Source organism: Nitratireductor mangrovi (genome assembly GCF_007922615.2).
GTDB classification, from domain to species: domain Bacteria; phylum Pseudomonadota; class Alphaproteobacteria; order Rhizobiales; family Rhizobiaceae; genus Mangrovimarina; species Mangrovimarina mangrovi.
In genome coordinates this window covers 1,128,301-1,238,650 of sequence record NZ_CP042301.2, presented here as the reverse complement: position 1 = coordinate 1,238,650, position 110,350 = coordinate 1,128,301, and the positions used below count along the sequence as shown (strand labels likewise).

Genomic DNA, 110,350 nt, shown 5'->3' with positions numbered 1-110,350 from the left:
CAGGCCTTCGGCGAAACGCTCGAACAGGGCCGTACGCGCATGTCGGAAATGCTCGACGCCGACCTCAAACGCATCGAAGGCGAACGGGCCGGCATCGACGATGTCGTGTCGGGCTATCTGGACAAGCTCGCCGAGGGCCGTAGCAGCCTCACCTCCGCGCTCGATGCGGACCTCCAGCATCTGGCCGAGTCGCGCGCCGAGATCGATGGCGTGGTGGCCGGCCATATCGGCAAGATCGCCGAGGGCCGCAAGCTGTTCCGCCAGGCGCTCGACGACGACCTTGCCAACCTGTCCCGGGCGCGCGCGGAGATCGACGAGAGCGTCACCGGTCATCTCGCCAAGATCGAGGAAGGCCGCACTGCGCTCACCAGCGCCTTCGAGGGCGATGCCGGACGCATCCAGGAACTGATCAATGTGCAGCTTGGCCACCTGCATGACGGCCGCAACCAGCTGACGCAGGCGTTCGAGGGCGAGGCCGACAAGATCGGCGGCGTGATCGCCGAGCAGCTTGGCCGCATCGAGGACGGGCGCATCACGCTGACGCGCGCCTTCGAGGGCGAGGTCGAAAAGATCGAAGGCATGATGAGCGGCCAGTTGAGCCGCATCGAGGACAAGCGCAACGCGCTGACCTACGCCTTCGAGGGCGAAGCCGAAAAGATCGAAGGCATGATGAGCGGCCAGCTCAGCCGCATCGAGGACAGGCGCAATGCGCTCACCACGGCCTTCGAGGGCGAGGCCGAAAAGATCGAAGGCATGATGAGCAGCCAGCTCAGCCGCATCGAGGACAGCCGCACCGCTCTGGCGAGCGCCTTCGAAGGCGAGGCCGAGAAGCTCGAAGGCATCATGAGCGGCCAGATCAGCCGCATGTCGCACAGCCAGTCGCGGCTGACCGAGGCTCTTGAGGCCGACCTGCAGCGCCTCGGCGACGTGCGTGCCGAGATCGACGGCGTCGTCGTCAGCCATATCGGCAAGCTGGCCGAAGGCCGCAAGCTGTTCCGCCAGGCGCTCGACGATGACCTCGGTCGCCTCGCGGAAACGCGCGCCGAGATCGACCAGGTGGTTTCCGGGCATCTCGACCAGATGGTCGAGGGCCGCAGCGCGCTGACCCGCGCCCTCCAGGACGACCTGTCGAGCATCGAGAACGTGGTCGAGAAGCAAGTCGAGAAGATTTCCGAGCATCGCGCCGCGGTGACCGGCGCGCTCGAGGCCGACCTTGCCAATGTCGAGCAGGCGGTCGGAGCGCATCTCACCAAGCTCACGGAAGGACGAGAGGCGCTTTCGGGCGCGCTCGACACCGACCTGCAGAAGCTTTCGGAGACGCGGGCCGAGATCGACCAGATCGTCATCAAGCACATGGGCACCCTGTCGGAGCGCCGCAAGCTGTTCCGCCAGGCGCTCGACGAGGATCTGGGCCGCATCGCCGATGCGCGTTCGGAGATCGACGGCGTCGTGACGGCGCATGTGTCGAAGCTCGCCGAAGGCCGCAACATCCTTTCGCAGGCACTCAACGCCGACATGGAGCAGATCGAGAACACCCGCTCCGGCATCGAGCATCTGGTCAGCGAACAGCTATCTCGCCTTTCGGAGGGCCGCGACCAGATGACGGCCTCGATCGAGGCCGACCTCGCACGGCTTGCCGAGAGCCGCACCATGATCGACCAGGCCATTGCCGACCATGTCGGCCGCCTCGCCGACGGCCGCAACGTGCTGACCGAGGCGCTGGAAGACGATCTCGCCAAGCTTGCGGACACCCGCTCGCTGATCGATTCGGTCGTCAACGAACACCTCGAGAACCTGGCCAATCGCCGCCACGAGCTGTCGCGGGCGCTCGACGAGGATCTCAACAAGCTCGCCGAAGCCAACCAGAACATCGACTCCTCGGTGACCACGCATGTCGCCAAGCTGGCCGAGGGCCGCAACATCATGGCGCGGGCGCTCGAACAGGATCTGGAGAAGCTGTCGGAGACGCGTACGGCGGTCGATGCGGCACTCAACGCGCATGTCGAACTCCTCTCCCGCAGCCGCGGCGAGATCACATCCGCGCTCGCCAAGGACGTGGAAAAGATCGAGGAAACCTTCCGCCACCAGAGCGGGGTCATCGAGGAGCGTACCGGCACGATGCAGCGCGCCCTCGATGTCGGCATCGAGAACGTGCGCACGACGATCGAGAATACCGCGGTCGTGGTCGCCGGCTCGCTGCGCGACAAGGTGCTGGAGATCACCTCGGCGCTGACCGAGGAAGCCGGCAAGGTGTTCGGCGACGCCGACGAACAGATCGCGCGGCGCGTCGAGGAAACCGCCTCGCTGCTTTCGGCGCGCGCCGGCGAAGTCACCACCGCCTTCGACGAGGCAGGCAGGCGGCTCGACCAGCGCGTCAACGAGACCGGCGAGAAGCTGTCGCAGCGCGCGGTTGCACTGTCGAACGCCTTCGACGCCGCCGACGAAAAGCTGGCATCGCGCGCCGGTCAGACGGCAGACACGCTGAATGCCCGCGCGGAGGCGATCTCGCGCATCTTCGAGCAGGCCGACGAAAAGCTGGCGGCCCGCGCCGAGGGCTCGGCCAAGACGCTCATCGAACGCTCCAGCGACGTGGTGCGCGCCTTCACCGAGGCCGACGACCGCATCGTGAAGCGCACGCAGGAGACCTCGAGCGAGCTTTCGGCCCGCGCCGACCAGATCGCCGCAACGCTCTCCGACGTGGAAAAGAAGCTGGGCGACGGCGCCGAATCGATCGTCGCCAAGGTCGGCGGCCAGATCCAGACCGCCGAGGACCGCCTTGCCGGCAGTGCCGAGAAGATCGGCCAGAAGCTGGTCGAGCAGGTTTCGAAGACCGAGACACAGCTTGTCTCGCGCGCCAATGTGATCGCCGAGACCTTCTCGGCGGTAAACCAGCACATCGGCCAGCGCACCGAGGAAGCCGCCAAGACGCTCGACGAGCGCACCCGCGAGCTCAACGAGCTTCTGGCGAGCCGTTCGGCCGACATCGCGCGCATCATCGACGAGAAGGCGCGCCCGCTGCTGGACAACTTCGAGGCGACCGGCGGCGCGCTGCAGAAGAACCTCGAGGACGCCACCCAGAAGGCGGCCGAGCGCCTGCGCAGCGAGAACAATGCGCTGGTCAACGCCATCGCCAGCCGGACAGCCGAGACGCTCACCGCCGTCGAGGGCGCCCGCGAGACGCTGTCGCATGGCGTCGAGGCGCTGCTGGAGCGGCTATCACACTCGAACGCGAAGCTGGGCGAATTGATCGGCGAGGCCTCCAAGAGCCTTGGCGCGGTCGACGAGCGGCTGACCGGAGCGACGCAGAACTTCGCCGCCTCGACCGAAAAGGCCGCACAGACCTTTGCCAGCTCGGCCCGCATGATCGATACCAATGCCGGCCGCCTGTCGGAGCTCTCCTCGCAGACGCTCAAGGAGGTGGCCTCGATCGCCAACCGCTTCGACGAGCACAGCCGCCTGCTGAACCACGCGCAGGACATGATCGGCTCGGCGCAGTCGAACCTGACGGCGACGCTGGAGGAGCGGCAGAAGGCGCTCGAGGACCTGGCGGTCGGCCTGGTCAAGAAGTCGGAAGACATCGAGAGCCTGATGCGCTCGTTCGAGACCGTCGTCGGCGCGGCGATCGAGAAGGCCGAAGGCCGCACGATCGCGACCACCGACCAGATCCGGCAGGCGATCTCCGAAGTCATCGAATCGGCCACCGAGCGTTTCGCCGACGCCACGCAGGAAATCCGGCGCACCGCCGGCACCATCCGCGAGGAACTCGAGGAGACGCGTTCGGAACTGAAGCGCGGTGTGCTGGAAATGCCGGAAGAAGCCAAGGAATCGACCGGCGCCATCCGCCGCGCCGTTTCCGAGCAGATCGCAGCGCTCAAGGAACTGGCCGACATCGTGTCGAAATCGGGCCGCATGTACGACGTCTCCGAGCCGGAAGGCCGCGCCGAAACGCCTCCGCGCCCGGCAGCACCGGCGGCGCCCTCTCAGCAGCGGCCCGAGCGTCAGCCGCAGCGTCGCGCCCCGGAACCGCGGCGCGACCATGACGAGCCCGCCCTGCGCGGCTCGTTCGGTCCGCAGGACGCCGCGATCGTCGACGAGGAAACGGCAGGCGATGGCGCGCAGCCGGGCGGCTGGGTGCAGAACCTTCTGCGCCGCGCCTCGCAGGACGAGGAGCCGGCCGCGCCGCCGGCCTCACGTCCGGAACCGCGCTCGGCGGTCAATGTCGTGGAATCGCTCAACTCGCTTTCGGTCGACATCGCGCGGGCCATCGACCATGAGGCCTCGGTTGAGCTGTGGCAGCGCTACCGGCGCGGCGAGCGCAACGTCTTCACGCGCCGGCTCTACACGCTGAAGGGCCAGCAGACTTTCGACGAAATCCGCCGCAAATACCAAGTCGACAGCGAGTTCCGCAGCGCGGTCGACCGCTATTGCGACGATTTCGAGAAGCTGCTGCAGGACGTCTCGCGCAACGACCGCGACAACATGGTGACGGAGACGTACCTGACCTCCGATACCGGCAAGGTCTACACGATGCTGGCGCATGCCAGCGGCCGTTTGCGCTAGCGAGCAGAAAAGGCCAGGACGGGCCAAGGGGCGCACCGCTCAGCCGGCGCGCCCCTTTTTCGTGGGCGCCGTCGCGCGGGGCACGCATACCGGCACGCGGCCAGCTTTGGAACGGCGATCTAAGGGGTTCGGGGACAGCGAGCGCAGCCGGTGCGCAAGGCTTCAGATGGAAGCGACCGTCCAGCCGACGATATCCGAAGCGACATTGCCGAAGGCGGCATCGAGGGCGGCGGCATAACCGTCATTGCCGGAGCCGGTCACCGGTGCGGTGGCGGCAAAGGTCCGCGCGGCGCGCACGACGCCGTTGCGGTCGTTGAGCACGCGGGCGAAAAGCTCCACCCGCGCCTGCTCGCCGCCGGCGATCTCGATCTCGAAGGCCCTGATTTCCACGATCACCTGATAGTCGATCGCCAGCCCCTCGCCCGGCTTGCCGACCCCGCCGACGCGGCCCGATTTCTGGAACGCCTCGGCCAGACGCGCCTGCACCACCTTGGGCAGGCGGTCGCTCCACTGGGCGCCCTTGAGGTACTGGATCGAGGCCGGAGCCGGCTTGACGACGATGTTTTCGCCGTCGAGGGATTTGAGCGCCGAAGGCTCGGCAATGAGAAGCTGGGTGCGCGGCCTGCGGCGGCCGCTGGGCTCGATAGCCGGCGCGGTCAGTTCATAGGTATCGAGCGGCGCCGGCGCGCCTCCCGGCAGGGCGGCGCAGCCCGACATCAGCGCGGCAACCATCAGACCGGAAACAAAACTCGAACCGCGCTTCACTCGCCCGCTCCCGCCGTACCTACGCCCGGCGGGTCCCTTGATGCCTCGCCCTCTCCGACTGAGTGTCTTGATGCGACAACAGCGCGATGTCAACGCCGCACGCGGCCATCATACTGGCGCACGGTGCCCTCGCCGCCGGACAGGATGCGCTGCGGATTGCGCTCCAGCGCGGTGATCGCCTGCTCGATGCGGTTGATGGAACGGCGGGTGTCGCGGATCAGCGCCTCGGCATCGCGCAGGCCCTGGCCGGAGAAGCGCGCCAGCCCGTCGGTGATGGTGCCGATGCGCGCGTTGAGTGTTTCGGCCACCTGGCGGAACGCCTTCACGGTCTCGCGCGCCTCGACCACCACGCTCTCGGTGTCCTCGGAGCCGAGAAGGCCGTCGACCTTGGCAAGCACACCGTCGACGCGCGTCGACGCCTGGTTGAGGCGCTCGGCCATCTCGCGCGCCTCGGTGATGATCTGGTCGATATCGTCGCCACGCTTGCCAAAGCGGTCGGCGAGCGCGGCAACGTCGGCCGCGGCCCGGCGCGCGTCCTCGGTGGCGCCCTCGATGTTGGCGAGCGCGGTCTTGACCCGCTCGGGGTCGACGCCATCGAGGATCTTGTCGACCCGGCCCAGCGTCTCGTTGGCACCGTCGCCGACCTTGCCGATCGCGGCGACGGCGTTGTCGATGCCGGCGCTGGCGTCGGTGGCGAGCCTGTCGATCGACGAGGCGGCCTTGTCGATACCGGCATTGGCGCTGCTGGCGACCCGGTCGATGGAGGCCACAGCGGTTTCGACGCCGCCCTTCACGTCGTCGATGACGGTATCGATCTTGGCGAGCGACTTGCCGGCGTCCTCGGATAGCGTGCGGATCGAGACCGAGGTGGCATCGATGTTCTTCATGATGCCGTCGATGTCGGCGCTCGCCGTCTCGAGCCGCTTGGTGAAGCTCTCGACATTGGCAACGATGGTGCCGACCTTGTCGCGATCGACCGAATTGATCAGTTCCTCGGCCGAGGCGAGCGTCGAATCGAGCCGGTCGGACACCTTGCTGACGTTCTCGGAGAGATCGCGAACGCTGGCCAGGAAGGCGTCGACGCCGTCGGCATTGCGGCTCAGCGCCGCCGAGAAGGTCTCGACGTTCTTGATCGTCTCGGTCAGCGGCGCGCGGGCGTCGGCAATGAAGCCTTCGATGGTCACGAGGGCGGATTCGACCCGCGTGAAGATGTCCTGCGCCGTCTGCAGGATGTTGGTGACGGCGGAGGGGTTGGCGGTGATGACGGCGATCTCGTCGTTTTGCGCCGCCTCCTCGAACAGGCTCGGCTCGTCGGCGGAACCGCCCCGCAGTTCCACCACCGCGCCGCCGGTCAGGCCGGCGGCCGCGATATCGGCGCGCGTGGAGCGCGTGATCGGCGCAATCGAGCGGTCGACGGTGGCGTCAGCGATGGCGATCGACGGGTCCTTCAAGTCGAGATAGACGCGGTCGACCGAGCCGATGCGCACGCCGTTGAAGAGCACCAGGCTGCCGCGGTCGAGCCCGGCTGCCGATCCCGGCACCCGGAAACGCAGGAACGCCGGATCGCCGATCTTGGAATACTGGTCGATCCAGTAGACGAAGCCGAAGCCTGCCAGCAGCGCAACCAGCGCGAAGATGCCGACCAGCACGTAGTTGGCGCGGGTTTCCATACGTCAGCTCCGGTTGCGGGGGATGGCGCGGGCGCGCTTGCCGTGGAAGTAGGACTGCACCCAGGGATGGTCGAAGGCCAGCAACTCATCGATCGTGCCGGCCACCAAAACACGCTTTTCCCCAAGGACCGCAACGCGGTCGCAGATGGAGTAGAGGCTGTCAAGGTCGTGGGTCACCATGTAGACGGTCAGTCCCATCGTGTCGCGCAGATTGGCGACGAGTTCATCGAATTCGGCCGCGCCGATCGGGTCGAGGCCGGAGGTCGGCTCGTCCAGGAAGACGATCTCCGGATCGAGCGCCAGGGCGCGGGCAAGGCCAGCACGCTTGATCATCCCACCCGACAATTGCGCCGGATATTTGTCGCCGGCCGAGCGCGGCAGGCCGACGAGTTCCAGTTTCAGCCGCGCAAGCTCGTCCATCAGCGGGCGCGGCAGGTCGAGATATTCGCGCATCGGGATCTGGATGTTCTCCTTCACTGTCAGCGAAGAAAACAGCGCGCCGTGCTGGAAGAGCACCCCGGTCTTGACGTCGATCTCGTTGCGCTCCTCGTCGGAGCGCGAAAACGCATCACGTCCGAACAGCTCGATGCGGCCGGACTGCATGGGATTGAGGCCGAGAATGGTGCGCATCAGCACCGACTTGCCGCTGCCCGAGGCGCCGACAAAACCGAGGATTTCGCCGCGCACCACTTCCAGACAAAGCTTGTCGAGCACGACGGTATCGCCGAACGCCACCGTGACGTCGATCGCCTCAAGCACGGCCTCGCGCACGCGCACGCCCTCCAGAGCCTGGTCCTGCACCGCGGCGGTCAATCGACCACTGCCGCGTAGAACATGGCGAAGAGGCCATCGGCGACGATGACGACAAAGATCGACTTCACCACCGCCGAGGTGACGTGGCGGCCGAGCGATTCGGTGCTGCCCTTGACCGCCATGCCTTCGACCGCGGCTATGATGCCGATGATCAGTCCCATGAACGGCGCCTTGATGACGCCGATCACCACGGTCGGCATGTCGACGAAGCCGCGCAAGCGGGTCAGGAAGGCAGCCGGCGTGATGTCGGAATAAAACCACGCCACGACGATGGCGCCGGCGAGCGAGGCGAACTCCGAGGCGATGGTCAAAAGCGGCATGCCGATCATCAGCGCGACCAGACGCGGAAAGACCAGGACGCCGATCGGGTTGAGGCCCATGACCTTGAGCGCGTCGACCTCCTCGCGCATCTTCATGGCGCCGATTTCCGCGGTGATCGCGCTGCCCGAACGGCCGGCGATCAGGATCGCGGTCAACAGCACGCCGAGTTCGCGCAGCACCAGCACCGAAACGAAGTCGATGACCAGCATCTCGGCGCCGAAATAGCGCAGCTGGTAGGCGGCCTGCTGGGCGATGATGGCGCCGATGATGACGCTGATCAACAGAATGACCGGCGCCGCCGACACGCAGACGCGATCGATCTGGTGGACGAAGGCGGCCATGCCGAGCACGCGGCCGCGCCCGACCTTCATCTGCGGGCCATGGAAGGTCGCGCCGAGGATGTTCATGGCCTGCAGGAAGTCCTGCCCGGCCTCGCTGACGGCGCGTCCGAGCAGCTCGAGCGGCCGCAACAGCCGGAAACCGCCACCCTGACGGCCCGCCTCCTCGTCGGGACGCGTCGCCGGCTCGACCTCGCCCAGAAGCGACGCGATCGGGGCCGGGACATGGTTCATGTCGACCGTGGCTCCCCGCGCCTCGACTGCCGTCACAAGCCGCTGGATCAACCATGCGCCGCCGGTGTCGAGGCGGCCGATCCCCGAAAGGTCGATCTCGACCGTCCGCACGCCGCCATCGGCCTCGATCAGGCGCAGATCGGCATCCACGGGCGCGACCGTGCGCGTCAGCCAGTCGCCGGACAACGCGAGGACCGCCCGCGAGCCCTCGCGGCGAAGGTCGAAACGCGCGACAGGCGCGTCTTCCGTGGTTGCATCGGCGGGGGCTTTCGTGATCATGGGCGGAACTTATCCGCTCGCCCGCACCCTGTCACGCGCGCCCGCATGCAAGGAGAATTGCCATGGCCCGGTCCTGCCGCATCGCCGCGGAGCGCTTCCCGATCGCCGGCTCGTTCACGATCTCGCGCGGCACCAAGACCGAGGCCGAGGTCGTTACCTGCACGATCATGGAGGCCGGTCATCGCGGCCATGGCGAATGCGTGCCCTACCCTCGCTACGAGGAGAGCGTCGAAAGCGTGCGCGCCAGCCTCGAAGAGATCGCCGACGCCATCGAAAAGGGCATGACGCGCGACGAACTGCAGTCGGCCATGCCGGCAGGCGCGGCGCGCAACGCGGTCGACTGCGCGTTGTGGGATCTGGAGGCCAAGATGGCGAGCCAGCGCGCCCACCACGCCGCCTGCCGCATGCTGCCACGCCCGGTGGTGACCGCCTACACGATCTCGCTCGGCACGCCGGAGGAGATGGCGGCGCAGGCGCGCGCCGCCTCGCACCGGCCGCTGCTCAAGGTCAAGGTCGGCTCCTCCGACGATTATGCGCGCATCCACGCGGTGGCCAGCGTGGCGCCCAACAGCCGCATCATCCTGGATGCCAATGAGGGCTGGACCGAGGACAACATCCGCCAGAACCTCTTGGCTGCGGCGCAGTTTCACGTCGCCCTGGTCGAGCAGCCGCTGCCGGCCGGCAAGGACGCGATCCTGCGCGACATCCCGCATCCGGTGCCGATCTGCGCCGACGAGAGCGTTCACACGGCCGACAGCCTCGACGAACTCGAAGGGCTCTACGACGCCGTCAACATCAAGCTCGACAAGACGGGCGGCCTGACCGAGGCGCTGAACTTGCGCGACCAGGCCCGCAAGCGCGGTTTCGGCGTCATGGTCGGCTGCATGGTCGGCACCTCGCTGGCGATGGCGCCGGCGGTGCTTCTGGCGCAGGAGGCCGATTTCGTCGACCTCGACGGGCCGTTGCTTCTGGCGCGGGACCGCTCGCCCGGCCTCACCTATGCCGGCTCGCTGGTGTCACCGCCGGAGCCCGCGCTCTGGGGCTGAGCGCCAGGCCAGCAGCGCGCAGAGGATGGCAACCGCAGCGGCAGCCGCCATGAAAAGGAAGCCATCGACTGCAAAGGCGTCGTAGAGCGGCCCCGAAAGCAGGGTGATCATCGCCAGGCCGGCGCCGCTGATGAAGGCGGCAGACCCTTGCGCGGAGCCCATGCGCTCCTCGGGCACGACCTCAGCGATCATCTTCTGCAGACCGAGCATGGTGAGCCCGACCGAAAAGGCATGCAGGGTCTGGATGGCGAAGAAACCGGCAAGGCCGAGACCCGTCGGCCAGATGAAGGGCATCGCCAGCCAGCGCAGCACCGCGATGGTGGCCGCGATCGTCAAAACCAGAGGCGCCGACAGGCTGCCGAACACCGGCCGGAAGGCCGCAAACAGCATCACCTCGGCGATGACCGACCACCCCCAGAGCAGGCCGACCATCTCCGCGCCGATGCCGAGCGACTTCCAGTAGATCGAGGCGAAGGCATAGAGCAGGCCGTGGCTCGCCGTGACCAGCCCGCAACCGGCGGCGATGAAAAGGAAATACGGATTGGAAAGCACCCTGCCCGCACCCGGAAGCTCGCTCGCCGAAAGCTGCGAGGGCCGGCGCGGGCGACCGAGCCGCGGCGCGACAATTGCCGCAGCGACGACCAGAACCATGCCGGCGGCGAGAAGCCAGATCACGGCATCGGCGGCGACCCTGGCGAGGATGAAACCGCCGCCGAGATTGGCCAGCAAGAACGAGATCGACCCCCAGACGCGCATGCGCGCATAGTCCGAGCCGAAACGGCGCACCCCGGAGGTGGCGAGCGAGTCGGCCAATGTCGAGGTCGGCGACCAGACGATGGCGAGCACGATCGAGACAGCGAGGATCGCGGCCGCGCCAGCCGTCAGGAAATAGCCCAAAACCACGCAGAGCGAGGCTATGCCGAGGCCGATCATGACGTGGATGCGGTCGTGTGCCCGGTCGGCCAGCGTCGAGACGATCGGGATCGCCGCCACACGTACGAACATCGGAGCTGACAGGATCAGCGCGATTTCCGGCGCGCTCAGCGCCTGCGCTTCCAGCCAGAGCGGGAAATAGGGCAGATGGATGCCCATCGGCACGAAGATCGCCGCGAACAGCACACCCATGCGCAGTTCGAAATGCGCAGGCCGGTCGGAGACGGGATCGGGTGTGGAAGCCATGAAGCCCGGATTTCGCGTTGCGCCCGGCCACGCCGGTGCCGGCCACGGCGTTAGCACGAAGGCCGGCAGCGCAGAAACGACGTGTGGGATCAACCGTTCGGCCACAGGCGGCCAAGCGTGAGGCCAGCCAAGCGCGGGAGGGCTTCAGGCGGCTTCGACGGATTTGCGACCCTGGAAGGCGACAACCTTGTCGGCAAGCGCGTCTTCTTCGGAGACGGTGTCGGCGGTCGGCTGGCTGACCTGTGTCCAGGTGATGAGTTCGAAGGAGCCGTCGTTGTTTTCAGCGACGGCCGTGCAGCTTTCTACCCAGTCGCCGGTGTTGATGTAGCGGATGTCGCCCATCTCCTCGATGGTGGCGTGGTGGATGTGGCCGCAAACCACGCCGTCGACGCCGGCGCGCCGCGCCTCCTGGGTGACGACCTCCTGGAAGGCGCTGATGAAATTGACCGCCTGCTTGACCCGTATTTTGGCCCAGGACGAGAACGACCAGTAGGGCATGCCGAACATGCGCCTGAACAGGCCGATGGCACGATTGGCGACGATGGCGACATCGTAGGCCTTGTCGCCGAGATAGGCGAGCCAGCGCACGTTGTGGACGATGGTGTCGAACTGGTCGCCGTGGATGACGAGGTAGCGGCGGCCGTCGGCGGCCTCGTGCACGATGCGGTCGGCCACGACGATGCCGCCGAAATGCACGCCCTGGAAGCCGCGCAGGAACTCGTCGTGATTGCCGGCGACATAGTAGATGCGGGTGCCCTTGCGCGCCTTGCGCAGCAGCTTCTGGACGACATCGTTGTGGGCCTGCGGCCAGTGCCAGGAGCGGCGCAGGCGCCAGCCATCGACGATGTCGCCGACGAGATAGATCGTCTCGGCATCGTGGAAACGCAGGAAATCGATCAGGAATTCGGCCTTCGCCGGCTTCGAGCCAAGATGAATGTCGGACAGGAAGAGGGTCCGGAACGTGCGGATCGGTTCACCGTCCATGGATCGCGCCCAAGCCGTTTGTTTGCCGGCCTCCCAAGACACGATTCATGTCACAGGGATATGACGGCGCCGCGCCGGCACGGCGCCACGCGGGAGTTTCCACACGCCGCGACAGGCACTATCGTGCCGCCTCGGAATCACAGCGAGGAAGGCAAGCGGCATGGATCTTGGGCTGAAGGGCAAGAAGGCGATCGTGTGCGCATCGAGCCGGGGACTGGGCCGCGGATGTGCGCTGGCGCTGGCCGATGCGGGCTGCGACCTGGTGCTCAACGGTCGTGACGCGGAGAAGCTCGCCGCCGCGGCGAAGGATATACGCGAGGGCTTCGGCGTGTCCGTCACCGAAGTCGCCGGCGATGTCTCGGATCCGGCGGTCCAGAAAAAGCTGCTCGACGCCTGTCCGGCGCCCGACATCCTCGTCAACAACAATGGCGGTCCGCCGCTGCGCGATTTCCGCGAACTCGACCGCGAAGCGCTGCTTGCCGGCGTGACACAGAACATGGTGACGCCGATCGAACTGATCAAAGCGGTCATCGACGGCATGGCCGAGCGCGGTTTCGGCCGCATCGTCAACATCACCTCGCTGTCGGTCTACCAGCCGATCCCCGGTCTCGACCTCTCGTCCGGCGCGCGTGCGGGCCTGACAGCGTTCCTTGCCGGCGTCGCGCGCACGGTCGCTCACCGCAACGTCACCATCAACAGTGTGCTGCCGGGCAAGTTCGACACCGACCGCATCCGCGGCACGCTCGCCTTCGGCGCCGAGAAGGCCGGCATCAGCGTCGAGGAGCAGGAAAAGAAGATCGCGGCCGACATCCCGGCCAGGAGGCTGGGCAGCGCCGAGGAATTCGGCAAGGCCTGTGCCTTCCTCTGCTCGGCGCATTCCGGCTATATCACCGGCCAGAACCTGATCCTCGACGGCGGGCTCTATCCGAGCGCGTTCTAGTCATTTCAGCAAATTTGTAGATAAGGTGGGAGGACCAAGCCTTTGAAACTGGTACGTTTTGGACCCAAGGGCGCAGAGCGCCCGGGCATCATCGACACCGACGGAACAATCCGCGACATGTCCGGCATCGTGGCCGACTATGGCCCCGAGACGATCGGCCCCGACCTGATCGCCAAGCTCTCTGCGGCCGACCTGACCCACCGCCCGGCCGCACCCGAGGGGTCGCGTATCGGCGCCCCGGTCAGCCGTATCGGCCATTTCATCGCGATCGGCCTCAACTATGCCGACCACGCCGCCGAGACCGGCGCGGCGATCCCGAAAGAACCGATCGTGTTTTCCAAGGCGCCGAGCTGCCTGTCCGGACCGGACGACGACGTTCTGGTGCCCAGGGGATCGCGAAAACTCGACTGGGAGGTCGAGCTCGCCGTGGTGATCGGCGAGCGCTGCGACTATGTCGGCAAGGACGAGGCGCTGTCGAAGGTCTTCGGCTACGCGCTCTGCAACGACGTTTCGGAGCGCGAATACCAGGCCGAGCGCGGCGGCCAGTGGATCAAGGGCAAGAGCGCGCCGACCTTCGGGCCGCTGGGCCCGTGGCTGGTTACCGCCGACGAGGTGTCCGACCCGCAGAAGCTGTCGATGTTTCTCGACGTCAACGGCGAACGACGCCAGACCGGCAGCACCGAGACCATGATCTTCTCGGTCGCCGAGGTGATTTCGTACCTGTCGGAATTCATGGTGCTGGAGCCCGGCGACGTGATCACGACGGGAACGCCGCCCGGCGTCGGCCTTGGCATGAAGCCGCCGATGTTCCTCAAGGCGGGCGACACGATGCGCCTCGGCATCGAGGGCCTCGGCGAACAGAATCAGAAAGTGGTGGCGCGCTGAGGCGCGCGGCACCGGCGCGGCATGGGCCGCCACCACGCGGGCAAGGTTCCGGACAATCGTCACGCCGGCGCCCGCCTCGGCGTGCTAGCCTGTGGCGGCAGGCAACGGACATGACCACATGACCAGGAAACAGGACAAACCGGCGCGCAGCGAGTTCGACGAGGCCGCCCTCTTCTTCCACCGCTACCCGGCGCCGGGCAAGCTCGAGATCCAGGCCACAAAGCCGCTGGGCAACCAGCGCGACCTGGCGCTGGCCTATTCGCCCGGCGTGGCCGTGCCCTGCCTGGCCATCCACGACAACCCGGCAAGTGCCGCCGACTATACCGCACGCGGCAATCTGGTCGGCGTGGTCTCGAACGGCTCGGCGGTGCTCGGCCTCGGCAACATCGGCCCGCTCGCCTCCAAGCCGGTGATGGAAGGCAAGGCGGTGCTGTTCAAGAAGTTCGCCGGCATCGACGTCTTCGACATCGAGATCGACGCGCCGGAGATCGAGCGCATGGTGGAGACCATAGCCGCGCTAGAGCCGACCTTCGGCGGCATCAACCTAGAAGACATCAAGGCGCCGGAATGCTTCGAGGTCGAGGAGCAACTGAAAAAACGCATGGCGATCCCGGTCTTCCATGACGACCAGCATGGCACCGCGATCATCGTCGCCGCCGCCGTGGTCAACGGGCTCGAACTGGCCGGCAAGGACATCTCGACGGTCAAGATCGTCACCTCGGGCGCCGGCGCGGCGGCTCTCGCCTGCCTCAACCTGCTGGTCGCGCTGGGGGCGAGCCGCGACAACATCTGGATCACCGACCGCTTCGGCGTCGCCTGGAAGGGCCGGGTCGAGGAGATGGACCGGTGGAAGGAACCCTATGTCAAGGACACAGAGGCGCGCACTCTGGCCGAGGTGATCGGCGGCGCCGACGTCTTCCTCGGCCTGTCGGCGGCCGGCGTCCTGAAGCCGGAACTGCTGGCCGGGATGGCCGAAAAACCGCTGATCCTGGCGCTCGCCAACCCGGTGCCGGAGATCATGCCCGAGGTGGCGCGCGAGGCGCGGCCGGATGCCATGATCTGCACCGGCCGGTCGGATTTTCCCAACCAGGTCAACAACGTCCTGTGCTTCCCCTACATCTTCCGTGGCGCGCTCGACGTCGGCGCGACCGCCATCAACGAGGAGATGAAGATGGCGGCGGTGAAGGCGATCGCCGCCCTTGCGCGCGAGGAACCGTCGGACGTCGCGGCGCGCGCCTATTCCGGCGAGACGCCGACCTTCGGGCCTGACTTCCTGATCCCCTCGCCCTTCGACCCGAGGCTGATCCTCAGGATCGCGCCGGCGGTTGCCAAGGCGGCCTGCGAGACCGGCGTGGCGGCGCGGCCGATCACCGACATGGACGCCTATCTCGACCGGCTGAACCGTTTCGTCTTCCGCTCCGGCCTGGTGATGAAGCCGGTCTTCTCGGCGGCGAGCCGGGCGGCTGCGAAGCGGGTGATCTATGCCGACGGCGAGGACGAGCGCGTCCTGCGTGCCGCGCAGGTGGTTCTGGAGGAAGGCATTGCCGAGCCGATCCTGATCGGTCGTCCCAACGTCATCGACGTGCGGCTGCGCCGCTACGGGCTGAGGATACGCCCGGGCGCCGATTTCCAGCTCATCAATCCCGAGGACGACCCGCGCTACCGCGACTATGTCGACCTCCTGATCCGGCTCGGCGGCCGCCGCGGTGTCACCCAGGAGGCGGCACGCACGATGGTGCGCACCAACACGACGGTGATCGCCGCGCTGGCGCTGGTGCGCGGCGAGGCCGACGCGATGATCTGCGGGCTTGAAGGCCGCTTCGAGCGGCATCTGAGGAATGTCGGACTGATCGTCGGCCACAAGCCCGGCGTGCGCGACCTGTCGGCCCTGTCGATGCTGATCATGCAGCGCGGCGTCACCTTCTTCACCGACACCTATGTTACCGTCGACCCGACGGCGGAGGAGATCGCCGAGATGACGGTGCTCGCCGCCGACGAGATCCGGCGCTTCGGCATCGAACCCAAGGCGGCCCTGCTGTCGCTGTCGAACTTCGGCTCACGCGACACGGCCAGCACGCTCAAGATGCGCAAGGCGGCGAGCCTTCTCGCCGAAATCGCGCCGCAGCTTGAAGCCGACGGCGAGATGCATGGCGATTCGGCGCTGTCGGAGTTGCTGCGGCAGCGCGTCTACCCGCATTCCAGGCTGAAGGGCGAGGCCAATCTGCTGGTCTTCCCCGACCTCGATGCCGCCAATATCGCGCTCACCACGATCAAGCAGTTCACCGATGCGCTGCATGTCGGGCCGATCCTGCTCGGCGCGGCGCGGCCGGCGCACATCCTGACCCCGTCGGTGACCTCGCGCGGCGTGGTAAACATGACCGCGCTGTCGGTCGTCGAGGCCTCCCACGCGGCCGACGCGGCAATGCCGGCCGGCGCGATCGGGACTTAGGACGGGCCGCACTCCCCCGCGCTCAAGGATGCATGCGCGCGCCCTTGGTGACCTTGTCGACGGTCTTCTTATCCTCCCTCAGCGCGATGCCGACGGCGGCGTCGTCATCCGCTCCGAAGCGCGCAAAGGCCTCACGATTGGCCGCGTCATGACCGGTTGAGAACATGGCCTCGACATAGAGCGAAACCGTGAGGCCGCGCGCCAGTGCCCGTTTGTGGATGGCAGTGAGAGTTGCCGCGCCGGCGGCGAGCACGATCACCGGCTGCACCGAAAGCGGGTTGTAGAAATGGCCGTCCCTGTCCCGGTAGGGCTCGCCGATCATGCCCGGCTCCTGCGCAACGATGCCGCTCATCAGGAAAGCGGTGACGTTGAGCGCCTGCCAGGAAGCGAGATCGTCGCGCAGCACGATGGCGGTCTTGGTGTCGAACATGGTTTCTAATGCCTCGCGATTCACATAGGTTTGCCCGATGAACCGCGATCCTGCAGGCGAGGCGCTGGCCGGTCTTGAACGTTCTTGCGAACGGCCCGGAAGGGACCGCATCGTCGCCGGCACCTCCGCTCCCGGCATCGAACGCATCGAGGCGCATTTCGCCGGCAAGGCGTTTGCGCCGCACCGGCACGATACCTATGCGATCGGGGTGACGCTGTCGGGCGTGCAGACCTTCCGCTATCGCGGCGAACAGCGCTACAGCCGCCCCGGGCAGGTTCTGGTGCTGCATCCGGACGAACTGCACGACGGCGGCGCGGCAACGGCGGCCGGGCTGCGCTATCGCATGCTTTACCTGGAACCGTCGCTGCTGCGCGCCTGCCTCGACGGGAGCGCCCTGCCCTTCGTGCCGTCGCCGGTGCTTGGCGACGCCCCATTGCGCGACGCCCTGCTCGATCTTCTCGACGGGCTCGACACGCAGCCGGAACACCTGCGCGTCGACGATTGCCTGGCCCGCATCGCCCATGGTCTCGGGCGCCACGCCGAGCAGCGGCCGGCATCGGGGGCCGTAGCCGTCCGTCAGGCGGCACTGGCACGCGACTATCTGGAAACGCATGCCACGCGCTGCGTCGGCTCGGCCGAACTCGAACGCGTCAGCGGGCTCGACCGATATCAGCTGTCGCGGCATTTTCGCACGCTCTACGCCACCAGCCCGCATCGCTTTCACGTCATGCGCAGGCTGCAGCGGGCCCGCGCCCTGATGATGGCGGGCGAACCGCTGGCGGCCGCCGCGGCCGCCAGCGGGTTTGCCGACCAGGCCCATTTCACCCGCCATTTCAAGAAGGCCTACGGGATGGCGCCGGGACGATGGCGCTCGCTTGCCACGCCGCCGGCCCAACACGTCGCGTAGTGGCGCCAAGCCAACGCGGGACGAGGGGCCAACATTCCCCGGCCGGCGAACATGCTAAAGAGAGACTTAACCCGACCGGCCTATGGTCAGCAGCGGCGGGCCAGGCGGCGGTCCGCTTGACGGAGACGTGGCGATGGCATGGAGATGGCTGCGAACGGCGCATCTGGCGGCAATGCTTGCCGCCATGCTGGCTGTTCCGGCCGCGATTGACCCTGCCGATGCTTCCTCGCGGCTTTGTCGCGACCTCGAAGCCCGCCTCGCCAGCCTTGGCCGCACGCGCTCGGTCGCCTCGCCGCAGGCGCGCCGCTACGAAAAGGCGATCCGCGACCAGAAGAGCCAGATCGCCAAGGCCGAGCGCCAGAAGCGCCGCGCCGGCTGTTCAGGATCCCTGTTCGGCCGCAGTTCCGGCAATGCCTGCCAGTCGATCGAAAACACGCTGGACCGCATGCATTCCAACCTTGCCTCTCTCGAACGCAAGCATGCGCAGCTCGGCGGCGGCAGGTCGGGCGGTGACGGCGGCGAAAAGGCGCGGTTGCTGGCCTCGATCAGGGCCAATGACTGCCGCGCCAGCGCTGTCGCGGCGCGCGACGAGCCCAACAGCCGCAATCTTTTCGACGAGCTTTTCGGGCGTCGCGAAGAGCAGCAGCGCCAGGAGGAGGAAGCCAAGCGGCGCTTTCCGCTCAGCGAGGACAATCGCCGCCGTGTGGTGATCAACCGGCGCGGGCCGATCGAGATCCTGCCAAACGTGACCGGCTCATTCCGGACGCTCTGCGTCAGGACCTGCGACGGCTATTTCTTCCCGGTCTCGTTTTCGACGTCGGCGCGCGACCTCGATCGCGACGAGGCGGCCTGCAAGGCGATGTGCCCCGGGACCGAGGTCGAACTTTATCTGCACCGGGTGCCCGAGGAGGAAAGCGAGCAGATGGTGTCGCTGGCCGGCGTTCCGTATACGGAACTGCCTTCGGCCTTCCTCTATCGCGATCCGAATTTCTCGCGCCCGCAGAATTGCGGCTGCAACGCCGAGCGCGGCTTTTCCATCATCGCCGGCGAGACCGGCCGGCCCGACGAAGGCGCGCCGGAAACGGTTGAACCGATCCTGCCCGTTCCCGTAGCCCGGCCTGACCCGGCCAGTGACCCCGAAACGCTGGCAAACCGCGCCGGCGGCCTCGACCGCGAGATGGTGGAGACCCTGCTGGCACCGCCGCTCCGTGCCGACGAAACCCCTGTCGCCGCGGACGAAGGAGCCGAAGAAGATGACGGAGACCGCAAGGTCAGGGTCGTCGGGCCAGTGTTTCTTCCCGACCCAGAAGGGGCAATAGATCTGACAGCTCCGGCCCGGACTCAAGCCCAGTAAGGGCGAGCCTGAGCGGCCGGAACAGCGCCTTGCCCTTGCGGTCGGTCTTGTCCTTCACGGCCCTGGTCCAGGCCTTCCAGGTTTCGCCGTTCCACGGCTCTTCCGGCAAGAGATCGAAGGCCTCGTCGAGGAAGGCGCGGTCGGCGTCCGAAAAGTCGATGCCGGGCCGCGTGCCTTGCGACACCACGCGCCACCACACCGCGGCATCGGCCAGCCGGTCGAGATTGCCGCGCACCGCAAGCCAGAATTCTTCCGCCTGCGGGCCACCGATACCGAAGGCGACCAGCCGGTCGCGCACCTTTTCGAACGGCATGTTCTGCAGGATCGTGCGGTTGAGCAGCACGAGGTCGGCGGGGTCGAACCTGGCGGCAGAGCGCGAGGCCGCGGACGGCTCGAATTTCTGCGCCAGTTCTTCCAGCGACGACACGGCGGTGATCGCCTCCGAGCTGCCGGTGAGAACGGCGAGCGAGGCGACCGACATGGGCTCGATGCCGTCGTCGCGCAGGCTGGCGATCGACAGCGCGCCGCTGCGCTTGGAAAGCCCCTCGCCGGTGGCCGACGTCAGCAGATTGTGGTGGCCGAAGACCGGCGGTTCCGCAGCCAGAGCCTTGAACAGCGCGATCTGCACGCCGGTATTGGTGATGTGGTCGTCGCCACGAATGACATGGGTGACCCCCATCTCGATGTCGTCGACCACCGAAGGCAGCGTGTAGAGGTAGCTGCCGTCCTCGCGTACCAGCACCGGATCGGACAGCGACGCGAGATCGACGGTCTCCTCGCCGCGCACCAGGTCGGTCCACGAGATGTCGGTGCGCTGCGTCTCGCTCGGGTCGCCGGCGTGGTTGGGCAAAAGGAAACGCCAGTGCGGCTTGCGGCCCTCTGCCTCCAGCGACGCCCGCTCATCGGCGCTCAGAGCCAGCGCCTCGCGGCCATAAACCGGCGGCAGCTTGCGCGACAGGCGGATCTTGCGCTTGAGCTCCAGTTCGTCCGGGGTCTCGTAGCAAGGGTAGAGCAGCCCGGCCGCCTTCAGCTTCTCCACCGCGGCGTCGTAATGCGCAAAACGCTTCGACTGGTAGTCCACATGGTCGGGGAAGATGCCCAGCCAGTGCAGGTCGTAGAGAATGCGGTCGGCATATTCCTGCTTCGAGCGCTCGCGGTCGGTATCGTCGAAGCGCTGGATGAAGCGGCCGCCGCTCTTGCGGGCGAAAAGCCAGTTGAAGAGCGCAGTGCGGGCGTTGCCGATATGGATGTTGCCGGTGGGCGAAGGCGCGAAACGGACTGTGACGTTCATCCGCGCGGGGTAGCCGAAAGGTCCGGGGCTGACAAGGCGCGCCCCCTCACCCTGGCGGCCACATAGGCCATCAAAAATGATGTCAGAAGGCAATAGAAGCCCATCGCGATGATCTGAGCCGGGTAGGCAACCCCCCTGTCGATCAGGAAGCCGGTCAGCCCCGGCCCCATCGCGGTTGCGAACACCATGATCGCCACCGTCAGGGCGCGGATCGAGCCGAGATGCTTGAGCCCGTAGACTTCCGGCCACAAGGCGCCGAACAGCGTCGACGAAATGCCGTAGGAGACGCCGAGCAGGCCCATGAACGCGAAAGCGCTCCACTGGCCCTCGAAGCTGCCGAGCGTCAGGCAGGCAGCGCCCAGCGGCACCAGGAAGCCGGGCAGCAAGGCGACAGCCGAGAAGCGGTCGACCAACTGGCCGGAAACAAGCGCGAAGGTGACCGTCATCGCCGCCATGAAGGTGAAGGAGGTGGCGAAGACCTCAAGCGACCAGCCACGCAGCTCGACCAGATAAACCTGATGGAAGAAGATGGTGGTACCGATGAAGCCCGGCGCCATGACGCCCATCAAGAGCAGGTAGAAGACCGGATCGCGCAGCACCTGGGCGCGGGTCCAGTCCGGGGCGTCGACCTTGCGCGCGGCCGGGTCGGAGGCACGCGGCGCGCGCTCGGTCGCGATCAGCGTGGTGATCGCCGGCAGCGCGACGACGGCCAGCACCGCGGCGGCAACCAGCCACGAGCCGCGCCAGCCCGTCAGACCCGCGACCAGCACGAAGGCGAGCGGAAACAGCGCTTCGCCGACATTGTGGCCAAGCGTGACGACCGAGACGGCGCGCCCGCGCTGGGCGGAAAACCAGCGCGCCATCGCGGTGAAGGCGTTGTGGGTCATCATGCCCTGGCCGAACAGGCGCAGCATGTAGATGGTCACGACGAGGATGGTGATGTGCGACGACACCGCCATCATCACCGCGGCAAGCGCCAGCATCGGAATGATGATGAGCGCGACCTTCTGCGCCGAATAGCGATCGACGATCTGGCCGAATTTCGGCAGCGTGAGCGCGCTTGCCAGCGTGGCGATCATGTAAAGCGTGCCGAAGCCGCCATGGCTCAAGCCGTATTCCTCGCGGATATTGCCGGCGGAAAGCGAGATGAAGAAAGTCTGGCCGAAGGACGAAAAGAAGGTCAGCAGGAAACCGCCAGCAAGCCAGCGGGCGTTTTCGCGCAGGAAGATGAAAAATGCCATGAAGGCCGGCGCCTCGCCGTGACTGGAGAGCGCAGGGTGTCAGGCCTGCCGGCCGCTCCGCGCAGGCGCTTCATAACAAAGTTCGCCCTGCGTTACACCGCTCACGGCCGCTGGCCCAATCATTCCCGCCGGGCCGGGGCCAGGCGGCTCAGCGCGTCTGCTGGCTTTCGGCCGGCCAGTCACGCGCAGCGATCTCCTCGATCCGCGCCGTGAGGTCGGCCGGGAGTTCGAACAGCGCCAGTTCGCCGGTCGTCTCTCTTACGTCGGGCAGAAACTGCGGCGTTTGCTCGAACTGCCGCCACCCAAAGACGTCGAGAGAAATCTTCGCGTAGAGCTCGCGCTGCGAAACGAAGCCGTCGTGGTTGAAATCCGCGCTCCCTTCGAGCCCGTCGGCAAAGGCATGGCTCACGATCCCGTGCCAGCGGCCGCCGATCTTTCGTTCGGCCGCAGACTGATCTTCAGCGCTGGCGCCAATGAAAGAGATGTTCGCGAATTCGCGGTCCAGCAGCCCGCCACCATAGCAGCCGTCGATGACGAGGACGACGTTGACGTTCTTTTCCGCCGCCATCTCCATCCACTCGGTGAGCGTGTCGTCGGAGATGATTATCGGATCCGAAATACCGATACGCTTGACGAAGTCAGCGTCGTAGGGAACGTCGGCAAGCATCAGAAACTCGTCGCGTCCGTCGGCTTCCTTGCCATTCTGATTCTCGAGCCAGTAGCTCGATCCGGCATAGTGGAACACGATCGTGTCCCCCGGCTCGGCCTCGCGCACGAGGCTGCGCCAGGCATAGGCGATGAAGGCACTGCGGGCATCGCGGTTGAAGATGCGCACGACCTCGTTGGCGCCGAGCACTTCGAGCGCCCGCGCGACGCGCTCGCCATCGTTGACGGCACCGCGCAACTGTTGCTCGCCGCCATACTCGTCAATGCCGATAACCATGCCGAAGAGTCGCGGCTGCGGAGGCTTGAAATAATACTGGCCGACGATCTGGTCGTAGTAGGCGGGCGCCTGGTCGTGGGCGACCGAAGCGGCGAGCGTGCGAACCTCGACCTGGGTGCGCTTGGCGACCTCGACGATCGGCAGCCCCGGCGTCTGCAGGATCGGCATGAACTTGCGCGTGAAGACCGAGTTCGGGTTGGGATCGCCAGCCTGAAGCTTGTCGAGTGCCGTCTGGCCCGTGCCGGCCGAATAGATCACGAAGGCGCCGTCGGTCGGCACCATCCGGGTGAGCCCGCCGATCGCCTTGCCGCTGCGTACCCCCTCGCGCACGAAGGGATCATTGCGGCAGGCGTCGAGCACCATCAGCGCCAGCCGCGCGCCGCGGTTCATGATGTTGGCGGCGATCTCGGCCGCGTCGAAGGCCTTGCGCGGCAGCCGGTTGCGTTCCAGCTCGCCGAGTTTGGGCACGTCAACCGGCAGCAAATAGTTGACACCGTTGTCGGCGACGCCATGGCCGGCGAAGAAGAAGAAGGTGATGTCGCCCGGCTGCAGCGTCTCGTAGAAGCCGAAGAGCGCGTCGTCCATGGCATCGATGTCGGCGTCCGAGACCATGGTGACGTCGAAGCCGAGGCCACCGAGCACATCGGCGATCGTCCGGGCGTCGCTGACCGCCTTTTCCAGCGGGTCGAGCTCCGAATAGGCATTGTTGCCGACGACAAGCGCCATGCGCCGCGCGCTGCCCGAAGCCTGGTCGGCGCCGATCGCCGGCACGGACTGCAACTCCTTGACCACAGCCATGAGGCGGGCCGTTTCGGCAGCCTCCGCCGCCTTCTTGGCGGCTTCTTGTGCCTTGATATCGTCGCCGCTCTTCAACTTTGCCGCGGCCTGCGCGGTTTGCGGCGCTGCCGCCAGACCGACGAGCACAACGCCCAGCAATGCAAAGACGAATCGGGATAACCTCATCTCGCCGCCTCACCAACAACCCAAGCCACCATGCATTCTAAGGCGGCTTGTGGAAAAGTTAAGGCGTTGCCGCGGGCTGCAAGGCGCTGGCCGACCCGCAAGGCCGGCCTTGCGCAACAGATAAGTCTATGCTTATCTTTTATCCATGAACGAGACCGAGATCTTCCGGGCGCTTGCCGACCCGACCCGCCGCGCCGTGTTCGAACGGCTGGCGCAGGGCGAGATGAACGCGACCGAGCTGCGCCAAGGCATCGCTATCTCGCAGCCGGCGATCTCGCAGCACCTTGCCGTGCTGCGTAAGGCCGGACTGGTGCGCGAGCGCAAGGTCGGGCGCCACGTCAACTATTCGGCCGAGCCGGACGGCATCTTGCCGCTGTTCGACTGGATCGAGCGCTATCGGGCGTTCTGGCCGCAAAGGCTCGACCGCCTGAAGGCGCTGCTGAAGGAGATGGACCACTGACGCAGGGCGGCCCGGAAGCGCGAGACGAGGACGAAGTGGTGGTCGAGGACATCCTCGCATCGCCGCCGCAGACCGTGTGGCGCGCGCTGACCGTGCCCGAACTGGCGGCAGACTGGCTCGGCGCGACGCCGGACGATGCCTCGGCGGACCATCGAGACGGCAGTGAGCCCGGCTTTGCGATCGAGGAAAGCGCGCCGGACGAAGGCCGGGTCGTCTATCGCTGGCGCGACGGCGCGGGAGCGGCTGCGAGCGTCTCCCGCGTCACCGTGGAGATCGCTCCGGCCGGCGACGGTGCCACCTGGTTTCGTCTTACCCACGAGGCGCCGGCCCGCGCACCGCGTGCCGCCAACATGAACGGCCCGCCGCTCGCCTCCGCGGCCTGACGGTCCTCCACCTATTCCCACAGCCGACAGGAGATCGCCGATGCGCGACACGATGCAACTCGTCCCCATGGTCGTCGAGCAGACGGCGCGCGGCGAGCGTTCCTTCGACATCTTCTCGCGCCTGCTGCGCGAGCGCATAGTTTTCCTCAACGGCATGGTCGACGACAATTCGGCCGCACTGATCACGGCGCAGATGCTGTTTCTGGAAGCCGAGAACCCGACAAAGCCGATCCATTTCTACATCAACTCGCCCGGCGGCGTGGTGACCAGCGGGTTTTCGATCTACGACACGATGCAGTTCATCAAGCCGCCGGTGGCCACCCTCTGCCTCGGCACCGCACGTTCCATGGGTTCCTTCCTGCTGATGGCCGGCGAAGCCGGCATGCGCTTCGCGTTGCCCAATGCCTCGATCCTGCTGCACCAGCCTTCGGGCGGGTTTCAGGGCCAGGCTTCCGACATCGAGCGCCACGCACGTGACATCATCAAGGTCAAGCAGCGCATCAACGGGCTCTACGCCAAACATTGCGGCCGAACGCTCGAAGAGGTCGAGACGACGCTCGACCGCGACCACTTCATGACCGCGCAGGAGGCACGCGACTGGGGCATCGTCGATCATGTGCGACACAGCCGCGACGCGACGGAGGGCGGCGAGGCGCCGGGTTGATGCACGGACAGAAACCCGCGGCGGTCGTCGAACGCTCGCCGACGTGCTAGAATGCGGCAGGGGAGAAGGTTTGTGAAACAGCCGAGCTTCGAGCGTTTCTACCTGCAGAACGTCGCGCTTGGCGAGGGCTGCGGCTGCGCCGAGCATGTCACCCGCATCCGCGAACTCGATGCGCTCGGCGAAACGATCCGCCGCCAGCGTTCCTTGCCGCTGGCAGCGCCGGTCGGCCTTTTGGCAAGGCTGCGTCGCCTTGCCGGAATGATCGTAGTTCGCCCGTCGCGACGCGCCGCTCAGTCGCGGTCGCGGAAGCGGTTGGTGATCGGGTAGCGCCGGTCGCGGCCGAAATTCTTCTTCGTGATCTTCACGCCGGGGGCGGCCTGGCGGCGCTTGTATTCGGCGACATAGAGCAGGTGCTCGACCTTGTGCACTGTCTCGCGGTCATGTCCGCGCGCCACGATCGCGTCGACGCCCATCTCGTTTTCGACCAGACATTCGAGGATGTCGTCGAGCACCGGATAGGGCGGCAGTGAGTCCTGGTCGGTCTGGTCAGGCCGAAGCTCGGCCGAGGGCGCCTTGTCGATGATGTTTTGCGGGATCACCTCGCCGGTCGGACCGAAAGCGCCGGGCGGCACCTGGGCGTTGCGCCAGCGTGACAGCGCATAGACCTGCATCTTGTAGAGGTCCTTGATCGGATTGAAACCGCCATTCATGTCGCCGTAGAGCGTGGCGTAGCCGACCGACATTTCCGACTTGTTGCCGGTGGTGATCACCATCGAGCCGAACTTGTTGGAGACCGCCATCAGGATGGTGCCGCGTGCGCGGCTTTGCAGGTTTTCCTCCGTGATGCCTTGCTGCGTGCCTTCGAAAAGCTGCGTCAGAGCATGCGAAAAACCTTCGACCGGCTCGAAGATCGGCACGATGTCGTAGCGGCAGCCGAGCGCGCGGGCGCAATCCTCGGCGTCCTTCAGCGAGTCCTTCGAGGTGTAGGTGTAGGGCATCATGATCGCCCTCACCCTTTCCTCGCCGAGCGCGTCGACGGCCAAGGCCGCGCAGATCGCCGAATCGATGCCGCCGGAAAGGCCCAGAACCACGTTCTTGAAGCCATTCTTGTTGACGTAGTCGCGCAGGCCCAGCATGCAGGCGCGGTAGTCGGCCTCCTCTGGGTCGGGAATCTGCGACATCGGGCCGGTGTCGCAGACCCAACCGTCGCCATCGCGCTTCCAGGTCGAAACCGACACCGCCTCCTCGAACTGGCTCATCTGGAAAGCGAGCGACTTGTCGGCGCCGATGGCGAAGGAAGCGCCGTCGAAGACGAGCTCATCCTGGCCGCCGAGCTGGTTGGCGTAGAGGATCGGCAGGCCGCTCTCGATCACCTGGCGGATCACGACCTGATGGCGGACGTCGACCTTGCCGCGGTAATAGGGCGAGCCGTTCGGCACCAGCAGGATCTCGGCGCCGGATTCGGCCAGCGTCTCGCAGACGCCGAGATCGCCCCAGATGTCCTCGCAGACCGGGATGCCGAGCCGCACGCCGCGAAAATTCACCGGACCCGGCATATGCGGGGCGGCGACGAAGACGCGCTTTTCGTCGAACTCGCCGTAATTGGGCAGGTCGATCTTGTAGCGCTCGCCGATGACCTGGCCGCCGTCGGCGATGATCACGGCGTTGTGGAGGCCGGATTCGCGCCTGAGCGGCGTTCCCAGGATGATGCCGGGCCCGCCATCGGCGGTGTCGGCGGCAAGGTCGCGCGCCGCCTTCTCGCAAGCCTCGACGAAGGCCGGCTTCAGGACCAGGTCTTCCGGGGGGTAACCAGCTATGAAAAGCTCGGTGAAAAGCACCAGTTCGGCGCCGTGGCGCGCGGCATCGGCGCGCGCTGCCCGCGCCTTTTCGAGGTTGCCGGCGATGTCGCCGACGGTCGGGTTCAGCTGCGCGGTGGCGATGCGGAGAATGGACGGCGGCGTTGTCATGCATCGCCTCTAGCGCGCGCACCGGCGGCTGGCAACCGGATGCGCGCCGAGGGCGTGGCCGGCGGGCGTGAGGGCGCAGCGGCCAAGCAGCGAAAGCGAGGCGGGCTAGGACAAGGTTCCAGCCGAGCCCAATCTCAGATCGGGGCGGAGAACCGTTACTCCGCCGGCGACAGCTTCGCCCTGCCCGAGCTTGGCACGGCGGGCGCGTACACGACCACCGCGAAGACAAGCACTGCCACGAGTGCGGCAATCGAAGTGATCGGCAGCAACGGTTCGACAGCTTGATAGCCGAGATAGAACAGATAGAGAGCCGGTATCATGATCGCTATCGAAACCGTGTATATCCAGAAATGAATGCCGGCCAATCTTGTTTCTGCTTTGGCTGGATTGAGCGCGTAATAACCGCCGAATACAGCACTTGTTACCCAGCCTAGAAGATTGCTGTGCGCATGCGCACCGATGACATTGTGATTACCCGAGATAGCCATCTGCAATCCCATCAATATGCCCAACAGCAAGAACACGACGGCGAATTTGAAGAACATGGTTGCGATGCGAGGCATTGTCCACACTCCCGATGGCGTTCTTTACTTGTATCACGCCTTTCAGCCTGCCGCCATACGGCTCCACAAGGCAAGGCTCGGGGCGCCCACCGGAAGGGCAGCGACAGATCAGCGAAAAAACGAACGAACCGCGCGGGGCAGGCTTGGGTCGCGGGAGCGTATGGCCTGTGTCACTCGCCCATATAGTCGCGAAGCGATTCAGCGGAGTGGTTCTCGCCGATCGACATGGCGAGGATGCGCGACAGATGCAGGTATGGCAGGCCGGTTTCGGCTTTCCAGCTGTTGAGCTGGGCCTGGATGGCGGCGAGGTCCTTTTTCGAGGTCGGGCTCTCGGCGATGTCGAGCCCGGCGTCGCGCAGGGCGGCGGCAAAGTCGCGCGAGACGATGAAACCGTCCCAGCCGATCCAGCGCAGGAAATATTGCCCGGTATTGCCGCCAAGCCGGCTGCCATTCTTGCCGAGCCACGCCATCAGGCCGACCTGGTTGTCGGCAGGCCATTCAGCCAGATATCTGCCGAAGCCGCCATGTTCGCTCGAGATTCGGTCGACAAAGATGGCGTTCTCACGCACCGACTTGATCTTCTGGGGATTGCGCACGATGCGCTTGTCGCCGGCGAGGTCGTGCCAGAACTCGTCCGGCTGGAACAGGAGCCGCTTCGGGTCGAAACCGAGGAAGGCTTCCTCGAAGCCCGGCCATTTCTGCTCGATCACGCTCCACACGAAGCCGGCCGAAAACACCCGGTTGGCCATGGTCGACAGGATACGGTCGTCGCCGAGCCTTGCGACCATGGCATTGTCGGCCACGGGCGGCAGCAAGGTGGCAAGTGCGTCCTCCCCGCCCTTGCGGCTGGCGGCACGCTTGCGGATCGCTGCGAATGACATCATGACCGGCCCTCCCCTGGCGCGTTGCAGCCGCGAAGCGGGCTTGCGAGCGCAGGCGATTATGGGCGGCAGCCTATATTTCAGGCAAGCGTCGGTTCGCCCCCGGGTGCCTCACTCATGACAGGCCTCAGACAGGAAGGCCGGTGTCGCCACGGTCGAGGATCAGCGGGATGATCAGATCCTCCTCGTCGTCGAGATGGCGGGCAAGCATCGCCACCAGGCGGGCATTGGCCTCGGCATAGGCGTCGGCGGCAAAACGCTGCCGGTCCGCGCTCTCCTCAAGCGCACGCAGGAAACCATTGGCGGCCTCGGCATTGAGTTCAAGCGCCTCGTGGATGGCGTGATGGTCGCTGTCGAGAATGTCGAAGCCGCGCTTGAGGCGCGGTTCGGCGCGGGCAAAGGCCGGGAAATAATGCTGATCCTCGACGTTGTGATGCCCGTCGAGGTGACCGAGGAAGAAATTGAGCCGCGGCGCGAACCATTGCGCGAAGTCGGGCGCCGTCATGCGGCCTTCGCGATATTCGCCGATGCCGTTGGTCAAGAGCCCGCCCAGTTCGCGGAACATGTCGTGGCGCTGCAGCCAGAACTGCGCCATGCCGCCGATGTTGTCATGCGCGGCCCAGTCCGAGCGCGGGTATTTATCGACCAGATAGCGAAGGTCGTCGGGAAGCCCCGCTCGGGTCAGTAGATCGGCCTCGTTGCGGTCGTTCATGGCACGGTCCGGGATCTGGTGCTGATGATGCGCGGGCTCCGCCCGTTCAGGTCAAGTGGCAGGCGATGGGATTCCAGCCGCTTAACCGAAGAGATAGGCATCAAAGGCGAAGAAGCCAAACTGGCGCGACGCATGTACCCGCTCGCCCTTCGCGTTTGCTCCCGCCGCGCCAAGTGCGAAGAAGATCGGCATCAGATGCTCGTCGCTCGGGTGGTTCTCGCGCACGAACGGTGCGGCGCGCTTCCAGTTGAGCAAGGTCTCGATGTCGCCGGCAGCAAGATGTTGCGCGAACCAGTCGGTGAAGGCCGCGACCATTCCTGCCATGGCCGGATCCGGCGCCATGCCGCCGCGCATGGCCGAAAACACCGCGCGCAGATTGTGCGTGATGTGGCCGGAGCCGATGACGAGGATGTCCTCCTCGCGCAATCCGGCCAGCGCCCGGCCGACGGCGAAATGCCAGCGCGCATCGCGGTCCGGGTCGATCGACACCTGGAGCACCGGGATATCCGCCTGCGGATAGGCGAGAAGCAAGGGCGTCCAGGTGCCGTGATCATAGCCGCGCTGCGTAATGCGCGACGGTTCCAGCCCGGCTGCGTCAAGCCGTTCGAAGACCCGTTCGGCCATCTCGGGGGCACCCGGCGCCGGGTAGACCATCTGGTAAAGCTCGGGCGCGAAGCCGCCGAAATCGTAGATCATGTCCGGGTTCGGGTCGGTCACCACCGAGACGCCGCCGGTCTCGAAATGCGCCGATGCGATCACGATCGCCTTTGGGCGCGGGAGCAATCCGGAGAGCCCCTTCAGGAAATCGCGCGCCTCGCTATCGTCGGTGACGATGTTCGGGCCGCCATGCGAAAGAAAAAGTGTCGGAAGCGTTGTCATGCCACCGATATACGCGCTCGAAGAGACAATTTCAGTCGCCAGCAGGCAGACTCTTCGTTCACCAACTGGCGACGATCAACCGAACATCGTTCAGTCACCCGCGACCTTCACCGAGGCCATGGAGCGCGCGTGTTGCGGCAAGCCATCCCCGATGTCGTAATAATCTGCCTTGTCGGCGACGAAGATATGGGCCTCGGCCTTGAGGCGCCCCGGGGCGTCGAAGGCGCCGGCCATGACGGAGATATCCGCAGCACCGCCGCGTTTCCAGAACAGCGCCGATCCGCACATCCGGCAGAAGCCACGCTCGGCCATGTCGGAGGAACGGTACCAGGTGAGATGGCACGCGCCCGCGACCTGGAGCCGATCGGTGGTAACGTTGGTGGCCGCGAAAATATGCCCCGACTGGCGGCGACACTGGCCGCAATGGCAGAAGATGACACCGCGCAGCGGCCCGCGAGCGCGAAACCGCACCGCGCCGCAAAGACAGCCGCCGGAATGGATATCGTCCATGCTCGCCTCCTCATGCGAGCGTAAGCGCGGCATGCGATCGACCAAAGCGCAAAATATTCACGGCATTGTCAGGAGAACTGAAAGACCGGAATTGCCGGCTCACCTGGTGCCGGCCACCTTCAGCGGCTCGACCTCGCCGCCGTCCTCCGGCCGCCAGACCCGGACCGTGCCGCGCCCGGCCGCCTTGGAGGCGTAGCAGCCGCGATCGGCAAAGGCGATGACGTCGTCGACGTCGGCGACGTTCGAGGCGAGCGAGGCGATGCCGATGCTGGCGCCGACATGATGAGTTTGGCCTTCCCACTCAAAGGGGACTCCGCCGATGGCACGCACGACCATTTCCGCCTCGCGTTCGGCTTCCTCCAGTCCGCAATATTTGAGGACAATGGCAAATTCGTCGCCGCCGAGTCGGGCGACGAAGTCGTTGCGCCGCACGCAGCCGCGCAAGGTCGTGGCGATCCGCTTCAGCAAGGCGTCGCCGGCCATGTGCCCGGCGGTGTCGTTGACCTCCTTGAAACGATCGAGGTCGATGAAGAGCAACTGGTGCTGCGTACCGGGCTCCTGCCGAGTCTCCTCCAACAAAGCGCGCATGGTGGCCATGAAATGCGCCCGGTTGGACAGGCCGGTGAGCGAATCGTGGCTGGCGGCGTGGACGAGCTGGCGCTGCAGTGTGCGCGCGTCGGTGAAGTCCTGGAAAACGATCACGTAGCCGTCGCGCCGCCCCTCCCCGGTGACGATCGGCGAGATAACGTGGCGGATGCTGGAACGTGCGCCGTCGGCCCGTTCGATGAAGATGCGCCCATGTGCATCGCCGTCTTCTTCATTGCGTGACAGCATGACCGCCTCGCCCGTTTCCTCGTCACGGGGTTGATAGATGTCGCGCAGCGGCCGACCGACCGCCGCAACGGAGGCGTGGCCGGTCAGCATTTCGGCGGCCGGGTTCATGAAGGTCACCCGACCCTCGGCATCCGAACAGATGACCGCATCGCCGATCGAATGCAGTGTCACCCGCAGGCGCTCCTTTTCCGACTCGAGCGCGGCCGCCGTCGCGGCGATCCTGGCCTGGGCCTCCTTTTGCGGCGTGATGTCGGTGTGGGTGCCGATGGCGCGCACCGTGCGGCCGTTCTCGTCGCGCTCGATGGTCTTGCCGCGGTCGAGAACCCAGACCCAATGGCCATCCTTGTGCCGCATGCGGAACTCGGCCTCGAAGTATGACGAATTGCCCACGATATGGTCGCTTTCGAGATCGAGCGCCTTCTGGCGGTCGTCGGGGTGGATCAGCGAAAGCCAAAGGTCAGGATCGTCCTCGCACAGCTCGTTCTCGCGGTAGCCGAGCATTTCCTTCCACATCGCGGAATAGTAGGTGCGGCCCTTGCGCAGATCGAGGTCCCAGACCCCCTGGCGTGCACTGGAAAGGGCAAAATTCCAGCGGCTTTCGGCTTCGGCGACTGTCTCGGAAGCCTTCTTCCGTTCGTCGATGTTTTCGACCTGCGCGATCATGTATTCCGGCCGGCCCGTATCGGAGTCGCGGATCACCGAACCGGCGAGTTGTGTCCAGACCGCCGAGCCATCGCGGCGCAGATACCGCTTTTCGAAGCGGTAGGTATCACGTTTTCCTGCGAGAACCTCGTCCATGAAGCTGGGCCCGATCTCGGCATCGTCAGGATGGGAAAGCTCGAAGAAGGCCTTGCCCGCGAGCGTTTCGGGCGTGTAGCCGAGCATCTCGGCGAGCGCGCGGTTGGCCTTGCGGATGCGGCCGTCGAGCTCGACGATCGCCATGCCGATGGCCGAATCCTCCATGGCGCGCCGGAACAGCTGCTCGCTTTCGGCCACCCGGCGCCGGTCGGCGCGGCTGCGCTGGACAAGAAGGCTCAGATAGACGGGCAGCGCCACCGTGATGGCGAGGGTCGGCTGGAAACGGCCGGCAAAGGCCGCCGCGCCGTCGTCGAGCCCCGGCACCAGACCGAGAGCGACCTCGGCAATGACGGTTGCCCCGCTGACAAACGCCAGGAGCGCGGTCTCGACCGCGGAACGCTGCACGGCGACGGCCAGCAGCATCAGGCCGATGACGAATAGCGGATAGTAGACGTGGGCCATGCTGAGTGTGCTGACCGTGGCAGCGATCATGGCGAGGGCCAGGAACACGGCAAGCGCGCGCGCAGAAGCGTAGCGCGCCAGCTCCTGTCGGCTCACAAGCAGCATGACCGGCATGACCATTGCGGCGCCAAGGACACTGCCGCCGAACCAGGAGACGAAGGTTGTTGTGACCGGCCAACCCGCGGCCCAGTCCATATAGGCCGAGACCAGCGCTCCAATCAGCGTCGGCACGCCGGCGGCGCCGGCCAGAAAGACGACCGCCATGTCCTCAGCCGAGACGCCGGCAGGGCCGCGGAGCCACAGCCTGATGAGGAAGACGGAGAGCCCGACCTCGACAGTATTGGCTACCGACAGCGGCACGGCGACCGTCCACGGCGTCGCAAAGAGAAGATTGGCACACAAGGAACCCGCGAGGACGGCCCCCGTTTCGAGCAAGCCCGGGCGCCGGGCGCGGGTAGCAAGCATCGCGATGGCGAAGGCGTTGGCCAGCCAGAGCGAAGCGATGCCGCCTTCGATACGCGAAAGCGCGATCGAGATCGCCGCCAGCACTAAGCAGCCGCCGCCAAGCAGCGCTGCACCGCGCCATTGCTCCGTTTGCCGGCCGCTCACGCGTGTTCCTGCCATTCCTGCCCCAATACAATCGGGCAAAGACTAGTCGCGTGGGCTTAATCGATGCTTGAAGCGCCGCTGCCGCATGGGCGCAAGGTTAAGAATTCAATACCGCTCTGATCGGCATTTTCGGAGCGCCAAACAAAGCAGCCGGCGCGTGAGGCGCCGGCCGTGACAATGGCTGATGGCCGCAGCGGCCAGGGCTACAGATTGACGACCTGTTGCTGGGCACTGACGCCGTTGCGGCCCTTCTTGAGAAGTTCCGAGACCAGGAAGGCGAGTTCGATCGCCTGTTCCGCATTGAGCCGCGGGTCGCAATGGGTGTGGTAGCGGTCGTGCAGATCCTCGGCCGAGATGGCGCGGGCGCCGCCGGTGCATTCGGTGACGTTCTTGCCGGTCATCTCGACGTGAATGCCACCCGGATGCGTACCCTCGGCGCGGTGAACCTCGAAGAAGGTCTCGACCTCCTGAAGGATGCGATCGAAAGGCCGGGTCTTGTAGCTGTTGAGGGTAATCGTGTTGCCGTGCATCGGATCGCACGACCAGACCACCTTGCGGCCTTCCTTCTCGACCGCCCGGATCAGCTTCGGCAAATGGTCTGCGACCTTGTCGGAGCCGTAGCGGGCAATCAGCGTCAGCCGGCCCGGCTCGTTCTCGGGATTGAGCAGGTCGATCAATTCGAGCAGGCCGTCCGGCGTCAGCGAAGGGCCGCATTTCAGGCCGAGCGGATTCTTGATGCCCCGGCAATACTCGACATGGGCATGGTCGGGCTGGCGGGTGCGGTCGCCGATCCAGATCATGTGGCCGGAGGTGGCGTACCAGTCGCCCGAGGTGGAATCGACGCGCGTCAGCGCTTCCTCGTAGCCGAGCAGAAGCGCCTCGTGGCTGGTGTAGAAATCGGTCTCGCGCAGCGAATAGTTGGTCTCCGAGGTGATGCCGACGGCGCGCATGAAGTCGATCGTCTCGGTGATGCGGTCAGCAACCAGCTGATAACGCTCCGATTGCGGACTGTCGGAGACGAATCCGAGCATCCATTTGTGCGTGTTTTCCAGGCTCGCGAAACCACCCTGGGCGAAGGCTCGCAGCAGGTTGAGCGTGGCGGCCGACTGGCGGTAGGCCATCTTCTGGCGACCCGGATCGGGCACGCGCGCGGTCTCGTCGAACTCGATGCCGTTGATGATGTCGCCGCGATAGCTCGGCAGCGTCACACCGTCCTTGGTTTCGTTATCCGACGAACGCGGCTTGGCGAACTGGCCGGCGATGCGACCGACCTTCACGACCGGTTGCGAACCGGCAAAGGTCAGCACGACCGCCATCTGCAGGAAGACGCGGAAAAAGTCGCGGATGTTGTCGGCGCCATGCTCGGCGAAGCTTTCGGCGCAGTCGCCGCCCTGGAGCAGGAAGGACTGGCCCTCGGCAACGGCTGCGAGCTGCTTTTTCAGCTTGCGCGCCTCACCTGCAAAAACCAGCGGCGGATAGGTGCCGAGCTGCTTTTCGGTTTCCGCCAGCACCTGTGCGTCTGGGTAGGCCGGCACCTGGCAGATCGGCTTGTTGCGCCAGGAATTCGGAGACCATTTCTTCGTCATGACAGCACCTTGTCGTCGCGCGGCAGCCCCGCGGCCCTCACCTCCCAGTTTACGGGATGCAGCCCTATACAGGAAGCATGGCGCCCGTGCCACCCCGTAATCCGGCGCCGCGATGTCGACTATCGGTGCCCGCCGCGCAACAGGAGTTGGGCAAACAGGGCCCGTTCCCGCGCCGACAGTTCGACGGCGCGCGGATAGACTGGGCGATCGCCATCCTCGTGGATCGGCATATCGAAACCATCCGTCTCGGCCACGAAACGCAGGAGGCCTTCCTCGCCATGCTCGACCAGGAAACCCTGCAGCACGGCGTCGAGATAGGAACGCAGGATCGCCGGCGGTTCGGGATGCAGCGGCAGGTCAGGTTCCGCCTCGTAGACGAAGACCGGGCAGTCTGGCGGCAATTCACGGTCAAGCCGCATGTCGGACGCGCTCAACGCGACGCGCCGGTAACGCGCCTCGCGGGCATCGACCGCGGCGAGGTTTTCTGCGCGGTCGATGACGAGCAGACCGTCGCACGCGGCGTCCGGCTGGCGCCGGACCGTCAGCAGAGCGGCGGGAAAGCCGGGCATGTCGGGACGCGCGCGCCAGTAGCGCCGCCAGCCGAGCAGGCGCGCCGGCAGCGCGTCGACGATCGCCGTGCGGTGGGTGGCGCGATTGACGAGCGAGCCGTAGCCGAAATAGGCCACCAGCCCGTCTTGCGGTGGCACGGACGAGGATCTGCCTGAAACCATGCCTGCCCGCATAGGCAAGCCGCTCTGTCGGCGCAAGCCTTGGCGGGAGGTGTCGGCAGGGCCACCCTTCGCGCCGCGAGTGTGAAATAGCGCACGGAGCACCCGCCCCGGGCCGGCTATCGCATTTCGATGATCCTGCCCACACCGATGGCGCGTCGCGCGCTTGCGAGAAACGCCGTGCCTGCCGCCCCTGTAGTCCGCCCCCCCGAGATCGCGACCATCATGTTCGAGGCCGCGGATGGCTTCCCGTTGCGCGGAACGCTCTATTCGCGCCCCGGCGCCTCCGGTCCGATGGTGCTGATCTCCAGTGCCACGGCGGTGCGCCGCGATTTTTATGGCGCCTTCGCACAGGCCCTTCTCGACGCCGGCGCGGCGGTCGTCCTGACCTACGATTTTCGCGGCGTCGGCGGATCGGCGCGACCACCCGCGTGGCAGGGCCGCATCAACATGAAGGACTGGGGCCACCGTGACATGGCCGCCGCGGCCGAACTGCTGATGCGGCTGCATCCGGGCCGCAAGCTGCTCGGCGTCGGTCAGTCGATCGGCGGCACCATGCTGGGGCTGTGTCCGCAGGCGCTGCGTTTCGAGCGTTTCGCGATGGTCGCTTCGGCCAATGGCTATCTGCGGCTGACCGACGAGGCCCTGCGCCTCTATCTGGCGATGAATTTCATCGGCGCCCCCCTCACCCGCATCGTCGGCGAAGCTCCGGGCTGGCTCGGCATCGGCGAAACGCTGCCGGGCAGCGTCTTCCGAGACTGGGCGCGCTGGTGCCGTCGTCCAGGCTTTCTCTTCGATGATCCGGCGCTGGCCGACATTGCCCGTTTCGAGCGCATCGGCATCCCGATCCTCGCAGTCAGCACCACCGACGACCCCTGGTCGACCGAGCGAGCGACACGGTCGCTGGTCGGCCATTTCTCGGGGGCAAGCTGGAGCCAGTTGCGGTTTTCGCCGGAAAATGCCGGTACCGACCACATCGGCCATCTCGGTTTTTTCAAGGAGCGGTTCGCCGCCAGCCTATGGCCGCCGGTTATCTCCTGGCTTCTCGCAGACCAGCCATAGCCGATATTGACTTTGACGTTAACGTCAATGGTAGGGTCGCTGCCGAAGTCAACGATCGGCGGAGACCCGGTTCATGGCGAGTGCAAGCGGCGCGGCCCGGCGGGAACGCGGAAGCCTCGAAGCAAGCCCATTGGATGAAGCGCGCGATGTTTCGTTCGACGCCTCGGACGGCTTCCCGCTTCGCGGCACATTGGCGACTGGCCCGGGCCAGGGACCGCTGGTCCTGATCTCGGCGGCAACGGGTGTGCCGAGCGGCTACTACGCCAAGTTCGCCCGCGCCCTGGTCGAAGCCGGCGCCGGCGCCGTACTTGCCTATGACTACCGCGGCATGCCGGGCTCGCCGAAACCGCCCGGTTGGCGCGGCGCTTTGCGCATGAAGGACTGGGGCCTCAAGGACATGCCGGCGGCCCTTGCCGCGCTGGAAAGCCATGCGCCCGGACGACCGGTGGTCGGGGTGGGCCAGTCCTTCGGCGGGCAGGCACTGGGCATTTGCGGGGTTGCCGACCGTTTCGAGCGCTACGCCATGGTCGCAGCGCTTTCCGGCTACTGGCGCAACATGCAAAATCCGCTGAAGGTGTTTCTGGCTATGAATGCGCTGGGACTGCCGGTGACGACGCTTGCCGGGCGCACCTTACCCTTCATGGGGCTCGGCGAAGCGATCCCGGCCACGATCTACCGTGACTGGGCGCGCTGGTGCCGCAGCCCCGACTATTTCATGTCGGACCCCGGCTTGCCGGAGACCGACCGCTTCGAGGCGGTCACGACGCCGATCCTTGCGGTTCGTCACCCCGACGACCCTTGGGGCACCGAGAAAGCAGTCGAGGCGCTGCTCGGCTTTTACCGCAACGCGCCCATCGAGCGGCTGGCGCTGGGGCCGCAAGATGCGGGCGGCGAGCCGGTCGGCCATCTCGGCTTCTTCCGCTCGCGTTTCGCCGAGACGCTGTGGCCGCCGGTGATCGACTGGTTGTTGCGCGGGGAACTACGGCGCTGACGGCTCAGTCAAGCCGCTCGCCGTTCCTGACGCGATAGGTCGGCTGGTACATCGTGACGAGTTCCTCGGCGGCACTCGGATGCACGGCCATGGTGCGGTCGAAATCAGCCTTGGTGAGCCGCGCCTTGACCGCGATGCCGAGGATTTGGGCCATTTCGCCGGCGTCGGGACCAAGGATGTGGGCGCCGACGACGCGGCCCGAGGATGCGTCGACGACGAGCTTCATCAGCATCTTTTCGTCGCGCCCCGAGAGCGTGTGACGCATCGGCCGGAAGCTGGCGCGGTAGACCTCGATCTCGTCGAAGCGCCCGGCCGCATCGTCCTCGGACAGGCCGACGGTGCCGATCTCGGGCTGCGAGAAGACGGCGGTGGCGACATCGTCAAGGTCCGGCGCGGTGGGATTGTCCCTGAACACTGTCTCGACGAAACACATCGCCTCGTGGATGGCGACCGGGGTAAGCTGCACCCGGTCGGTGACGTCGCCGATCGCGTAGATGTTGTCGGCGCTGGTGCGCGAGAACTTGTCGACCACGATCTCGCCGCGCTTGCCGGTCTCGACCCCCGCGGCTTCCAGCCCGAGCCCTTCGGTGTTGGGCAGGCGGCCGAGCGCCAGCATCACCTGGTCGACCGCAAGCACCTCCCCGTTCGACAGGTGCGCGTCAACACGTCCGTCGTCGCGCTTCCCGATCTTCTCGAAGATAGTGTGGCAAAGGATGCGGATGCCCTTCTTTTCCATGGTTTCGTGCAGCGACCGGCGCAAATCCATGTCGAAGCGGCCAAGAATTTCCTTGCCGCGATAGACCAGCGTCGTCTCGACGCCGAGCCCGTGGAAAATGTTGGCGAACTCGACCGCGATGTAGCCGCCGCCGGCGATCACGATCGAGCGCGGCAGGGTTTCGAGGTGAAAGGCCCCGTTCGACGAGATGCAGAGTTCGTGCCCCGGCAGCGCGGCGTGCGGATTGGGCCGTCCGCCGGTGGCGATCAGGATCGTCTGCGCCGTCACCGTGCGGTCGAGCCCGACGAGGCGCACGGTGTGGCGGTCGACCAGTTCGGCGCGGCAATCGAGAATTTCGGCGCCGGCATTGTCGAGCCCCTTGCGGTAGAGCCCTTCCAGCCGCGCGATCTCCGCATCCTTGTTGGCGATCAGCGTCGGCCAGTCGAAGCTGACGTCGGGCACGGTCCAGCCATAACCGGCGGCATCCTCGAAATGCTCGGGGAACTGCGAGGCGTACACGAAAAGCTTCTTCGGCACGCAGCCGCGGATGACGCAGGTGCCGCCATAGCGGTACTCCTCGGCGATGGCGACCTTCCTGCCGAGCGAAGCGGCGACCCTGCCGGCGCGCACACCGCCCGAACCGCCGCCGATCACGAAGAGGTCGTAGTCGTATTCCGCCATGTCACCTGTCCCGCTGCCGGCCCTCTGACTCATCTAGGTACAAGCGAGCACCGGCAAAACGCATGGAATGCTCCAACAGTCGCCCGACGCGAAAAGCCCGGCACCAATTGCCGGGCTTTTTGCGGAAACGCGTTCGCCGATGCTCAGTCAGACGCCGCCTCGCCGCCGCCGGCGCGCTTTTTCATTTCCTCGTTGACGGCGACCGCCAGATCGCGGGCGAGCCCCTTCTGCCAGATGTCGGCGGCCTGCAGCAGGTCGCGCGTCACCAGCGGGCTCTTGGTCTTGAAGGCGATGCCGGGGGCCGAGGTGTAGAACTGGGCGATGCCGTTCAGCTCGTCCTCGGTGAAGGTGCGTGCATAGGCAAGGGCTGCTTCGCGCTCGAGATCGCCGCGCCGCGGCGCCAGCTTCAGCGCCTGCTGGTCAACCACCTCGATGATCAGCCCCTGCAGATTGGGATCCTTCTGGATCAGTTCCGCCTTCAGCGCCTGCGCCGCCGCCGGCAGGATGTCGTCGAACTCCTCGGTCGCGTTGAGCGAGCCGATCGCCGCGCGCGCCGCCTGGAGATGGCTCTCGGACACGTCCTGCGCGCTGGCCGGCAACGTGAGGCCGATCGCCACGACCGCAACGATGGCCGCGGCCGCGCGGCGCGCCTTGTGATGGATTGTCATGACTGACGTAACTCCCTCTCTATCGGGTGATTTCTTTTGTGCTGACGCCGTTTTCCCCGGCGATGATAGCAACGCTTGCCAGATCGAGAAACAGGCCGTGCTCGACCACGCCCGGAATGGCGTGAAGCGCGTCGGAAAGCGCTCTTGGATCGGGAATGCGGCCAAAAGATGCATCGATGATGAGGTGGCCGCCATCGGTGACGAAGGGCTCATCGCCGCCCATGCGCAAGGCCAGCGCACCGGCCAGGCCGAGCCGGTCGGCAACGCCCTCAATGGCGCGCTGCGTCGCGCCGAGACCGAACCTGTTGACCTCGATCGGCAGCGGGAAGCGGCCGAGCGTGTCGACAAGCTTGCTGGCATCGGCGATCACCACCATGCGGTCGGACGCGGCCGCCACGATCTTTTCGCGCAGCAGCGCGCCGCCGCCGCCCTTGATCAGCGCCAGGCCGGGGCCGACTTCGTCGGCGCCGTCGACCGTCACCGCCAGCCGCGGCGCTTCATCGAGGGTGGTGAGGTTCACGCCGAGCTCGCGGCAGAGCGTGGCGGTGCGTTCAGACGTCGGCACACCGGTAACCATCAGCCCGTCGGCGACCTTCGCCGCCAGCAGGCGCACGAACTCCTCCGCCGTCGAGCCGGTGCCGATGCCGATGACGGTGCCGTCCTCGACATGCTCCAGCGCCGCGCGCGCCGCCTCGATCTTCTGCAGCCTCTGGTCCATGCCGAGCGTGCCAAACCCCACTTCGTGGCTGCTCCTATCACTTCCGGCCGGCAGGGCAAAGGCTTTCGCGCCGCCGTGCCGGGGGTTGCGCCAAGCACTGTGCCCGGCTACGCCACCCGCTGCCGGGTACCGCACGGCGCAACCAGAAGAGAGCACCTGCATGAGCGAGAGGCCGCCGGCCATCGTCTTCGACCTCGACGGCACATTGGTCGACACCGCGGCCGATCTGGTCGCGAGCCTCAACCATACGCTCGCCGAACACGGCGTCGACCCGGTCGAGCCGCACCTGATGCGCGCCTATGCCGGGCTTGGCGGCAAGGCGATGATCGAGCGCGTGCACGCCGCGCGCAAAATGCCGCTCGACGCCGGCCGCGTGCCGGCGATGATCGAGGTCTTCCTGCGCCACTATGACGAGAGCATTCCCGGCCTGTCGTTGCCCTATGACGGCGCTCTCGCAGCGCTCGACCGGCTGGAGGCCGCCGGCTATCGTCTGGCGATCTGCACCAACAAGCCGCAAGGGATGAGCGAGCGGCTGCTCGCCTCTCTCGGGCTTGCGCGGCGCTTTGCCGCCGTCTGCGGCGCGGACCGCTTCGCCTTCCGCAAACCCGACCCGCGCCACCTGACCGAGACCATCGCGCTTGCCGGCGCCGACCCGGAACGTGCGGTGATGATCGGCGATTCCCGCAACGACGTGACGACCGCGAAAGCCGCCGGAATCCCGGTAATCGCCGTCGAACACGGCTATTCCGACGTCCATGTGCGCGAGCTGGAGCCGTCGCGGGTGATCGGACATTTCGACGAGCTGACGCCGGCGCTCGCCGCCGAGCTGATCAGGGCAACGACTGGCGCATAAGCCACCGCCACCCCGCGCGTCGACGTGCTTGACTTCGAAACGCCGCAGCCTCTATATCGCCGCCTGTCTCGGGGCCAGGCCCCGGCGGGCGCGTAGCTCAGCGGGAGAGCATTCGCTTCACACGCGAAGGGTCACAGGTTCAATCCCTGTCGCGCCCACCATTTTTGCACGTAGCGGTCTTTCGAACGAACTCGGCCATCTGTAGCGCGCAACTTCGAATGGCGCGGTGCGCAACTTCGAATGGCACCGGTTCTTGCTGTCGCGATGGAAGCGGCGGCGTTCTCATTGTCGGCGAAGTCCCCGTCATCAGGGAGATGCGCCACGGCGCCCGAGCACAGCGTCGACAGCTTTCAGGAGATCGTCGAACCGCATCGTATTGAGGAAAGTCGAAGTGCTGGCGCTCGCATTTCCGCGAAGGTCCGCGATTGACTGAAGGATCGCAGACAGCTCCTCGAAAAGCGCCAGAGTGCTGTTATCTATGGCCAGCAGCCCGCTACGAAATTCCTCCGAGAGGATGGTGCCCCCAATGATTGTGGCTGAGCTGGCTGCCAGAAAATCGTTCCGCACGGCAGGCACGCCGTCCGTAAGGAAATGATACGTCCGCTCGTGCCGTTTGAACGCAGCGTTTCTCATGAACCTCGCGCGGAGGAACGTCTCCAACTGGCTCAGCATCTCAGAGAGTTCTTCGTCAGCGGCCTGCGTCACCTGCCGGTCCAGCTGATGTCCAAGTATCTCTGTCTGTCGGCCAACAAACTCGGCGTTCTTTCTCGCCGCTTCCGCCTGCTGAGCAATCTCCCTGCGGGTCTCTTCAGCTACTGTCCTGGACTGCTCAAACTCTTTTCTCGTAAGGCGCAATTCACGCCTTTGCGACTTCAGTTCCTGCGCTTGGATGCCGACCGCGGCGGCAAGCCATACAAAGGCAAGCGGAGCGAAGAGGCCAGCAAGAAAATCCCCCAGCTCGTTCAGACTTAGGTTGCGTAGGCGCGCCCACAGCTGCCAATCGACCGGCCCTACGATGATAGCTGCTACTGCAAGGAAGATCACTGTGGCCGCTGCAGCCCCGTAGAGCCACCAAGACTTTCCGTCAGGTTCGCCACGTTCTGTGGCTTCTTCATCACCTTTGCTGACCATTCTCCCTCCCTAACCTTTCTCAACCCGCCCGCTGCCCCCCGGCTTGAGCCCGCCTAGAACAGGTCGGGCTCCTCCACCTCGATCTCGTCCAGGATGTCGGGCGTGTCGTTCCTCGGCGAGCCGACCTTGCGGTCGATCGGCCAGCAGGTCATCAGCTCGGCCGGGAACGGCACCATCAGCTCGCCAACATCCTCGTCCGCCGAAAGCCAGCGCTCATGGTCCTTCGCGTGCAGGATCACCGGCATTCGGTCGTGGATCTCGGCCATCATCTGGTTAGGCCCGCAAGTGATGACGGCGAAGGTGCGGAAGGGCAGACCATCCGCGTCCTTGCGCTCCGACCAGATGCCCGCCAGGCAGAACGGCTCTCCGGAGGCCATGGCGATGGCATAGGGCCGCTTGGTCTTCTGACCCTTGATCGCTTTCCACTCGAAGAACCCGCTGATCGGGATCAGGCAGCGCCGTGAGCGATAGGCGTGCTTGAACATGCCGGAGGTCGCGACGGTCTCGGAGCGGGCGTTATTGGGCGGCGGACGGCCGCTGGGCTTGTCCTCCTTTGCCCAATAGGGAACGAAACCCCAGCGGGCCGACACGAAAACCGGGCCCCGGTGCCCAGCATCGCTGACCACGTCGCGGACAATGATCGGGTATTCGAGCGACGGCGGGCCGTTCCATGTCGGGAAGCGGTTAGCCAGCCCGTCGACGCTCTGGTCGCGGCTCGCGAAGTCGAAGCTGGCCAGCATCTGCGGCAACGTCGTCTTGATGTAGATGCGTCCGCACATGCGTTACCCACTAACCCCTTCCTGGGGTTTCAGGATGTCGAGGACTCTATCCCAAGTCTTTACGCGGATTGCAGATGGGCGATAGAGCCACTCTGACCTCTTCTCGAAAGACTCTTCCGCCAGACGGTTCTGCTCAGCATCTCCCCCTCCCAACCACCTCCCGTCGCGTCCAATGATGATCCCACCGGCGCGGATGTTCTGCGGCCGTCGTATCTGCCACCGTTCCTGCAAATCGCCATCACGCTGTGCCTGATACACGTAGTGGATCAGTTGAGTCTCGGCGGAAACTAGGTCTTGCGAGGGACGGAAACGTTGCAGTTGGCTGTCGCTCTGCATGATCGGGCACTGAGGAGCCTTCAATTCCCAGATGTCTACAATCCGCTCTCGCGTTCCCATGTCAGACATCAACTCCGCAACGATCATGAAATCGCTGCGGCCATAGGGACTCCTCTGTTCAAACGTCAGACTTCCGATCCAATGGGGAGTTCGATCAAGAAGCCCCACCACAGCGTGCTCCAAATACCGGGCACACTCGCGTTCTGTATGCCGGTCAGTCACATCGCACAATTCCAAGAACTCAATAAAATCACTCTCTGGAATCGGCATTCAAAGGACTCCTCGGTATGAGCGGCGAAGTGGACCGGACCAATACATCCTCTAAGTCCCTGGCCGCTTCTGAATCCGAAAGTTCCTCGCCATACAAAAATACGCCCTGAATATCGTACTTAATGCGCCTAAAGCCGGTCTGATCTATAGTAGCGTTCGTGATGAGGGCGCTGCCCTTCGGCCCTACTCCAAAAGCCGGCTTGTTGCCGACAACCGTCCAGATCCCTCCGAGGATGATCATGCGGCCGGACAGGATATATCCTACGTCACCGGCTCGCATCGCGACTACGCTGGGCAAAGGCGTTCCGTACTCGCGCTCCAATCTCTCTATATCTCTCTGAAAGGCTCGGTCTCCGAACATTACCGCAAAGAATCCAGCCTCTCTCCAGTAACTGGTGCGAACTTCATCAGCGCCGAACAGCTTCTGTAGAACGAATCCAGGCGCCGATCTGATCCTCTTTCTGACTACGTCTTTAATCGGTGAAGGTAGCTCGGGCAGCTTCATAGCTTGATCCATATCCGCAGATAGCGCATGCGCTCGTTTCGGATGGTCGAAGTTTCCAAGAATCCAGCGCCGGTAGAGGCTCGTGACTCTCATATTGCACTGATCGTCGTGGTTGGCCAATTGGCTTGGATCAGACTAACTTGCGTCTAACGAGTGCGGATAACCTCAGTCGGGGAAAGGCTTTTGGACGACGAGAACTTTGACCCATGGGGCCCAGGCAAGCGTGGGTGCCTGAGCGGCGTGGCTCTGATGGCGGTCATCCTCCTCGTCATCTGGCTGGTCGCCGCCCTATGACCGAACTGCTGACGATCAGCTCCTTCGCCTGCGTCCCTCTCCCGCCCGAGATCGAGTAGAGCAGGCTCACCGGGTCCTGGGCGAAGCCGGCGAAGATGCGCCGGATTTCCGGAACGTCATTGATGGATAGGATGAAGCGGCCCTTGAGCGTCTTCAGGCACGCTGCCATTGCCTCGAACTCGTCGCGGCCGAACATCCCCCGGCCGTAGTCGTCCTCGGAGCCCCAATAGGGCGGATCGAGATAGAAGAGCGTCTCCGGCCGGTCGTAGCGATCGATGAACGCGGCCCACCCCAGTTGCTCGATGACGACGCCCGCCAAGCGATCGTGAACCTCCGCTAGTAGCGGCTCCAGGCGGGTGAGATTGAAGCCGCCACCGCTGCGCGGATCGACGCCGAAGTTCTGGCCGGCCACCTTGCCGCCGAAGGCCAGGCGCTGGAGGTAAAGGAAGCGGCCGGCGCGCTCCAGGTCGGTGAGTGTCGTCGGGTCACTGGCCTTGAGCCGATCGAACTCGCGCCGCGAGCTCAGTTGGAAGCGCAGCGTGTCCATGAACTGCGGATAGTGCCGCTGGAGAATGCGGAAGAGATTGGCGACCTCGCCGTTGCGATCATTGATGATCTCGGCGGGCGGCGCCTTGGTGCGCCGGAAGAAGACGCCTCCCATGCCGACAAACGGCTCGGCGTAGGTGCGGTGAGGCACGGCGGCGATTCGTGCGCAGAGCTCGGCCGCGAGCCTCCGCTTGCCGCCGACATAGCCTGCGACAGGACGCACAGGCTCGACGGCTGTGAAAACCCTTTCAATGTCCATTATGGGGCCTTTGAGAATCAGCCACAGTGCCGCCGCCCGAAAGGGCCGCGGATGCGACAGTTATTCTTGGTGGCTGTCGGGCGGGCCAGGTCGCCAAACTCGGACCCGCCTCCGGAGCTCACGCTCCGGGCATCCGCGCTCCCTTGCTCAATTTCGCTCCCACCTCACGGCAGCCAGCGGTTGATGCCTGCAATGACGCCGATGTTGTCGTCCACTCTTGTGATGCCGCCCATCAGTGCCAGGCAGGCGAGCTGGTAGCGATGCCCGGATGCTGCGGCGTAGATGGACCACAAATTCGGCTGGTATCCGACGCTGAGATACGGGTCTGTAAGGTGCTGGACAGTGACCGACACCCAGCCGTCGGCCGGCGAGATGAGCGCATGCTCGGTACCGTCGACGCCATCGACGATCAGCGTCTGCCCCGCCTGCCGCGACCAAAGCACAGGCGCATCAATAGCGCGGATATAGGCATGGAAGGTCATGGCCGGCACCATCGGGCCGAAGCTCGGTAGTGCGCTGAGATAGTAGTTGGTCGACTCGACGTTGATAGGCGTCGATGCCGTCCCCGACCCCATGGTGATTTCCGCCACGCGGAACTCGACCCCGTGGCGGCGATGGGCCGGGCTGCGAATGCCGTCGATCAGATCCTTGACCGTGGCCTGCAGGGTGCCCTGTGTGCCGCCGTAATCGTTGTTGTCGCTGATGAACTTGCCCGCGTCGGCGGCCGTCGAGCTGTTATAGAGTGTAAGGTAGGCGGGCAGGGAAAACGCGCCGACGGTGTTTGTCTTGGCTGCGTTTCCCGCGAAGCGGCCGCTGTCGGGGAGCAAACTGACCGCATAGTCAGAGAGAAGGTTGGTGTTGGGGAAGGAAAGCCGACCGGTCTGGCCGTCAGCGCGGAGCGCCTCCTTCCAGTCCGAGCCATCCGGCGAGACCTTGATTGTCAACTGGTCGTCGCCGACCAGCCCGATCTCGGCACGGCCTGACCAGTTGGTCTGCAACAGGAGCGACAGCACGTCGGCCGCGCCTTCCTTGTTCATGGTGTAGCGCAGATCGCCATCGCCGCCTTCGGCCACGGTCTTGGCGGTCCAGAGCGCCTTGTTGAGCTTGGCGGAGAAGGGGTTTGTCGCGTCTGCCGTAGTGCCGACCCCGAGCAGGGCGAGGTTCTGAAGGGCGGCGATCGCGTCGGCAACGTCGGCCCAGGCCGAGCCTGTCCAGTAGCAAAGCCGCGCCTCGTCGATGACCCAGGCAAGCCAGCCGTCGCGGGGCTGGTAGAACGCCCACGCGCCGTCCTGGAAAGCGGCGACCTTGCCGTCGTGGCTCTCCCAGGCATCGGTGGCGCTATCGCCGACGATATGGCGGTCGCCCTCCGTGGCATCGCCGGGCGGGGCTGTCAGGTTCCGGTCGATGACGGCGAGTTGCACCACGGCGTCGAGCGCGGTCAGTGCCTCGTTGTGGGTGACGTGCTTTTGCGCCTGCTCCGGGGCCAGGTAGGGCAGCAGAAGATTTGCGGTTTCGTCCGGCATCGCTGTCTCCTTAGAGGTGGCTCGTTCTTGACCGTGCAGCTCCCCAGCCGATGGCGGCCGACCACTGGCGAACACGCCACACGATCGATGCCGGCGGAGCCCCCCAGTCGGCGGTCTGCTCGGCCGCGGTGTAGTCGGCCGTTGGCAGGGTCACGTCGAAGGCGCGCTTGACCGCGACGCCATCCATCACCTCGGCGAGGTAGCGTTCGCTGGCCTCGCCCAGCGGAACCTCGGCCGCGTCCCAATCGTCGCCGCCCAGCCGCGTGCGCCTGATCCAGGAGAGCGCGACGTCGCCTGTTGCAATATCCCGATCGGCCCTCAGGAACACGGGCGACAGCGGCCTGAGACCGATCGCCTCGAATGTCAGCTCTGCTGACTGGAAAAGCGGATCGTTCGGCAGCCGGTTCGACGGTCCCCAGCTCCACGTCTGCGGCGAGCGGGCCAGCGAGGCAGGCAGGGCGGTGGCCTGTACCGTGCCGTCGAGGACGACGAACGCAGCGCCGGCCGCGATCTCGTCGGCCATGTCGGCGTCGCTGCCGCGCTGCCCGCGCAGCAACGTCGTCAGCCGCCAGGTGCGGGGCGTTAAGAGTGTCGCGTCGCGCCACTGCACAATCTCCCAGCGGCCGGCCGCCGTTTTCACGGCGCCGACGTTGGCGCCGGCGAGCACGTCGGCGGCGAGCGCCGCGACGAGGCTCTCGCCGGTCGCCATCTTGACCGTCAGCTCGGAGGCGCGGTCCCACCGCCAGGCCGGGCCACGCGCCAGCGGCGCGGTCGTGACGCCGATCGGCGCGCGCTGCGATATACCCGTGTCGAGCAGCGGCGTGACCAGCCCGCCAGGACCCCGATAGACGTCGACCGGCAGCCAGGGGCTCGACCAAGCGGCAACGCGCGGGGCATGCGCCGTCGAGGAGTCGCCATCCGACAGCATCGGGATGTCGAGAAAATGGACCGCGGGCGGGGCGACCGACTTCGGCCGCGGAACGACCGGCGTCGTCTCCGGCCCGTCGTCCTGGTCGTAGACCTGCGCCTCCTGGCGCACCGCCCGCACCGGCCGATCGGCGCCCAAGCCGATCTCACCGATCCGGAACGCCATCGACCGCTCGCCGGCGTCGGCCTCGATCGTCAGCTTCGCGACGTCGCCCGCCTCCCAGGCGAGAGCCGAGGGCGGCAGGCCGAACTCGGCGGAGTCGCGCTCGATGTGGGCCTGGAAGAGCATGATATCGGCGATCGCCCCGGCGCGGCCCTGGCGAAGCGCGATCGCGAACCCCTCCTGTGCGATGGCGCGAGCCTCGCCCGAGAGCCGGCGCGACCGCGCGGTCGACTGCCGGTAGTCTGCATCGGGCCGGTAGAAGCGCAGGTCGACGCCGCGGGGCAGCTCCGACTCCTGGGCGCGCGTCAGGGCAAAGTCGCCGGCCTGGCGCTGCACGACGTCGGCTCGCGAAAAGGTCCCGGCCGGAGCGGCGCCGCGATGGCGGAAACGGATCGTCGACCCGCTCTCGTAGCCGTCGAAGAAATGGGTGGTGGCCAGCGGGCCGATCAGGTCGCGCGCCGACATCACTCGGTCGGCCTGGTAGCCGAGCACGAGCCCGGTGAGATCGGACACGTCGATCGTGACTCCGAAACCGCCGGCGATGTCGTCGACGACATCGGCCAGACGGACGGCGCCGAGACGGCCGGTCAGCCAGTGGCCCAGTTCCCAGTTGGGTCCGTCCGCCCAGACCTCCACCAGCTGCGGGAACTCCGGCCACGGCCGCGCGTCCCAGGTCCAGACATGGCTGCGGGTGTGATCGACCATGCGGCCGGCGTAGACGCCGGAGAGCGGATTGTTGCCCGCGGCCGGCTGCCAGTAGCCGAGCCAGGCCTCCAGGTAGGCACGCTGCATCGCGTCGTCGCGACGGCCGCTGGAGTAATGCGGCAGCGCGCTCTCGCTCGACTTGGCGTCGATGAAGACGTTCGGCTGGTTGGCGCCCTTGTCGACGGCCGGACAGCCGATCTCGGTAAAGACGATCGGCTTTGCCTGGGGGACCCACGCCGTTGCCCCCATCGCCTCGACGCCGCCCGGCCGGTTGAAATGCTGATTGAGCCACCAGGAGCGAATGTCCTTGTTGCGGTAGACCCAGGGCTTGCCGCCGCCGTCCGTGATCGGGGTGCGGGTCTGTGCGTCGCGGGCGGCGTCGTTGGCATAGAACCAGTCGAAATACTCGCCGCCCTCGATGTTGCCGCGGAGGTAGTCGAGATCGTAGATCGATGGCGCCCCGGCCACGGCGTCGAGATGGTCCGTGCCGTCGCGCCAGTCGGCGATCGGCAGGTAGTTGTCGATGCCGACGAAGTCGATCTCGGCGTCGGCCCAGAGCGGGTCGAGGTGGAAAAACACGTCGCCTGATCCGTCGCCGGGCCGGTGCGAGTGGTACTCCGACCAGTCCGCGGCGTAGCCGAGCCGCGTCGAGCCGCCGACGATCGAACGCACCTCGGCCGCCAGGCTCGCGAGCTGGGCCACGGCCGGATAGGTCGACGCGGCCGATCGCACCGTGGTGAGCGCGACCAGCTCGGAGCCGATCAGGAACATGTCGACGCCGCCGGCCGCGGCCGCGATAGTGGCGAGGTGCAGGACCTGGCGGCGCAGCCCCCACTCGTCCGGTCCGGCATAGGTCACGTGCCTGGCGGCCGCGTCCCAGGCGAAGTCGGCGGCGTCGGCCGCGCCGAAGAAGGCGGCGACCTGCGTTGCCGCCGTTGCTGTCTTGTCGACGGTGCCGGGCTGACCGGGAGCCGGGTGACAGGTAATGCGGCCGCGCCAGGGATAGGCCGCCTGTTCGCCGCCGCCATAGGGATCGGCGAGGCCGTTGCCGGCCGCGATGTCCATCAGGATGAACGGGTAGAGCGTGACCTCGAAGCCGCGCGCCTTCAGCTCGACGATCGCTTCGTAGACGGATCTGTCGCCTGGCGCGCCGCCGACCGCCGGCGTCCCCGAAATCTGGCTGACGACGACGGCGGTGTCGCGGGTCACCGGGCCGACCCGCCACTCGAACGGCGAGGTGTACTTGCCCGCGTTCTCGACGCGCGGACGGATCTGGCAGTTGCCGCATCTGAGATCGTCGCCGTGCCAGGCCACGACCAGCGACACGTGCGCCACGCCGGGCGCCTCCTCCTCGAGCTGGTTGAGCGACGCGACGAAATCGGTCACCGGCCCGCCGGCATGCACGTTCTCGCCGGCCGAGGCTTCGATGCCGAGCAGCGGGGCCTCGGACGTGAAGACAGGCGTGGTCGCGTAGCCGAACTCGGTCGTGCCGGGGATGACCGTTACCGCTTTCATAAGGTCCTCCAGGCCGGGTTCGACGGCCGGCGGCCGGCGGATGACCTCGACGGTGAGCTGTGGCACGCGGTTGCCGAACTTCTCCAGCGGCATGTCCTCGAAGACCAGGTAAGCGGTGCCGCGGAAGCCGGGCGCGCGGTCCTCGCCCTCGATCGCGGCAATCAGCGGGTCGGCCTCCTGGGTCTCGTCACCCGTATTGAGCCGGTGCGTGTAGTCGGAGAGGTCGATCACCTTGCCGTCGGCCCAGACCCGGCCGACGCCGCTAATCGGCCCCTCGCAGAGGCCGATCGCGAAGGAGACGGAGTAGCTGTATTCCGTGGTCTTGACCTTCGGTCCGCCCTTGCCGCCGGTCTCGCTGGTCTTCTTTTCCTCCTTGTAGCGGGTTGCCCAGATGACCTGCGTCGAGACCCGCATGCGACCCCAGACACGCGGCATCGGCGCGCCCTCGGTCGAGGCCGAAAAGGTGAGGTCGGACAGCCGCGGTCCCTCGCGTGTGATCGTGGGCTCAAACAGCACCTGGTCGACGAACCGTCCTGCTATCGCGCCGAGCGCGCCGATCAGCGAGCCGCCGAGCCAGTTGCCGACGAGGCCGAGGACCAGAGTTGCCATCAGCTGCGCCCTCCGGCTTTTGGAAAGTCGAAGGCCGCGGCCAGCCGGCGCCGCCAGGCGACCGGCAGGGCGATTTCGGTCACGCCCGCGCGCTCATAGGCATGGACCATGCGCCCCGGCGCCGACACGATGCCGCAATGCTTGACCGGCAGGTCGGGCCGCCAGCGGAACAGCAGCACCGAGCCCGGCGCCGCCGTGTCGATCGCGATCTCGACCAGGTGGCGGCGCGCCGTCTCGAGCAGCGTCTCGCGGCCCGAGACCTCGGCCCAGCCCGGCGAATAGGGCGGCGCGGCCTCGGGCTCGGGTCCGACGATCTCGCGCCAGATGCCGCGCAGCAGACCGAGGCAATCGCAGCCGGCGCCCCGCACGCTGGCCTGGTGCACATAGGGCGTGCCGATCCAGCCGCGGGCGGCGGCGACGATCAGCAAGCGATCAGTCACCGAGGCCGCCGCCGTCATTGCCGTCCTCCCTGTTCGGGTAGCTTGTGACCCAGTCGTTGCCGGGCATCGACGGAAAGCCGCGGAAGTTGACGACGTTGTCGAACTTGGCCTTGCAGGTCTCGACCGTCTTGTCGCAGCCGGCGGTGATGGCAAAAGCGTCGCCCACGCCGATGTCGAACGGCATCTCCTCGGCCAGCTCGACCAGGTGGGTGGCGCCGGCGTCGACGTGGCGCTTGATCTCGATCACCGCGCCGGCGTTGGCGCCGCTCGTCCAGGTGAGCTTGCCCGCCTTGAACCAGCCCGTCTCGAACGCGGCGAGGCCCGTCGTCCTGAATGCCCAGCGCGACACGGCCGCCGACGCCGTGCCCGCGGCCGAGAAGGCCGCCAGGGCCAGATTGACGGCGCAGCGGGCGTCGCCGAGGTCCGCGTCGCAGAGCGAGCCGAAGATGCGGCCGGTCCGCTGGTTGAGGGCATGGCTGAGCGAGCGCAGCTCGGCGCGGAAAGCGAGCGGCCCGCGTTCGACCTCCCCGATCGACCCGGCAAAGGTGACGACGCGGTTGGCTGTGTCCGACCAGTCGACGACGATCTGCGTGACCGAGGCGTTGTCCCAGAGCTTGCGGGCCAGCTCGTCCTCGTTGATCGCGTCGGACGACAGCGCGCCGGCCGCCTCGAGCGTGTCGACGGCCAGGCCGAGGGATGCGGCCGTCTCGCTCGCCGACAGCGCCGTCGCGGGCTCGTAGTCGACCCCGTCGAACGACAGCTGCCGGTCGTGATCGGTAAAGCCGAAGACCTGGCCGTCCGCCCGCTCAATGCGCCAGCAGTTGCACCGCGTGGTGACGCCCGTCGCCAGCATGGCGGCGAGGCCGGCAGGCAACGTCTTCATTCCCTGAGCTCCTTAAGGAAGATCGAGGGGATGTCGCCGACAGCGATTGAACGCAAAGAGATCTGGTCGAGTTTGCAATCAAACCGGACCGGAACGTGAAACTCGCCTCCCCACGTGAGTGCAGCGCCATTTGGAGGCGGCGAATCAAACGTCACCGTGCCTTTCGTTGCGTCGAGGCTCCAGCCCGTGGTGGTCGGCACCTCGTCGACCGCTATCAATAATGTTCCGAAGGGTCGCGTGATCGTGCGGTCGAATGAGGCACCGGCGAACGCGTAACATTTCGACAACTGAAAGACCGTCTCGACGTCATTCCCAGTTCCGAGCACCTGATCGGTGGCAGTTGGCGCAACATGCGGTAGGCCGGAGCGGTAATCCGTCCAGTCGAGAAAGCGAAAGCCCCGGAGCCTCCCGAGGGCGACATGATAGAGCGACAGGACCTGATAGAGTTCATCACGCGTCCTGACTCCGTACTTGGCATCGTAGACACGCTTCGGCGCGGCCCAGGGTGTGTTGCGCTCCTCCCGACCCGATGCGAGTTCAACGATGTCGGCAGGCCAGTCCGGTCCGCCCGGCGATCCGCGGCTGATGTGTATCGGGAAAACAGCGTCATTCATGAACGAAGTATCTGCCATCAGGTGTACCTTCCGAGCCGACGCGCGAACCTATCGGCAGTACGCGCGACAACCGCGCGACTCTCGGCAAAGGCTCGCGGATTGGGCGTTTCGACGTTGAATACGTTAATCTGGGTGCTTCCCGCGTGCCCGGCGCGATTGACACCTATCCATTCGGCCTCCTGTCTCGGTCGGAAGGCCGGTGCAGCAGTCGCCATCGGCATGGCGTAGCCGCCGACCGCGAAGCCGCGCCTGGCTGTGGAGTGCAGCGCGTCGAGATTGCCGACCCCGATCGCGTCTGTGGCCTCGGAGGAAAAGACATACTCGCCCCGATGGACGACGCCGGCGGGCTCAAACTTGCCGCCGGAACCGGTATAGCCGCCTTCGCTATGCCCGCGCAGCCCGGCCCAGGGATCGCCGCCGCCGAAGAAACCGGTCAGCAGGCCGAGAATGCCGCCCCAGATACCGCCACCGCCGCTGTCCATCATCCTCAGCAAGGCATCGATCAGTTCGTCTTCGATCTTGTCGATGATCTTGTCGATCACGTTCAGCGCGATGTCGCCTAGCTCTTCCCAGGTGATCTTGCCATCGTCGAGCGCGGAGCGCAGGTCCGACAACGCGCCGTCAAGGATGTCGCGCTGGAAGGCCATTGCCTCGGCCGCCGCGCGGGTCTCCGCCTCCACCCTCGCCATTTCCTCGGCAAGCACGCCGAGCTCCTGGACCTGGGCCGGCGTCAGCCCGATGCCGGCATTGACCGCCTGGTTGAGCAGGTTCTGCTCGTAGCGCAGCGCCGCGGCGGCTTCCTCGGTCAGGTAAAGCGCCTCGCGCTCCAGTTCCTGCAGGTCGATATATTGTTCGGCCGAGCGGATGAGGTCGCGGTAGCGTTCCGCGTCGCGCTCCGCCTCCGTCTTGCGACTGCCGCGTCGAGGCGAGGCATCGGCAAAATATGGATCGACACGGCGAGACGGCGCCGGCGCGCTGTCGGGGAGATCGACCTCGTAGCGGTCGACCCTGGTGTTGACCCCGCGCGAGTAGCGGCGTGGCCCGCCTGTGCCGCCGCCGCGCATGACGTCGTCGACGGCGTCGCGCGTGGCGATCGCCTGGTCGAACAGTGCCATCAGTTCGGCGATCGCGTTCGACAGGTCGGGCGAAACGCCGGACAAATTGCCCAGTGCGGCGCGCACCTCGTCGATCGACAGCTCGCCTTCCTCAGCGCGGTCCTTCAGCTCCTGGATTTCTTCGCGGGCGTTGTCGGAGCGCACCTCGTTGATTGCCGCCTGCAGCAGTTTGAAGGCGTGGTCGAGTTGGTCGACACTGTCCGGCAGGCCCTTGACCGCGATCTCGGCCTCGACCGCGGCGGCGGCGATGTCGGTAAGTTCCTTCGAAACCGTCTCCAGCCCCTCGGTGCTTGAGCCGATGCGGGCGACCTCGTCGCGGAACTCGCGCGCGTCAAGCTTGCCGGCTCGGAACTGCTCGATCAGCTCCAGGAAGGGACCGAAGCGCGTATTGGCGGCGGCCTGGTCGAGCGAGGCTGCCATGCCCTCGCTCACCACATCAAAGGCGGCCTTGCGGATCTCGGTGTCGATCAGCCTCAGCGCCTCGGTGATTTCCTTTTTCAGGGCAGCCTCGGCATCGCGGACGGCGCCACGCAGCAGCACCTCCGCCACCTCGGGATCGGTCGAATATTCCCGCGCCTTCCTGAGTGCGTCCTCATAGGCCGGCCCCAGCGACTTGATGATCGCCTCGTGCCGCTCCAGGACGTCGCTCAGCGTCTCGACCTCCTCCTCGGCGCCGGTGGCGTAGGAGATCGCCGTGCTGCCGAGCAGGACGAAGGCCGTGGTCGCCAGGCCGAGCGGCGAGACCAGGCCACCGAGCGTCTGCCGGATGCCGGCAAGGGCGTCCCTCAGCGAGCCGCCATGCATCGTCACCTGCGGCAGCTGCTGCGCCAGCAGCATGAACGGCGACTGACCCATAGCCATCATCATGCCGATGTCCTGGACCTGGAACGCCAAATTGCCGACCTGCATCGCGCCCATTCGTGCGTCGCGCGCGAAATGCCGCGCCGCCTCGGCGTTCATCTGATAGCGCGCATTGAGTGTCGTCAGCGCCGCGCCGTGCTCGTCGGCATTGATCGCGCCGAGAGCATGCGCCCGGTTCAACTCGTCCAGCTCGGCCTCGTACATCTTCGAGGCGGCGAAGACCGGATTGAACTTCGCGCGCAGCCGGTCGAGCGACGCGCCATAGGCGTCGATGTCGGCCTGCCGGCGGCGCAGGTCGGCCGCCGAACTCTCCGGTCGGACCAGGCCGGCGATCGAGCTGCGCAACGCGTTTTCGGCGGCAGACTGCCCCCGCGCGGCTTCCGCGGCCCGTCGCCCGGCTTCCGCGGCCGCGTTGTTGGCCGCGGCCAGCCTGTCCATGTCGCCCGACGTCGAGCGCGCCGTCGTGCCGACGCCCTCGATCTCGCGACGGGTTGAGCGTGTGGTGGCGGCCAGGTCCGAATTGTCGGCCGTCATCACCATGGAAAGCTTGAGCGGCTGGCCGGCCATCAGGCGTCCCTCAGCTCGTCGAAGGCTTTCAGGGCCTCGCGTTCCATCAGCCTCAATTCCTCGAAGGCTTCGTCATCGAGCCCGGCGCGCCGCAGCACGACGTCGGCCGCGGCATAGTCGATGCCGATCCATTCGACGCCCCCGAAACCCGCCACGGCGCGCCACTGTGTCTCGCAGGCCAGGAAGGCGCGCAGCACGCCCCAATTCGCGTCCCAGACCTCGAAACCGTCAGCCACATCATTGTCCTCGAACGCTTCCGGCGCGAAGGTGACGCCGAGCGCGGCAAAGTCCTTCCTGGTGTCCTCGTCGAGCCGTTGCGGCCGGGACGGGTCGGATCGGCCGGCGCGGGAGAAGGCCCATGCCCGCGCGGCCGCTGTCAGTTTCCCTTGCGCGCCGCATCCCCGACCAGCGAGCTGCTCCAGGCCCGGTAGACCCCGAGCCGGAACCACGAGAGTTCCATGAAGGCCGCAAGCCGCGCGGCGCTGAACGGTATCGGCTCGTCATTCTCGTCGAGGACGTCCTCGTCCCAGTCGCGCGCGACCCTGACGATGTCGTCGTAGCGATGCCGCTCGGCTTCGGCCGGCTCCAGCCCGGCGAGCTTCTTCGACAGCGCCAGCGCCTCCTCGCGCGGCAGCGCCTCGAACTGCATGCGGAAGCTCATCTCGAGGAAGCTGCCGGCCTTGTCCTTGTCCGGGTGCGGTACGGCGACCGTCACCGGCCACCAGTAGCGATGCTCGTGCGAGAGCTTGAACTTCATCTCAAAGCCTCCTGTCGGATTGACGAAGGCGGCTTCAAGCCGCCTTCGAAGTTGCGTTTGCGGCCGCCGTTCAGCTCACCGTGATGGTCAGCTCGTCGTTGCCGCTCTGCGGCTTGATCATCAGCGGCAGCGTGTTGTTGAGGATGTTCTGGCTCTGGCCTTCGCCGTAGCGGCCGATCTGGACCGCCGGCGCGGCGATCGCCACGATGTTGCCGGCGACCGTGCCGTGGGTCAGCGCCAGCGCGCCGTCCGTATGCGCCTTGACGATCGCGTCCCAGTTCTTGGTCGCCAGATTGGTCGCCTCCATCACCACCTGGCCGGTGGCGCGGCGATCGACGATCTCCGCCGCCTCGTAATTGACCAGGAGCCGCGGTTCGACCTGGTTGCCAAGGTCGATCGAGATGTTCTCGGTCGGCCCGGCATAGGCGTGCAGCGAGAACTGCGTATTGGCCTTCGACACCACGACCGGCTTCTGGAAGCCCGAGAGCGTGACCGCCGGCAGCGCCTGGTCGGACACGGTTCCGTGCAGGCCGATCAGGTTGAAGCGGAAACGCGGGATGCGGTTGGGCGGAAACTGCATCGAGACAGTGCCGCGGGCGCCGAGCAGGATGTGCCGCACGCCGTCGCGATTGTAGTAGATCGAAACCGCCTCGAAGCCGGTCGAGACCGGCGCATACTCGACGTCGACGCCACCCGTCACCGTCTCGGACAGCCCGCAGGCGCGAAGCAGCGCCCCGTATGGCGGCGCATCGCCGGCCGCGCCCGCACCGGCCACTTCGACCGAGAATTCCAGCCGGCCGTGAAGGCCCGTCAGGATGACACCCTGATGGCCAAGCCACGGCACCAGCAGCTCACGCTGTTCCTCGCCGCCTTCCATCGGGGTGAATTGAGCATCGACCGCCTGGATGGCGTTGTCGGCCCCGGTCGGCGTCGGGTCGGTTCCGTAAACGCTCTCGATCTTGGCCAGGAGAGCGAGCTTGCGCCAATAGCGTCGCGACATGGATCAGCTGCCTTTCTTCTCGTCTCCGGCCGCATCGCTGCCGGCTTCAGGGGCGGGCTCGCGCGCCACCGCGGGCCCGTTGGTCGGCCTGGTCGTTTCCACGAGGCGCGGCTTGGCTGACTTCGACGCGCGGACGTAGCGTCCGCCGCTTCGCTCCTCGTAAGGGCGTTCCTTGGGAGTGCGTTCGGTCGTCATGGGACCTCCGCGATGTAGTAGGCGGCGGCGAACAGCTCTTCGTGCCAGACCGTGCCCTGGCGGAACTTGATCAGTTGGCCGGAAAGGTGCTCGACCGGCGTTCCGTCCTGACTTGCGTCCGGCACGAAGCCGATCAGTGCCGCGCGCACGGTTTGCTTCAGCGCCTCCAGGTCGCCGGAAGCCGCCGCGCCTTCATGGTCGCCGACATTGTCGGTGATGATGATCACGGCGACGTCGGCCTCGCAGCGCTGCAGCACGGGCCCGGTGCCGCGTTCGTTCGCCGTCGAAGCCTCCTCCTTGATGAAGGCATAGACAGCCGGACGCGACAGCGGGACGGTGTCGATCGCCGCGAACTCGGCGGCGTCGCCGACGATCGAGAACACTTGCGGGTCGATGGCCGAAAGCCGCGCCACGATGTCGGAAACCAGGCTCATTCGACACCTGCCTCGCGGCGCAGCCCGTCTGCCGCGATGCGTTCGATCTCGGCCCGGTCGGTGTCGTCGATGTAGAGGAAGGGGCGCGCCGGGATCGTCACCTGGTGCGGCGCGACTGTCACGCGCCGTGTTTCCTTGCGCTTCGCCGCCGAACGGACGAAGCGGCGCCGGCCGCGGCCCGTCGAGAGATGGATGTCCTGCTCGCGGCCGGGCATGTCGATCGTGGCGCCGAACTGATGCACGCCGGCATAGACCAGGTTCGTGCCGACAGCGGCGAAGTCCGAGCCGCTGTCGCCGGTGATCGAACTGTAGAGGCGGTTCGTCACCCGCAGCATGTGGTCGTAGCCGCGCCGGCGCCGGCCAATGCGCTTCGCCGCGGTTCGCGGCGACAGTCGCGGCCAGGGACCGTCCGGGCCGCGCTCGGTCTCGATGTGGCGTTGGGTCGAAAAGACCAGATAGCCCTCGATATCGGCCATGATCGCGGCCGGATTGTCGGCAACGCGCATGACACGGTCGATTGCCGCCAGCACCTCCCGGTCATCGACACGGATCTGTGCGCCCGCCATCTCAGGCGTCCTTCAGGCTGTCGCGGGTGAAGACGCGGTCCGACGCCTTGGCCCTGACCGAACCGCCGCCGGACTGTTCGGGCAGCACGCCTTCGGCTTCGAGCTGGATGCGGCCTGCGGCCACGTCCTTCAGCCAGGTCATCGCTTCCTGGTAGGCGCGATGCACGGCACCGTCCTTGTCGGCCGACTTGCCGTGCAGATAATAGCGGGCGATGTCGGCGGCCATTCGGGTGAGAATGCCGGGCACGACCGTCAGCGGCAGCGTGTAGAGCTTGGCCAGATAGCCGTCGATCAGATCGGCCGCGTCCGACATCGCCTCGTCGAGCACATCGTCGTCGATCGTCGTCGGCGGCTTGTTGGCGCGGTCGGTGAGCTGCACCAGCTCGCGCTCGCCGAAGCGGTCGATCATGCCCTGTTTGACGACGTAGCTCACTGCTGCCTCAGCTCCACTCGTGCTCGGCGACGCGGACCTCGATCGCCAGCGCCTCCGCAAGTGCTTCGCCGTCCTCGCGCCGCGCCAGCCGCAGGGCTTTCAGATGATTGTGCGACCACTGCTCGCCATGGCCGCCGCAGGGCGCGTAGTAGAGCGGTGCGGCGGTGTCGCTGTCGGCGCGCTCCAGCACCCAGCCCGCCTCGATGACCGGGTCGTCTTCCTCGGGGAGCGCGATCCGCTCGGGCTTGAAGATCGCCCGGTTGGCGGCCATCAAGCCCTGTTCGATCATGGTGCGGCCGATCGCCAGCCAGCGTCCGTCCGCCGCAATCGTCCGGTCCTCGGCCACCTCGTCGAGGAGGCGCAGGACGTGTTCTTCCATGTCCTTGAGCGCGTTGACCGTTTCGATCGCCTCGGGCGTTTGCGGGCGATAGCCGGAGACAGGAAGGCCCTCGACCTTGCCGGACATCAGACCAGCTCCACCGTCAGCATCGGCTCGGCGCAGAGCGCCTCCAGCCGATCGAGATCGTGGAACTGGCCGATCGGATGCTCGGTCGCCTGTTTGCTGTGGGCGAACCCGGCGCGGCGGAAACCTTCGCGCTTCGACACGATGCGCACCCCGCTCGGCGGCTGCTCGCGGCCGACCTTGGCCACCCAGGCGTCGAGCGCGGCGGCGAAGTGCGGATAGCTCTCGACGAAGCCCGGCTGGAGGAACGGTGCCGTCTCCTCAGTGGGCTGCGTTTCCGGAACGGCCGGATCGCCGCTCCCGCTCTCACGATGCGGGGAGCCGGGCTGAACCCCTACGTCTGAAGCTTTCGCTTCGCGTCCCTCCAAGGTGCCGGGGGCCTCGCGAGCCGTACCGGAGCTCCCCTCCGGAGTATCCGGAGAATTGGTGTGCGGGTCTCCCGCCCCGCTGTCCGCCGGGAGGCCCGCCCCGTCCTGCAGTTGGGCCTCGGGTTCATCCTCGGAGCGCGGCGGCTTCTCCTGGGTATTCTCGGTCGCCAGCTCGGTTGCCTGGGCGATCCAGGCACCCTCGATGCCGAGTTCGTCGGCGGCGAGTGCATCGTCGGGTACGGCAGCAAGCTTCGCGAAGCTGTCGATGCCGGCTTCTGCCAGCCGCTTGGCCGTGGCCTTGCCGATGCCCTTGATGCGGGTGAGATCGTCCATGATGGCGGCTCCTTGACGGGTCTTTCGAAAGCGCCTCGAAGCAGGCTTGAAGGCGCTTTCGGAAAACCCACCGGCGGACGCGAGACCGGCCGCCGGCGGGAGGGTGGCCCGAGTGGGATCAGGCCAGCCAGGGTGAGACGAAGAGCTCGGCGGTCGCCTTGTAGACGTTGGTGGCGCCGGCGGCGTCGCGCTCGGCCTTCAGGACCTCCATGGCCTCGCCTTCCAGCGAGGGCGGCACCACCAGCAGGTCGGGCATCAGGCCGAGCGGGCGTCCATAATCGCCCTTCATCGACATCAGGGCCTCGCGCGCGTTCGCGTAGCCGTCCTTGTCGAGCGTCTGCTTGGAGCCCCAGGCCATCTGCCAGAAACCGTAGCCGACGTTCCAGCGGCCGTCCGTGCCGTAGCGGAACTCCTTGTTGTCGAAGACGTTGTCGTCGGTCGGCCGGTCCTTGGCCACGAATTGCGGTTTGCGTCGTTCCTGGAAGATGACCGGCTTCAGCGCACGTCTGGTGGACAGCAGGTACCAGGGAGTCCCGCCGCCGCCATCGGTGTTGGCAACCGAGATCGTGTCGCCGTTGGCGTCGAGCACCGGATGATCGGTGTCGAAGAAATACTGGCCGTCATAGCACTCCGTGGAGAAGCCACCCGGCAGCGCCCCGAAGCACAAGAGATCTGGGTGAGCGGCAACGCTTTCGCCCATCTCGACGAAGAGCGGCTCGTAAACGCCGAGATTGTCGTCCTCGATATCGTCGCGGTCGACGCCGATCGTCAGCTCGTAGGACTTGTTTCGGATTGCGTAGTCATGCTCGGCCAGTCCCTGGACATGGCGCGGGCCGACCCATTCGCGCATGTTGGGCAGCTTGCCGAGCCAGCCATACTTGTTCTCCTTGGTCGAGGACGGGACCACGGTCGCGATGCGCTTGTACTGCGACTGCGCCTGGCCGAGACCGCGCCGGAAGGCGGTGTTGAAGCCGACCCGGATCGCGTCGAGATTGGCGGTGTTGATGATCATGTGAGCGTCCTTGCTTGAGGTTCGGTCCGGGCGTCAGGCAATGCCGGCAAGGTGGGTCTGGACCATCGCCTCGTCGAAGCGGACCCACACACCCTGCGCATCGACATGGTCGACGAAGCCGGCGATCGAGCGCGTGCCGGTCCCGTCCGTCTTGGCGACCGTCTGGTCGTCAACGGCGTAACAGGGCTTGCCGATCTCGGCGGCGGTGATCTCGTCGGCGGCGGCCGAGTTGCCGAACCGGAACACGCCGGGACGGTATTTGACGGTGACATCGCCGGCGGCGCCGCCGGTGTTGTCGGCACGTTTCTCGGCACGGCCGACCCCGACCAGGCCGAGCGCGGTCGCCGCCTCGATCAGGTCCCCGGCGGCGTTGCGCATCACGATGGCGCCGGCGAAGATCACCGTGGCGGCCGCAACCGGGCCTTCACGCATGTCGCCGATCGCCTCGGGCGTGTTGCGGTCCTTCGCAAGTGCGGCCATCAGTGCAGCTCCTCAGCGGTCGAGCGCTCGGCCTTGAGCGTCTCGGCATAATCCTTCGGGTCGAGCCCCAGCATCTTGGCCACGCTCGACTGTTCGGCGGTCAGGACGGCGGTATCGCCCTCCTTCTTCGGCGTCTTCAGCTGGGTCTGGGTGAGCGCCGGCGCGCCACCGACAAAGGCCTCGAACTTGGCCGGATCGGCCTTGCAGAGGTCCAGGCCCCAGTCTTTCAGGCCCGGCGCCAGCTTGCCGGCCTTCATCGCGGCCTCGACCATCTCTTCGGCCTTGTCCGCGCCGACCTGGTCCTTGAGCGCCTTCAAATCGGCCTGCAGCGCGCTGACCTGCTCGATCGGCACGTATTTGGTCGGGTCCAGCGCGCCGCTCTTGTCGCCACCCGGCGTCTTCGCCTTCATCGCGGCGATCGCGTCGTCGACCTTGCCGTCCGGCTTCTGGCCGGCGGCTTCCAGAAGCTTGCTCCGGTCGGCGCAGGCGGCCTCGGCGGCCCTGGTGATGTCGGCCGGCTTGGCGTCCTCGGGCAGGCCGAGCGCCTTGGCGATCGCGGTGGTGGAGGCGGCGATCGCGTTGAGGGCGGCGAGGACGGCGTCTTCGCCGCTGCCCTTGGCCAGGCCGAGGGCGGCAAGGATTTTCTCCATCTCGTGGTCTTCCGTTGCTGGTGAGAATTTCGCGCTGGCGGCGAGCGCGTCGAGATCGAGCGCCGGCGTGTTGGTGACCGCCACGTTGTGGATCAGCACGATGCGGCCGTCCTTGGCGTGCGGGATCACCGGCGAGAGGTAGCGGTACTCTCCCGAGCGGATCGCGGCCGCCGCCGTCTCCGTCCATTCGATGCGGCCCCAGATGCCGTCTTGGCGGACTTCGAGCGCCTTGATCCAGCCCGCCGCCCTGGCCGTGCCACCGACGCCATCCTTCACGCCGAACACCGACTGATGGTCGTAATCGACGACGATGTCGTTGCGGCCGTGATAGCTGCGGGTGCGCTCGACGATCGCTTCCATGGCCGCACGGCCGCCGGCCTCGAAAGGCCCGCGGCCGTCGCGGGCCGAGAAGCGGCCGGCCGGCACCAGGCGCACCCAGCTGCCAGCGGCGTCGCCGGCCGAAAGCGGCGACTGCAGCGCGGCGACCGAGGCGGCCGAAAGCAGGTCTTTGAGGTTGTCCTTCATGGCGAGCGACAATGGCCGCTTCGCCCAAACGAAATCATGCCCGCCGAGGCGGGCATGTGCTTGTCTGTCGGATCAGGATGTCCGCGGCGAGGTGTCTAGATTAGTCCACTGTTGGCGGATTCGAACCGTACTAAACGTCAATTGTTGCAGCAAGCAGTGACACGTGATGGGATCATAGAGGGAGCCGAACTCGGCAGTTGGGGACACAGCGCCAAAATGCACGCCGATACTTCTACCTTCAGCGCAACTCCACTTCGATCAATCAGGTTGGGATTCACTGATTCTGATGAAATTGAACTACAAGCCTCCGGCGTAATCGTTTTTGTTGGACCGAACAATTCTGGCAAAACGACAGTCTTGAGCGAGATCGCCAATGCTCTCAGCGGAGGTACGTGGCCGAGAGCGAAGATAGTTCGTGACTTCGAGTTCATTGATTTTGAGCCGGCAGATGTGCACCGATGGCTCCATGATATTGCTGGGGAAGGCAAGCGGGAACCCCAGGATGACAAGGTGACGCTGCACGCCCTAGGCAAACGGAAAACTACAATCGTTACGATGGCCGGCACCTTGGGAAGCCACAGCAAAGAGTATATTGCAAATAGCGTACTAAGTTGGGGGACACAGCTTTATTCGCCAGAAGCTATTGAACCAATTTTAGAACCTCAAGACCAAGGCGACCTCCTTAGCTCGTTCTCAAGTCTTGTCGGACGCCTTTTTCACGACGAAGCCCTGAAGCACAGGGTGCGCGAGATCATTGCTGGCGGCATTGGCCAATATCTCGTGATTGATCCATCTGAAAACGGGAAACTGACAATTCGATTGGCGGCCGCCGAACCTCAGGTCGACGAACGGTCGCTAGACCGCGAAAGCCTCCGTATCCTACGTTCCGCGAGTAGTCTGGACCAGTTCAGCAAAGGCATCCGATCATTCGTTGCGCAGATAGTCGCGGCCAGCGTGCACCGCGAGCCGTACTACCTGGTCGATGAGCCGGATGCTTATCTGCATCCACCACTGGCAAGACTAGCAGGCCGGCGAATGACAGAAGCAGTCCTAAAAAGAAAGGGCTTCCTGGCAGTTGCCACTCACAGCCCCGATTTCATTTCAGGCTGCCTGGATGCCACTGCTCGTGTCACGATTGTGCGGCTTGCATACAAAGATGGCCGCTCACGAGGACTTCAAATCTCGTCAGACACCTTGGCCCAAATCCTCAAGGATCCGCGTATCAGGAGCTCTAGTTTCGTATCGGGCTTGTTTCACGACGGCGTTGTGGTGACGGAGGACGATAGCGATCGCGTCTTCTACGAAAACATATACGGGCGTCTGCTCAGAGATAAGGCTACGCTCCCCATGCTTCAGTTTGTCAACGTCAACGGAAAGAGTGCGATGGCGAAGGTTACCGGACCGCTCAACAAATTCGGCGTCCCTGCGGTAGCACTTCCGGACATAGATTTTCTCAAAGCCGGCGGTGGTGAATTTGAAGCATTGCTCAGAGCCGCAGGCTGCTCTCCCAGCGAGCTGATCGAAATGCAGCGGCTCCGGCAATCGTTACGTACCCAAATTGCCTCTAAGGATTTCAAGAAACGAGGAGTTCGGGCTCCCGGCATGGTCCATCCCGATACGCTATACCGGCTGCTACAAAGAGTGTCGCAATTCGGCATATTTGCACCTCCATTCGGCGAACTCGAACAGTGGCTGGCCCAATACGACATCCGCGGAAGAAAGCACGATTGGGTTCAAAACGCACTTGCGAGGCTGGGAACGGAGCCGTCCGATCCGAGCTACGTCGTGCCGGCGCAGGACGACGTGTGGAAATTCATAGAGGACATCTGCGATTGGGTTTCAGCACGAAGATCTTCGTTCACCGACGTGTCTCCCTAATTGTCGCCGTTGAAGGGGGATTAAACGGGGTAGAATAGCCGCGGGCGACCTCCGACCGCCCATCGCCCGCAAATCACTGAATCGCGCTCAGCGGGCTTCTGTGGCGATTTCGGCAAATCAGTCCTGGAAGCCGTTTTCGATCTTCGCCGCGAGCTGGCGCTCGACCTCGGCCCAGCCGGCCTGGCCGGGATTGTAGCCCCAGCCCGGATCGATGCCGTCAGGCACGCGCGTGACCTCGCCCGTGCGCCGGTTGACGAAGTTGCGGAAAGTGTCCTCGGGCGGATCGAAGACCAGCGCTTCGCCGGCCTCGGTGAGCCGTTCGACATCGCGCTGCGACAGGCTCTGCAGGGTGCAGCGGCAGCCCCAGCCATTCGGCGGCCCCCAGACGCGCCAGTGCGGATGATCGACCGGCAGCACCAGGTTGTGCTGCCTGGCATGATGAGCCCGGCTGTCGGGATCGTGTAGCTCCGGGTCGACGTGGACGTAGCGCAGGAACGGCCGCGCCGCCTTGCCGCGCTCGAAGCGCGACCAGTGCCCCGCCGCATAGGCGACGCGCATGTTGGTCTCGAAGATGGTGCGCAGCCGTCGCGCCGATCCGAGCTGCGCCAGAACCGGCTCGCCGGTCTCCGGGTCGATCACCGGCCGCTGCCCCCACCATCCCTTCGCCTTCAGAAGCGGCTCCAGCTCGGCGGCGAACTCGCGAAAGGTGTGCCCTTCTTCCAGGGCACGCTTCAGCGCCTGCAGGATGTCGTCGAGAACGTCGAAGCCCACCGAGTTCGCGACCGTGAACATCGCGGCGTGATCGGCCTGCCAATGGTCGAGCCAGGAAAAGGACGGATCGAGCCGAAGCCCGCGGCGTTCGAGTGCCGCGATCGCGTCGCGCGGCGGCAGAGGGATCAGCTGCGCCATATCAGGGCTTGCCCCAAGCGCGCGACCGCGCGCCGGCCGCGATCGGCCGCCCCCCGCGGAGGGCCAGCGCCGTTAGGCGCGGTATGGTCCGCGAGCGCCATCAAAGCTGCTCGTCGGCCTCGCCGGCAAGCCGCGCCGCGAAGACCGCGCGCGCCAACTCCTCCTGCATGGCCGAGACATCCATGCCGTCGAAGCGGCGGCTCAGGATCGCGCGGACTTGGTCGAGATCCGTCGCCCTGGCGATTTCCTCCTCCAGTCCGGCGATCATCGGCCCGACCAGTTCTTGCCAATCGCCGGCCGCTTCCTTCGCCAGGCGGTCGATCGCGTCCGGCTCGACCCTGCCGCGCTGCGCGGCCATCGCACCCTGTCCCTTCGGCGGCTTGCGGTCGTCAGCGGCCTGGTCCGGCTCTTCCTCCGTTTCCTCGCCGGGTTGAGGCGCCGCCTTCGCCGCGGTCAGGAGTTCCTCGTCCGCCGCCGGGTCCGGCAGGCCGAGCTTGTCGCGGACCGTTGCCGCCCCGACTTTGCCGCCCAGGCGCACGAACTTTTCCACCGTCGCCATGAATTTGGGCGCGTCGATCTCCTCCGGTCGGCCGATCCTGATGTGCGGATAGGATTTCTGCGGCCCGTGATTGAGGTCGACCAGCGGCTTGACCAGGTCGCGGTTGAGCGTCGCGGCCAGTGCCTTGGCGTCGGCCTTCTCGATGTCGTCGCGCACCCGGTCGTGAACCGTGCCGACCGCGTAGCTGCCCTTCTGGGCGTCGGTGGTGGAAGTCTGGCCGAGCACCAGCTTGGAGATCTGCCGGTCGAGCCAGTCGGCGCGCTTTTCGTAAAGTTCGTGGCTGCCGCTGATCTCGGCCGAGATGAACTCGACGGCCATCGAGGCGGGCACGATCGCCGAATAGTCGGTGCCGATGCTGGCCACCGCCTCGGCGAGCACTTCCTTGTCCTTCTCGGTCGCGCCCGGTCCCCACTTGCCGAGCCGCAGCGGCTGGCCGTAGGCCTCGCAGAAGATCGCCCAGTCCTTCACCGTGAACGACTTGAACAGGAAGCTCCAGGCCGCGCCGCGCGCCAGGCCGCCCCGGATCGGCAGGCCCGACTTGGCTTTGAAGGAGTGATAAATCCAGCCGAACGGTTTCAGCGGCTCGTCCTCGCCGAGCTGGCGCACCAGCGGCGTCTCGCCGTCGATCGGATCGAAGACGAACCAGCGCGGGTCTCGCCAGGCCAGCCGCTTCGGCATCCACTGGCTTTCGGACGTGTCCCAGATGATCTCGGTGCAGGAAAAGCCCTTGCCGGTCGCATCGAGGATGTCGCGCAGCTCGACCTCGAAACTGTCGCGCGAGATCACCTCGCGCACCAAGTCTGCGACCGCCACCGACTTGGCGTCGTCGCCGGCTGCCTCGACGGTGATCTCCAGCCCCGCCACCTGGAACTTCCGGGTCGAAAGAACCGAGAGATAGTGGTTGTCGCGCTCCTCGATGTCCTCGGCGAGCGCCAGATAGGCTTCCGGGCTGCCTTCGATCGAATCGCGCAGGATCGCTGCCAGCCGGCCCGGTGTAAGCCCGGCCGCTGGGTGCAGCGCATCGGGCCTGCGGATGCCCTTGATGGTCGGCGCGGCCTGTTCCTCCTTCAGCGCGCCGGTGTCCACGGGGCGACCATAGGCGTCGTACCAAGTGAAGTCCGCCATCAAACAATCCCTCCGCTGCGCCTGAGCGACGCCATCCGGAACTCGCCGCGGCGTTCGTCGGCCCGCTCGCGCCAGGCGTCGTCGTCGGCCATGGGCAGTTCGAAGCGCGAGCGCTTGCGCGCGACAGCCTGGTAGCCGAACTCGACCCACAGCATGCGGCTGGCGAAATAGGCGAGCGCCAGCGCCACCGCGAAATCGCCATGGCGCTTCTTGCCGGCCTCGCCTTCGCGCTCGGGCGGGATGGCGGGAATGCCGCGGATAATCTTGACGAGACGCAGGTCGACGACGTGGTGGGCGTCCCTGGCGAGTGCGATCGTGTCGTCCTCGAACGCCGCCTTCAACGGCGGCATGTGCTCGTTGTACCAGTTCGGCCCGAGCGTGATCATCCACACCAGGCCGGCGCCTTCCTCTTCCTCGCGGATGCCGAACGCGCGCCCGAGGTCTTCGGCTAAGTTCATGCCCATGCCGGTGGCGTCCACGGCCGCGCCGACCAGGTTGGGCGCCGCCTTCAGCACATCGATGCAGATCGCACGCTGCTCCTGGAACGGCACGCCGCGCATCTCGATCGTCAACGCCGCGCGCCGGCGCAGGTCCTTTTCGATCGCCAGCAGCTCGAACACTGCGGGATCGCTCTTGCGCGCCGGATCGTAGCCGGCGGCATGCTGGAGCTCCGGATCGAGGCCCTCAAGGGCTTCCTTGAGCTCCTCCGTGAACGGCGCCAGCAGCGACTTCCGCTCCAGCTCCGGCCGGTGCAGGAAGTCGTCCGGGAGGTCGAGCCGCAGCACCGGGGCCTCGGCGGCCGAGAGCGTCATGCGCGCCTCGATCAGCGGCGTCGTCAGCCAGGCGCCCGAGCCCATGGCGGGAACGCAGAACAGTTCCTCGTCGGCGCCGTCGCCGTAGAAGTCGATGATGTCCTGGCGCCACTCTGCCTCGCCCGCCGCCGACCACTCCTTGCCGGTGACCAGGCAGATGCGCTGGTAGAGCCCCGCCTTCAGCGCCTCGTCGAAGTCGATCCTGAAGTGCTTGAACTTCGACCGCTTGGCCAGGATGTCCTGGACGATGACGTTGAACTCGTTGTCGACGCCATTGTGGGTCGAGCAGACGACGACCTGGCCGCCCCACATCAGGAAGGCGAGCGCCGCCTTCATGAGTTCCTTCAGGCTATCAACAAAGGCCGCCTCGTCGATGATCACCACGCCCTGCTTGCCGCGCAGCGTGCGCGGCGCCGACGACAGCGCGAGGATCTCGTAGCCCGAGGCGAAGCGGATGCGAAAGGCCTGGATATGGCGGGTCTCGTCCGGGTGCGCCGGATCGGTATCGTCGAACAGGAACTCGTCAACATCTGCCGCGGCGATCGCGAAGGCCCGGGCCCACATTGCGCAGGCGTCGACAAACTCGCGCGTCATCTCCTGGGAATAGGAGATGTACATGGCGTCCATGCCGCCGGCGCTGCGGGCCCGGCCCGCGCGCAGCACAGCATAGGAGGCAAGCCCCCAGGTCAGCCCGACACGCCGGCTTTTCTCGATGACCAGTACCGCCGTGCCGGCGTCGAGCAGGTCCACGGGCTTCGCCTGGTACTCCAGAAGCACATTGGGCAGGCCGAGATCGGCGACGAGCTGCGGCAGCGCCTCGGTCGACTCCCGCCGGATGCGCTCCCACTCCTCCCTTGAGAGCGGCGCGCTCAAAGCCGCATCTCCTCTAGGAAGGCGTCAAGGCCAAGTGGCTTTTCGGGGTTCTCGAAGAAGTTGTGAATGCGGTTCCACAACAGGTTCCAGAGCCGCTCCAGCTTTGCGCGCATGGAATAGCTCTGGGGCACACCACGACCGGGTTGGTCGAATTTGCAACCGCGGCGACGGTACTGGACGCCCTTCGCCTCAAGTCGCTCGACAAGCTTCCAACGCTTTCGCAGCTGTTTGTAGCGCGCGTGCCATGCTCCCGGCAGCAGCTTCCAGCACTGGAGGCACACCAACACTTCGCCGGCATATCGCTGTATGAAGGTGCGCCGACAGCGTTCGTTGAGGCACGGGGTCCGGACTTCACTCACGACCGTACCCCGAGGATCTTCTGCTTGATCGCCTCGACGGTCTCCGCCGACATGCCCTTTTCCTTGGCCACCGTCTCGACAGCCTCGTCGACTGCCTTCGCAAGCTTCGCAGCGGTAGCCCTTTCGGATTTCTCCTGGCGATCCACGGAGGTGCGTTGCGCGGCAACGATCGATTGATAGGCCCGCGCCAGTTCCATCGCGTTTTTCGGCGTCAGTTGCGGATGGTCCAGAAGCTCATCGATGAGCGTTTTGAGGAACTCGCCGAGCACGATGTCAGCCTGGCCGATCTCCTCCGGAGTCAGCTTCTCGGCGATGCCGGCATAGAGGTGGCTCCTCTCTTCGAGTTGCCGCGCGCGTTTGCTCATGCGAACTGAGCGCCGGCTGAAAGCCGATCTGGAGATGGGCCCTTGGCCTTTGACGGCAAGCCGGTCATTCAGCTCAAACAGGATGTCGGCTTGGGTTCGCTGACGTTCGTTCAGTCGCGCCAACGCCCAGACGACGTCGTCCTGGCACTCCTCGGGCAGCAAATCGAGCGAGGACAAGACCCGCCGTTCGGACCCACCGCGGCGCGCCATGTCAGGCCTCCGGCGAGGGCTTCGCCACCCCTTCGAGCAGACTGCGCCGCTCGACATGGTCCATGCCGGCGCGCGTGATCGACGCGATCAGGACGGTGCCCGCCTGCATGAGCGTAACAGCACCGAGTTCTTCAAGCTTGCGCAGCTGAGTGCGCACCCACTCCCGGCTGCGCTTGTAACCGAAAGTGTCGAGCACCGTCGTCAGCAGGGTCTCGTTCAATCGGCCGTCGCTCTGTCGGGCAAGTTCCTTCAGGATGGTCAGCCTGGCATCGGCCGCGAGGAAGTCTTCGAAGCTCATCACTTGCCCTTCTCGAGGAGATAGTTTTCGAGCCGGTGCACCGTGCGCGCCACGCCGTTCATGACCTCGGCCTGCTGGCCCATCGTGCCGCGCAGCTCGGCGATCGCCAGCTTGATGTCGTTGACGGTCTGCACGTCGGGCAGGTGCTTCAGCTCGTTCTCGACCGCCTGGACACGGCTTTCCAGCTTGGTCACCTTGCCATCCGGTCCGTCGATCGCCTCCAGCCGCTTGGCGTTCTCTTTCGTTCCTGACGTGAAGAAGGAATGGAATGAGTTCACCAGCGAGACGATCAGCGCGATTGCCCCGAGCCAGGGCATGACTTCATTCAAATCCATCAGGCCCGTCTCCGCTGCCTTTCCTCGAACATCGCGCAATCGATGCATTTGGTCGTGTTGGGCACGGCCCGGCGCCGCGCCTCCGAGATCGTCTCGCCACAATCGCAGACGAGCCGGCCCGACGATCCGGAAAGCTGCGACTGGACGCGGGCGATGCCTGCCGCGCGTTCACGCTCGGCGAGCCGGTCCGCCAGCTCGTAGGCGGCGTTGCCGGTTTTCATACCCGGCCCCGCCAGGAGCGCACCGCGTTGATGGCGCTCTCGCCCAGCGCCTTGACGGTATGGCCGCCCATATAGAGCGAGATGAACCAGGTGGTCAGCGTTAGCAGGATCGCCACGTCGATCCGCTCGATCGCGAAGCCGAGCACGTCGAGCACCGGGAAGACCAGGATGTAGCAGGACCAGAACAGCGCCAGCAGATACATCCAGCCCCAGCGCCAGGCCGAGTGCCAGAACCCGGCCGCGGTTTCCTGCCGCAACAGCGCGAACTGGCCGTCGAGCCCTTGCGACCAGAGCGCGATCATCTCCGGCATCATGGTCTCGGTTTCCTTGACCGCCGCCTCGATCTCGGCCTCGGGCTGTGCCGGCACTTCGTCGATGTCGACGCCGAGCCGTTCGGCGACGGTCGTGATCACGCTTTCCGCGAGTTGGCCGCCCGCCTCGCCGAAGCGCCCGCTGACCGCCTTGCCGACCAGCTCGGCGCCGATGCGTGTCGCGATGGTCGCGATAAGGGAACCGACAACGGACATCAGCTTCTCCTCAACCAGGAAAGGAAATCGTGCAGAAGCCGCATCCAGACCGACTGGGGACCTTTGGTGCCGCCGGCCTTGGCGAGCGCTTCGAGCGTCTGCCGGCCCGCCACCCCGTCGACCGTCAGCCCGGCGGCCTTCTGGAACGCCAGCACGGCCCGTTCGGTGGCCGGCCCGAAACTTCCGTCCGCGGTTACCATGTGGCCGGCCCGCGTCAGCGCCGTCTGGAGTTCGGCGATGCGGCTGCCAAGCATGCCGCGCTTCAGGACGGTGGCGGCCGGTTTGGCGGCGCGTCGATCGGCTGGTGGCGTCGGCGCGCCGCGGGCGTGCCGCCGATAGGCGTCCGCCATCTTGGTGTGGTAGCCCCATTTGGCGTGGGCGGGGCCGTTGTAACCCTTGGCGAAGGCATGCCAGTCACGCCTGCGCAGCGCTCCGGCAAGGCCCGCCTTTTCGATGTAGCGGACCATCAGCTCGACCTGGCCGGGCACGCCGGAACGTGCCACGTTGACCATGGCTTCCACGCTGGCGTAGCCGAGCCAGGCCCAGTGCGCTCCCATGACCTGGCCAAGGCCCAGAGAAACCGACTCCATCGCCGCCTTGGCGTCGATCTCGATGGCGTCGTTCAGCATCTTCCAGCGCGCCGCCTGGCTGCGCGGGTTGGCCACGGCTCCGGCCTTCGGATTGGCGAGGCCTGCGGCGCGCGCCTTGGCGCGCTTGCTGCCGCTCAGGCGTCGGTCGAAATAGTGCCCTTCGAAGCGGATCAGCGGCTCGTTGCGCCCGTCAACCTTCGCGTAGACCTTGCCGGCGCTCTCGACCTCGATCACGGCCAGGAGCGCGGCCTCTTCACACCCAAGCCGCCGCGCTTGCGCCGCGATGGCTTGCCTCGTCGCTGTATCGATCATGACGGTCTCCGCTTGCGAAAACCGGCCGGCGAGTGGCGCCGGCCGAGTGCAAGCCGAGAAGACCATGGCTGAAGATCAGGCATCATGCCCGCGGTGGCGGGCAGTGCGATGGTCAGGAGAAGAGGGTGAGTTGCCGGGCGCCCTTTTGGGGCTTTTCGGACATACGGGCAAAGATCTTGTCGACGCCTGTCTCGGTCATTCCGAGCCGATGCGCGATCTCGCCATTCGAGAGGCCGGCGTCGCGATAGTGCCGCGCCCGGTGGACGCGTGCAAGCGGCACCCGCAGATAGGATCGGCCGTAGCGCTTAATCAGCCTTTCGGTCGTCTCGCGGCCGAGTGCCTTGGTCAGTTGGGTACCATCGGCCGAAACCGGAACGAACAGCCGGCGGCCGCCAAAGGTCTCGGCCAGTCGCAGGAAGGCGGCTGGCCCGATCAGATTGAGCAGTTCGGCCGACAGCCGTTCTTCGCGGTCGGTCAACCCCGCCTCACCCGCTCGCCCAGCGTGTTCATCACGCCGACCCAGTCGCGCGCCGTCATCTGCCCGACGCCGAGGCCGGCATGCTCCTGGACGAAGCGGACGAAGGCATCGAACTCGCCGTCGACGAGGCCGGCCTTCGCCAACAGCGTCCACTGCGCGGAGGCGATGCGGGCGCCCGGCGCGCCCTGCCAGAAGGCCGCGAAACTGTCGCGCTCCCAGCTCACGCCCGCCTCGCGCGCCAGCCAGCCCTTCAGGGCTTCGATCGCGCGTGCACCGTCATGGGCGTTCTGGAGGAAGCGCACATGGTCGATGCCGGTCTGCCGCTTGACGAAGGCGAGCAACGCCTCGTCGGCGCGGTTGCGGACCAGGCCGAGGTTCCATCCGGCGATCCACAGCGCCTGCAGCTTCCTGGCGAAGCGCCCTTGAAGCCGCTTTCGGGCGCCCTTCACGGGGCGCCGGAAGCCGAGCCGGCGCAGCTCCCCGATCACCGCCTCATGGTCGCGCGGCGACATTTCGCGCAGGGAGCGCTTGCCGGTCTGGCGTTCGTAGATGTCGCGCGCGTCGTCTTCGGCGATGCCGAGCTGCTTCAGCCCGACGTGGATGGTGGCGAGAGTTGTCACAGTTGAAAGCTTCCGGGTAGATCCTGCGGTTGACCATCGCGATACAGATCGCCAATTTCTCCTGTGGAAGCGTGGGTTCTGGGAGGTATATCGTAGTGATTAGCCCCGAAAAATTTAGAAACGGCAAATCTGGCCCCACTCCGTCGCCGACAACCCAGTCTTGGATAGCCGTTTTGCAGCCAATTCGTGCAGTACTTCTCTTGATCGTGGTTTTTGGAGAATTCTTGCGAAGACTTGATCAGTTCGTTGGGCGATTCTTGCGACGGGCAACTGGAAGTGGCTTCGTACGGTTGTTCGGTATCGTGTTGGCCACGGCCACTTTTTTGTCTGTTGTTCTCGCCTCTTATCAAGTTCTCCAAGAAATCTCCGACCGCACGGACGAAAGAAGGCGTGAGCGATGGGAGGTGATCCGTCAGCTGAGGGTAGATGCAGCAAGCCCCGTCCTCGATCCAGAGACGCGGGGATCCGCGTTGACCCATCTTGTCCGTTTGACCGGCTCCATACGCCACTTGGTCATAAGCTGTGAAAAGACCGGCGTAGTGCTGGACGGGGAATGCACCCGCCAACCCGAGCTTACGTTTGTTCAATTCGCTCCATCGATTGAGAGAAATCCGACAATCGTCGCCCTCGTTTTCGACGAAGTCGCGAAGTGGTTGGTGGGCGCTCCGACGGCCCCCGATTGCGGTCAAATGATGCGGTTCGGGACACCTGGTATCTACGAGAACGAGGCATGCTATTTCGGCTCCTGGAAGTCTGACGACACATTGACAGACGTTTTTGATCTTGGTGGACGTGCAAGAGTAAGTTACGACACTTGGAACGCCGAATTTAGCAATGTACACTTTCACCTTCTCAATGCAGACAACGCTGTATTGAATGGAATGACCCTTCGTAACTCTCGTTTCGAATGGAGTGACTTTCACAACGCAGTAATAGGCACTGAATTGGATGAAACTGATATGAGAGGAATGCGATTTGAGAAAACTGATCTCTCGCACGCGGGGTTGCAAGGATACCTTGACGGATTGTCCGTGCACGATTCTAATTTGACTGGAACCGGAATTCGCTTCGTAGTGGATTCCTCGAAAGAGAAGCCCAGTTATTCTCTCACGGGTAGTTGGGCTTGGGCCGACTACCCTCCTATCGTCTACGCAGATCGCGCAAACATCACCCGCGAGGCGCTGGCCCAAATTCAGCTCTGTGATCCTCGATATCGAGAGTCCTGGGAGACTGCTAAGAATGATGGCATTCCAGCTTGGCGGGCCACCTTTAGCGACAACCGGGGAAACGATTTCCCTTCCCTCAATTTGGATAAGATACCCGAAGGACGTCACAACGAAGGAGTATGTCCGGCGTTGTCTCTGGAGGCCGCGGAGAGGGAATTCCCAGAAGCGTATAGGCGCGTTTTCGACTTTCAACCCAGCTGAAGCGGCGGACACGGCGGAGCATTGTAGCAACAGCCTTCTCGGCAAAATGTCGCGCACAAATACATTCTCGTCTGTTGTCGCATCGCTCATCCCCGCCTCCTATGCCTTGGCCAAATCGATGGTGATGGCTTCCCAGGCCGCGTCGATCGCCGGGCGCCGGTAGCAGCGGACATAGGTTTTCGAGCCGACAACGCGCATGGCGGCGCGGATCGCTTCCATGGCGCGGCCCCAGCGCTCGTCCTCGATCTCCAGCCGCAACAGCATGAAGATCTCGGCGCGGTTGATCTGGCCCTCCTTGTCCGTGTTGAAGGCCCGCGTCACGATCGCCCGGATTTCCGGCCGGCTGTCGGCCGACCACTCGTTGAGGCACTCGTCGATCAGCGCCTTGGCGGTCTGCAGTTGCGGGCCGAAATCGATCGTGTCCTGGACCTGGACCTGCACCTTCATCAGACCGTCGAAGGTCATGAAGGTCTTGTTCCCCTTCCGGCCGCCCTTCGCCGCTTCGTATTCCTGGGCCAGCAGCGCCTCGAAGGCCGAGAGATCGTCGAAGGTGTGCGCCTTGAAGCGCGCAATCTGTGCCGAAAGCTCGGCGGCGTAGCCGATGACCTTGCGAACCGTCTCGTCTTCCAGCCTGTGGGCCGCCTTGATCGTCTCGACCGGCACCAGGTTGCCCTTGGCGTCGGGCATGTAGGTCTTGCCGTTCACCACCACTTCGCCGCTCGGGCGCTCTTCAAGAATGACAGCGTCCATCTGTCGTCTCCTCTTCTTCGGGGGTTTCGCCGCGCAGCGCGGCCATTTCGTCGAGGATGGCGGTCTCCAGCGCAGCGATCCGCGCGCTTGTCGCGTCCTCCTCCTCCATCAGTGCGGACGTCATCACTTCGTCGCTGGTGATCGCGATCACGCGTTCGCGTAGCCGGATCGCCTCCTCGGCCGCCTGGGCGATTTCCCACAGGTCGAGCATGGTCCCGGCCAGCGCCGAGACCTCCATCACCGAGGCGCTCATGGCCCGCCGGACCGGGTCCGCTGCGATCCGGCGGGCCAGCGGCAGGACGTCGATGCCGCCGAGCGCCTCGATCCGCTCGCGGAACTCGACGTTCCTGGCGATCGCCTTGACGAGCGCCTTCAGTTTGGGATCGGCGCGGATCTCCGCCTCGATCTTTTCGACCGCGTAGATCACCGTGGTGTGGTCGCGGTTGAAGGCCTTGCCGATCACTTCCATCGAATGCGGCGTCGTCTTGCGGGCCACATACATCGCGACATGGCGAGCGATCCGGACCGGCGTGGTGCGGTTGTCAGCGACGATGTCGCGGGCGTCGAACCCGAAATTGAGCGCTGTCAGCGCGATGATTTCCCGGATGGCGATCACGAGAGCGTCTCCGGGCGGCCGTCCGAGAACGGGCGTTCAAGGCCGGGCAGCAGCGTGACGTTGGAGCCCGGCTCGGCAACGGCGGCGAGGATCGCCGCGGTCTCACGCTCGCGCTCTTCGCGCTCGGTCGCGGCAAGGCCGTTCCAGATGTTGCGGCTCACCCGGTGTTCGAGGGCCAGCGCGAGGTCGCCGAAATGGCGGATGCGCTGCATCAGCTTCTCGACATTGGGACCGTCGAGCACAACGCCGCCAGACGCAAACTCCGAAAGGTCGCTCGCCAGTTCGCGCAGGCTGTCGGAGAGCTCATAGGACATTGTTCTCGGGGACTCCTTGGCCATCAGCGGACTCCGTTCTTGATGCGTGCGTGGGGACAGCCCGCGCGGCAGGCGCGGTACATTTGCAGGCGGCGCGATGACGTCGCCGCGAACGGCTTCTTCTGCCAGTCGAGGCAGACATCGCGGCCGATCGCGCCGAGCACCGGACAGTCCACGACCACGCCCATCAGCGCTCCGCGGACCTTCTCTTCGACCCGCGCCAGGTCGCCGCCGCCATAGCGATTGGCGATCACCATCGAGACGGTCGAAGCCGAGTAGCCGATGCGGCCGGCAGCCGCCCGCTGGCCTTCCCGGTCGGCGAGATCGGCGAGTTCGCGCACCCAGTCCGGCGGTTCGCCCCAGGCGGTCACGGCCTTGTCGACCATGCTGATCCGGTCCGGGGCGCTCATCGGGCATCCTCCTCGGCGATCACGTCGCCGGTGACGCGCTCCCGGTTCTGGTCGTAGACGAGCTTTGCGCGTAGCAGTTTGGGCGGCAGCGGGCCGGAGTTCATCGCCGGGCGCAGCCGCCAGCGCGCCGGCCGGCCGGGTCCGCCGGCATCGAGCTTCTGCAGATAGCCGGCGCGCGACAGCTGCTGGATGAAGCTCTTGGCGGTGTTGTCGGCGATCTCCAGATCGTCGGTGGAGCCGAGCGCGATGAGGTCGCGATAGGTGAAGCCGGCGCGGCCGGCCGTGCCGCGCATGATGTTCCACATCTGCTGCTGGGCCGAACGCTGCCGCGTCTGCGTTCCGTCCCTGCTCACGATCGGAGTCGCTTCGGGCGACTTCGCCAATTGCCAGAGAGTTTCCTGGCGGCCGTTGGCGGCCTTCTGCCGCTCGCCCGTGTCGGCGACGATGCCGGCGAGGTGCAGACGGCGAAGGAAGGTCGTGATCGTGCCGGTATGTGGCTCTTGCGAGCAGGCCGAGACCGCCGAGGCGCTGAAGGTGCGGCCGTCCGCGCCGAGCGTGCGGATGACCTTCCAGAAATGATCCTGCCCGCGCAGCAGCGGCTCCACCCCGGAAACGACGAGCTTGAGGTCGGTCGGCATCAGGCGGCTCCCGTGCGGCGTCTCGGCAGCGCGCCGGTCACGATGCGGCCGCGATAGGAAGCAAGGTCGAGGCTCTCGGCGCCGTGGTTCACCGCCCAGGTCGCGGCCGACTGCAGCGTCGAGACGATACGCCGCGCCCGCCCGCCGGTCTCGCGGGCAAAGGCCTCCAGAAGGTCGTCGGCGATCGGCAGCTTCGGGTGGTAGAGCTTCGCCAGCACTCGCGTGTCTTCGAGGTCGCAGGGCTGCGCCAGCACCCGCTCAAGCACCAGATTGTCCGTGTTCTCATAGGCCGAGAGCTGGATCGGCAGCTGTTCCTCGCCGACCAGCAGGATCGGGATATGGGCGAGCTTGTTGATCTGGCGGATCAGCTCGACCATGCCGCGCGCGATCGCCGTGTGCGCCTCGTCGATGATCAGGAGCCGCGACGGGTCGTCGGCCAACCGCTCGACGATCTCGTCCATCATGTCTGAGAGCGTGCCGCGCGGCTGCTGCACGCCGAGCTCGCGCAGCAGCGACCAGCAGAATTTCTTGCGGGTCCAACTGTCGAAGACCTCGATCATGATGGCGCCGGTCTTGTTCTGCGAATAGGCCGCCGCCATCGTCTTGCCGTAGCCGGAATGGCCGGAAAACACGCCGATGTTCGGCACGTGCGCGGGGGCCGTGATCAGGCTTTCGACGAGGCCGCGGCAGGCGGCGACGTTCTTGATCGGTGCGGTTGAGCCGTCGCTGACGGCATGGAAGGGTGCATTCATTCTTCGTCTCTCGTGGTCGGGTTGCCCCTCGGGGCTCATCAGAGGCTCATGGCCTCGCCGAACTCGTCGAACATGGAACGCAGGGCCCGATACTCCGGGCCGGACTGGTAGCCGCCGAGCCAGACCGCCTCTTCCGGGGCAACAGGCTCGCCGGCCGCGATCCGGCGCTCGATGTCGAGCGCGCGGCGGAACCGTTGGTGCTGTGTCTCTTCCTTGCGCAGCGGCGTGACGACCGCCTTCAAGGCGGGCGCCTCCTGCTCGGCCAGCATTTCGCGGTGGAGTTCGGCCGCCCGCTCGTCGAGCGCCGGGGTCGCCCGGCGCGGCGTCATTGCATCGAGGGCTGCCGCGATTTGCGGCGTCGAGTGTTCGACAGAACGCTGCGGCAGTGGGATGATGTTTTCCTGCTCTGCCGCGCGTTTGGCGGCGTCCTTCGCGGCGACATTGAGGGCCTTTTCTATCAGCGCCGGCCCCTTGGCGATGCGCTTCATCTCGGCCCGGATGTCCCGCGTCTTCTCCTTGAGGATTTCGGCGTGCATTTCCTTGGTCGCGCGTGTCAGCGCGGCGGCCGAAACGCCGGCCAGCTCGGGGCAGATCGCTTCGCCGAGGAAGGTTCCGCCGTCCGGCTCGAAGGCGAAGGCGCGGCCGAGGTCGTTCGGGTCCATGCGCACGAACACGTCCGTGCCCGGCAGGATGGTCGGCGTCTGGTAGTGGTGATGGTCGATCCGGATGCCAAATTTCGTCACCCGCCGCTGGCCGTTGCCGCCCGCGACCGGCATCAGCAGTAGGTCGAGCGCGCGCTCGTCGACGGCGCGGCGCGGGCGCTGTGAGGCAGCGGCAACGTCGTGCGGCGTCCGCCTGCCGAGACCCTCGTGCGGGCGGTGCTCGTAGATCTCGGCCGCCCAGCGGTCGACCAGCCCCTGCAGCTCGGTGCCCGACAGACTGACCCCGAAGGTTTCGGCCTCTGTTTCACCGAGCCGCTCGGCGAAGGACTTGCGGCTTTCGATCGCCTTGCGGTCGGCGACCGAGTGCCCCACGAAGCCCGGCAGAAGCGCGGCGCAGTCCCGCTGGAACGTGCCGATCACGCGCTCGACATGGCCCTTCTGCTGCGGCTGGTAGGCGTCGGAGACTTCGGCCTCGATGTCGAGCGAGGCGAACAGGCGCTGGGTGTCGCGCGCCACAAAATCCGTGCCGTTGTCCGTCTTGATGACGTCCGGCGTGCCCCAGGCGAGAATGGCTTTGCGGATCAAAAGCGCGACAGCCGAGGCGCGCGGCGTGCGCGACACCTGCCAGACGGTCCGCCGCGTCGCGATGTCGATGCAGCCATAGATCGAATGCCGGCCGTCCGTGCAGAGCGCGTCGACTGGCGACGCGTCGATCTGCCAGAGCTGGTTCGGCTCGCTGATGTGCCGCAGCGCGCCGCGGCCCGCCGGCGCCATCGTCGAGCGGTAAAGGTCGGGATTGGTCAGCTTGGTGAGCGCGACCTCGTTGCTGGCCTTGAGCTGCTTCAGCGCGTGCTGGAACGTCCGCGTCGGCGGTATCGCCATGCTCTTTTCAACACCCCTTGAAACGACCTTGATCGTGTCGCCGAACGTGTCCCGGCATTGGGTGCGGACCTGCTCGGCCGAAAGGTGTGGCTGCTGTGCGATCAGTCCGAGGATGAAGGTACGGACCTGGCCGTCATTCGCGCGGTCCAGCACACCGGTCCCTTTGCGCGACGCGCCCCGGTCGAAGGCGAGCCTGTCGCCGCGGCCGTCGCGCCGGGCCGAGCGCCAGCGCAGGAGCGAGCGCTTCGAGACGGTCGGGATCGTCTCGCGCACCCACTCCTCGACCGCGATCGACCCGGCATTGTACTTGTCGGTGAAGACCTGCAGATGCGTTGCCGCGCCGAGATTGAGGCCGCGCGTGAAGCGATGATAGGCGGCGACGATCGCCAGCCGCGCGTCCCGCTGCTGCCGGGCCTGGCCGGAGAGTTGGTCAGGCCGCGCGGTGTCGGCGCTCTCTTCCGCCGCGCCGACCGTCATGTATCGCTGCGCATAGGTGATCTGCGCCAGGATGGGCAGGAGGTGGATATGGTATTCGGTGCCGCCGCCGCGCCCGCTGCGTTCGCGAGCGAGAGCCGGATTGTCGTACCAGCGCTTCCTCTCGGCCAGTTCGTTGACGCCCCGCTTGGTTGAAGGCACCTCCGGAAGCGCCTCCTCGGCGATCTCGCGCGCGGTCAGCCACTCCTTCATCGGTCGGCCCTTTCGACCAGCCGGTAGCCGGCGCGGTTGTGGTTTTCGATCGCCAGGCCGATCGCGGAGAGCTTCCGGCGCAGGACGAAGATGACACGCCGCGCCGGCGTCCGGCCGCCGATCAGGGCCTGCAGCCTGGCCGCCGTCATCGGTCGCGGTGCCGAGCCCTGCAGGGCCTGCATCACGATCAGCTCGCGCGCCCCGAGGTGCAGCGCCTGGCCGCCGCGATAGACCATGCCTTCGGTGGGATCGAACGTGGTCTCGGAGGGCAGCGGCTGGCCGCAATGCGGGCAAATCTCGCTCATGCGCCGCCCCCGATGTGCATAAGTGCTGCCAGGGTCGCGGTTGCCATGGTCGCAATCAGCAACCCCATCGCCAGCGAGGCGAGAAACGGAATCACGGGACGCCGGGCGTTCACGATAGCGCGGCCTCCTTGACCTGGATCAGCCTCACCGCGCGTCCGACATAGCCGTCGAGCTGTTCGCGCATGTAGCGCTGCTCCTCGGGGTCGTCGCAGCGCAGCGTCTTGGTCTTCCATCGGAAGAGCCACGCGGTTTCCTTCTCCGGCAGCATGAAGAAGTGGTCGACGCAGAAGATCGCTGTCGCGCCCGCCGGAACTTCGTTGATGCAGCCCGGTACCGGGCAGGTGCGCCTGGTCATGTGAGCCTCCCGAGGATCAGGATCGAAAGCACAACGACGCCGATGAGCATCGCCGCCGCGATGGTCGTCGCCGGCAGGCCGGGCATCGGTGGTCGCGGCTGGAAACGGTTCATCGCGAGGCCCTCCAGCGCATCTCGGCTGCCTGTCGGCGTCGTACGGCTTCCTGCTCGCGCTCTTCCCAAAGATGCGCCTCGATCAACGAGGCGTAGCGTTCGGGAACCACGGCGAAGCCGAACAGCTCCGGCACAAAGCCGAGCAAGTCCTTGGCTTCCGTCGCTTCGATCAGCGCCACGAAAGCGTCGAGCGGGATGCGATGCTCCTCGCTGGCCTCCGCCGCCCACTTGTTGAGCATGGCTTCCGAGACCGGCCGGTCGAGATAGGCCGACATGCATCTGGCGATGTCGGCACGGGCCTTCCCGTCCTCGTCGCGCGCGTCGCGCAGCGCCCGGCTGACCAGGCGTGCGATCCGGCTGTCCAGCCGCCCGCGGCCGGCGACGTCGGGCGCATAACCGACCGCCACCTGCGGCGGCTCCCAATCGGTCGCGAACAGGTCGCTGGTATGCGGATCGCGGCGGCGCTTCATCGCGTCCCCCGTTCCGACAGCCAGCGTGTGATCGCGGCTTCGTGCAGCTCGAAGAACCGGCTTTGCTCGGATGGTTTGAGGCGTGAGAACGCTGTCGAGAGCTTCTGCCAGCGCGGTGCGCTGGATCGTGGTGCAGTCCTGTCGATCAGCGCGATCGCCTCGCCGACCGTGGCCGCCTTGGGCGGATCGCCTGTCAGCAGCGCGGCGATCTGTTCCTGGCGTTCCGGCGCCTCGCCGGCCAGGAGCAGCAGTTCCGACTGGTTGTCGGCGATGGCATGCAGTGCGATCCGGTCGCGCACGGCGGCCGGAATGCGGGCGATCCGTAGGGCGCGAAAAATGCTGTCGCGTCTGACGCCAAGCGTCTTCTGTGCGACCTCGGAAAAAAGAGTCGCAAACTTGCGACTCTTTTCTTCGTCGTCGGCATCCGTCCGCTTTTTCGGCCGTCCGCGCCCCGCGATCGTGTTGGTCGCTTCGTAGACCTCGCGCCAGCGCGCGATGTCGACCGAGCGGTCGAGCACCGAGAGTTCGCGCCGTGCCAGGTTCTCCGTGATCTCGCGCAGCGTGACCTCGAACTCGTTGGCAAACGCCTCGGCGTCTTTCACCATGCCGCGAATGGTCGCGAACCCTGCCTGGCGCGCAGCCGCCAGCCGGTGCGCGCCGAAGACTAGCCGGTAGCCTTCGCTCTCCGCGATCACCTCGATCGCCTGTTTCTGGCCCTGTTCCGCAATCAGCCAGGCCAGCGTCTCGACCCAGTCGGGGTCGAGGCGCCGCCGGCCGGCCGGTACGCGGATTTGATCGACGGGCAGCTCTTGCTCGCTCACGTTGCGCGGCTCGCTCTTGTCAGGAGATTGGCTGTTTGGGGACGGATCGCGCCGCCTTGGCGCCGTATACTGTCAATTACGCTCGGTGCTTTTTGACTGGTCGCTGCAGGACGGCTCTGCTTCCCTTCGCCCGTAACGAGTCGCCGGGCGGCGCGCCAACGCCGCCCGACGCTGATCATCCCCTCGCAACTTGCCCCGGAGGAGACGATGACGGTTGAGGACAAGGACCGCCTCAAAAACCTTGAGACCCGCATTTGGGCGCTCGAACTGCTGCTGGAGGCAGCGCTCGGCAAGCTGATCGCTGACAGCGGCGTCTTCGCCGCGCATGCCGGCGACATCCACGATGTCGGCGACATGAGCGACGCCGAGGTCGCCGCGAGCCTGGCCGGTTCGCCGATCACGCCGGATCGCCTTCGCAGCCTGAGCCGGCACATGGAGCAAACCGTGAAGGCCGCTCGCCGTCAGGCGCTGGTGTTTCCGCAGCAGTGGCGGCGCGCCCGCAAGCCTCGGGCCAAATCTCGCGCTCCCATGCCAGCTTCTCCAGTATCCGCTCGACGAGCGAATACGGACGATTCCGGCGCGGAAACGGAATGATGGTGGCGCTCATGCCGCGCGCACCTTCCTGCGCCGCTCGCTCATCGTCGGCAGGCTTTTGTAGTTCGACAGCGGCTGCGGGTTCAGGCGCTCGCCATCCGCGTCGTAGCGCTCCGGCCACAGCGCTGTCGGCGCCATGTCCAGCACCTCGCACAGCGCCGCCTCCCCCTTCGGGTTCGGCTCGCGCATCGTTCGCCAGGCCGTGCCGGTCGGCAGTCGGAAATGCTCGTCGATATCCTTGAACTTCAGGCCGCGGACATAGAGCGCGTCCCTGATCTTGGCCGAGCGTTGGATCGGGTCCATACTGCCTCCTGTGAAGGGAGGCCCTGCCCGGCCTCCCTTCTTTCGGTGAATCACTTCCATGTTGGCGGAAGCAGAGGGGAGAATATACACGATTGCGGTTTTGTAAAGCGTTAACGCCGCGAACGTGTATCTATCGGAATGGGAAGACCTGCAAAAACCTCACCCGGCTTGGGCGAGCGCCTAAAGTCCCTGCGCCAGGGGAAGACGCGCACTGAGTTCGCGTCGATCATTGGTGTCCATGAGAACACCCTCGGAGGTTACGAGAGGGGAGAGCGGAGCCCAGAATGGGGTTTTCTTACACAATTGCGAGAAACGACAGGCGTCGATCTTAACTGGTTGGTTGAAGGAAACGGGACGCACCCCATTCAACGCGGCGATTCGGGAGCAGGCGGCGGATTTCTGCCAATTCCGAAGCTCGATGTTCGGCCGAGCGCAGGGCCTGGCGCCTTGGTCCCGCAGCCCCTTCCAAATGACGACGAAGTCGTGGCGTTTCGCGAGGACTGGTTGCGTCGTATCGGCGTCAGCCCCCGTTTCGCCAGGTTGATGTTCGCCCGCGGCGACTCCATGCACGACACCATCAGCGACGGCGACATGATGATCGTCGACGTCTCCATCCGCGAAATTGTCGACGAGGGCGTTTATGTGGTCGTCTATGGCGGGCTCGTCATCGTAAAGCGCGTGCAGCTGCTGCGCACTGGCGGCATCGTTCTGAAGAGTGACAACCCGCGTTACGAGCCTGAGACGGTACCAGTCGACGAGCAGCCCGAACTGATCGTCGAGGGCCGCGTCAGATGGGTAGGAGGTGAACTGTGAACGCTGTCCTGAAAATCCTGGTGGCCGCTGCCTGTTGCATCGTCATCGCGGTCGGCGGGCTATATCTCTGGAGGCAGTGGGAGGCAAAGCAGGCCGCAAAAGCCGAGGCGGCAATGCTACAGGAAGCGCGGTCCGAGTTGTTTCGTCTTTCGGAGGCAAAACCGGATGAGACCGACAAGGTGAGGCGGGTTTGCGAACTGGTCGATGACAACTGGCGGGCGGTCGATTCGGAGGACTATGCGCGCAAGGTGGTGAACACCTGTCGCCGCCTCGGATTTCTATGAACTTGCGCTGATCTCGACCCGCCGTTGACAATACGGGAATCGTTGGAACAAAATAGGAACATCCATAGAGGAGGTTCCTATGCATGGTCGCGCCAGAAGCGCCTGGCCGGACGATCCGTCCGTGCCCGAGGCGGACGAGTTCATCGTGTTCCCGCCCGACGAACCCTGCTTCCGGTCCGACGCGGCGCTGCGCCAGCTTCGGAGCTACCTGGCGGGCCGCTTCCCGCTTCACGGATTCGCGGTTGACGCCGCGACGGTGAAGGGCAGCGATGAGTTCCTGGTCTTCCCCGTCATGGGCACGATCGACAACGACACCGGTCGAGGCCGGCTGAAACGCCCGCCATCGCCGCTGCTCCTGGCCGAGATCGGCGCCGCGCTTCGCGCCTTTGAGCCGGCGCTCGCGGGCAACACCTTGCACTGAACGAGAATGGTCCTTCGCCGCGAATGCACCGCCGGCGCCGCGCCGGTCGCTTTGGCCTGGTGCGGGACCGAGGAGCCGAAGGCCGATGATGGCGATTTCATCGCCTACGACGGTTCCCTCGCTGTCGGCCGCGTTTACATCTTCCGGACGCCAGATCGCGGCGTCGAATGGCGATGGTTTGCCTGGTTTCCGTGCACGCCCAACAGCGGCCTCTGTCGCTCGCGGCGCGAGGCTTTCGTCACCCTTGAGGATGCCTTCAACCTCTGGCGCGCCAGGACCGCCTGAATGTCGGATACGGATTTCCCACTTCCGTCCAACCGGGGAAGCGCGCGCTACGGGGAAAAACCTTGAAAAGCCAAGCGCTTACGCTGAAAACTGGCTCGGCTGCGGAAGTGGGAACTCATTTCCCACTTCGCGATTTCGCCCGTTTGCGCCTATGCCATTGTTTTCCCTGCAGGAAGCGCCGTTTGCCGGTGCCATTCGAACTTGCGCGGCCGGGCCGTTTTCGGCCCGTTAGTGCCATTCGAACTTGCGTGGCCTCGGTCCCCGTCAGGCCTCCGATCTCCGCCGCGCGTTCCCGCCACCTGTTTGAAAAGATTGCCGAAAATCAGTTCGTCCCGCCGTTTCCCGGCGATTCCCACCTTTTCCCGGCCAGTGCCATCTGAACTTGCGCGTTACACCATCGATGCCGTGGAGCGCGCTACTTTGAATGGCATCGGCACGTAGCCGACCAAAACCCAACTCTGACGGCTACTCGTGATCGATGGGCCGAAGATGCCTTCCCCGTTTCCCACAGGCCGCGTCCACCAGGCGCAACATCGCATTGGCCCGCGAAAGGAAGGCGCCGTCCGGCTTACTAAACCTCCGGATCAACCTCGGCGAAAGCACTCTTGGGTAGCAAAATCTCGCATATCAGCCCCTCAGGCTGATACTTCCATTGCGCCGTACCGCCGAGCGCGTGCGCCAAGGCCTTTTCGATCATCAGCGAACCGAAGCCCGTCGTCTGCGGCGGCCTTACGGTCGGGCCACCGCGCTCTGTCCACGTCAGGCAGAAATTTGCCTGTGACCCGGTGCCGCGGAATCCCCATTCGACCGTGACGATACCGTCCGAGCTCTTGAGCGCCCCATACTTCAGGGCATTTGTGCACAATTCGTGGATAGCCATCGCGAACGGAAGCGTGATCGCGGCAGGCAGGGTGACAGGCGGCCCCTTTACCCGAAACCGGTCCGAGGTTCCGGTGAAGGGCTGTATGGCCAACTGATCGAGCAATGTCTTAAGATCAACCCCCGCCCAACTGGCCTTCGTCAGCAGCGATTGCACCTCGCCGAGAGCAGTGAGGCGTTTCTCGAAATCCCGATAATGCTCCCGATCCACGTGCGGCCGCAGCGAGGTGCTCGCTACCGATCTGACTACGGCCATGGAGTTCTTGACGCGATGTACGAGCTCTCGCAGCAAAAGCTCGCGTTGCTCATTTGTGTTGTTTCGTTCGACGGCGAGCACAGCAATCTTGGTCAGCAGATTGACGATCTCGATTTCCGAGGATTGGGGTGCATGCGGTTGCCGGTGGTACACGGCGAAGGTGCCCAGGACAGTGCCTGATGGCGTCTTGAACGGCGTCGACCAGCACGCGCGCAATCCATGTTCGTCGGCGAGAGAACGGAAATCCTTCCACAGCGGATCGGTCTGAATGTCGCTGACATAGACCGGCTCACCACGGTAGGCTGCTGTGCCGCATGAACCAACCGCCGGGCCGATATCCAGGCCGTCTATTGCCTCATTGTAGGCTTTGGGGAGCCTCGGTGCTGCGCAATGCCTGAGCTTCTTTTCCTTGGCGTCGAGCAGAAGCACGGACGCAAGGACCTGATGATCGAGATATCTTTCGATGGTTTCGGCGATGCCTCTCATTGTCTCCACGAGCGGCCGGTCTTCGGCAATCATCGCGAGCACCGAATTTTCAGCCTCCATGAGCTCCTGCTGTCGGGCAAGCGTGATTTCCTTCTGCTGAACATTTCGCAACAGGCGCCGGTACTCGTCGGCGATCCAGATGATCAACCCGCTGGTTGCGATGAATTGAAATATTCCTCCCCATCCGAATGCGGACGGGACCTGGGGAGCAATCATCAGCACGGAAGTGAGCAATCCGGCTGCCGCAGCAAAAACGCCCGCGGCGGAGCCGGCCAGGATCGACGTGACCACGATGGCCACCAGGAAGGCAGCAAAGGGAGGCGTCGAGGGGTCGAACAAACCCAGGACCCACCTGACCGCCAAGGCTACAGCGACAGAAGCTGTCGCGAGCGCGAATGCCTGGAGGCTACGTGGTTCGACTGAAACCGCCGGAAACCGCTGAAAGGCGCGCGTGCCGGGCCGGGGCATCGTTATTCTCCTCCAGCCGTCACACTATCATCAACGAGAACCGCGCGCGACCTTGGCAAAGCCCCTATGCCGCGCCATCTAGCGCAATTGGACAGTCCGCGCCAGTACCCCTCACGTTACGCTGCGTTCGCTGCCACCCGGACGAGGGTGGTCGCTGATCGGCGAATGCCTCCGTCGTCTTCCCAGTAGCGGTGCGCCCGCTTTCGCAGCGAGCGCGCGGACGATTCCGCCTTGGCTCGCCAGCGGTTTCCGAGGCATTCACGGCCCCGGACAACTCGAGAGGCGGCCGTCGGCGCCTGCTCTTACGGATTCGTTCTCGCGGCCGGCAAGGCTGCCGGCCGCAGGTCACGATCAGGGCTCGGCCGGCGTTCAGACCGTGCCGGCACGGCTCATCACCACGACGTCGCCGCGCCTGTCGATCTCGACAAGACCGCGTTCGTGGAAGGCCGCCAGAAACGCAGCCTCGCTGCCGCCCTCGGCCGCGAAGGCCGCCGGGTGGATTTCGACGATGGCGATCTCGACCTTTGCCAGCATGTCCGGCTCGTGCCGGATGATCTGGTACTCGCCGCCCTCGATGTCGCTGACCAGGGCAAAGCGCTCCGGCGCGCCCAGACGCTGATGGAGCGCCGACAGGCTGACCGTATCGACCTCGATTTCCTCGCCGCGGCGGCCGGTGCCGGACAGCGCATTGGAATGGACGTCGGGTCCGAGCGTGAAGGATGCCCTGGCCGCGCCATAGTAAAGCGCGGCATTCACGACATCGGTGGCGCCGTCTTCGGCGTCGCGGGTGGCGTTCTTGCGGCAGGTTTCGACGATGCGCGGGTTGGCCTCCACCACGAGATGACGGGTGCGGGCATCGAGGCGCGAGCGGATCAGCCGCGAAACGACGCCGAGCGAGCCGCCAAGCTCGATGACGGGAAGATGGGCCGGCAGGTGCGCGAGGATCATGTCGGCCTCGTCGCGCTCGTATTTACCGCGCATCAGCGCGTTGCAGACGCCAAGGCCGGCGCTGAGCGGGCATTCGACCTCCAGGCCACGGTAGTTGTAGAGGTCGCCATTGGTCCTTACATGGCGGCCAACGCGAATGCGCCTGAAAAAGTCCCTGAATGCGTTTCTCACGCCACTATCCGCTGAAACAAAGAGCCCACTCCGCCCGCTACATACGCAGCCGCCGGCAAACGCGCCAGCGCGGTTGCCCCCGGATAGCCTGCCGGGCGCCGCGCGTCCACCAGATGGCGGCGATCGCCGGCGGAGACGGAGAGTGCCGGCTGGCGCCGGCACTCTCGCGGGCCAAGCCCGCTCAGCCGATGAAGATCAGATTGTTCTGAACATTGGCGATGTCGACTGCGTTCTCCACGGTCGCGATCACGTTGTTGTTGGAACTCAGTCGAATCTGGATGTCGTTGCCGAGATCGTTGAAGTTGTAGTCCGAGCTGAATCCGCTCACCACGATCTTGTCCTGAAACGGCGAGAAGTCCTTGATGATCGCCTCCCCGGATCCGGTATAGAATTTCACGTCCTCGTTGCCGAGATAGAAGAAATCCTGTCCCGCGCCTCCGTAGTAGGTGTCGGACGTGCCCGAAAGCCCGAACCGGTCCGGCCCGAACAGGATGTCATTGCCGTCGCCGCCGTAGAGCGTGTCGGCGGAAAGATCGCCGACGAGGAAGTCGTCGCCGGCGCCTCCGAACAGATTGTCGAGCCCGTTTTCGGCCTGCAGGATGTCGTTGCCGTCACCGCCTTCCATGATGACGTTGTCGTCGCCGATCAGGATGTCGTCGCCGGCGCCGCCGCGCAGATGATGAAAGCCGAAGGCACCGCCGACGAGATAGTCATTGCCCTCATCTCCGTCGATGAAATCCATGCCGGTGCCCGCGCTGATGCTGTCGTCGCCGGCGCCGCCGCGGATATAGTCGTCACCCGAGCCGCCGAGGATCCGGTCGTTGCCGGCATCGCCGAACAGCGAATTGTTGCCCTCGCCGCCGTCGATGCGGTCGTCGCCGGTGCCGCCGAAGATCGTATCGTCCTGATCGGCGCCGAGCAGGAAGTCGTCGCCGCCCTGCCCCCAGATGCGGTCATTGCCGTTCTGCCCGTCGATGAAATCGGCGCCGTTGGTGCCGAGGATGGTTTGCGCGCTTGCCGTACCGGCACGCACATTAGCCACGATCAGTTCTTCGGTGGCGACGTCGCGAAGCAGCAGTTCGAGCTGGCCGTCGCCGTCGAAATCGCCGGCGTTGAGGCCAAGCAGGCCAAGAAACTGATTCGAGTAGATGACCCGGCCCGTATCGACGATGCCATTGGTAAAAACGACCTCGAAACTGCCCAGCCCCGATCCTTCGTTGTCGACGAACAGGAAGTCGCGCTCACCGTCGCCGTCGAAATCGCCGTCCCTGACGAATTCCCTGCCGGCTCCGACGGTAAAGGTGTCGCTGAGCGAATGCACACCGTCGGTGTAGCGCGCGATATTGAACTGGTTGGCCGAGGTGTCGAACCAGAGGCTTGAGAAGGTCCTAAACCCGGCGCCATCGAAGACGCTCAGCAAGGTGTCGTTGGTGGCATAGCTGGAGGCAAAGCTGCTGGTGCCCGCGACCGAGGCGCCGTTCATCTGGAAGACCAGCAGGTTGGCGTTGGAGTTGATGAAATAGACGATGTCATCCTTGCCGTCGCCGTTGAGATCGGTCGCCGCACGGGCATCGGCGACCGAGGAGGCTGAGGCGGAGTTGGCAATCGCTCCGGTGCTGCTCAGAAGCACCTTGTTGGTGCCGACAGCCTGATCGCGCAGATAGGGGTCGGCGCGGCCGTCACCGTCGAAATCACCGACCACGGCGACTTTGTGCTTGCTGACCGAGGGCAGGACGCTGGTTGCGACCGTAGTGGCACCATCCTGTTGCCAGAGCACCAGCGACTGGTTGTTGATGTTCTGCCAGAGAATGTCGCCGAAGGGCGCGCCGTTGATGTGCAGCGTCGAGGCGATCCGCCAGGTGCCGTCGGTAAAGTTGGGTGTCGTGACCATGATGTCCTCCTGCGTTGGATCAACGCCGGAGGTTGCCGCTACCGCCGGCACGTCGCCAGAATACAGGAGTGAGTCATCGGGCGGGGATAGCCGCTTAAAGTTTAGTATACTTTTTTACTTATTTCGTATTCACGAGTTTACATAATTTATGCCCTATGTTTAGTTTCCTCGATGAAAATCTAATTTTTCTAAGAGCTTTAATTCTATCATATAAGATGCGCTTCGCATTCGTATATCATATCATGTCTTTATGAGCGTTTGTATGTTTTTCACTGATCAGGCATTTCAATATTCGGACGCGAAGATGGGTATCTAATCGAAGCCTCGATGCAGGCCAACGGTAACATAAGGAGCAACTGACGGCTTCGTGAACAAGTCGGTTAACGAACTGCGACTATTAGCAGGTTCTTAACCATGCGCGGTTAGGCTGCCGAAGGTTTCGTCTGTTCGGGTGGTGTCATGCGTTGCGTGTTTGGTACGGCGGTCCTGTTTTCGGCCGCGCTTTTTCTGTCAGCCTGCGCCAATGCGCCCAAGAAGCTGGCCGGCGATGACGGACCGGCACTGGCCTTTGCAGAGGAGCAGCAGGCCGGACCTGCCGACATCAGCCCGCAGGTCGCGATGCTGCGCCCCGACCAGTTGCCGCTCGTCTCGGGCGGCCTCGCCGGCCGCACGATCCGCGTCAGCCGCATCTCCGACATCGCGTTGAGGCCCGGCGAAGTGGTGCTCACCTTCGACGACGGCCCGATCCCCGGCCGCACCGACAGGGTGCTGGAGGTGCTCGACCGTTTCGGCGTCAAGGCGACCTTCCTGATGGTCGGTCAGATGGCAAAGGCCTATCCGGGGACCGCCCGCAAGGTGGCCGCGCGCGGCCACACCATCGGCACGCATACGCAAGGCCACGCCAATCTGGCAGGCCTTGGCCACGCCGCGGCGGTAATCGAGATCGACAAGGGGCGCGCCAGTGTTGCCGCCGCGCTCGGCGGACATCGCGCCGCACCGTTCTTCCGCTTTCCCTATCTGGCCTCGACGGCCGCCTTGCGCAGCCATCTCGCCGCGCGCGGTATCGTGGTGATCGACGCCAACATCGATTCCAAGGACTATTTCAAGTCAAGCCCAGCGGCGATCCGTGCCCGCACCATGGCGCGTCTTGCCGGGCAACGCTCTGGCATCATCCTGTTGCACGACATCCATGCCCGCACGGCGACCATGCTGCCGGGTCTGCTCGCCGACCTCAAGGCCGGCGGCTACAAGGTGGTGCATCTGGTGCCGGGGTCGCGCGACCTCTTGGTCGCCGCTGTCGAATAGGCCTCAGCCGGCCGGCTTGCGCACGGCGTCGATCGCCTCGAACGCCTTCTTCAGCCGGTCGTCGCGTCCGTAGATGTCGTCGGAATAGGTCACAGTACCGGCATCGTCGGGCCAGGCGGTGAAATAGGCGACATAGACCGGAATGTTGCGGGTGATCTTTTCGGAGGAGTGGCCGGCACCGATCTTGGCGGCGACATAGTCGACCGGCTTGGCAAGCACCGCGGCGGCCATGCCGCGCGGGTCGGCAAGGCGCACGCAGCCATGGCTGAAGGCGCGCACGTCGCGCTCGAACAGGCTCTTCGACGGCGTGTCGTGCATGTAGATGGCGTGCTTGTTGGGGAACAGGATCTTCAATTCGCCGAGCGCGTTGCGCTCGCTGGGGCGCTGGCGGACGTTGAACGGCACCTTGCCGCCGTAGCGGCCCCAGTTGATCGACGACGACGAGATGCGCCGGCCGCGCGCATCCGTCACCTCGTAGCCGGCACGGTCGAGATAGCCCGGATCGTTGTAAAGCCGCGGCAGCATCTCGTTGACGATGATCGACTGCGGCACCCCCCAATAGGGGTTGTAGTCGATCTGCTCGATCACGTCGTGGAAGAAGCTGGTCTGGTTGGTGGTCTTGCCGACCACGACGCGCATCGACAGCCGATCCTCGCCGCCCTCGAAATAGGTCGCGGTGAACGCCGGCTGGTTGATGAAGACGCGCGGGCTGCCGAGTTCGGAGGGATGCCAGCGCAGACGCTCGAGCGCGTATTCGACCTTGTCGATGCGCGCCGCCTTCGATTCGCCGGCGAAGGCTCCGACCGTGCGCGGGCCTATGATGCCGTCGGCCTGCAAGCCCTTGAATTTCTGCGCCGCCTTGACCAGCGGCGCCAGTTCCTGCGCGTATTCCTCGCTCGCCGCGTGGACCTCGAGCAACTCCTTGAACTCCGTCCGGAAGGCGTCGTCGGTCTCGCGCGCGAACAGCTTGAGCATGTTGGGAAATTCGGGGCTCGACTGGCCCGGCCGCAGGAACAGCTTCGGATCGACGACGATGTCGTTTTCCGCGCTCGCCCGGAGCGCTTCAAGCTCGACACGCAGGGCGGCGTAGCGCTCGTTCTGGGGATGGCGCGATTCCAGATAGGTGCGCACGTCCTGGGTATGCGCCAGCCGGTCGAGCACCTTTGCCAGGTCGAGCGGCTTTGCGGGAAAATCGTGATAGCCGGAAAGCCGGTTGGGATCGATGCGGCCACGCCAGGCATCGCGGGCATAAAGCAGAACGCGCGCCGACAGCGTCATTTCGAAACGCATCAGCTCGGCGTAGCGCGCCGCGGTGTCCTCCATCGCAAATCCCGGCGCCGGCAGGCTGAGCGAATAATCGGCCGGGTCGAGCCCGTAACCCGCCGCCTCGCCCAGAACGCGCACTGCCTCAGTGGCGCGGGCGTTGGCGCTGAAGCCCGAGACCCAGATGAAACGGCGATTGTCGGCGTAATATTCGCCGAGCGCGGCGGCCACATCCTCATAGGCGCGCAGGTCGAAATCCTGAAGTCCGTCAAGAGCTTCGTCGAAGCCATTGCCGCCAAGCGACGGCGCGAAATTCACCTCCTGCCTGCCTTCGAGAATGGGTTTGAAGGAAACCTTGACCAGCGGGTCGGCTCGATAGGTGTAGTAGGACGGGGCCGAAATCTTGACGCGCTTGACGACGCGCTTCTTAGGCTGCGGCGCCGGCCGCACCTCCTCGCGCTCCTTGCGCTTGATGCCGCCGCCGAACAACCGCTCGAAAATGTTCTGGGCCTGGGCGGGTTCAGGCGCGGCGAGCACCGCCACCGCCAGAAAACATGCCGGGATCGCAAGAAACTGCCGGAAAACCGTCATCATCGCCCCATGCCCGTTCGCTCGAAAATGCTCGTCTTCCATCCGCCTTGCGGACTGGCTAACGCTAGCCGAATCGAGCCTAACGGTCGATTGCGGCATTCGCAAATCGCAGGAACGTCACCAAAGCGCGAAGGTCTCCGCGAAGTTTTTCACCCGGGGAAAGAATTTTTTGCCGGGTTTTTGCCCGTTTTCACGGAAAGCCCGGCGTTTTCCGGGAAAACCCGCGACCGAGCGCGGCGCATGGACATTTGTGCCGGCAGGGACAATAAGACGGCCAGCAACGCCCAGCCTGATGCCAGGAGTGCCCCATGGCCGATGCGGTCCTCGCAGACCTCTTTCCGCTTGCCGCCGACGAGACGCCCTACCGCAAGCTGACCTCGGAGCATGTCGGTACCGACACCTTCCGCGGCCAGGACATCCTGAGCGTCGAACCGGAGGGGTTGCGGCTCCTGTCGGAAACCGCCTTCGCCGACATCAACCATCTGCTGCGGCCCGGACACCTGAGGCAGCTGGCCGCGATCCTGGAGGACCCGGAGGCGACCGACAATGACCGCTTCGTCGCCTACGACCTTCTGAAGAACGCCAACATCGCCGCCGGCGGGGTGCTGCCGATGTGCCAGGACACCGGCACGGCGATCATCATGGGCAAGAAGGGGCGGCGGGTGTGGACCGAGGGCGGCGACGCCGATGCGCTCGGACGCGGCGTGCTCGACGCCTATGAAAGGAAGAACCTGCGCTATTCGCAGTTGGCGCCGCTGTCGATGTTCCAGGAGAAGAACACGAAAAACAACCTGCCGGCGCAAATCGAGCTCTATGAGGAGGGCGAGGACGCCTACAAGTTCCTGTTCGTGGCCAAGGGCGGCGGCTCGGCCAACAAGACCTTTCTCTACCAGGGCACGCCGTCGCTCCTGACCCATGACCGGCTGATCGACTTCCTGAAGGAAAAGATCCTGACGCTCGGCACCGCCGCCTGCCCGCCCTACCACCTGGCGATCGTCATCGGCGGTACCTCGGCCGAGATGAACCTGAAGACGGTGAAACTCGCCTCGACGCGCTATCTCGACGGCCTGCCGCGCAAGGGCAGCGAGGCCGGGCACGCCTTCCGCGATGTCGAGATGGAGGCTGAGGTGCACAGGCTGACCCAGCAGATGGGGGTCGGCGCGCAGTTCGGCGGCAAATATTTCTGCCACGACGTGCGGGTGATCCGGCTGCCGCGCCACGGCGCCTCGCTGCCGATCGGGCTCGGCGTGTCGTGCTCGGCCGACCGCCAGGCGCTCGGCAAGATCACCCGCGACGGCATCTTCCTGGAAGAACTCGAGACCAACCCGGCGCGCTACATGCCCGACATCGACGAGGAAAAGCTGACCTCGCATGTCGTGCGCATCGACCTCAACCGGCCGATGGCGGATATCCTGAAGGAACTCGGCCAGCACCCCGTCAAGACGCGGCTTTCGCTGTCGGGGCCGATCATCGTGGCGCGCGACATGGCGCATGCCAAGATTCGCGAGAGGCTCGAAAACGGCGAGCCGATGCCAGACTACCTGAAGAACCACCCGGTCTATTATGCCGGCCCGGCGAAGACGCCGGCGGGTTACGCCTCGGGCTCGTTCGGACCGACGACGGCGGGCCGCATGGACAGTTTCGTCGACCAGTTCCAGTCTTTCGGCGGCTCGATGGTGATGCTCGCCAAGGGCAACCGTTCGCGCCAGGTGCGCGAGGCCTGCGCGGCCCATGGCGGCTTCTATCTGGGCTCGATCGGCGGACCTGCGGCGCGGCTGGCGCAGGACTGCATCAAGAAGGTCGAGGTGGTGGAATATTCCGAACTCGGCATGGAGGCGGTGTGGCGCATCGAGGTCGAGGATTTCCCGGCCTTCATCGTCATCGACGACAAGGGCAACGACTTCTTCAAGGAACTCAATCTGGGGTGAGTGTCCCCTCGCGGTCTTTGTCGCAACCATGAGTGGCTCGAGCCAGACCGCTTGACGTGCACGCGAAGCCGCGCAAGATGCGTTCAGGTTCGATCGCCCCGGCGGGGGCGTTTTTTTCGGGTGGGTGACATGGCCAGACTGGGTTCGGCAATTGCGGCGGCGCTGGCCGCCTTGATGCTCGTGATCGTGCCGGCATCGCCGCTGGTGGCGCCGGCTGAAGCGGAAAGCCTGTTCGCGCGGATCATCCGCGGCGGCCAGCCGCGCATCGAGCATGGCAAGCGCAGTTCTTCGGATTCCTCGCCGATCCCGCGCGAGGTGATCCGCTATGACGGGCCGCACGGCAAGAACACGATCATCGTCAATACGTCGGAGCGGCGGCTCTACTATACGCTCGGCGACGGCCGGGCGATCAAATACGCGGTCGGCGTCGGCCGCGAGGGTTTCACCTGGGCCGGCAGCAACCGCATCTCGCGCAAGCAGGAATGGCCGGGCTGGACACCTCCGCCGCAGATGATCCGCCGCGAGGCCGCCAAGGGACGCAAGCTGCCGGCCTACATGCCCGGCGGGCCGGACAATCCGCTCGGCGCCCGCGCACTCTACATCGGCGCCACGCTTTATCGCATCCACGGCACCAACCAGCCGTGGACGATCGGCCAGGCGATGTCGTCGGGCTGCATCCGCATGGCCAATGACGACGTCACGCATCTCTACGACCAGGTCGATGTCGGCACCCGCGTCGTCGTGATACGCTGACCGGCAAGGCCGCCGCGGGCGGTCGGCGCGGACAACAATGACGGGAAGCCAATGAAAAAGGGCTACAAGGCGCTGCTCGAAGAAGCCAACGCGGAGGTCAACGCGCTGGCTCCGGCCGACGCCGCCGGGCTGCTCGGCAATGACGACGTGACCTTCATCGACCTGCGCGATCCGCGCGAACTCGACCGCGAAGGCCGTATCGCGCAAGCCAGGCACTGCCCGCGCGGCATGCTGGAATTCTGGATCGATCCCGAAAGCCCCTATCACAAGGAACTGTTCGCGACCGGCAACCACTTCGTCTTTTTCTGCGCCGGCGGCTGGCGCTCGGCGCTGGCGGCCAAGACCGCGCAGGACATGGGGCTGGAACGCGTCAGCCATGTCGAGGGCGGGTTCTCGGCCTGGAAGGAGGCCGGCCTGCCGCACGAGCCGGGCAAGCCGAAGGGCTGAGCCTCGCGTCTTCGGTCGGCCCGGCCAACGCCTTCGACCGCCTAGTTCGTAATGATGGGTCACGTGTTCGAGTCACGTAGGCGGCACCAGCCAATCAAGAATCCTCAAAGTGTGGTTCTAGGTGTGTTGTGCTACGTGAGATAGGATGCAAGTTTTGCGATATGTTCTGTAACCTGGGACCTAATCGGGGCAGGCAGTTTGAGCCGATTAAATGAAACGACCGTGGCGGATTTGCTCGCTCTTCATACGAAAATAATTGAAGAATTGAGGTCGCGTAGCATCGTCAGAAGCGCCAACAATCCCACTGGAGACTTCGCCGAGTATCTGTTCTGCCGAACATTTGGATGGCAACAAGCGCCCAATTCCGAGCGTGGTTTCGACGCCACCGGAGAAGATGGAACGCGTTACCAGATCAAAGGACGACGCATCCACAAACGTAACAAGTCACGTCAGTTATCAGCCGTCCGTGACCTTGTCGGCGGCCACTTTGACGTGCTCGCCGGGGTATTGTTTGAGGACGACTTCAATGTGATACGGGCGGCGCTCATACCTCGCTCCGTGGTCGAGCAGCAGGCAACTTATGTTCCGCACACGAACAGCAGCAAATTCATGCTGCGGGATAGTGTTTGGATGGCACAAGGCGTGCGCGATGTGACCAAAGAAATAAGAACAGCAATTCAAAAACTCTGAAGTGCCACCACTCACTTATGATACAAACCGCTGAAAGAGAACGTTTTAAGTGCATTGGCAAACGAGATTGGCATGGGCGATTTGTACAACAACAAGAGATTCTCCGAAGGTGAGCGCGTTGAAAAGACCGATGACAGCACTCGCAACGAGTTTGAGAGGGACTTCGACCGCATCCTATTTTCTGCTCCCGTGCGCCGCCTTGCCGACAAGACCCAGGTCTTTCCGTTGGAGAAGAACGATAGCGTCCGCACTAGATTGACCCATTCCCACGAGGTCGCAAATCTGTGCCGGTCTTTGGCTACTCAGATACTGCGCGAACGAAAGTGTGCGTTTGGCAACGCCCCAAACACTGAGTTTGCGCCCACTATTGCAGCGTCGGTTGGGCTTGCTCACGACCTAGGAAATCCTCCTTTTGGCCATCAAGGTGAAACGTCGATCAGCCGTTGGTTTGTCGAACGATTCGATGGAGAGGGTTGGGGTGTTCCGTTAACTGAACAGATGCGTACAGATTTTGAGCATTGGGAGGGGAACGCCCAGGCCTTTCGGCTACTGACACGATTGCAGGTGTCAAAAGGTTCCCATGGCCTCGACTTAACGTTCGCTACTCTCGCGGCGTTGATGAAATACACCGTCGGCTCTGAAAAACGAGGAAAAGAAGAGCATCCAGCTTTCAAGAAATTTGGCTATTTTGATGCAGATCGAAAAAACGCCGAGCGAGTTCTTTCGGAAGTAGGGCTAGCGCCGGGACAGCGACACCCTATCGCCTATTTGATGGAAGCTTGTGACGATATCGCCTATTCTGTCATTGACATAGAAGATGCGGTTAAGAAGCAGTTAATTTCTATAAACGATATTATTGCCGCTCTGAGACGCATTAACAATGGTCACTATGAGGATCTTGCCACTGCAATCGAAATTCGCGTTTCTGAACTTCAGAGTGAAAAGCGCAGCGTATCCGAGGTGAACGATATTGGCGCTCAGTATTATCGCACATTCGTTATCCAGACGATGGTAGTCGCAACCTCCAAGACCTTCTTGGCCCACTCAGATGCTATAATCAGTGGGAACTTTAAGCAGTCCCTCATCAAGGCGTCGGAAGCTTCGGACCTATGTAAGGCCCTGAAATCGCTTGCATCTGACCACGCGTATAACGCCCCGGCAGTAAAGGAAATTGAACTACGCGGGGATAATCTTCTCCGTTCGTTGTTGAGCTACTTCTGGCGGTCAATCGAAGAGTGCTCCCCGCTACCGTCTGAGCTTGACGGAAATGACCGCGCTGCTTTGGCTCCGCGGACGTCGACACCCTTTGGAGAGTTTGTGTTTAGTCACATCTCTCAAAACTATGTACGGTGCTATGAGTCAGATACCGCAGGCATGGGCGACGCCGCAGGAGTGCGATATCGCCAGATGCTGCTTCTGACTGATATGGTCTCTGGGATGACGGAGAATTTCGCCATTGATCTCGAGGCCAAATTTAGACAGTTGGACGATGGGCGATACGATTACCACTGACAAGCAATTGATAAGCAGAGCTCGCTCTGTCCGAAGTCGATATGTAAAACGTGATCGTGAGGTCGCTGTTGCACTAGATCGCCTTCGTGGCGCAGGCAGAGTCGCACTTATCGGAGGAGCGTTGCGCGAGCTTCATTTCCTCCCGCCTGCACAGTTCACTTCTGATTTGGACTTCGTAGTGGAGGTTCAAGACGCCGCAGCGTTCAAACAAGTTATTTCCCATTACGATGCTCGACCAAACAAGTTTGGCGGCTATGGACTAAAATTCCATGGTGGCATTAGAATCGATTTTTGGAGCGCTCAAGAGACGTGGGCTAATGTCGAAGGACATAAGAATGTATCTCGCTTGGAAGATGTAGTCGAAACGACTTTCTTTAACGTTGACGCTATTCTTTATGTGCTTGGCGAGAACCGTCTTGTAGCGAAAGAGGGAACGCGAGAAGCGCTGAACGAACGATTCCTCGATGTAAATTTGCTTCCCAATCCCAATCCCGCTGGTGCCGCTATTCGTGCAATCCGGAAATTAGTCGTGCATCATATGAGGGCGTCCGGCTCTCTACTCAATTTTATCGCAGAGCAGATCGACACCAACGGATGGCAACATCTTTCCAATCTCGATGCTAAGGCCTATCCCCACCGCCCATTGCTGAGACACGTCTGCAATCGCAGTTCTTGGTCCGGCGAATCTTTCGTCCGATACGCTCGGGCCAATGGCGATCAGCTTCTTACCTCGAAGCAACTCGAGTTTGAGTTCCGCAGAGAGACTCCGCCCCATTTCTCGGCTCGGCCTCTAGACGAACGGTCCTAGTGGAGAGTCTTCCTCAGGGACAACACTGACTGGGCGGGGCTACGAACCCGTTGATAGAAGGAGGCCGGCCTGCCGCACGAGCCGGGCAAGCCGAAGGGCTGAGCCTTTCGAGAGACCCGACGCGGGCCGCCGCCTTTCTGGTCACATGCAGTCGAGATAATTGGTCTCGATGCACAGCCGCGCTTGCGCGGTGGCTTCTGCGACTTCCGAGTCCGACAGTTGCTTGAAGGCGTTGCGGCGGCCGAAAATTGCTCCCGAACTGCCGTTCATCACGGCGATGTCATACCAGACATGCGCCTTGGCGAAGTCTTGCGGTACGCCCATGCCGTTGGCATAGCTTCGCCCCATCTCCACTCGCGCATCGAGGTGGCCGTGCGTTGCGGCTGAACGAAACAGTTCGAAGGCGCCGGTGAGATCGCCACGCTCGCGCAGTTCCTGTGCCCTGGCAAAATCGTCCTGAGGACCGGCAAGTGCCACGGTCGCGAGCAGCACCGCCGCCAGGCAACCAGCCCAGAGAGTCCGTATCGTTTGCATGAGCGCGCCTCCGGCCAAGCCGGCAGCGAAACGGATTTCATGCCCCAAGTCCAGTCGCAGGCTACGTGGGGCAAGCCTTGATCTCGCAGATGGCCGGTAACGAGGGGGCCGGGCGAACGTCCCTGCCCCCTCGCAACGCCATGCAGGCTAATTCACTAGCGCCGGTGCGCGTTCGCCGGCGACGAAGTTGGTCAATTCTTCAATCACGCCCGGCGCGGCGAGGATGCGCCGGTGGCCGAGGCCGGGCGCCCAGACGAGGCGGATATGCGGCCCCGCCTTCTCGTAGGCCCAGGCATTGGCGGCCGGGACCTCCTTGTCCTCCGGCGCGTGGATGACCAGCGTCGGCACCTCGAACTCGGCAAGCTGCAGCGAGCCGACGAAATCCTCCAGCGGCCGTCCGGTCAGCGTCTCGACATGGTTGACGAGCACCGTCTGGCTGCGCGGCCCGAGTTCGAGCATGCGGCCGAATTCGGCGAAAAAGGTCGGCATCGAGTTCGGCGCCGAGATCAGCACCAGCCGCTCGGCCGGCAGCGGCGGCACACCCTGGATCGAGCCGACGACGGCATTGACCGCGACGGCGCCGCCGAAGGAATGGCCAATCACGGCGTCGAAGGGGCCGAACCATTCGGCCGCCATGCCGGCGGCCTCGACGGCGTTGGCCATGTTGAGCCGGCGTCCGGACGACTTGCCGTGGCCCGGCAGGTCGATGGCGATGACACGCGCGCCTTCGCGCCTGAGCGCGTCGATGACGGCAACCATGTGGTCGGTGCGCGAGCGCCAGCCATGGATGACGAGCACGGTGCGGCGGCGCTCGGTGCCGGCGGGCGGGCGGAAATCATAGGCGGCGATGCAGCCGGTCGGCGTGGTGAGCCGGTGCAGCCGGGCCTCGGCCATCAAGGGTGCGGCCTGCGCCAGCGCCCTCGCCTCCTTGTCCGACACCTTGTCGGGATGGGGCGTGCGGCAGAACAGTTCGAAGGCGAGGCGGCCGGCGAGGCGGGGCGCGAGATGATCTGTGAGGCGGAAGGCGGAGCGGATGACAGTCAGGGGAAATGATGCCATGGTGGGTCACCGTGAAATTAGTTCAATGATGAACATATTAGTTCAAGAATGAACAAAAAACAAGACCTGCCGTGGGACAACCCGCGCTTTCGCAACTGGATCGCCGTGGTGCGGGCCGAAAAGGCCGTGATCCGCGCGCTTTCCAAGGCGCTGGCGCCGCTCGATCTGAAGATCGCGCAGCTCGACATGCTGATGAACCTCTACCGCCATCCAGGCCAGTCGCAGCACGACCTGGCGCGCCGGCTCCTGGTCGGGCGCTCCAACATCACCATGCTGTTGCCGCAGCTCGAATCACAGGGGCTGGTGCGGCGCGAGAGCGATGCCTCCGACAAGCGCGTCATGCGGCTTTTCCTGACGCCGGAGGGCGAAAAGCTGCTTCTGGAGGCGCTCGCCGTCTACACCGAACTCATCGACAAGGTGATGGCGCAGTCCTCGCCGCGCGAATGCGACCTGATGGGCGAGCAGATGCGGCGCATCGTCGACACGCTCGCCGACAAATAACCTGCCTTTCGCTCACTCCGCCGCCAGGTTGGCCGACAGATAGCTGCGCGGCGGCGAACCCAGCATGCGGCGGAACATGGTGGTGAAGGCGGCGACGCTTTCATAGCCGAGGTCAAGCGCCACATTGGTCACCGCCTCGCCCGCGGCGAGCTTCGGCAAGGCGGCGAAAAGGCTCGCCTGCTGGCGCCACAAGGAGAGGCTGACCCCTGTCTCGCGCTGAAAGCGGCGGGTGAAGGTGCGCCGGCTCATGCCGAGCCTGCCGGCCCAGCCGTCGATGGTGACGTCGGGGCGCGGTGCTGCGAGATAGTCGCGGCAGAGCGCCGCCATGCGCTCGTCTGCCGGGAACGGCAGGCCGAGCGGCATTTCGGCGAGCCTCGGAATCTCGTGCAGCACGAGGTCGAGGATCAGCGCGGCGCGCGCGTCCGCCGGCGCCTCGAAGTCCAGCGAAGCCGCCTCGGTCAAAAGTCCGCGCATCAGCGGCGTCATGGCGACGACGCGCAGGTCGCGCGGCAGGCCGTCGAGCGCCTGAGGCTTCACATAGGCCGACAGCATGCTGACCCCGCCGAGCATGTCGACGGCATGCATGATCCCGGCCGGGATCCAGATGGCGTGGCCGGCCGGCACCATCCAGTGGCCGAGACCGGTCTTGACCAGCACCACACCGGAGCGCGCATGCAGGAGCTGCGCGCGGCCGTGGCGATGCGCCTTCACGGCATAGGCATTCGGATAGTCGTTGGCATGCACGATGACGGCGCCGCCGGCCGCCTCCAGCCAGGCGTGGCGCAGTTCGCGCAGCCGCGCCGTTTCCGTCGAATCGCGCTCGAATCTGGTCATCGTATATGGCCCACTTGCAAAACAACTCGACCAGATCAGCAAAGAAGGTCATTTGCAAGCGGCGTATAAGCGTGCCTCGCGGGCTCCAGCCCGCGCGCCGATGGAGCCCGCATTGACCGATACCACCGCCCAGTCAGCACCGATCTCGCAGGAACGCACGGTCTACGCCGTGCTCCTGGCGGTCAGCTTCTGCCACCTGCTCAACGACGTCATGCAGTCGCTGCTGGCGGCGATCTACCCGATGCTGAAGGCCGATTACGGGCTCGACTTCTGGCAGATCGGGCTTCTGACCATGACCTTCCAGGTCACCGCGTCGCTGCTGCAGCCGGCGGTCGGCATGACCACCGACAGGCGCCCGATGCCCTACTCGCTGCCTTTCGGCATGGGCTCGACGATGTTCGGGCTGATCCTGCTCGCCACCGCCGCGACCTACCCGCTGTTGCTGTTGGGCGCGGCGTTCGTCGGCATCGGCTCGGCCGTGTTCCACCCCGAATCCTCGCGGGTGGCGCGCTTCGCCTCGGGCGGACGTTACGGCATGGCGCAGGCGCTGTTCCAGGTCGGCGGCAATGTCGGCACCGCGATCGGACCACTGCTCGCCGCCTTCATCGTGGTGCCGCGCGGCCAGGGCTCGGTTGCCTGGTTCTCGCTCGCCGCGCTCGCCGGCATGATCATCCTGTGGCGGGTCGGCGGCTGGTATTCGGCCTATCGCCGCCGTGCCGCAAGCCGCCCGGCGCCAACTGCGAGCCTCGACCTCACCAGAGGCAAGGTGGCCTTCACGCTTGCCATCCTGGTCATGCTGGTCTTTTCCAAGCATGTCTACCTGGCCTCGATCAGCAGCTACTACACCTTCTTCGTTATCGAGCGCTTCGGGGTGACGGTGCAGGAATCGCAGATCCTCCTGTTCATCTTCCTCGGCGCGGCCGCTGCCGGCACCATCCTCGGCGGGCCGATCGGCGACCGCTTCGGCTCCAAGACGGTAATCTGGTTCTCGATCCTCGGCGTGCTGCCGTTCACGCTGGCCCTGCCCTATTCGAGTTATGCCTGGACGCCGGTGCTGACGATCATGATCGGGCTGATCCTGTCCTCCGCCTTCCCGCAGATCGTCGTCTTCGCGCAGGAACTGTTGCCGGGCCGGGTCGGCATGGTGGCGGGGCTGTTCTTCGGCTTCGCCTTCGGGCTTGGCGGGCTCGGCGCGGCCGTGCTCGGCGTCGTCGCCGACGCGAAAGGCATCGACTTCGTCTACCAGGTCTGCTCCTACCTGCCGCTGCTGGGCCTGTTGACGATCTTCCTGCCCAATCTCACGACGCGCCGCTAGCAGGCGGCGTATCGGGAGCACAGCAGGCCGCGGCGCCGGCCTCCTGCACCGGCGGGCACGGCACCGTGCCGTAAGAGCAGAAGACACAGCAATCGCCGGCCAGCGGCCTCAGCAGTTCGCCGCAGCCGCTGCATTCGTGGAAGAACATGCAGGCGTCGACCGGCATTTCGCAGGTCTCGCGAATGCCGCAACGCGGGCAGGTCAGCGTCGAACGGAGCGCGACCACGTCACCGCCTCGCCCGCGCCGGATAGCCGGCGTCGGTGGCGGCCGCCGACAGCGCGTCGAGATCGGCAGTCGTGTCGTCGTAAACGACGGTGGCGGTGCGTTCGTCGAGCGAGACCGCAACATTGGCCACACCCTCGACCCTCAGGAGCGCCTCCCGCACGATATAGGGGCAAGTTGCGCAATACATGTTTTCGACCTCGAGCACCGCGGTCCGTTCGGCGGCGACCGCCGGGAGGGTCACGGCCAGTAGTGCCGGCACGACCAGAGAACGCAACAGCATCAAAACCTCCTTTCAAAGCCCAAGCAGAGCAGGCGCGACGATGTCGAAGCCGATCGCGGCGGCGACGAGGACGAGCGCAGCGCCAAGCGCGATGCTCATGAATGTCCGCGACAGCGGTCGCGCGCAGGCTCCGTCGGTGGCGCAGGCCGACGCCCGGTCACGGCGCATGCGCCAGTAGCCGTAGCCGATCGACAACGCCGCGACGCCCAGGAACAGCGGCTGATAGGGCGCCAGCGCCGTCAGCGTGCCGATCCAGGCGCCACCTATGCCGAGCCCGAACAGCACCAGCGGCACGATGCAGCAGGCTGTTGCTGCCATGCCGCCCGACAGCGCCCCGATGACGGCCAGAAACGGGCCCGGCGGCGTCTCCGTCGCGGCGGTTTGCGGAATGTCGCGATGCACATGGTTGCTCGACATGAAGCAACGGTACATGCTGTAGCGACTACAGAAACAAGGGGTTTGTAACGTGGCAGAGATCACGGAATCGCGAGCGGTCGGCATGGCGATCGGCCGCCTGTCGCGCCGCACCGGCGTGAACATCGAAACGATCCGCTATTACGAGCGCGTCGGCCTCCTCGATGCCCCGCCGCGGACGGCGGCCGGGCGCCGGGTCTATGACGACAGCCACCGACGGACGCTGGCCTTCATCCGCCGCGGGCGCGAACTGGGCTTCGGCATCGCCGACATCCGCGCCATGCTGGCGCTGGCATCGCCCGAGGAAGCAAGCTGCGCCGAGGTGGAGCGCATCGCGCAGGCACATCTTGACGAGGTCCGCGCCAAGCTCGCCGACCTTTCGCGGCTGGAGCGCATCCTTTCCGACACGGTCGGCCGCTGCGCAAGTGAGGAATCAGCCGCCTGCCCGGTGCTCGACATGCTCGAGGCTGGCTGAGCTACCACATGCCGGCTCCGGGGCCCGCGTTTCAGACGGAGACAACGCCATGATGACAGGATTGCGTGCCGCGATGGCGGCGTCCGCCCTTTGCCTGCTGGCCACCGCCCTGCCCGCCCAGGCCACGTCCGGGCCCGGATGCTACCAGGTCGTCAATGTCGAGAGCTGGGACGTGCTCAACGTGCGCAGCCGGGCCTCGGCGAGCGCCTCGATCGTGGAGATGCTGCGGCCAGGCAACCACGGCATCATCGCCGGCGACGGCCCCTGCACGCCCTCGCACCGGCCGCTGCCGAGCCGCTGGTGCCGCATCACCCATTATGACGGCGACCGCGTCGTGTCGGGCTGGGCGAAGCGCCGCTACCTGGCGCCGAGCGACTGTCCGTGAGGGTCAGCGCCTGAGCCGCTTTTCCTCCAACTCGTCGAGATAGGCCTGCCAACGCGCCTGCTTCTCGCGGCCCAGCGTGCGCAGATAGGTCCAGGTGAAGATGCCGGTGTCGTGACCATCGTCGAAGATGATGCGCACGGCATAATTGCCGACCGGCTCGATGCGGCTGATGGCGACGTCCCGCTTGCCGGCGACGGTGATGCGCTGCTCGGGCGAATGGCCCTGCACCTCGGCCGACGGCGACAGCACGCGCAGCATTTCCGCCGGAAGCTCGTGGGCCTCGTCCGCGAAGCGGACCGTCAAAAGCCGGCGGTCCTTCGCAACGCGCAATTCCTTCGGGGCGGACATTTTTTGGCACTTTCTCCGTCGCGGCGGGCCGAGTGCCCTCGTCCGCCTGGTTGGGTTCACGGCCTCTTGAAGGCATTCCGTTGGAACTGTTTCGACCCAGCGATATATTGCGTCAGATACAGCGGAAATGCTACCAGCGTTGATATCGGGCCGGTGCCGCCACCATATGCGACACACAAGCCCCGAATGCCAGCAACAGGACCGGGAAATGACGGCCACCGCCAGCTCCATGATCGATCCTTTCGGACGCGCGATCGAATATCTGCGCGTCTCGGTGACCGACCGCTGCGATTTCCGCTGCACCTATTGCATGGCGGAGGACATGACGTTCCTGCCCAAGAAGGACCTGCTGTCGCTTGAGGAACTCGACCGGCTGTGCACCGCCTTCATCGAAAAGGGCGTGAAAAAGCTGAGGCTGACCGGCGGCGAGCCCCTGGTGCGCAAGAACATCATGCATCTGGTACGCGAACTGTCACGGCACCTGAAGAGCGGCGCGCTCGACGAACTGACGCTCACCACCAACGGCTCGCAGCTTGCCCGCTTCGCCGGCGAACTGGCCGATTGCGGGGTGAAGCGCATCAATGTCTCGCTCGATACGCTCGATCCCGACAAGTTCCGGCAGATCACCCGCTGGGGCCATTTCGGCCGCGTGATGGAGGGGCTGGAAGCGGCCGAGCGTGCCGGGCTCAAGGTCAAGATCAATGCCGTCGCCCTCAAAGGCTTCAACGACGCCGAAATCCCGGACATGCTACGCTGGGCGCATGGCCGCGGCATGGACCTGACGCTGATCGAGACCATGCCGATGGGCGAGATCGATGCCGACCGCACCGACCAGTATCTGCCGCTGTCACTGATGCGTTCCATGCTGGAGCGCGAGTTCACGCTGACCGACATCCCCTTCAAGACCGGCGGGCCGGCGCGATATGTCGAGGTTGGCGAAACCGGCGGCCGGCTCGGCTTCATCACCCCGATGACGCATAATTTCTGCGAAAGCTGCAACCGGGTGCGGCTGACCTGCACCGGCACGCTCTACATGTGCCTCGGCCAGGAGGACGCCGCCGACCTGCGCGCGCCGCTGCGCGCCTCGGAGGGCAACGAGTTGCTGGCGCAGGCGATCGACGAAGCGATCGGCCGCAAGCCCAAGGGCCATGACTTCATCATCGACCGGCGCACGCAGCGCCCGTCGGTATCGCGCCACATGAGCGTCACCGGAGGCTGACGCCTGGGCCTGGGAGGAGGACCGGCCATGACCATGCGTTTCCTGTTTTCAGTCATGGCGGGCCTCGTCGTCGCGGCGCCGGCGCTGGCCGACACGCTGACCTACAAGAATTCGCGCTTCGGCACCTCGATCACCTTCCCGGCCGAGATCTTCCGTCAGGCGATGGAACCGCCGGAGAACGGCGACGGCATGACATGGCTTTCCGACGACGGCGCCAGCCTGGCCATCTACGCTTTCAACAACGCGCTGATGCAGACGCCGGAGGAATTCGCCGACACGGCGAGCGAGCCCGCCGGGCGCGAGGGTTTCGAGGTGACCTACCGGCGCGTCAAGGACAATTGGGTGGTGCTGTCGGGTTATGTCGAGGGCGACATCTTCTATGACCGCTTCGAGTTCGGCGCCAACGACGTGATCCACGCCATGCTGCTGCGCTTCCCGACCGACCTGAAGCCGAAATACGAACCCTACATCGCCGACATGGGCAAGAGCCTCAAGGGGCCGTAGCCGCGTTCGCCCGCGCGCGATCGCACGCCGCACCAATTTACGCCGTACGCGGCTTCGGATAGGCTGCCGGCGCGGTCCGATCCCGGATCGCGGGGATCTTCCGACATGAAAAACATCATCGCCTCGGCCCTGGCGCTGGCCTTCACCTGCGCGCCGCTTCATGCCCAGTCGATCGGCGGCAGCTACTCCGCCGAAGGCACCAATCTCGACGGCTCGCCCTACGAGGGTTCGGTCGAGATCTCGCTGACCAGCGAGACGACCTGCGAGATCGTCTGGGAGACCGGCTCCACCACCGCAGGCGGCATCTGCAGCCGCAACGGCGACGCTTTCGCCGCCGCCTACGTCATGGGCGACATCTTCGGCCTGGTCATCTACAAGGTGTTGCCGGACGGCAGCCTCAACGGGCTTTGGACCATCGCCGGACAGGAAGGCGTCGGCACGGAAGTCCTGACGCCCGAATAAGGCGCGCCGTCGGCATCCGCCTGAAGACAGCCTCGGCCTCGTCCGCGCGCTGGCATAGTCGTTTGCGGTTGCGATTCCGGGAACTGTTGCTACATCCGGGCCAGTTTTCTTGCGGAAGCCACGCCCTTGCCCCTCTCTCCCAATCTGCGCGGCGCGCTTTTCATGGTCATCGCCATGGCCGGCTTCACTTTGAACGACGCCGTGGTGAAGGCGGTCAGCGCCGACATGAACATGGGCCAGATCATGCTGGTGCGTGGCGTATTCGCGACCGCGATGGTCGCGCTTCTTGCCTGGCACAGCGGCGCGCTGCGCGAGTTGCGCGGCGCGCTGTCGCCGATGGTGCTGCTGCGGGTGGCGGGCGAAGTCGGCGCGACGGTCTCCTTCCTCACCGCGCTCGCGCAACTGCCGCTCGCCAACGTCTCGGCGATCCTGCAGGCGCTGCCGCTGGCAGTGACCATGGGCGCCGCGCTGGTCCTTGCCGAGCCGGTCGGCTGGCGACGCTGGACAGCGATCACGGCCGGCTTCGTCGGCGTGCTGATCATCATCCGGCCCGGGCTGGAAGGCTTCGAGGCGCTGTCGCTGCTGGCACTGCTGGCGGTCTTCTTCTGCGCCGTGCGCGACCTGGCCACCAAGCGCATCGACCAGTCGGTGCCGACCTTGCTCGTCTCGACCTTCAGCGCGCTCGCCGTCACCATCGTCGGCGCCTTCCTGTTTGCGCCGATGGGCGGCTGGCAGCCGCTCGACACGGAAAACGTGCTGCTTCTCGCCGGCGCGGCAGTGCTGGTGCTGATCGGCTACCACTGCATCATTCTTTCGATGCGCACCGGCGAGGTCTCCTTCATCGCGCCCTACCGGTACACTGCGCTGCTGTGGGCGATCCTGCTCGGCTACCTCGTCTTTGGCGAGGTGCCCGACGCGCTAATGATCCTCGGCGCCTCCTTCGTCGTCGGCTCCGGCCTGTTCACGCTCTACCGCGAACAGATCCGCGGGCGTCGGCTGCCCGCCGCCGAAAGCACCAGCCCGGCCATGGGACCGGACGGGCTGTGAGGGGTTGCTCCGTGCGAAAGGCCGCGCCATGACCGACCGGCGCCAGGCCGTGCGTTCGCCGCACATCGTCACGCTGGTCATCGCGACCGCGACCGGCGCGCTGGCGATGAACATCTTCCTGCCGTCGCTGCCGACGATCGCCAGGCACTTTTCCGCCGACTACGCGGTGGTGCAACTGCTGGTGTCGCTCTACCTGGCGGCGACGGCCATCCTGCAGCTTTTCATCGGTCCCGCCTCCGACCGTTTCGGCCGCCGGCCAGTGATGCTGACCTGCTTCGTCATCTTCATCGTCGGAACGATTGCCGCACTTTATGCGCCGACCATCGAGATCCTGCTTGTCTGCCGCCTGCTTCAGGCCTTTTCGGCTGCCGGCATGGTGCTGTCGCGCGCCATCGTTCGCGACACGGTGAGCGCCACGGAAGCGGCCAGCAAGATCGCCTATGTGGTGATGGGGATGTCGCTGGTGCCGATGATCGGCCCGGTGATCGGCGGTTATCTCGACGAATGGTATGGCTGGCAGTCAACCTTCGTGCTCACCCTCGTCTTCGGCATCGTCGCCTTCGGTATCGTCTATTTCGACCTCAACGAGACCAACCAGCAGCCTTCGCCGAGCTTCCTGGCGCAGTTCCGCGCCTATCCGGAACTGCTACGGTCGCGGCGCTTCTGGGCCTACGCACTGACCGCCGCCTTCACTTCCGGCGCCTTCTTCGCCTTTCTGGGGGGCGGGCCCTACGTGTCGACCGAGATGCTGGATCTGCGTCCGTCCGAGTACGGGCTCTATTTCATGCTGATCTCGGTCGGCTACATGGCCGGCAACTTTACCTCCGGGCGCCTGTCGAGCCGTATCGGCATCAACCGCATGATGCTTGCCGGCAACCTCATCTCGACCGGCGGCATGTGCATATCGATCGTGCTGTTCGCCGCAGGCTACGTGCACCCGGCATCCCTGTTCGGGCCGGCGACACTGGTCGGCGTCGGCAACGGCGTCGCGCTTCCCAACGCCAATGCCGGCATCGTCAGCGTACGGCCGCACCTGGCTGGGTCGGCCTCGGGCCTCGGCGGCGCCATGCAGATCGGCGGCGGCGCCGCGCTCGCGGTCGTGGCCGGCGCGCTGCTGTCTGCCGAAAGCGGCGCCGCACCCTTGCTGTGGGTGATGATGCTTTCCTCGGCCGCCGCGGTTCTCGCCACGCTTTACGGCGTCTCGATCGACCGCCGCGAAGGCCCGCTGGTGACATAGAATGGCAGACGGCGTCGCAGGTCTCGTTCTGGCCGGTGGGCGTTCGCAACGCATGGGCGGCGCCGACAAGGCGTTCCTCGAACTTGGCGGTCAAACGCTGGTCGCGCGCGCCACAGCGCGCCTGAGACCGCAGGTGGCGAAGACGGCAATCAGTTCCAACGCCGACC

Annotated in this window: 116 protein-coding genes, 1 tRNA gene and 1 pseudogene (2 of these 118 running past the window's edge); 39 read left to right on the top strand and 79 right to left on the bottom strand. The window is 65.3% G+C overall.

The window, feature by feature from the left end:
• Positions 1–4,560 carry the 3' portion of an apolipoprotein A-IV repeat region-like domain-containing protein gene (locus FQ775_RS06060; protein ID WP_146300568.1) on the top strand. The gene continues 1,560 nt to the left of window position 1, outside the view, so only the last 4,560 of its 6,120 coding nucleotides appear in the window; the start codon falls outside the window, past its left edge; its stop codon occupies positions 4,558–4,560.
• A 162-nt stretch (positions 4,561–4,722) separates the two neighbouring features.
• On the opposite strand, the gene FQ775_RS06055 is transcribed toward FQ775_RS06060, so the two are convergent.
• The 4 genes from FQ775_RS06055 to FQ775_RS06040 form a co-directional block, all read right to left on the bottom strand.
• Positions 4,723–5,292 (bottom strand): ABC-type transport auxiliary lipoprotein family protein, encoded by a 570-nt coding sequence (locus FQ775_RS06055; protein WP_146302018.1) that lies wholly within the window; start codon positions 5,290–5,292, stop codon positions 4,723–4,725.
• A gap of 122 nt (positions 5,293–5,414) precedes the next feature.
• Positions 5,415–6,995, bottom strand: coding sequence for an MCE family protein (locus FQ775_RS06050; RefSeq protein WP_146300569.1), 1,581 nt, complete (start codon positions 6,993–6,995; stop codon positions 5,415–5,417).
• Positions 6,996–6,998: 3 nt separating this feature from the next.
• Entirely contained in the window at positions 6,999–7,808 is an 810-nt protein-coding gene (locus tag FQ775_RS06045) for an ABC transporter ATP-binding protein (RefSeq protein ID WP_146300570.1), read from the bottom strand.
• A complete protein-coding gene (locus tag FQ775_RS06040) occupies positions 7,805–8,980 on the bottom strand; it encodes an ABC transporter permease (RefSeq protein ID WP_146300571.1) in 1,176 nt (391 codons plus the stop codon). Before FQ775_RS06040 ends, FQ775_RS06045 begins: the two co-directional genes overlap by 4 nt.
• 62 nt (positions 8,981–9,042) lie before the next feature.
• Here FQ775_RS06040 and dgcA point away from each other — a divergent pair, with 62 nt between their 5' ends.
• Positions 9,043–10,026 (top strand): N-acetyl-D-Glu racemase DgcA, encoded by a 984-nt coding sequence (dgcA, locus tag FQ775_RS06035; protein WP_146300572.1) that lies wholly within the window; start codon positions 9,043–9,045, stop codon positions 10,024–10,026.
• Here dgcA and FQ775_RS06030 read toward each other — a convergent pair.
• Together FQ775_RS06030 and FQ775_RS06025 are read right to left on the bottom strand one after the other, a co-directional pair.
• The gene (locus FQ775_RS06030) at positions 9,997–11,205 is read right to left on the bottom strand and encodes an MFS transporter (RefSeq protein ID WP_146300573.1); all 1,209 of its coding nucleotides are present in this window, start codon (positions 11,203–11,205) and stop codon (positions 9,997–9,999) included. The genes dgcA and FQ775_RS06030 overlap by 30 nt on opposite strands.
• 144 nt (positions 11,206–11,349) lie before the next feature.
• Positions 11,350–12,189 (bottom strand): UDP-2,3-diacylglucosamine diphosphatase, encoded by an 840-nt coding sequence (locus tag FQ775_RS06025; RefSeq protein ID WP_146300574.1) that lies wholly within the window; start codon positions 12,187–12,189, stop codon positions 11,350–11,352.
• A 160-nt stretch (positions 12,190–12,349) separates the two neighbouring features.
• Between FQ775_RS06025 and FQ775_RS06020 the strand changes: the two genes are divergently transcribed.
• From FQ775_RS06020 to FQ775_RS06010, 3 genes are all read left to right on the top strand, one after another.
• Entirely contained in the window at positions 12,350–13,129 is a 780-nt protein-coding gene (locus tag FQ775_RS06020; RefSeq protein WP_146300575.1) for an SDR family oxidoreductase, read from the top strand.
• Between the two features lie 42 nt (positions 13,130–13,171).
• Positions 13,172–14,014 carry a fumarylacetoacetate hydrolase family protein gene (locus FQ775_RS06015; protein WP_146300576.1) on the top strand — a complete coding sequence of 281 codons (843 nt, stop codon included), beginning with the start codon at positions 13,172–13,174 and terminating at the stop codon, positions 14,012–14,014.
• Positions 14,015–14,132: 118 nt separating this feature from the next.
• Positions 14,133–16,463 carry an NADP-dependent malic enzyme gene (locus FQ775_RS06010; protein WP_146300577.1) on the top strand — a complete coding sequence of 777 codons (2,331 nt, stop codon included), beginning with the start codon at positions 14,133–14,135 and terminating at the stop codon, positions 16,461–16,463.
• Between the two features lie 22 nt (positions 16,464–16,485).
• On the opposite strand, the gene FQ775_RS06005 is transcribed toward FQ775_RS06010, so the two are convergent.
• The gene (locus FQ775_RS06005) at positions 16,486–16,893 is read right to left on the bottom strand and encodes a DUF2000 family protein (protein ID WP_146300578.1); all 408 of its coding nucleotides are present in this window, start codon (positions 16,891–16,893) and stop codon (positions 16,486–16,488) included.
• Between the two features lie 37 nt (positions 16,894–16,930).
• Here FQ775_RS06005 and FQ775_RS06000 point away from each other — a divergent pair, with 37 nt between their 5' ends.
• Both FQ775_RS06000 and FQ775_RS05995 read left to right on the top strand, forming a co-directional pair.
• Positions 16,931–17,800, top strand: coding sequence for an AraC family transcriptional regulator (locus FQ775_RS06000; protein ID WP_146300579.1), 870 nt, complete (start codon positions 16,931–16,933; stop codon positions 17,798–17,800).
• 133 nt (positions 17,801–17,933) lie between these two features.
• Positions 17,934–19,154 carry a DUF2865 domain-containing protein gene (locus FQ775_RS05995; protein ID WP_167812780.1) on the top strand — a complete coding sequence of 407 codons (1,221 nt, stop codon included), beginning with the start codon at positions 17,934–17,936 and terminating at the stop codon, positions 19,152–19,154.
• Here the strand turns inward: FQ775_RS05995 and gltX are convergent.
• The 3 genes from gltX to FQ775_RS05980 form a co-directional block, all read right to left on the bottom strand.
• The gene (gene gltX, locus FQ775_RS05990; protein ID WP_146300581.1) at positions 19,072–20,445 is read right to left on the bottom strand and encodes a glutamate--tRNA ligase; all 1,374 of its coding nucleotides are present in this window, start codon (positions 20,443–20,445) and stop codon (positions 19,072–19,074) included. The genes FQ775_RS05995 and gltX overlap by 83 nt on opposite strands.
• Complete coding sequence (locus FQ775_RS05985; protein ID WP_146300582.1) at positions 20,442–21,686, bottom strand: MFS transporter; 1,245 nt, start codon at positions 21,684–21,686, stop codon at positions 20,442–20,444. Before FQ775_RS05985 ends, gltX begins: the two co-directional genes overlap by 4 nt.
• Positions 21,687–21,834: 148 nt before the next feature.
• Entirely contained in the window at positions 21,835–23,592 is a 1,758-nt protein-coding gene (locus FQ775_RS05980) for a caspase family protein (RefSeq protein ID WP_146300583.1), read from the bottom strand.
• A gap of 145 nt (positions 23,593–23,737) precedes the next feature.
• On the opposite strand from FQ775_RS05980, the gene FQ775_RS05975 reads away from it, so the two are divergent.
• From FQ775_RS05975 to FQ775_RS05960, 4 genes are all read left to right on the top strand, one after another.
• A complete protein-coding gene (locus tag FQ775_RS05975) occupies positions 23,738–24,052 on the top strand; it encodes an ArsR/SmtB family transcription factor (protein WP_146300584.1) in 315 nt (104 codons plus the stop codon).
• Between the two features lie 38 nt (positions 24,053–24,090).
• Positions 24,091–24,435 carry an SRPBCC family protein gene (locus tag FQ775_RS05970; protein WP_246730280.1) on the top strand — a complete coding sequence of 115 codons (345 nt, stop codon included), beginning with the start codon at positions 24,091–24,093 and terminating at the stop codon, positions 24,433–24,435.
• 40 nt (positions 24,436–24,475) lie between these two features.
• Positions 24,476–25,099, top strand: coding sequence for an ATP-dependent Clp protease proteolytic subunit (locus FQ775_RS05965; RefSeq protein WP_146300586.1), 624 nt, complete (start codon positions 24,476–24,478; stop codon positions 25,097–25,099).
• Positions 25,100–25,171: 72 nt separating this feature from the next.
• Complete coding sequence (locus FQ775_RS05960; RefSeq protein WP_146300587.1) at positions 25,172–25,426, top strand: hypothetical protein; 255 nt, start codon at positions 25,172–25,174, stop codon at positions 25,424–25,426.
• Here the strand turns inward: FQ775_RS05960 and FQ775_RS05955 are convergent.
• The 9 genes from FQ775_RS05955 to FQ775_RS05915 form a co-directional block, all read right to left on the bottom strand.
• Positions 25,390–27,066 carry an NAD+ synthase gene (locus tag FQ775_RS05955; RefSeq protein WP_146300588.1) on the bottom strand — a complete coding sequence of 559 codons (1,677 nt, stop codon included), beginning with the start codon at positions 27,064–27,066 and terminating at the stop codon, positions 25,390–25,392. The genes FQ775_RS05960 and FQ775_RS05955 overlap by 37 nt on opposite strands.
• Before the next feature lie 155 nt (positions 27,067–27,221).
• Positions 27,222–27,629 carry a hypothetical protein gene (locus tag FQ775_RS05950; protein ID WP_146300589.1) on the bottom strand — a complete coding sequence of 136 codons (408 nt, stop codon included), beginning with the start codon at positions 27,627–27,629 and terminating at the stop codon, positions 27,222–27,224.
• 170 nt (positions 27,630–27,799) lie between these two features.
• A complete protein-coding gene (locus FQ775_RS05945) occupies positions 27,800–28,513 on the bottom strand; it encodes a DNA-3-methyladenine glycosylase I (protein ID WP_246730279.1) in 714 nt (237 codons plus the stop codon).
• 124 nt (positions 28,514–28,637) lie between these two features.
• The gene (locus tag FQ775_RS05940) at positions 28,638–29,222 is read right to left on the bottom strand and encodes a hemerythrin domain-containing protein (protein WP_146300590.1); all 585 of its coding nucleotides are present in this window, start codon (positions 29,220–29,222) and stop codon (positions 28,638–28,640) included.
• A gap of 81 nt (positions 29,223–29,303) precedes the next feature.
• Positions 29,304–30,101 carry a DODA-type extradiol aromatic ring-opening family dioxygenase gene (locus tag FQ775_RS05935; RefSeq protein ID WP_146300591.1) on the bottom strand — a complete coding sequence of 266 codons (798 nt, stop codon included), beginning with the start codon at positions 30,099–30,101 and terminating at the stop codon, positions 29,304–29,306.
• 90 nt (positions 30,102–30,191) lie between these two features.
• Positions 30,192–30,611, bottom strand: coding sequence for a GFA family protein (locus tag FQ775_RS05930; protein WP_146300592.1), 420 nt, complete (start codon positions 30,609–30,611; stop codon positions 30,192–30,194).
• Positions 30,612–30,710: 99 nt separating this feature from the next.
• Entirely contained in the window at positions 30,711–33,314 is a 2,604-nt protein-coding gene (locus FQ775_RS05925; RefSeq protein ID WP_167812779.1) for a PAS domain S-box protein, read from the bottom strand.
• Positions 33,315–33,517: 203 nt separating this feature from the next.
• The gene (locus FQ775_RS05920; protein ID WP_146300594.1) at positions 33,518–34,900 is read right to left on the bottom strand and encodes a class II 3-deoxy-7-phosphoheptulonate synthase; all 1,383 of its coding nucleotides are present in this window, start codon (positions 34,898–34,900) and stop codon (positions 33,518–33,520) included.
• 119 nt (positions 34,901–35,019) lie between these two features.
• Positions 35,020–35,607: a gamma-glutamylcyclotransferase family protein gene (locus FQ775_RS05915; RefSeq protein ID WP_246730278.1), complete on the bottom strand. Its 588-nt coding sequence runs from the start codon at positions 35,605–35,607 to the stop codon at positions 35,020–35,022.
• Between the two features lie 201 nt (positions 35,608–35,808).
• On the opposite strand from FQ775_RS05915, the gene FQ775_RS05910 reads away from it, so the two are divergent.
• A complete protein-coding gene (locus tag FQ775_RS05910; protein ID WP_167812778.1) occupies positions 35,809–36,690 on the top strand; it encodes an alpha/beta hydrolase family protein in 882 nt (293 codons plus the stop codon).
• A gap of 130 nt (positions 36,691–36,820) precedes the next feature.
• The gene (locus FQ775_RS05905; RefSeq protein WP_246730277.1) at positions 36,821–37,681 is read left to right on the top strand and encodes an alpha/beta hydrolase family protein; all 861 of its coding nucleotides are present in this window, start codon (positions 36,821–36,823) and stop codon (positions 37,679–37,681) included.
• A gap of 4 nt (positions 37,682–37,685) precedes the next feature.
• On the opposite strand, the gene gor is transcribed toward FQ775_RS05905, so the two are convergent.
• The 3 genes from gor to rpiA form a co-directional block, all read right to left on the bottom strand.
• Positions 37,686–39,077: a glutathione-disulfide reductase gene (gene gor / locus FQ775_RS05900; protein ID WP_146300598.1), complete on the bottom strand. Its 1,392-nt coding sequence runs from the start codon at positions 39,075–39,077 to the stop codon at positions 37,686–37,688.
• A 143-nt stretch (positions 39,078–39,220) separates the two neighbouring features.
• Positions 39,221–39,745, bottom strand: coding sequence for a DUF2059 domain-containing protein (locus tag FQ775_RS05895; RefSeq protein ID WP_146300599.1), 525 nt, complete (start codon positions 39,743–39,745; stop codon positions 39,221–39,223).
• A gap of 19 nt (positions 39,746–39,764) precedes the next feature.
• Positions 39,765–40,463: a ribose-5-phosphate isomerase RpiA gene (gene rpiA / locus FQ775_RS05890; protein ID WP_146302020.1), complete on the bottom strand. Its 699-nt coding sequence runs from the start codon at positions 40,461–40,463 to the stop codon at positions 39,765–39,767.
• 160 nt (positions 40,464–40,623) lie between these two features.
• Between rpiA and gph the strand changes: the two genes are divergently transcribed.
• Together gph and FQ775_RS05880 are read left to right on the top strand one after the other, a co-directional pair.
• Positions 40,624–41,316, top strand: coding sequence for a phosphoglycolate phosphatase (gene gph, locus FQ775_RS05885; protein WP_146300600.1), 693 nt, complete (start codon positions 40,624–40,626; stop codon positions 41,314–41,316).
• 86 nt (positions 41,317–41,402) lie between these two features.
• Positions 41,403–41,477, top strand: a tRNA-Val gene (locus FQ775_RS05880).
• 145 nt (positions 41,478–41,622) lie between these two features.
• Here the strand turns inward: FQ775_RS05880 and FQ775_RS05875 are convergent.
• The 23 genes from FQ775_RS05875 to FQ775_RS05765 form a co-directional block, all read right to left on the bottom strand.
• Positions 41,623–42,447 carry a hypothetical protein gene (locus FQ775_RS05875; protein ID WP_146300601.1) on the bottom strand — a complete coding sequence of 275 codons (825 nt, stop codon included), beginning with the start codon at positions 42,445–42,447 and terminating at the stop codon, positions 41,623–41,625.
• Between the two features lie 53 nt (positions 42,448–42,500).
• Positions 42,501–43,226 (bottom strand): SOS response-associated peptidase, encoded by a 726-nt coding sequence (locus FQ775_RS05870; protein WP_146300602.1) that lies wholly within the window; start codon positions 43,224–43,226, stop codon positions 42,501–42,503.
• 3 nt (positions 43,227–43,229) lie between these two features.
• Positions 43,230–43,832, bottom strand: coding sequence for a Shedu immune nuclease family protein (locus tag FQ775_RS05865; protein WP_146300603.1), 603 nt, complete (start codon positions 43,830–43,832; stop codon positions 43,230–43,232).
• Positions 43,813–44,337: a hypothetical protein gene (locus FQ775_RS05860; RefSeq protein WP_146300604.1), complete on the bottom strand. Its 525-nt coding sequence runs from the start codon at positions 44,335–44,337 to the stop codon at positions 43,813–43,815. The genes FQ775_RS05865 and FQ775_RS05860 overlap by 20 nt, the downstream gene beginning before the upstream one ends.
• A 268-nt stretch (positions 44,338–44,605) precedes the next feature.
• Positions 44,606–45,436, bottom strand: coding sequence for a DNA adenine methylase (locus tag FQ775_RS05855; RefSeq protein WP_146300605.1), 831 nt, complete (start codon positions 45,434–45,436; stop codon positions 44,606–44,608).
• Between the two features lie 164 nt (positions 45,437–45,600).
• Complete coding sequence (locus FQ775_RS05850; protein ID WP_167812777.1) at positions 45,601–46,959, bottom strand: DUF2793 domain-containing protein; 1,359 nt, start codon at positions 46,957–46,959, stop codon at positions 45,601–45,603.
• A 10-nt stretch (positions 46,960–46,969) separates the two neighbouring features.
• Positions 46,970–50,878: a baseplate multidomain protein megatron gene (locus tag FQ775_RS05845; RefSeq protein ID WP_146297704.1), complete on the bottom strand. Its 3,909-nt coding sequence runs from the start codon at positions 50,876–50,878 to the stop codon at positions 46,970–46,972.
• On the bottom strand, positions 50,878–51,336 hold the full coding sequence (locus FQ775_RS05840) for a C40 family peptidase (RefSeq protein WP_146297705.1): 459 nt from the start codon (positions 51,334–51,336) through the stop codon (positions 50,878–50,880). Before FQ775_RS05840 ends, FQ775_RS05845 begins: the two co-directional genes overlap by 1 nt.
• On the bottom strand, positions 51,311–52,201 hold the full coding sequence (locus tag FQ775_RS05835; RefSeq protein ID WP_146297706.1) for a DUF2163 domain-containing protein: 891 nt from the start codon (positions 52,199–52,201) through the stop codon (positions 51,311–51,313). The genes FQ775_RS05840 and FQ775_RS05835 overlap by 26 nt, the downstream gene beginning before the upstream one ends.
• On the bottom strand, positions 52,198–52,833 hold the full coding sequence (locus tag FQ775_RS05830; protein ID WP_146297707.1) for a DUF2460 domain-containing protein: 636 nt from the start codon (positions 52,831–52,833) through the stop codon (positions 52,198–52,200). Before FQ775_RS05830 ends, FQ775_RS05835 begins: the two co-directional genes overlap by 4 nt.
• Positions 52,833–55,358 (bottom strand): phage tail length tape measure family protein, encoded by a 2,526-nt coding sequence (locus FQ775_RS05825; protein WP_146297708.1) that lies wholly within the window; start codon positions 55,356–55,358, stop codon positions 52,833–52,835. Before FQ775_RS05825 ends, FQ775_RS05830 begins: the two co-directional genes overlap by 1 nt.
• Positions 55,358–55,594: a DUF1799 domain-containing protein gene (locus FQ775_RS05820; protein WP_146297709.1), complete on the bottom strand. Its 237-nt coding sequence runs from the start codon at positions 55,592–55,594 to the stop codon at positions 55,358–55,360. The genes FQ775_RS05825 and FQ775_RS05820 overlap by 1 nt, the downstream gene beginning before the upstream one ends.
• A gap of 140 nt (positions 55,595–55,734) precedes the next feature.
• The gene (locus FQ775_RS05815; RefSeq protein ID WP_146297710.1) at positions 55,735–56,115 is read right to left on the bottom strand and encodes a hypothetical protein; all 381 of its coding nucleotides are present in this window, start codon (positions 56,113–56,115) and stop codon (positions 55,735–55,737) included.
• Between the two features lie 70 nt (positions 56,116–56,185).
• Positions 56,186–57,115 carry a phage tail tube protein gene (locus FQ775_RS05810; protein WP_146297711.1) on the bottom strand — a complete coding sequence of 310 codons (930 nt, stop codon included), beginning with the start codon at positions 57,113–57,115 and terminating at the stop codon, positions 56,186–56,188.
• A 3-nt stretch (positions 57,116–57,118) separates the two neighbouring features.
• Positions 57,119–57,310, bottom strand: a complete 192-nt coding sequence (locus FQ775_RS05805; protein ID WP_146297712.1) for a hypothetical protein — start codon at positions 57,308–57,310, stop codon at positions 57,119–57,121.
• Positions 57,307–57,744, bottom strand: coding sequence for a phage tail terminator protein (locus FQ775_RS05800; protein WP_146297713.1), 438 nt, complete (start codon positions 57,742–57,744; stop codon positions 57,307–57,309). Before FQ775_RS05800 ends, FQ775_RS05805 begins: the two co-directional genes overlap by 4 nt.
• Positions 57,741–58,310, bottom strand: coding sequence for a phage virion morphogenesis protein (locus FQ775_RS05795; protein ID WP_146297714.1), 570 nt, complete (start codon positions 58,308–58,310; stop codon positions 57,741–57,743). The genes FQ775_RS05800 and FQ775_RS05795 overlap by 4 nt, the downstream gene beginning before the upstream one ends.
• A gap of 1 nt (position 58,311) precedes the next feature.
• The gene (locus FQ775_RS05790; RefSeq protein ID WP_146297715.1) at positions 58,312–58,743 is read right to left on the bottom strand and encodes a gp436 family protein; all 432 of its coding nucleotides are present in this window, start codon (positions 58,741–58,743) and stop codon (positions 58,312–58,314) included.
• A 7-nt stretch (positions 58,744–58,750) separates the two neighbouring features.
• The gene (locus tag FQ775_RS05785) at positions 58,751–59,209 is read right to left on the bottom strand and encodes an Acb2/Tad1 domain-containing protein (protein ID WP_146297716.1); all 459 of its coding nucleotides are present in this window, start codon (positions 59,207–59,209) and stop codon (positions 58,751–58,753) included.
• Positions 59,209–59,907 (bottom strand): HI1506-related protein, encoded by a 699-nt coding sequence (locus tag FQ775_RS05780; protein ID WP_146297717.1) that lies wholly within the window; start codon positions 59,905–59,907, stop codon positions 59,209–59,211. The genes FQ775_RS05785 and FQ775_RS05780 overlap by 1 nt, the downstream gene beginning before the upstream one ends.
• Before the next feature lie 118 nt (positions 59,908–60,025).
• A complete protein-coding gene (locus FQ775_RS05775; RefSeq protein ID WP_146297718.1) occupies positions 60,026–60,919 on the bottom strand; it encodes a Mu-like prophage major head subunit gpT family protein in 894 nt (297 codons plus the stop codon).
• Positions 60,920–60,952: 33 nt separating this feature from the next.
• Positions 60,953–61,399: a hypothetical protein gene (locus tag FQ775_RS05770; RefSeq protein WP_146297719.1), complete on the bottom strand. Its 447-nt coding sequence runs from the start codon at positions 61,397–61,399 to the stop codon at positions 60,953–60,955.
• Positions 61,399–62,586: a phage protease gene (locus FQ775_RS05765; protein ID WP_146297720.1), complete on the bottom strand. Its 1,188-nt coding sequence runs from the start codon at positions 62,584–62,586 to the stop codon at positions 61,399–61,401. The genes FQ775_RS05770 and FQ775_RS05765 overlap by 1 nt, the downstream gene beginning before the upstream one ends.
• A 99-nt stretch (positions 62,587–62,685) precedes the next feature.
• Between FQ775_RS05765 and FQ775_RS05760 the strand changes: the two genes are divergently transcribed.
• Positions 62,686–64,452 carry an ATP-dependent nuclease gene (locus tag FQ775_RS05760; protein ID WP_146297721.1) on the top strand — a complete coding sequence of 589 codons (1,767 nt, stop codon included), beginning with the start codon at positions 62,686–62,688 and terminating at the stop codon, positions 64,450–64,452.
• 117 nt (positions 64,453–64,569) lie between these two features.
• Here FQ775_RS05760 and FQ775_RS05755 read toward each other — a convergent pair whose 3' ends face one another.
• The 11 genes from FQ775_RS05755 to FQ775_RS05705 all read right to left on the bottom strand — a co-directional run bounded on the left by FQ775_RS05755 (position 64,570) and on the right by FQ775_RS05705 (position 73,045).
• Entirely contained in the window at positions 64,570–65,361 is a 792-nt protein-coding gene (locus FQ775_RS05755) for a phage head morphogenesis protein (protein ID WP_146297722.1), read from the bottom strand.
• Between the two features lie 100 nt (positions 65,362–65,461).
• The gene (locus FQ775_RS05750) at positions 65,462–67,045 is read right to left on the bottom strand and encodes a DUF935 domain-containing protein (protein WP_146297723.1); all 1,584 of its coding nucleotides are present in this window, start codon (positions 67,043–67,045) and stop codon (positions 65,462–65,464) included.
• Positions 67,045–68,730 carry a hypothetical protein gene (locus FQ775_RS05745; protein ID WP_146297724.1) on the bottom strand — a complete coding sequence of 562 codons (1,686 nt, stop codon included), beginning with the start codon at positions 68,728–68,730 and terminating at the stop codon, positions 67,045–67,047. Before FQ775_RS05745 ends, FQ775_RS05750 begins: the two co-directional genes overlap by 1 nt.
• Before the next feature lie 355 nt (positions 68,731–69,085).
• Positions 69,086–69,664, bottom strand: a complete 579-nt coding sequence (locus FQ775_RS05740) for a DUF3486 family protein (protein ID WP_246730276.1) — start codon at positions 69,662–69,664, stop codon at positions 69,086–69,088.
• Between the two features lies 1 nt (position 69,665).
• Positions 69,666–69,962 carry a VpaChn25_0724 family phage protein gene (locus FQ775_RS05735; RefSeq protein ID WP_146297726.1) on the bottom strand — a complete coding sequence of 99 codons (297 nt, stop codon included), beginning with the start codon at positions 69,960–69,962 and terminating at the stop codon, positions 69,666–69,668.
• The gene (locus FQ775_RS05730) at positions 69,962–70,297 is read right to left on the bottom strand and encodes a DUF2730 family protein (RefSeq protein ID WP_167812775.1); all 336 of its coding nucleotides are present in this window, start codon (positions 70,295–70,297) and stop codon (positions 69,962–69,964) included. The genes FQ775_RS05735 and FQ775_RS05730 overlap by 1 nt, the downstream gene beginning before the upstream one ends.
• Complete coding sequence (locus FQ775_RS05725; RefSeq protein ID WP_146297728.1) at positions 70,297–70,518, bottom strand: TraR/DksA C4-type zinc finger protein; 222 nt, start codon at positions 70,516–70,518, stop codon at positions 70,297–70,299. Before FQ775_RS05725 ends, FQ775_RS05730 begins: the two co-directional genes overlap by 1 nt.
• A complete protein-coding gene (locus tag FQ775_RS05720; protein ID WP_146297729.1) occupies positions 70,515–71,045 on the bottom strand; it encodes a hypothetical protein in 531 nt (176 codons plus the stop codon). Before FQ775_RS05720 ends, FQ775_RS05725 begins: the two co-directional genes overlap by 4 nt.
• On the bottom strand, positions 71,045–71,947 hold the full coding sequence (locus FQ775_RS05715; protein ID WP_146297730.1) for an N-acetylmuramidase domain-containing protein: 903 nt from the start codon (positions 71,945–71,947) through the stop codon (positions 71,045–71,047). The genes FQ775_RS05720 and FQ775_RS05715 overlap by 1 nt, the downstream gene beginning before the upstream one ends.
• A gap of 112 nt (positions 71,948–72,059) precedes the next feature.
• A complete protein-coding gene (locus FQ775_RS05710) occupies positions 72,060–72,425 on the bottom strand; it encodes a hypothetical protein (RefSeq protein WP_246730275.1) in 366 nt (121 codons plus the stop codon).
• Positions 72,422–73,045, bottom strand: coding sequence for a regulatory protein GemA (locus FQ775_RS05705; protein WP_146297731.1), 624 nt, complete (start codon positions 73,043–73,045; stop codon positions 72,422–72,424). The genes FQ775_RS05710 and FQ775_RS05705 overlap by 4 nt, the downstream gene beginning before the upstream one ends.
• Before the next feature lie 29 nt (positions 73,046–73,074).
• Between FQ775_RS05705 and FQ775_RS05700 the strand changes: the two genes are divergently transcribed.
• Positions 73,075–74,472: a pentapeptide repeat-containing protein gene (locus FQ775_RS05700; RefSeq protein ID WP_146297732.1), complete on the top strand. Its 1,398-nt coding sequence runs from the start codon at positions 73,075–73,077 to the stop codon at positions 74,470–74,472.
• Between the two features lie 99 nt (positions 74,473–74,571).
• On the opposite strand, the gene FQ775_RS05695 is transcribed toward FQ775_RS05700, so the two are convergent.
• The 11 genes and pseudogenes from FQ775_RS05695 to FQ775_RS05645 all read right to left on the bottom strand — a co-directional run.
• Entirely contained in the window at positions 74,572–75,222 is a 651-nt protein-coding gene (locus FQ775_RS05695) for a DUF3164 family protein (RefSeq protein WP_146297733.1), read from the bottom strand.
• Positions 75,203–75,838 (bottom strand): helix-turn-helix domain-containing protein, encoded by a 636-nt coding sequence (locus FQ775_RS05690; protein WP_146297734.1) that lies wholly within the window; start codon positions 75,836–75,838, stop codon positions 75,203–75,205. The genes FQ775_RS05695 and FQ775_RS05690 overlap by 20 nt, the downstream gene beginning before the upstream one ends.
• On the bottom strand, positions 75,835–76,152 hold the full coding sequence (locus FQ775_RS05685) for a hypothetical protein (RefSeq protein ID WP_146297735.1): 318 nt from the start codon (positions 76,150–76,152) through the stop codon (positions 75,835–75,837). Before FQ775_RS05685 ends, FQ775_RS05690 begins: the two co-directional genes overlap by 4 nt.
• 23 nt (positions 76,153–76,175) lie before the next feature.
• Positions 76,176–76,562 (bottom strand): transcriptional regulator, encoded by a 387-nt coding sequence (locus tag FQ775_RS05680; protein WP_146297736.1) that lies wholly within the window; start codon positions 76,560–76,562, stop codon positions 76,176–76,178.
• Positions 76,559–77,200 (bottom strand): hypothetical protein, encoded by a 642-nt coding sequence (locus tag FQ775_RS05675; RefSeq protein WP_146297737.1) that lies wholly within the window; start codon positions 77,198–77,200, stop codon positions 76,559–76,561. Before FQ775_RS05675 ends, FQ775_RS05680 begins: the two co-directional genes overlap by 4 nt.
• Positions 77,200–77,952 (bottom strand): AAA family ATPase, encoded by a 753-nt coding sequence (locus FQ775_RS05670; protein ID WP_167812774.1) that lies wholly within the window; start codon positions 77,950–77,952, stop codon positions 77,200–77,202. Before FQ775_RS05670 ends, FQ775_RS05675 begins: the two co-directional genes overlap by 1 nt.
• A gap of 38 nt (positions 77,953–77,990) precedes the next feature.
• Complete coding sequence (locus FQ775_RS05665) at positions 77,991–80,183, bottom strand: DDE-type integrase/transposase/recombinase (protein WP_146297739.1); 2,193 nt, start codon at positions 80,181–80,183, stop codon at positions 77,991–77,993.
• A complete protein-coding gene (locus FQ775_RS05660) occupies positions 80,180–80,488 on the bottom strand; it encodes a helix-turn-helix domain-containing protein (RefSeq protein WP_146297740.1) in 309 nt (102 codons plus the stop codon). The genes FQ775_RS05665 and FQ775_RS05660 overlap by 4 nt, the downstream gene beginning before the upstream one ends.
• Positions 80,489–80,597: 109 nt before the next feature.
• Complete coding sequence (locus FQ775_RS05655; protein ID WP_146297741.1) at positions 80,598–80,843, bottom strand: hypothetical protein; 246 nt, start codon at positions 80,841–80,843, stop codon at positions 80,598–80,600.
• Positions 80,844–80,952: 109 nt separating this feature from the next.
• A complete protein-coding gene (locus FQ775_RS05650; protein WP_146297742.1) occupies positions 80,953–81,426 on the bottom strand; it encodes a hypothetical protein in 474 nt (157 codons plus the stop codon).
• Positions 81,423–82,253 (bottom strand): annotated as a pseudogene (locus FQ775_RS05645) (ParB/RepB/Spo0J family partition protein); the annotation flags it as partial. The pseudogene FQ775_RS05645 and the gene FQ775_RS05650, both read right to left, overlap by 4 nt.
• Before the next feature lie 201 nt (positions 82,254–82,454).
• Here FQ775_RS05645 and FQ775_RS05640 point away from each other — a divergent pair.
• Positions 82,455–82,841 (top strand): hypothetical protein, encoded by a 387-nt coding sequence (locus FQ775_RS05640; protein ID WP_146297744.1) that lies wholly within the window; start codon positions 82,455–82,457, stop codon positions 82,839–82,841.
• Positions 82,842–82,850: 9 nt separating this feature from the next.
• On the opposite strand, the gene FQ775_RS05635 is transcribed toward FQ775_RS05640, so the two are convergent.
• A complete protein-coding gene (locus FQ775_RS05635) occupies positions 82,851–83,144 on the bottom strand; it encodes a helix-turn-helix domain-containing protein (RefSeq protein ID WP_167812773.1) in 294 nt (97 codons plus the stop codon).
• 138 nt (positions 83,145–83,282) lie between these two features.
• Here FQ775_RS05635 and FQ775_RS24100 point away from each other — a divergent pair, with 138 nt between their 5' ends.
• The 4 genes from FQ775_RS24100 to FQ775_RS05615 all read left to right on the top strand — a co-directional run bounded on the left by FQ775_RS24100 (position 83,283) and on the right by FQ775_RS05615 (position 84,947).
• Positions 83,283–83,957 carry an XRE family transcriptional regulator gene (locus FQ775_RS24100; protein ID WP_146297746.1) on the top strand — a complete coding sequence of 225 codons (675 nt, stop codon included), beginning with the start codon at positions 83,283–83,285 and terminating at the stop codon, positions 83,955–83,957.
• A complete protein-coding gene (locus FQ775_RS05625; protein ID WP_146297747.1) occupies positions 83,954–84,241 on the top strand; it encodes a hypothetical protein in 288 nt (95 codons plus the stop codon). Before FQ775_RS24100 ends, FQ775_RS05625 begins: the two co-directional genes overlap by 4 nt.
• Positions 84,242–84,362: 121 nt before the next feature.
• Positions 84,363–84,662: a hypothetical protein gene (locus FQ775_RS05620; RefSeq protein ID WP_146297748.1), complete on the top strand. Its 300-nt coding sequence runs from the start codon at positions 84,363–84,365 to the stop codon at positions 84,660–84,662.
• A gap of 6 nt (positions 84,663–84,668) precedes the next feature.
• A complete protein-coding gene (locus tag FQ775_RS05615) occupies positions 84,669–84,947 on the top strand; it encodes a hypothetical protein (protein WP_146297749.1) in 279 nt (92 codons plus the stop codon).
• A 571-nt stretch (positions 84,948–85,518) separates the two neighbouring features.
• Here the strand turns inward: FQ775_RS05615 and FQ775_RS05610 are convergent.
• The 3 genes from FQ775_RS05610 to FQ775_RS05600 form a co-directional block, all read right to left on the bottom strand.
• Entirely contained in the window at positions 85,519–87,036 is a 1,518-nt protein-coding gene (locus FQ775_RS05610; protein ID WP_146297750.1) for a sensor histidine kinase, read from the bottom strand.
• A gap of 369 nt (positions 87,037–87,405) precedes the next feature.
• The gene (locus tag FQ775_RS05605; protein WP_146297751.1) at positions 87,406–88,155 is read right to left on the bottom strand and encodes an FkbM family methyltransferase; all 750 of its coding nucleotides are present in this window, start codon (positions 88,153–88,155) and stop codon (positions 87,406–87,408) included.
• Positions 88,156–88,336: 181 nt separating this feature from the next.
• Positions 88,337–90,046, bottom strand: coding sequence for a calcium-binding protein (locus FQ775_RS05600; protein ID WP_167812771.1), 1,710 nt, complete (start codon positions 90,044–90,046; stop codon positions 88,337–88,339).
• 459 nt (positions 90,047–90,505) lie between these two features.
• Between FQ775_RS05600 and FQ775_RS05595 the strand changes: the two genes are divergently transcribed.
• Positions 90,506–91,351, top strand: a complete 846-nt coding sequence (locus FQ775_RS05595; RefSeq protein WP_146298437.1) for a polysaccharide deacetylase family protein — start codon at positions 90,506–90,508, stop codon at positions 91,349–91,351.
• Positions 91,352–91,354: 3 nt separating this feature from the next.
• Here the strand turns inward: FQ775_RS05595 and FQ775_RS05590 are convergent, their stop codons facing one another.
• Positions 91,355–93,208 (bottom strand): L,D-transpeptidase family protein, encoded by a 1,854-nt coding sequence (locus FQ775_RS05590; RefSeq protein ID WP_246730273.1) that lies wholly within the window; start codon positions 93,206–93,208, stop codon positions 91,355–91,357.
• A gap of 305 nt (positions 93,209–93,513) precedes the next feature.
• On the opposite strand from FQ775_RS05590, the gene FQ775_RS05585 reads away from it, so the two are divergent.
• The 6 genes from FQ775_RS05585 to FQ775_RS05560 all read left to right on the top strand — a co-directional run bounded on the left by FQ775_RS05585 (position 93,514) and on the right by FQ775_RS05560 (position 99,343).
• Positions 93,514–95,133 carry a fumarate hydratase gene (locus tag FQ775_RS05585; RefSeq protein ID WP_146298436.1) on the top strand — a complete coding sequence of 540 codons (1,620 nt, stop codon included), beginning with the start codon at positions 93,514–93,516 and terminating at the stop codon, positions 95,131–95,133.
• A 129-nt stretch (positions 95,134–95,262) separates the two neighbouring features.
• Entirely contained in the window at positions 95,263–95,886 is a 624-nt protein-coding gene (locus FQ775_RS05580) for a L,D-transpeptidase (RefSeq protein ID WP_146298435.1), read from the top strand.
• Positions 95,887–95,937: 51 nt separating this feature from the next.
• Positions 95,938–96,333 carry a rhodanese-like domain-containing protein gene (locus tag FQ775_RS05575; protein WP_146298434.1) on the top strand — a complete coding sequence of 132 codons (396 nt, stop codon included), beginning with the start codon at positions 95,938–95,940 and terminating at the stop codon, positions 96,331–96,333.
• A 222-nt stretch (positions 96,334–96,555) separates the two neighbouring features.
• On the top strand, positions 96,556–97,023 hold the full coding sequence (locus FQ775_RS05570) for a hypothetical protein (protein WP_246730272.1): 468 nt from the start codon (positions 96,556–96,558) through the stop codon (positions 97,021–97,023).
• 72 nt (positions 97,024–97,095) lie between these two features.
• Positions 97,096–98,535 carry a dGTP triphosphohydrolase gene (dgt, locus tag FQ775_RS05565; protein ID WP_146298432.1) on the top strand — a complete coding sequence of 480 codons (1,440 nt, stop codon included), beginning with the start codon at positions 97,096–97,098 and terminating at the stop codon, positions 98,533–98,535.
• Positions 98,536–98,656: 121 nt separating this feature from the next.
• Positions 98,657–99,343, top strand: coding sequence for a hypothetical protein (locus tag FQ775_RS05560; RefSeq protein ID WP_146298431.1), 687 nt, complete (start codon positions 98,657–98,659; stop codon positions 99,341–99,343).
• A 141-nt stretch (positions 99,344–99,484) separates the two neighbouring features.
• On the opposite strand, the gene FQ775_RS05555 is transcribed toward FQ775_RS05560, so the two are convergent.
• Together FQ775_RS05555 and FQ775_RS05550 are read right to left on the bottom strand one after the other, a co-directional pair.
• Positions 99,485–99,877, bottom strand: a complete 393-nt coding sequence (locus tag FQ775_RS05555; RefSeq protein ID WP_146298430.1) for an SEL1-like repeat protein — start codon at positions 99,875–99,877, stop codon at positions 99,485–99,487.
• A 147-nt stretch (positions 99,878–100,024) separates the two neighbouring features.
• Complete coding sequence (locus tag FQ775_RS05550; RefSeq protein ID WP_146298429.1) at positions 100,025–100,936, bottom strand: alpha/beta fold hydrolase; 912 nt, start codon at positions 100,934–100,936, stop codon at positions 100,025–100,027.
• A gap of 48 nt (positions 100,937–100,984) precedes the next feature.
• On the opposite strand from FQ775_RS05550, the gene FQ775_RS05545 reads away from it, so the two are divergent.
• The gene (locus FQ775_RS05545) at positions 100,985–101,437 is read left to right on the top strand and encodes a MarR family winged helix-turn-helix transcriptional regulator (protein ID WP_146298428.1); all 453 of its coding nucleotides are present in this window, start codon (positions 100,985–100,987) and stop codon (positions 101,435–101,437) included.
• A gap of 12 nt (positions 101,438–101,449) precedes the next feature.
• On the opposite strand, the gene FQ775_RS05540 is transcribed toward FQ775_RS05545, so the two are convergent.
• Positions 101,450–102,271: an AraC family transcriptional regulator gene (locus FQ775_RS05540; RefSeq protein WP_146298427.1), complete on the bottom strand. Its 822-nt coding sequence runs from the start codon at positions 102,269–102,271 to the stop codon at positions 101,450–101,452.
• A gap of 112 nt (positions 102,272–102,383) precedes the next feature.
• Between FQ775_RS05540 and FQ775_RS05535 the strand changes: the two genes are divergently transcribed.
• Positions 102,384–103,586 (top strand): MFS transporter, encoded by a 1,203-nt coding sequence (locus tag FQ775_RS05535; RefSeq protein WP_146298426.1) that lies wholly within the window; start codon positions 102,384–102,386, stop codon positions 103,584–103,586.
• Here FQ775_RS05535 and FQ775_RS05530 read toward each other — a convergent pair.
• The 3 genes from FQ775_RS05530 to FQ775_RS05520 are packed head-to-tail and all read right to left on the bottom strand — an operon-like array spanning position 103,570 to position 104,509.
• The gene (locus FQ775_RS05530) at positions 103,570–103,812 is read right to left on the bottom strand and encodes a GDCCVxC domain-containing (seleno)protein (protein WP_146298425.1); all 243 of its coding nucleotides are present in this window, start codon (positions 103,810–103,812) and stop codon (positions 103,570–103,572) included. The genes FQ775_RS05535 and FQ775_RS05530 overlap by 17 nt on opposite strands.
• 1 nt (position 103,813) lies before the next feature.
• A complete protein-coding gene (locus FQ775_RS05525) occupies positions 103,814–104,092 on the bottom strand; it encodes a cation transporter (protein ID WP_146298424.1) in 279 nt (92 codons plus the stop codon).
• A gap of 12 nt (positions 104,093–104,104) precedes the next feature.
• Complete coding sequence (locus FQ775_RS05520) at positions 104,105–104,509, bottom strand: mercuric transporter MerT family protein (RefSeq protein WP_246730271.1); 405 nt, start codon at positions 104,507–104,509, stop codon at positions 104,105–104,107.
• A 49-nt stretch (positions 104,510–104,558) separates the two neighbouring features.
• On the opposite strand from FQ775_RS05520, the gene FQ775_RS05515 reads away from it, so the two are divergent.
• A complete protein-coding gene (locus tag FQ775_RS05515; RefSeq protein WP_349291500.1) occupies positions 104,559–104,981 on the top strand; it encodes a MerR family transcriptional regulator in 423 nt (140 codons plus the stop codon).
• Positions 104,982–105,030: 49 nt separating this feature from the next.
• On the top strand, positions 105,031–105,366 hold the full coding sequence (locus FQ775_RS05510) for an SH3 domain-containing protein (RefSeq protein WP_146298422.1): 336 nt from the start codon (positions 105,031–105,033) through the stop codon (positions 105,364–105,366).
• A 3-nt stretch (positions 105,367–105,369) separates the two neighbouring features.
• Here FQ775_RS05510 and FQ775_RS05505 read toward each other — a convergent pair whose 3' ends face one another.
• Positions 105,370–105,714 carry a gamma-butyrobetaine hydroxylase family protein gene (locus tag FQ775_RS05505; RefSeq protein WP_146298421.1) on the bottom strand — a complete coding sequence of 115 codons (345 nt, stop codon included), beginning with the start codon at positions 105,712–105,714 and terminating at the stop codon, positions 105,370–105,372.
• A 208-nt stretch (positions 105,715–105,922) separates the two neighbouring features.
• On the opposite strand from FQ775_RS05505, the gene moaA reads away from it, so the two are divergent.
• The 6 genes from moaA to mobA form a co-directional block, all read left to right on the top strand.
• Positions 105,923–106,933, top strand: coding sequence for a GTP 3',8-cyclase MoaA (moaA, locus tag FQ775_RS05500; protein ID WP_146298420.1), 1,011 nt, complete (start codon positions 105,923–105,925; stop codon positions 106,931–106,933).
• A 27-nt stretch (positions 106,934–106,960) separates the two neighbouring features.
• Positions 106,961–107,437: a hypothetical protein gene (locus tag FQ775_RS05495; protein WP_146298419.1), complete on the top strand. Its 477-nt coding sequence runs from the start codon at positions 106,961–106,963 to the stop codon at positions 107,435–107,437.
• Positions 107,438–107,542: 105 nt separating this feature from the next.
• A complete protein-coding gene (locus FQ775_RS05490; RefSeq protein ID WP_146298418.1) occupies positions 107,543–107,899 on the top strand; it encodes a hypothetical protein in 357 nt (118 codons plus the stop codon).
• Positions 107,900–108,025: 126 nt separating this feature from the next.
• The gene (locus FQ775_RS05485) at positions 108,026–108,946 is read left to right on the top strand and encodes a DMT family transporter (protein ID WP_146298417.1); all 921 of its coding nucleotides are present in this window, start codon (positions 108,026–108,028) and stop codon (positions 108,944–108,946) included.
• A gap of 28 nt (positions 108,947–108,974) precedes the next feature.
• Entirely contained in the window at positions 108,975–110,183 is a 1,209-nt protein-coding gene (locus FQ775_RS05480) for a multidrug effflux MFS transporter (RefSeq protein ID WP_146298416.1), read from the top strand.
• Between the two features lies 1 nt (position 110,184).
• On the top strand, positions 110,185–110,350 hold the 5' portion of the coding sequence (gene mobA / locus FQ775_RS05475; protein WP_146298415.1) for a molybdenum cofactor guanylyltransferase MobA. 461 nt of this gene lie beyond the right edge of the window; the window shows 166 of its 627 coding nt (coding positions 1–166); it begins with the start codon at positions 110,185–110,187; the stop codon falls past the right edge of the window.

Coding starts and splice junctions, on each gene's coding strand:
- FQ775_RS06055 (WP_146302018.1), bottom strand. CDS start 5,292: ATGGTTGCCGCGCTGATGTCGGGCTGCGCCGCCCTGCCGGGAGGCGCG.
- FQ775_RS06050 (WP_146300569.1), bottom strand. CDS start 6,995: ATGGAAACCCGCGCCAACTACGTGCTGGTCGGCATCTTCGCGCTGGTT.
- FQ775_RS06040 (WP_146300571.1), bottom strand. CDS start 8,980: ATGATCACGAAAGCCCCCGCCGATGCAACCACGGAAGACGCGCCTGTC.
- dgcA (WP_146300572.1), top strand. CDS start 9,043: ATGGCCCGGTCCTGCCGCATCGCCGCGGAGCGCTTCCCGATCGCCGGC.
- FQ775_RS06030 (WP_146300573.1), bottom strand. CDS start 11,205: ATGGCTTCCACACCCGATCCCGTCTCCGACCGGCCTGCGCATTTCGAA.
- FQ775_RS06025 (WP_146300574.1), bottom strand. CDS start 12,189: ATGGACGGTGAACCGATCCGCACGTTCCGGACCCTCTTCCTGTCCGAC.
- FQ775_RS06020 (WP_146300575.1), top strand. CDS start 12,350: ATGGATCTTGGGCTGAAGGGCAAGAAGGCGATCGTGTGCGCATCGAGC.
- FQ775_RS06010 (WP_146300577.1), top strand. CDS start 14,133: ATGACCAGGAAACAGGACAAACCGGCGCGCAGCGAGTTCGACGAGGCC.
- FQ775_RS06005 (WP_146300578.1), bottom strand. CDS start 16,893: ATGTTCGACACCAAGACCGCCATCGTGCTGCGCGACGATCTCGCTTCC.
- FQ775_RS06000 (WP_146300579.1), top strand. CDS start 16,931: ATGAACCGCGATCCTGCAGGCGAGGCGCTGGCCGGTCTTGAACGTTCT.
- FQ775_RS05995 (WP_167812780.1), top strand. CDS start 17,934: ATGGCATGGAGATGGCTGCGAACGGCGCATCTGGCGGCAATGCTTGCC.
- gltX (WP_146300581.1), bottom strand. CDS start 20,445: ATGAACGTCACAGTCCGTTTCGCGCCTTCGCCCACCGGCAACATCCAT.
- FQ775_RS05985 (WP_146300582.1), bottom strand. CDS start 21,686: ATGGCATTTTTCATCTTCCTGCGCGAAAACGCCCGCTGGCTTGCTGGC.
- FQ775_RS05980 (WP_146300583.1), bottom strand. CDS start 23,592: ATGAGGTTATCCCGATTCGTCTTTGCATTGCTGGGCGTTGTGCTCGTC.
- FQ775_RS05975 (WP_146300584.1), top strand. CDS start 23,738: ATGAACGAGACCGAGATCTTCCGGGCGCTTGCCGACCCGACCCGCCGC.
- FQ775_RS05965 (WP_146300586.1), top strand. CDS start 24,476: ATGCGCGACACGATGCAACTCGTCCCCATGGTCGTCGAGCAGACGGCG.
- FQ775_RS05955 (WP_146300588.1), bottom strand. CDS start 27,066: ATGACAACGCCGCCGTCCATTCTCCGCATCGCCACCGCGCAGCTGAAC.
- FQ775_RS05950 (WP_146300589.1), bottom strand. CDS start 27,629: ATGCCTCGCATCGCAACCATGTTCTTCAAATTCGCCGTCGTGTTCTTG.
- FQ775_RS05945 (WP_246730279.1), bottom strand. CDS start 28,513: ATGATGTCATTCGCAGCGATCCGCAAGCGTGCCGCCAGCCGCAAGGGC.
- FQ775_RS05940 (WP_146300590.1), bottom strand. CDS start 29,222: ATGAACGACCGCAACGAGGCCGATCTACTGACCCGAGCGGGGCTTCCC.
- FQ775_RS05935 (WP_146300591.1), bottom strand. CDS start 30,101: ATGACAACGCTTCCGACACTTTTTCTTTCGCATGGCGGCCCGAACATC.
- FQ775_RS05930 (WP_146300592.1), bottom strand. CDS start 30,611: ATGGACGATATCCATTCCGGCGGCTGTCTTTGCGGCGCGGTGCGGTTT.
- FQ775_RS05920 (WP_146300594.1), bottom strand. CDS start 34,900: ATGACGAAGAAATGGTCTCCGAATTCCTGGCGCAACAAGCCGATCTGC.
- gor (WP_146300598.1), bottom strand. CDS start 39,077: ATGGCGGAATACGACTACGACCTCTTCGTGATCGGCGGCGGTTCGGGC.
- FQ775_RS05895 (WP_146300599.1), bottom strand. CDS start 39,745: ATGACAATCCATCACAAGGCGCGCCGCGCGGCCGCGGCCATCGTTGCG.
- rpiA (WP_146302020.1), bottom strand. CDS start 40,463: ATGGACCAGAGGCTGCAGAAGATCGAGGCGGCGCGCGCGGCGCTGGAG.
- gph (WP_146300600.1), top strand. CDS start 40,624: ATGAGCGAGAGGCCGCCGGCCATCGTCTTCGACCTCGACGGCACATTG.
- FQ775_RS05875 (WP_146300601.1), bottom strand. CDS start 42,447: ATGGTCAGCAAAGGTGATGAAGAAGCCACAGAACGTGGCGAACCTGAC.
- FQ775_RS05870 (WP_146300602.1), bottom strand. CDS start 43,226: ATGTGCGGACGCATCTACATCAAGACGACGTTGCCGCAGATGCTGGCC.
- FQ775_RS05865 (WP_146300603.1), bottom strand. CDS start 43,832: ATGCCGATTCCAGAGAGTGATTTTATTGAGTTCTTGGAATTGTGCGAT.
- FQ775_RS05860 (WP_146300604.1), bottom strand. CDS start 44,337: ATGAAGCTGCCCGAGCTACCTTCACCGATTAAAGACGTAGTCAGAAAG.
- FQ775_RS05855 (WP_146300605.1), bottom strand. CDS start 45,436: ATGGACATTGAAAGGGTTTTCACAGCCGTCGAGCCTGTGCGTCCTGTC.
- FQ775_RS05850 (WP_167812777.1), bottom strand. CDS start 46,959: ATGCCGGACGAAACCGCAAATCTTCTGCTGCCCTACCTGGCCCCGGAG.
- FQ775_RS05845 (WP_146297704.1), bottom strand. CDS start 50,878: ATGGCAACTCTGGTCCTCGGCCTCGTCGGCAACTGGCTCGGCGGCTCG.
- FQ775_RS05840 (WP_146297705.1), bottom strand. CDS start 51,336: ATGACGGCGGCGGCCTCGGTGACTGATCGCTTGCTGATCGTCGCCGCC.
- FQ775_RS05835 (WP_146297706.1), bottom strand. CDS start 52,201: ATGAAGACGTTGCCTGCCGGCCTCGCCGCCATGCTGGCGACGGGCGTC.
- FQ775_RS05830 (WP_146297707.1), bottom strand. CDS start 52,833: ATGGCAGATACTTCGTTCATGAATGACGCTGTTTTCCCGATACACATC.
- FQ775_RS05825 (WP_146297708.1), bottom strand. CDS start 55,358: ATGGCCGGCCAGCCGCTCAAGCTTTCCATGGTGATGACGGCCGACAAT.
- FQ775_RS05815 (WP_146297710.1), bottom strand. CDS start 56,115: ATGAAGTTCAAGCTCTCGCACGAGCATCGCTACTGGTGGCCGGTGACG.
- FQ775_RS05810 (WP_146297711.1), bottom strand. CDS start 57,115: ATGTCGCGACGCTATTGGCGCAAGCTCGCTCTCCTGGCCAAGATCGAG.
- FQ775_RS05805 (WP_146297712.1), bottom strand. CDS start 57,310: ATGACGACCGAACGCACTCCCAAGGAACGCCCTTACGAGGAGCGAAGC.
- FQ775_RS05800 (WP_146297713.1), bottom strand. CDS start 57,744: ATGAGCCTGGTTTCCGACATCGTGGCGCGGCTTTCGGCCATCGACCCG.
- FQ775_RS05795 (WP_146297714.1), bottom strand. CDS start 58,310: ATGGCGGGCGCACAGATCCGTGTCGATGACCGGGAGGTGCTGGCGGCA.
- FQ775_RS05785 (WP_146297716.1), bottom strand. CDS start 59,209: ATGTCCGGCAAGGTCGAGGGCCTTCCTGTCTCCGGCTATCGCCCGCAA.
- FQ775_RS05780 (WP_146297717.1), bottom strand. CDS start 59,907: ATGGACGATCTCACCCGCATCAAGGGCATCGGCAAGGCCACGGCCAAG.
- FQ775_RS05775 (WP_146297718.1), bottom strand. CDS start 60,919: ATGATCATCAACACCGCCAATCTCGACGCGATCCGGGTCGGCTTCAAC.
- FQ775_RS05770 (WP_146297719.1), bottom strand. CDS start 61,399: ATGGCCGCACTTGCGAAGGACCGCAACACGCCCGAGGCGATCGGCGAC.
- FQ775_RS05755 (WP_146297722.1), bottom strand. CDS start 65,361: ATGGCGCAGCTGATCCCTCTGCCGCCGCGCGACGCGATCGCGGCACTC.
- FQ775_RS05750 (WP_146297723.1), bottom strand. CDS start 67,045: ATGGCGGACTTCACTTGGTACGACGCCTATGGTCGCCCCGTGGACACC.
- FQ775_RS05740 (WP_246730276.1), bottom strand. CDS start 69,664: ATGGCGCGCCGCGGTGGGTCCGAACGGCGGGTCTTGTCCTCGCTCGAT.
- FQ775_RS05735 (WP_146297726.1), bottom strand. CDS start 69,962: ATGAGCTTCGAAGACTTCCTCGCGGCCGATGCCAGGCTGACCATCCTG.
- FQ775_RS05730 (WP_167812775.1), bottom strand. CDS start 70,297: ATGGATTTGAATGAAGTCATGCCCTGGCTCGGGGCAATCGCGCTGATC.
- FQ775_RS05725 (WP_146297728.1), bottom strand. CDS start 70,518: ATGAAAACCGGCAACGCCGCCTACGAGCTGGCGGACCGGCTCGCCGAG.
- FQ775_RS05720 (WP_146297729.1), bottom strand. CDS start 71,045: ATGTCCGTTGTCGGTTCCCTTATCGCGACCATCGCGACACGCATCGGC.
- FQ775_RS05715 (WP_146297730.1), bottom strand. CDS start 71,947: ATGATCGATACAGCGACGAGGCAAGCCATCGCGGCGCAAGCGCGGCGG.
- FQ775_RS05695 (WP_146297733.1), bottom strand. CDS start 75,222: ATGGACGCTGTCATTCTTGAAGAGCGCCCGAGCGGCGAAGTGGTGGTG.
- FQ775_RS05685 (WP_146297735.1), bottom strand. CDS start 76,152: ATGTCCTATGAGCTCTCCGACAGCCTGCGCGAACTGGCGAGCGACCTT.
- FQ775_RS05680 (WP_146297736.1), bottom strand. CDS start 76,562: ATGAGCGCCCCGGACCGGATCAGCATGGTCGACAAGGCCGTGACCGCC.
- FQ775_RS05675 (WP_146297737.1), bottom strand. CDS start 77,200: ATGCCGACCGACCTCAAGCTCGTCGTTTCCGGGGTGGAGCCGCTGCTG.
- FQ775_RS05670 (WP_167812774.1), bottom strand. CDS start 77,952: ATGAATGCACCCTTCCATGCCGTCAGCGACGGCTCAACCGCACCGATC.
- FQ775_RS05665 (WP_146297739.1), bottom strand. CDS start 80,183: ATGAAGGAGTGGCTGACCGCGCGCGAGATCGCCGAGGAGGCGCTTCCG.
- FQ775_RS05660 (WP_146297740.1), bottom strand. CDS start 80,488: ATGAGCGAGATTTGCCCGCATTGCGGCCAGCCGCTGCCCTCCGAGACC.
- FQ775_RS05655 (WP_146297741.1), bottom strand. CDS start 80,843: ATGACCAGGCGCACCTGCCCGGTACCGGGCTGCATCAACGAAGTTCCG.
- FQ775_RS05650 (WP_146297742.1), bottom strand. CDS start 81,426: ATGAAGCGCCGCCGCGATCCGCATACCAGCGACCTGTTCGCGACCGAT.
- FQ775_RS05640 (WP_146297744.1), top strand. CDS start 82,455: ATGACGGTTGAGGACAAGGACCGCCTCAAAAACCTTGAGACCCGCATT.
- FQ775_RS05635 (WP_167812773.1), bottom strand. CDS start 83,144: ATGGACCCGATCCAACGCTCGGCCAAGATCAGGGACGCGCTCTATGTC.
- FQ775_RS24100 (WP_146297746.1), top strand. CDS start 83,283: ATGGGAAGACCTGCAAAAACCTCACCCGGCTTGGGCGAGCGCCTAAAG.
- FQ775_RS05615 (WP_146297749.1), top strand. CDS start 84,669: ATGGTCCTTCGCCGCGAATGCACCGCCGGCGCCGCGCCGGTCGCTTTG.
- FQ775_RS05610 (WP_146297750.1), bottom strand. CDS start 87,036: ATGCCCCGGCCCGGCACGCGCGCCTTTCAGCGGTTTCCGGCGGTTTCA.
- FQ775_RS05600 (WP_167812771.1), bottom strand. CDS start 90,046: ATGGTCACGACACCCAACTTTACCGACGGCACCTGGCGGATCGCCTCG.
- FQ775_RS05595 (WP_146298437.1), top strand. CDS start 90,506: ATGCGTTGCGTGTTTGGTACGGCGGTCCTGTTTTCGGCCGCGCTTTTT.
- FQ775_RS05590 (WP_246730273.1), bottom strand. CDS start 93,208: ATGATGACGGTTTTCCGGCAGTTTCTTGCGATCCCGGCATGTTTTCTG.
- FQ775_RS05585 (WP_146298436.1), top strand. CDS start 93,514: ATGGCCGATGCGGTCCTCGCAGACCTCTTTCCGCTTGCCGCCGACGAG.
- FQ775_RS05580 (WP_146298435.1), top strand. CDS start 95,263: ATGGCCAGACTGGGTTCGGCAATTGCGGCGGCGCTGGCCGCCTTGATG.
- FQ775_RS05575 (WP_146298434.1), top strand. CDS start 95,938: ATGAAAAAGGGCTACAAGGCGCTGCTCGAAGAAGCCAACGCGGAGGTC.
- dgt (WP_146298432.1), top strand. CDS start 97,096: ATGGGCGATTTGTACAACAACAAGAGATTCTCCGAAGGTGAGCGCGTT.
- FQ775_RS05555 (WP_146298430.1), bottom strand. CDS start 99,877: ATGCAAACGATACGGACTCTCTGGGCTGGTTGCCTGGCGGCGGTGCTG.
- FQ775_RS05550 (WP_146298429.1), bottom strand. CDS start 100,936: ATGGCATCATTTCCCCTGACTGTCATCCGCTCCGCCTTCCGCCTCACA.
- FQ775_RS05545 (WP_146298428.1), top strand. CDS start 100,985: ATGAACAAAAAACAAGACCTGCCGTGGGACAACCCGCGCTTTCGCAAC.
- FQ775_RS05540 (WP_146298427.1), bottom strand. CDS start 102,271: ATGACCAGATTCGAGCGCGATTCGACGGAAACGGCGCGGCTGCGCGAA.
- FQ775_RS05525 (WP_146298424.1), bottom strand. CDS start 104,092: ATGCTGTTGCGTTCTCTGGTCGTGCCGGCACTACTGGCCGTGACCCTC.
- FQ775_RS05520 (WP_246730271.1), bottom strand. CDS start 104,509: ATGTCGAGCAACCATGTGCATCGCGACATTCCGCAAACCGCCGCGACG.
- FQ775_RS05510 (WP_146298422.1), top strand. CDS start 105,031: ATGATGACAGGATTGCGTGCCGCGATGGCGGCGTCCGCCCTTTGCCTG.
- FQ775_RS05505 (WP_146298421.1), bottom strand. CDS start 105,714: ATGTCCGCCCCGAAGGAATTGCGCGTTGCGAAGGACCGCCGGCTTTTG.
- moaA (WP_146298420.1), top strand. CDS start 105,923: ATGACGGCCACCGCCAGCTCCATGATCGATCCTTTCGGACGCGCGATC.
- FQ775_RS05495 (WP_146298419.1), top strand. CDS start 106,961: ATGACCATGCGTTTCCTGTTTTCAGTCATGGCGGGCCTCGTCGTCGCG.
- FQ775_RS05490 (WP_146298418.1), top strand. CDS start 107,543: ATGAAAAACATCATCGCCTCGGCCCTGGCGCTGGCCTTCACCTGCGCG.
- FQ775_RS05480 (WP_146298416.1), top strand. CDS start 108,975: ATGACCGACCGGCGCCAGGCCGTGCGTTCGCCGCACATCGTCACGCTG.